Below are 115343 nucleotides of genomic sequence, written 5' to 3' on the forward strand. Positions count from 1 at the left end.
GGGAGAGTAGGCCGCCGCCAGTTTTTATTTTATTTTTAAAAAATCCTTTATCTGATGATAAAGGATTTTTTTGTTTTGGAGCTATTCAGGTGCTAGCTATTAGCAGCAGGGATTAGGTGATAGGAAATATTTAATCAGTAATCTTTGCTAACAACAAACAAACTTTTATTTTTCTCTCCTCCTTCCTTCCAGACTCCATTTTCCCGCTTCCATTTCTATCTATCATTTCTGAATTCTAATTAAATTTCACCAATTGATGAAAAAATAGTATTTTAGGGCAGCGTTATCCGAAAAGCTTAAATAGAGTAGGAAACAATTAAAACTAAATAACTATGAAAAATCTAGTGAAGATTTCAAGAGAGAGTTTAAAATCACTTAAAGGAAGTGGGGGACCTACATGTCCGGATGATCCTGCATTTGGAATGTGTTATCCTCCGGGCTGGCCTAATGGGATTTGTATGAGCAAATATCAGTGTTGTATCAGATTGGGTGGGCCTGTGGAGTTTTGTAAAGAAGAATATAAGTCTTAAAGTAATAATAAAGACTTTTAAATAATAAGAACGCGGCTATCTCACTTTGAAATAGCCGCGTTTATTTTCTTATTTATGAATGATCATACCTGTATTACTCCTAAGTTGAATTTTTCAGTGATGGGAGAATGATTTGCAGCTTCAATTCCCATAGAGATCCATTTTCTTGTATCTGCTGGGTTGATGATTGCATCTGTCCACAATCTTGCTGCAGCATAAGTAGACTCAGTTTGTTGCTGATATTTCTTTGAAATCGTATCCAGAATTTCGTTGTGCTCTTCTTCTGAAATTTCTTTTCCCTGCTTTTTTAACGTAGATTCCTGGATCTGAGCTAATACTTTTGCAGCTTGTGCTCCACCCATTACAGCTAAATCTGCCCAAGGCCAGGCGACAATTAATCTAGGGTCATAGGCTTTTCCACACATTGCATAATTTCCGGCACCATAAGAATTTCCTGTAATGATGGTGAATTTAGGAACTACAGAATTAGAAACAGCATTTACCATTTTAGCACCATCTTTAATGATACCGCCATGTTCTGATTTTGAACCTACCATGAATCCGGTAACATCCTGCAAGAAAATTAAAGGTATTTTTCTTTGATTACAGTTTGCGATGAATCGGGTAGCTTTATCCGCAGAGTCAGAGTAGATTACTCCACCAAACTGCATTTCTCCTTTTCCGCTTTTAACCAGCTTTCTCTGATTGGCTACAATTCCTACAGACCAGCCATCAACTCTTGCTGTTGCACAGATGATACTTTTACCGTAGTCTGGCTTATACTCTTCATATTCGGAGTTATCTACAATACATTTGATAATTTCATAGGTATCATATTGCTCGGCTCTTGAAACCGGCATAATTCCGAAAATGTTTTCAGGATTTTCTTTTGGAGGGAAGCTTTCTATTCTGTCAAAGCCTGCTTTTTCAGTACTTCCTATAGATTTCATGATATTCTTGATTCTATTCAAAGCATCTTTATCATCCTTAGCCTTATAATCTGTTACTCCAGAAATAGAACAGTGGGTAGTAGCTCCACCTAATGTTTCATTATCTATACTTTCTCCAATCGCTGCCTTTACCAAATAACTTCCGGCAAGGAAAATAGAGCCTGTTTTATCCACAATCATAGCTTCATCGCTCATAATAGGCAGATAAGCACCTCCAGCTACACAGCTGCCCATAACGGCAGAGATTTGGATAATTCCCATAGAGCTCATTTTAGCATTGTTTCTGAAAATTCGTCCAAAATGCTCTTTATCCGGGAAAATCTCGTCTTGCATAGGCAGATAAACACCAGCAGAGTCTACCAGATAAATAATTGGTAGTTTGTTTTCCATGGCGATTTCCTGTGCTCTCAGGTTTTTCTTTCCTGTGATAGGAAACCATGCACCCGCTTTTACAGAAGCATCATTGGCAACAACAATACACTGTCTTCCCGAAACGTAGCCAATAACCACAACAACTCCTCCACTAGGGCATCCGCCATGCTCTTTATACATTTCATGTCCTGCAAATGCTCCTACTTCTATGGAATTTGAATCTTTATCGAGAAGATAATCTATTCTTTCTCTTGCTGTCATTTTTCCTTCATCACGAAGCTTTTGAAGCCTCTTCTCACCACCTCCTTTTTTGATTTCAGTGAGTAAGCGATTTATTTCAGATAATTTTAGTCTGTTCTGATCTTCTCGTTTATTGAATTCGATGTCCATAAAATTTTCAATTTTTTACGCTTAAAGATACTATTTTTATGAGGAATATGAATTGGAAGTAAAACAGATGTTTAATTATTTGGTTTTTAGTAAATTGTGAAATTTTTAACTAAAAAATATTTTCAAATAATTTATATTTTTTCTAACTTTACATAAGAGTAATGGAGGGTGATAACCTCTGAAAATTACTCTGTTCCTAGTTTATTTTTTTAATAGTTTATTATTTGAAGGCCCTGAAAGTTTAACACATTTTCAGGGTTTTTTAATGATCAATCTGTAAACGCTAGTAATATTTTCTATATTCTACAATATTGAGATCGGTGGTGTCATTTTTATATTTTTTTACAGGAATGAAGCCAAGTTTTTCCGGAATTTTTTTGCTTGCTATATTTTCTTCATCCACAGGATATAAAATATAGTTAAAAGTAAAATTATTTTCCAGGAATTCAATAAGATTTGTTATGATTTCGGTTCCTAATCCTTTTCCTTGAGAGTTCTTTTTTAACCATAGTCCAAGCTCAACAGATTCCTCTGTTATATTATGGATACCACAACAGCCCACAAAGCCTTTATCAGAATCCAGAGCCACCATCACCAGATCTGTATTTTGTGACAAAGTTTTTTTTGATTCGTCAACAAAGATGATTATATCCTTCCTCTTGCCTTGTGGGTTAAAAGGCATATATCTGGTGACATCATTTGTGAAATGCTCTAGAATATCATCTATATGTAAGTCTTGTACAGGCTGTAAGGTTAAATGTTCTGTTTTGATTTCAATATTCGGAGTCAATCTCATATGTATTTTTTGATCTTTTGGTCTTTTATTAAATTTGTAGAAAAGGTTTTAAACTGGAGGGAAAACTATTAAAAATTTTATTTTATCATCCTTTTATTAACACAAATTTATGTTTTTTGTAAGATTTATAAAAGCGTATTTGTAAATTTGCACGTTTAAAATTCAAAGCAGATAGGTTATGCATAAATTGGCACTTTTTAGGTTGCACTTAATAGTATTTTTGTGGGGGTTCACTGCAATTTTAGGAAAATTGATTCAGGCCAATGCACAGATTCTGGTATTTTACAGAATGTTGTTTGCTTCCATTTTTCTTTTTGTATTCATCAGAGTTTTTAAAAAGGATAGTATAAAGGTTTCCAAAAAAATATTTTTTCAGCTGGCAGCTATAGGTTTTGCTATGGCACTCCATTGGTATTGCTTTTTTTATTCTATTAAAGTTTCCAATGTTTCTATCGCCTTAAGCTGTCTTTCCTTATCTACACTTTTTGCCTCGATTCTCGAACCTATTATTTTCAAAAGGAAGATTGATATTTCTGAAGTAGTAATGGGAACCGTTATCGTTGCTTGTATACTATTGATCTTTAAAACTGAATTTCATTTTAAAGAAGGTATTATTTATGGAATCCTGTGTGCCGTATTTGGAACTATCTTTTCTGTTTTTAACGGTAAAATGTTTGGTAAAACAAGCTCAGGAAACATTATTTTTTATGAAATTTTCTGTGGTTGGTTTATTTTAATGTTATTTTATCTGCTTTCTGGGCAAATTTTTCAGATGAATGAAATAAACTACAGGGATCTGGCGTTAATATGCTTGTTAGCAAGTGTTTTTACCGCTTTTCCTATGTTGGAATCGGTGAATTTAATGAAATATATATCACCTTTTACTTTAATTTTAACAGTTAATTTAGAACCAGTCTACGGAATTATACTAGCTTTTTTTATCTTTGGGGAATCAGAACATATGAGCCCTATATTTTATATCGCTTCAGGTGTTATGATACTGGCAATCATTGCAAATGGATTAATAAAAGCCAGAAAAACTAAAAACTTAAACTAAGCATCAAATTTATATGATGAAAAAATATTTTTTACTTGCATTTTCACTGCTGTTTGGGCTGTCTCAATCTCAGATTATCAGGAAATATTCCAATGAATTCTTAAATATCGGAGCCGGAGCAAGAGGACTTGCAATGGGAGGGGCAGTAATTACCAATCAGGATGATGTGTATTCTCCTATGTGGAACCCTGCAGGTTTAATGTCAGTTGAAAGAGACTGGCAGGGGGCAGCAATGCACGCAGAATACTTTGAGTCTATTGCAAAATATGACTACCTGGCATACGCAAAAGTGCTTGAAGAAGGTGTTTTTGGTGTTTCCGTAGTAAGGCTTGGAGTAGATAATATTTTGAATACCACCCAGATGATCGATTCTGAAGGGAATATCGATTACGATAAAATCACCAAATTTTCCCAGTCCGATTATGCCGCTATCCTTTCATATGCATTCAGACCGGGAGGAAATCCTAAACTGGATGTTGGGGTGAATGCTAAAATTGTCTACAGAAATGTGGGTAAATTTGCGAACGGTTATGGTTTTGGGTTTGACGTTGGTGCTATATATAAGGCAGATAACGGATGGAAATTCGGGGGAATGGTGAGAGATATTACGACTACCGTAAACTTCTGGACAATCAATCAGAAAGAACTTTCGACTGTTGTAAACGGAGAAGAATTCAACCCGGCGCCAAAGGATAAAATGGAACTTACAATGCCTAAGCTGAATGTAGGTGCCAGTAAATTATTTGAAATCAATAGCAGTGTGTATGTATTGCCGGAAGCTGGTATCAATGTAGATTTTGCTAAAACAGCTTCATTGATTTCCACAGATTTTGCCAGTATCAGTCCTTACGCAGGAGCTGAATTGGGATATCAGAAAATGATTTTTGTGAGATTGGGGATCAACAGATTCCAGTCTATTACAGATATAGAAGACCTTAAAAGAAAAGTTTCTTTCCAGCCAAGCGCAGGTCTTGGAATCAGATACAGAGGGCTTACACTGGATTATGCGATTACGAATTCAGGGATTGGCGGATCTAATTTCTATTCTAATTTCTTCTCATTGAAGCTGGATATGGGAGCCTTCAGAAACGATTAAAATAATTAAAATGAAAAAGGTATCAACGTTGTTGTTGGCAGTATGCTCAACAATGATTTTCGCACAGAAAGTTTCAGACTACAAATATGTTGCAGTTCCTGAAAAATTTGAAACATTTAAGGAAGATTATGGATTGAAAGACTTTTTCACTAAAGCTTTAAAAGGAAAAAAATATATAGTACTTCCGGTCATTAAAGACAATTGGCCTCCAGAAGCTAAAAGTAACTTCTGTAATGTAATTAATGCTGATGTCATTAATGATAAAAGCTTATTCAAGAATAAAGTCATACTACAGTTTAAAGACTGTAATAACAATATGATTTTGGATTCTAAAGGTGGTTCAAAAATCAAAGAATTTGAAGAAGGATTACAGGATGCATTGAGAGAAGCTTTAATAAAAGTGTCGATTTCTAATCCTGTTGCACTATTGCCTGCTGCAACTACTAATGCCATTACTCAGAATTCATCTTCTGAACCTGTAAAATCTACAGCAACTCCTGAGTCAAGCAATTTCTCGAACGGGAAACTGGATCTTCAGAAAATACAGATTGATCCCAGCCAGTTTATTTTGGCTAAATCTGGAAGCTCTGTTCCGTTTGCGGTTTTCAAATCAACTTCTAAGGATTCTGTTTTCATTGTAAAACTGGCTGACGGAAACGCTACCATTGGATATTTTGAAAACGGAAATATTGTAATAGATATTCCGCAGGCAGACGGAAAATATACCAAAGAAATTTTTATAGCTAAATAACCAAAAAAACTAAAAATATCCTTAATTCATTTCTATGGATTAAGGATAAATTCTTAATAATGAGAAAAATCTATATTTCGATACTGGCAGCTGTGTCAGTATTTTCGAGTGCACAAAATGTTTTGAACACCAAATTACAGGAATTTAATTTCGGCGGTTCAAGTGATCCTAGCAATTTTATCAAATTAAATGATCGTATCATCTTTCCGGCAACAAGATTTATTGAAGAAGGAAGAGAGCTATGGAGTTTTGATCCTGCTACCCAAAAATCTACTTTATTAAAGGATATCTTTCCTGCATACAGTGTAGGGCTATCCGGAAATCCTAATTTTATGAAGCTGAATAATAAAGTATACTTTATTGCTGTTCAGAATAACAATTCATCCAACAATCATCTTTGGGTAACTGATGGTACAACAGCCGGAACTTCAAAATTAAAAGATCTGAATTTCGAGTTTGCTGTAGAAACAGCTGCTGCAGCTGGAAATAATATCTTCTTTTATCACCACAATGAACTTTGGGTTTACAATATAACTACAGACAATCTGCAGCTTCTGAAAACATTTCAGTATTCTTCCGGAAATATGAAAATGTATACGATGAATGATACCTTGTTTATTGCTGCCAATGATGGTGTACACGGAAAAGAGATATGGAAATCAGACGGGACTATTGCCGGAACATCTATTTTAAAGGATATCGTTCCTAATACATATGGAAGTATTGATGGAGATTTTAAAGCATTGGCTTTTAAAAATAAACTCTATTTTGTTGTTAATTTAGGGACAGGAACTGCGGGGTATGAATTGTATGAGACAGATGGAACAGAAGCGGGAACGGTATCAATAAAATCAATAGGTAATCCTTTATTTGACGGAGCAGCAACAGACAGCTATTTCGTTTTTACAGGATTTGATGCTGTCAATGGGTATGAACCATGGGTTTCAGATGGAACAACAGTAGGAACTCATTTGTTGAAAAACCTTATGCCCGGAGTGACAAGTTCCATGGCGATGGAAAAATTTGCAAAACTTAATAACAAAATATATTTTGAAAGCGGGGCTAATGGAGTTAATTCTGCATATGGCAATTATATCTGGGAAACCGATGGTACAGAAGCAGGAACAGTTCTGTTCAATAGCCATACAGATGCTTTAATGTATGGGACAAGTTCAGATGGTAAGCATTTGATTCTTACTATGGCCAATTACGGAAACAGGTATTGGGTGACTAATGGAAATTCTTCTCAGAGTTTTGAGATTACAGGATTAGGAATGCCTTATAATAATAGCTTTATAGACCTGAATTCTAAGATTTATCTCACAGGAAATACTCAAAAATATGGTACAGAAGTATTTTCAGTTGATCCGCTTACACAGGAGGTCGCAATTGGTTCTGATATCAATAGGCTTGAAAGTTCTAATCCTCATGCTTATCAGCCTTTGAACAATGATCTCATTTTTATTGCTGCAGACAGACAGTACAACAGCCAGATTTATAAAAGAAATAAAAATACACAGCAGATGGAAAGACTCTCTAACTTTGGAGGGAACTTATTTGTAGGGATGTATACCGGATTCAATGATAATTTCATTAAAGTTGGAAACTATCTTTATACTGCTGAAGGAGCTTACAGAACAGACGGAACAGCAGCTAATACCATATCAATTTCATCTCCGGATATTTCCAGTAGAGTAATATATACCAGTTTGAATGATAATACCTTGCTTTTTGCAGGATATAACAATCTGGTTGGTACAGAACTTTGGAAAGTTGATAATACGGCTAATGCTGTTACTTTGGTAAAGGATATTTCTGCTGATAATATGGGAAGTCTTTATTCTGTTGATTCTAAAACAGCCGTATTGAACGGCTTCGCTTATTTTATTGCAAAAGAAAACGGAAAGCTGGGAATTTGGAAAACAGATGCCACTGAAGCCAATACTTTAAAAACAATTCAATTCTCTTATCAGAATGGAACAGATGGTGATATAAAGGTATTAAATGCTTTTAACAATAAATTGTTTTTTACAAAACAACAGGAAAATACACCCACTAATTACAGTTCCGGGCAAAATGAACTTTGGGCTTCAAATGGAGACCAGGCATCCGCTGTATTATTAAAATCTTATGCTGAGCCTTATGGTTCTTCCAGTATTTCAAGAGAAACAGCAATACTTAATGATAAACTGCTTTATATTACTTCCGGCTATCCTTCTTCAGCATTGAATTCTACAGACGGAACGGTCGCCGGAACAGAAGAAATTTTATCAGGAAATTTTTATGGAGACGTTAAGTTTAAAAAATGTGGAAATCAGTTATTTTTCACCATTAATAACAGTACACAGCTTTGGAAAACAGATGGTACTGCAAATGGTACGTCGAAATTATCCCAAAACTTTTCTTCTGTAAAAGATATGATGTGTACCAACAATTATCTTTATTTCCTGAATGGAGATTCCCAGAAAGTATGGAAAAGTGACGGAGCATCCGTATCTCCTTTAGATATCTTTGTTACCAATGACGACAATCAGCTGCTTGCTAATGAAAATATTCAGAAAATAGGAACTGACGGAGAAAAACTATATCTGACAATTTCTACGAAAGAACATGGAAGTGAGTTGTATGAAACAACAGATCCGCTGCCGGTTTATCTAGCAACCAGTGAAACCCCTAAGACCGTAAATAAAAACGGAAATATAGATCTGCAGATTTATCCTAATCCTGCGTCAGAATATTTTTCAATAAAATTGAAAGAAAACAATAAAGTTGAAACAGTTAAGATTTTCGATGCTTCCGGAAAGTTAGTGAAAAATATTACTTATAATAATGAAAGTATCAGGATTGCAGAGCTTTCATCAGGAATATATTTCGTGAAGATAAAAACAAGTAAAGGAGATTATCTCGGTAAGATCATAAAGAAATAATAAATATAAAAGGCTCTTGAAAAAAAGAGCCTTTTATAATATATATGTTGATGTGTTTTTCATAGCCTCGAAAATTTGAAAAAATGTTTATGATGTGACTTTAATAAAAACATGGTCTTACAGTTTTTATAAAATCACTTAATTTCCTATATGAATAAAAGGAATGTGTGAAAAACTTATAAAATGTGAATAATTTACATAGTATTGTTGGTATTAGTTGACAATACTAATTTATGAAAAAAATACAAATAATACTATTATTTAGTAAAATATTTACTAATCTGTATGTTTTTTTATTGTATTTCCTTTTGCTTTGAAAAATTATTGATTTTTTATCCCTTTTTAATGAAATAGGGAATGGTTGTGAAATCCTATGAAACCCACCTTTTTACTTGTGGAAATTTAACTGCTTATACCACAGACGGCTAATTAGCATTAAAAAACTCCCAAATCACTTTAGCCTTACTTTTCCCTAAAATTTCCTCCAGAGTCTCCAGATTGGCTTCTTTGATGCGTTTTACAGACTTTAATTTAGACAGAAGCAGTTCAATAGTTTTCTCTCCAACCCCCGGAATTTCTTCCAGCTCAGATTTTATAGTAGAATTTTTCCTTCTGGTTCTGTGATGCTTTACTCCAAATCGGTGAGCTTCATCACGTACTCGCTGAAGGATTTTCAATGTTTCCGATTTTTTATCCAGATACAAAGGAATAGGATCTTCCGGGAAGAAAATCTCTTCCAGCCTTTTGGCGATTCCCACAATGGTAATTTTTCCATAAAGTCCCAATAATCTAAGACTTTTCACTGCAGAAGAGAGCTGTCCCTTTCCTCCGTCTATCAGAATAAGTTGTGGAAGACTTTCTCCCTCATCAAGCATTCTTTTATAACGGCGGTAGATCACTTCTTCCATCGTCGCAAAATCGTTAGGTCCTTCTACAGTTTTAGGATGGAAAATTCTGTAATCTGCTTTGCTAGGCTTGCCGTCTTTGAAAACAACACAAGCAGACACAGGATTGGTTCCCTGGATATTTGAGTTATCAAAACCTTCGATATGTCTTGGCTCCACAGGCATTCTCAGAAGCTTCTGCATTTCTGCCATAATTCTATTGGCATGTCTTTCAGGATCTACAATTTGAACCTGTTTCAGCTTTTCCAGACGGTATTCTTTAGCATTCTTCTCAGAAAGCTCTACAATTCTTTTTTTATCTCCTACTTTAGGAACAATCAGTTTTACATTAGGAATTTCTACAGACAAATGAAACGGTAAAAGAACTTCTTTAGAATCCGAAGAAAACTTCTGGCGGATTTCAATCAAAGCTTCCTCCATAATGTCTTCATCTGTTTCCTCCAAGATCTTTTTGATTTCTGTGGTAAAACTCTGGATGATATTTCCGTTTCTGATTTTAAAGAAATTGACATATGCTGCTGTTTCATCACTGGTCATTCCGAAAACATCCACATCATCAATATTTGGGTTAACTACCGTATTTTTAGCCTGATAGTCTTCTAAAATATCCAGTCTTTCCTTAATGATCTGAGCTTCTTCAAACTGAAGATTCGACGCCAGCTTCATCATCTGATTGACCAGATAATCTTTAGCTTTGCGGAAATCTCCTTTGATAATTCCACGGATAGCATCTATTTTTTCATCATAATCTTCCTTGCTTTCAAGATCTTCACACGGTCCTTCACAATTTTTGATATGATATTCCAGGCATACTTTATACTTTCCGTCCGCTATTTTGGATGGAGAAAGATTCAGATTACAGGTTCGGAGCTTATAAATATGTTTTATCGTCTCCAATAAGATCTTTGCGGGGCGTACTTTGGCATAAGGCCCGTAATATTCAGATCCGTCTTTAATTACATTTCTCGTCAGGAAAATTCTTGGAAAATCTTCATTTTTGATGCAGATCCATGGATAGGTTTTATCATCCTTCAGCATGACATTATAAAACGGCTGATGTTCTTTAATCAGATTGTTTTCCAATAAAAGTGCATCATATTCGCTATTTACAATTGTCGTTTCCAGCCTTTGGATTTTACCCACCATTATTTTGATCCTGTATCCGGAAAGGTTTTTGTTGAAATAGGAGAGAACCCTCTTTTTCAGATTTTTAGCTTTCCCAACATACAAAAGCTGTTCGTTTTTATCATAATAACGATAAACGCCGGGTTCGGATGGTAAGGTTTTGAGCTGTAGTTCTAAAGAAGGATTCATACAACAAAATTAAGGAAACTTTCCCTATTTAAAAAAAGAAAAACCTGCAGATGATTCTACAGGTTTCAGTATTTTGATAGTTTATTTTTATCCGTGGTTCATTTCAGTATACTGGTAGATAAGAAAGCTTAAATAATTCCATTCTACAGAGTTTTTAGGATATTTTTTCATGAATTCCGGGTTGTCTCCAAACAAAAAATCATAGTTGTCTTCAAAATCATCTTTGTGAAGCCACATTACCTTATCTCCCTTCCTTACATAATAAGATTTGATAACACCCCCGCCAAATGCAGGTGCGCCTGCAAAGCCTGTAGTAGCTGTTTCTGAAGCAAACGGATCATGATAAACGGTAATAAGCTCATTAAACTCAGGATTGATAACCTGCATTAAAAAAGCTCTTGGTTCCTTCTTATTCTTTAATGAAACAATCTGATTTTCATACGGAACAGCATCTTCAGTTACAGATTTGCCATATTTCTTTGTGCTGTAATTTCTCATATTTGAAATAAATTTCGCAGCTTTCATAGATTTTTCAGTCTCCGTAGGATATAAGTACATTTCAGCAATATCTGCCGCAGTAAATTTCATAGGTTTTTTTGTATCTACATCTTCGATCGTAATAGAAAGAATCTGGCCTCTCTGTTTTTCCCAAGATTTACTGTAGCCCTGATGTTCAGTGTTATCCTTTAAGATAATGGTGGAAACTTTTTTATCTGTTGCCGTATTGAAACCTTCGTTAAACAGATAACGGTTCATTTCTTTTCTTTCTTCTTTGGAGTATTTTACTTTCTGCGCGAAAGCAGTAGTACCTGCAACGCATAAAGCAAGCAGTAGAGTTTTCATTCTCATGTATATTGGTTTTAATTTTCGGGGCTAAAAGTAATAAATTAATTTACTTCTTTTTATAAAAATCTACAAGATTGAAATTTAGTTTTTCCAATTATTGTTAAATGCGTAATTTTAAGAAAATTTTTTAGAAATGATATACGGAGTAGATGTTTTTACTTTCCATGATGTTCTGGAAATCTGTAAAAAGCCAAATAAAGCGAAGCTGAACAAAGCCGCAAAGGAACAAATTTTAAAATCTCAGAAAAACGTACAGAAAATAGTAGAGTCCGACAGATGTGTATATGGAATCAACACAGGATTTGGGCCATTATGTGATACTAAAATATCGGCTGACGAAACCGCTCAGTTACAATATAATCTGATTATTTCTCATGCAGTAGGAGTTGGAAAGCCCATTGATAAAGAGTTTTCCAAGATTATGATGATTGCTAAAGTTCATGCTCTTTCAAAAGGATTTTCCGGAGTTTCTCTGGAAGTTATTGAAAGAATGATCCTGATGCTGGAAAAAGATATCATCCCGGTAGTTCCTGAACAAGGATCTGTAGGAGCTTCAGGAGATCTTGCTCCATTAGCACATTTGGTATTGCCTTTACTTGGTTTAGGACAGGTTTGGGAAGGAGAACAGGTTTCCGAAACAATAGACGTTTTGAAAAAACATGACCTTGAACCATTAGTTTTAGGACCAAAAGAAGGATTAGGATTAATCAACGGAACTCAGTTTATCCTTGCTCACGCCATCAAAGGACTTGAAAAGTTTGAATATTTATTAGACCTTGCAGATATGACAGCTGCAATGAGTCTTGAAGCATACAGAGGTTCTGAAAGCCCTTTCAAAAAAGAGCTTCATGAGATCAGACCTTTTGAAGGCAGTAAAAAAGTAGCGGCAAGAATGCTTAAGTTTCTGAAAGGGTCAGAAAATATGAAAGCTCACGAAGATTGTGAGAGAGTTCAGGATCCTTATTCCATGAGATGCGTCCCACAGGTTCACGGAGCCAGCAGAAATGCTTTTGAGCATCTTAAAGGAATGGCAGAAACAGAATTGAATTCCGTAACGGATAATCCAATCGTATTAAGTGCTGAAGAATCGATCTCAGGTGGAAATTTCCATGGACAGCTGATGGCATTGCCTTTAGACTATGCTACACTGGCAGCCGCAGAACTAGGAAATATTTCAGACAGAAGAAGTTATTTATTATTAGAAGGGAAATACGGACTTCCAAGATTATTGACGGAAAGCTCGGGATTGAATTCAGGATTTATGATTCCTCAGTATACTTCAGCTGCTTTGGTGACAGAGAACAAAACATTATGTTTCCCTGCATCAGCAGATTCCATTCCTACAAGTTTAGGACAGGAGGACCATGTCTCTATGGGAAGTATTTCAGGAAGAAAATTCAATCAGGTTCTTGGAAATCTTGTGAATATTCTGTCTGTTGAGTTAATGTTTGCTGCTCAGGGGCTGGAATTCAGAAGACCTGCAAAATGCTCTAAAGTAATTGAAGAAAACTTTACAATTCTTCGCTCTAAAGTTGCTAAACTTGAAGATGACAGACTGATCGGTAAAGATATGCTCGCAATTGCAGAATTGATTAACGAAAGAAAATTTGTTGTCAATTAATCTAAAATAAAACAAAGGCTTCCGAAAGGGAGCTTTTTTATTTTCCTCAAATTATTTAATCATTAAATTTTTGAATCTTTAAATCAAATAAAAATGCACATTCTCAGAACAAATTCCTCCAATACAGATTTTCAAAATCTTGTAAAATTACTCGACGCTACTTTATCCGAACATAATGGAGAGAATGATGATTTTTTTGCACAGTTTAATACAATAGATACCATCAAAAACTGTGTTGTAGCTTATATAGATGATATGCCGGCAGCCTGTGGAGCATTCAAACCATTTTCAGAAGATACTGTAGAAATAAAAAGAATGTTTACGAATCCTGAATTTAGGAAAAAAGGACTGGGTTCAGCAATTGTACAAGAATTGGAAAACTGGGCAGCAGAATTAAACTTTAAAAAGGCAGTATTGGAAACCTCCAGGGACTTAAAAAGTGCCATCTCAATATATGAGAAAAGTGGATTTTACAGAATTTCCAATTACGGACAATACATTGGAATAGAGCAAAGTGTGTGCTACGAAAAAGTATTTTAATTTAATATTCATGTAATGGTAAATTCATTTTTTTAAAGTTTGTAATTCCCGTTAAAGTGTTATATTGTGGCTCCAACCAAAATTATAACATATGAAAAAAACTGTATTCCTACTGGCAATATTTTTTGCTTTAAACTCGTGTTCCAGAGAAGAACTTCAGAACGAAAATGTAAAAACAGAAATGACTCAGAAAGATCCACTGACTGCCAAGCAGATCAATGAAAGGATTAATCAGGCTATCAAAACGGACGGTACTTTCAATTGGAAGAATGAATCCGATCATTTCGTATGGAGTGCTATTTTCCGTGGAAACAAAATGGTATCTATTGGTTTTGGAGCTTCTAAAGATGATTTCGACAGAAGTAAATCTCCAAACAGCAGTGATATGGAAAAAGAAGTTCTTTCTGTCATCAGAAAATATGAAGAAAAAGATGAAAGAAATTTCCTTCTTCTTTCAGATCAGTATCTTAATCAGATGGATGTTGTGATTGAAAAAGAAGAAACCATTGCTGCTCTTCGACAAATGAAAAACATCCGATACGTAGAGCCGGCAGACTATCATTATTTTGAATTTGAAGCTCAATATAATGCCGCAGCAAAATCTTCAGGAAGCGGTTCATCAGGGTGTGGGTTTTCTTCAGCAACATTAAATGCAGCAGACTATACGTCTACAACACCAAGTGCAAAAATTCCATGGGCTTTCGCAAAGCACAATATTCCTGATGCTTGGAGCTACAGTACAGGCGCAGGTGTTACCATAGGACTTATTGACACAGGGGTTTCCCCAGAACAAACTTTGTTGGGAGGGAGTTTTAATAATGGTGCATCTTCAGGAAGAACCATCAGTAAATTCGGAGTGTATAATTCAGACGGATCCGGAGATCAGTGTGGACACGGAACAAAAATGGCTTCTGTTATGACTGCTCCAAGAAATAATGCAGGATTACCTGTAGGAGTAGCTTATAATGCCAATCTGATTGCCTACAGAGCAGCAGAAAATGTTGTCCTGGAAACTTCCAGTGAGCAGACTGCTGTAAAAACAGCATTTACAGATCTGGGTAACAATACCAGTGTGAAGATCATCTCTATGTCGATGGGGCATATCTTCTCTGTCGGAAAAATAGAAGACGGTGTTAAATATGCTTATTCTAAAGGAAAACTGATTTTCTGTGCCGGAGGTACTTCTACCAGCTTTACTAATTTTGTAGGGGTAATTTTCCCCGCATCAATGTCAGAAACGCAGGCAATTACAGGGGTAAAAGAGAATACCTCTAACCAAAAATGTGATGTTTGTCACTCAGGAAGTCAGATCGACTTTACTTTCCAGATGGAAAGACCTTCTGGAAATACCGTTCCTGTATTGAGTTATTACAACGGACAAGCTGATTATGTGGGCGGTTCTTCAGTAGCTACAGCCGCTACAGCTGGAATTGCAGCTTTGGTGTGGGCTAAAAATCCATCATGGACAAGAGAGCAGGTACTTAACAAAATGAGACAGTCTGCTACATACTATCCCAATGTAAATTCAAGCTACGGCTATGGAAACATCAATGTTCTGAAAGCGGTACAATAAAAAATAATTCCATAAAAAAGAAAAGGAAATAGCTCAGCTGAGTTATTTCCTTTTTTATTTTTAATATAGAACAAACTATCCTATCCTTACGCTGGTCATACTCAATGATCCGCCAATAAGCTCATCATTGAATAAAGTAAGGTCTTCAGACTGATCTTTCAGCCCTAACGTATACAATAAAGGCAGATAATGATCAGGGGTAGGAACAGCGTATTGTAAGAAAGTTCCCTGTTTCTGATAATCAATAATATTCTGAAAATTACCATCCAGAAGCCAGTTGTTGGTTTTTTCACGAGCTTCCACTGCCCAGTCCCAGCCGGCTCCCACTGTATTGATATTTTTCCAGTCGATAAGACGAAGATTATGCACAATATTTCCGCTTCCAATGATCAAAATACCCTTTTCACGGAGCTTATTCAGCCTTTTGGCAAGATCGTAATGATACTGTGGGGGCTTTGTATGATCAATGCTTAGCTGGATCACCGGAATATTTGCATCAGGATACATATGTTTGATAACAGACCATGCACCATGATCCAGTCCCCAGCTGTGGTCTTCTACCACATCTACAGGAAGAAGTAATTCTGCGGTTTTTTTAGCGAGTTCCGGACTTCCCGGAGCAGGATACTGCACATCAAAAAGTGCTTTTGGAAAACCATAAAAATCATGAATGGTTTTGGGCATATCCATGGCTGTTACAAAAGTTCCGGCTGTATACCAGTGAGCAGAAATACAAAGAATTGCATTGGGTTTTGGGATTTCTGAAGCAGCTTTTCGAAAACCCTGTACAAATTGATTCTCTTCAATGGCATTCATCGGTGAACCATGTCCAAGAAATAAAACAGGCATTCTCTGTGTGTTTTTGAAACCGTCGCTTATATTTTGAAGATCGTTGAGGTTCATAAATATTGAAGATTATAAAAAAATAAAAGGTTCAAGGCTTTTAGAAAATCCCTGAACCTTTTGTAATATATGTTATTTACTATGCTTGTTTTACAAACTGTAATTCACCAGCTACTTTTACATCATCACTTACCATTACACCTCCTGCTTCAAGAGCTGCATTCCAGTTTAATCCGAAATCTTTTCTGCTGATTTTTCCTTCAAAAGAGAAACCTGCTTTTGTATTTCCCCATGGATCTACGTTGATTCCTCCGAAGTCTACATCAAGCGTTACAGGTTTTGTAATTCCATTGATGGTAAGATTTCCAACGATAGCATTATTTAATGCCTGAGATTCAAAAGTGATCGTAGGATGTACTTCAGCATTGAAGAACTCTGCAGATTTTAAGTGGTTATCTCTGTCTGTATTGTTTGTGAATACAGAATCCGTCTGGATAGTAGCGGTAGTTTTTGCATTTGCAAAGAATTCATCTTCAGATTCAATTTCAGCGGTGAAAGTTCTGAAGCTTCCTTTTACGTTAGAGATCATCATGTGTTTTACTTTGAAAGTAATTTCACTATGCGTTGGGTCTAAGATCCATTTTGTTGCCATTGTATTTTGTATTTTTTGTTTGTTATTAATGAGGCAAATTTAGGACAGAAAATATATACAAGTCATTGATATAGGATAAGAAATGCAGTTTACACTTAAAATCATCGATTTTTTATTTTTGAATGTTGAATCAACTTTATCAATTTCAATTGTCAATTTTGCTTCGCAAGTAAATGATCAATGTCTTTTGGAATATAAAAAATTGACAAGCAAAGCGGATTGAGAATTCACGATTGACTCATTTAATTTTCACCTTTAAAAATTCTACTATTAAGTTAAGGAATAATTTCTTTTAGTGAATGAATTCCATTTTATGAATGTTTTAATTTAACATTTCTTAACGAATGATTTTTATTTCTTATTTTTGATGGATTCAATTTTATACAATGAAATTACATAAATTTTCTTTATTGATGCTGGTTTTAGGCAGTTCAGCATTTGCCCAGACCCAGAAGTTTACCATGGCGGAGGCTGTAAATGGAATGAGAACCAACCTTGCCGTGAAAAATATTTCCCAGTTTTCATGGGCTGCAGACGGAAAATCTTATATCCAGGCAGTAAAAGGTGGTTATCTGATAACAGATTTAAAAACCAACAAGCAGGATACGCTGATCTCGTTAAACCAACTGAACAGAAACCTTTCAAATGATAAGCTGAAAGCTGTTCCACCTATTAAATTTACAGGAAATTCCAATGGATATTTTACGACTGGTGGTAAAATGTCGTGGATTGAAAAATCAGGAAATGACTGGAAAGTAAAAAGCACAGCTACCATTGATAAGGATGCTGCGAACGTGAAAATGTTTGGTGACGGTCAGACTTTTGCCTTCACAACAAAGAATAATTTATTTGTCAACAGAAACGGGAAAACCATTCCTGTAACCAACGAAACTAATGAAAATATCATCAGCGGGCAGGCCGTTCACAGAAATGAATTCGGAATTGATACAGGAATTTTCCCTGCTCCGAACTCTGAAAGTGTAGCTTTCTATAAAATGGATCAGAGCATGGTAGCAGATTACCCAATCATCGACTGGTCTGTAACGCCTGCTGTAAATCACAATATCAAATACCCAATGGCTGGTCAGACTTCTCACCAGGTGACATTAGGGGTTTTCAATATTAAAACCCAAGCTACTACTTTCTTAAAAGTGGAAGGTGAAAAAGATCAGTATCTGACGGCCGTTACATGGAGCCCGGATTCAAAATATATCTTTGTAGGGGTTCTGAACAGAGGTCAGAATCATATGAAAATGAATCAGTATGATGCTGCTACAGGAGAATTGGTGAAAACTTTATTTGAAGAAACAGACAGTAAATATGTGGAGCCACAGCATCCACTTACTTTCTTCCCGAATTCTAACACAGACTTCATCTGGCAGAGCCAGAGAACAGGATATAATCATTTGTTCCACTACAGCCTTGAAAAAGGATTGGTAGCACAGATCACAAAAGGGGATTGGCTGGTAACCGATATCTTAGGATTTAATGAAAAGAAAAAAGAAATCTATTTTACTTCAACTAAAGAAACACCTTTAGAAAGACATTTATACAGAATCAACTGGACGAATTTCAAGATGCAAAGGCTGGACAATGAAGAAGGAATGCACATCGGAACATTGAGCAGTGACGGAAACTATCTGTATGATGCTTACAGCAATGCAAGCTCACCCAGAGTTGCCAATATTATCAATACTTCCAATTTAAAATCTACGAATATCCTTACTTCTGAAAATCCATTAAAAAATTATCAGAGACCGGAAATTAAAAATGTAACATTAAAGGCTGACGACGGAACTCCTTTGTACGGAAAGATCATTCTTCCAACCAACTTTGATCCAAATAAAAAATATCCGACTATTGTTTATCTGTACAACGGACCGCACTTACAGCTGATCACAAATACTTTCCCGGCTTCAGGAAACCTATGGTACGAATATATGGCTCAGAACGGGTATATTATTTTCACGATGGACGGAAGGGGTTCTTCTAACCGTGGACTGAAATTTGAGCAGGCTGTATTCAGAAATCTGGGAACTACAGAAATGAATGACCAGATGAAAGGAGTGGAATACTTAAAGTCGCTTCCTTATGTAGATGGAGAAAAAATGGGAATCCATGGATGGAGCTTCGGAGGATTTATGACAACAAGCTTCATGCTTCGTAAGCCGGATGTATTCAAAGTAGGAGTCGCAGGAGGACCGGTAATCGACTGGAGCATGTATGAGATTATGTACGGAGAAAGATATATGGATACTCCACAGGAAAACCCACAGGGATACGCAGCAGCAAACCTTTTAGATAAAGTTCAGAACCTGAAAGGAAAATTACTGATGATTCATGGAGCGCAGGATGATGTAGTAGTATGGCAGCATTCTATTAAATTCATTAAATCTGCTGTGGATAATGGGGTTCAGTTGGATTACTTTACATATCCGGGACATCCGCATAATGTGATCGGGAAAGACAGAGTTCACCTGATGCAGAAAATCACAGATTATTTTGATTTGTATCTGAAGAAATAATATTATAATCCAGTCTATTTTAGACTGGATTTTTTTGTTTTACTATTCTTTTTTTGGAAAACGCAAAGGCGCAAGATTATTGAATACTTCATATTGTAAGACGCCAGGATTTTATGCTATATGCACAAATCTTTGCTGAAAATCTTCGATTTTCTTGCGTCTTAAAACAGTATAAAGATAAAAATTCCTTGCGCCTTTGCACTATCCAACAAAAGCACTATCCATTTCTCTCAACACTTCCGATCTTAACAAACATCAATGTTTTTGATTTTTCATAGTGGTATTTTTGTATCACTAAAATCAACAATATGGAATTAGGAATAGGAATGTTCGGGGATTTGGCTTTAGACCAGTCCACCGGAAAATATAGAGATGCAGGAATTAAGATCCGTGAAATACTGGATCAGGTAAAATTAATGGATGAGGTAGGAATTGATGTTTTCGCTATGGGAGAGCACCACCGTCCGGATTATGCTGTTTCTTCTCCGGAGATCATATTGGCAGCAGCTGCGAGTATTACAAAAAATATAAAACTGGCCAGTGGAGTTACTGTTTTGAGTTCTTCGGAGCCGGTAAAAGTATATGAAGATTTTTCAACGCTGGATCTTATTTCAGACGGAAGAGCAGAAATATTTGTCGGACGTGGAAGTTTCATAGAGTCATTTCCGTTGTACGGTTATTCATTGAATGATTATGAACAGCTATTTGACGAAAAATTAGAATTATTACTGAAAATTAATTCTGAGGAAAACGTAAGCTGGTCAGGGAAACTTCGTGCTCCAATGGAAAACCAAACCGTATATCCAAGAGCAAAAAATGATGGAAAGCTTTCAATCTGGAGAGCCGTTGGAGGAACTCCACAGTCTGTTTTAAGTGCAGCACAGCTTGGAATGCCTTTAGTGGTAGCCATTATTGGAGGAATGCCGATTCAGTTTAGAAATCTGATTGAATTCTACAAACAGGAATACCAAAAAGCGGGACATGATGTTTCAAAGATGCAGATTGCGGTTCATTCTCATACATTTGTAAGTGATGATCAGAAAGTGGTGGATGGATATTTTCATAACTATAAATCTCAGATGGACAGAATTGGATCTTCCAGAGGATGGGCGCCTTACACAAAAGCACAGTATGATGGTGGAAGAAGCAAAGATGGAGCATTATTTATCGGAAGTCCGGCAGAAGTAGCAGACAAAATTGCTTATATGAAAGAAATTTTCGGAATCACCAGATTTATCGGGCACATGGATGTGGGAGATCCTGCACATGATGTGATGATGAAATCTATTGAGCTATTCGGAAAAGAAGTAAAGCCTGCTGTACAAGGATTATAACAGGAATGTTTACAGATATGACAAGGAGACCATAAAAGGTCTCCTTTTTTATTTTCTTATTTTTTAAATATAATAAACAGTTAATCATTTATTAACATCGTAATCTTTTAAACTTCATTTCTTTACAGTGATGAAACAAAGCGATAGCTATTAATGATTGACCTGTCTATAATCCGCATGATACAAACTTTGTATTGTACTGGTGACAAACTGTTTATTTCTACAGCCGGTTTGTTCAAAAGGTCGTTTGGATGTTCTAAAGTCTATTACTATTCAAAAAATCGTTCTTATGATACCTTTCCGATGGTTTCATTTCTCAACATTCTGGACGCTCTGTTGATCCAGTTATTCCAAAATCTAAACAAAAAACCATGCTTTTAAACAATATCCTATTTTTTTCAGTGGATCCGGATCTCAGTACAGGCCTTGTCATTATTTTCATCCTGTGTCTGGTAGCCGTTGTGGCTTTTGAGTTTGTAAACGGTTTTCATGATACAGCAAATGCTGTGGCTACCGTAATTTATACAAAAGCCCTTAAACCTGTTATTGCAATTCCGTGGTCCGGTTTCTGGAATTTTCTGGGAGTTTTTACTGGAGGAATTGCCGTAGCGATGGGAATCTTAAAACTAGTCCCTATGGATACGCTCATAACGCTGCCAATTGCTGTGGGAGCCTCTTTGGTTTTGGCTGTTCTACTGGCTTCAATCATCTGGAATCTGGGAACCTGGTATTTTGGAATACCATGCTCCAGTTCTCACACCCTGATTGGGGCTTTGATTGGTGCCGGGTTAGGATTTACCTGGTATTATGGAGGAGGAGTGAACTGGCATAAAGCTGAAGAAATTGGGATGTCGCTCATTTTATCCCCTATAGTAGGATTTTGTTTAGCTGTCCTGCTGATGTGGTTTTTCAAATATGTAATCCGTTATAAAACGCTTTTCCATATTCCGACAGGAGCCAATGACAAACCTCCTTTTGCTATAAGAGCCATTTTAGTAACAACCTGTACTCTGGTAAGCTTTTTTCACGGTAGTAATGACGGACAAAAAGGAGTAGGGCTTTTTATGCTGATTCTGATTGCTTTCATGCCTGCCCAATTTGCAATTAATCATGATATTCCTAATGATAAGATTGTTTCCATCCTAAATACAACAGAACATACATTACAGGTTGCAGCTGCTCAAAATACTCGAAATACAGCAGAATTTAAGACATTGAATCTGGCTGTTGAAAATGTAAAAGAGAATCTGATCCATAAGAATGAAAAAGACAAAGCGGCTACCTACAGATTTAGAAAACAGGTAGACAACCTTGTTGATTCTCTGAAAAAACTGAACGAAAATAAAGCCATAGCTATTGACGAATCCGGCAGGGCAATACTTAGCAGCCAGATTTCTGAACTTAAAAAATTAACCGAATTTGCTCCTCTATGGGTCATTATTATTATCTCCGTATCTCTCGGGTTGGGAACTACGATAGGCTGGAAGAGAATTGCAGTAACCATTGGTGAAAAAATAGGAAATGAACATTTGAATTATGCACAGGGTGCCTCCAGCGAAATTGTTGCAGCATCTACTATCGGTATCAGTACATTTCTGGGATTGCCGGTAAGTACCACGCACGTTTTATCAAGTGGTATAGCAGGTTCTATGGTGGCTTCTGGTGGTAAAAGTAACCTTAATCCAGCTACATTAAAAAGTATCGGTCTTGCCTGGGTGCTTACTTTACCGGTATCTATTGTATTATCTTTACTGTTATTTATATGTTTCCATCTGTTTATTTAATGGCAGATTTTTTAGTTCAGTGATTATTATTAAAACCGAAAAAAAATGAAACAAATATTAGTTGCCTCAGACTTTTCAAACAACGCAGGTAATGCGTTGTTGTATGCTCTGTCCCTCGCTAAAACCTTAAAGATGAAAGTAACAGTGCTGAATGCCATTCATCCTACGGAAGGGATCAATAATAGTACATACAACGCCATTTTTATTGAAGATTACTATGCAAGAAAAAGATCTGCTCTGAAAGAATGGACAGAAACCTTCTGTAATAACAGCGAATATAAAGATATTCCGGTTAAAACCGTTTGTGATGTTGGCTTTTTAAGAAATGTCATTACAAAATACATCGAATATAATGATGTATCGTTTTTAGTAATGGGAATGACGGGAGCTACAGGCATTAAAGGAATCATAGGAAGCAATGCCAGTTTAGCTATTAGCAAAATGCGGATTCCGACATTAATTGTTCCTGCGGAAAGTATACTTCATCCAACACCTGTTATCACGCTGGCTGCTGATTATAAAACCACAAAACTATCCGTAAGGGATATAAAAGCATTGAACCAGATCCTTAAAGTTTCCGATCCTAAAAAGCTGGAAGTACTTCATATTTCGGACAAAGATACAGCTGCTAGAACCATAGAACATGGAGAAAAGAAATTAAAAGATCAGCTTTCTTCTGTGGAAATCACCTTTCATTACGTTGAGGATGATAAACCATCAAGCGGAATTATTGATTTTATAGAAACCAATAAAACAGATATTTTATGTCTGGTAAAACATAATCACAATATTATTTACCGATTGTTCTCCGGTAGTACTGTAGACGAGATCCTGAACAAATCTGTGAAGGCTGTATTGATTCTTCATGCATAAATTTTCAAGCCAGCCTTAGTTGAATGTCTTTTGAGGTTAAAGATTAATTATACAATTTCAATCAGGCTTCCTCTTTCCTCGTCTTTAATGATATTGAGAGCTGTAGGGATTTTCTCTTTCAGCTCTTCAACGTGAGAGATAATTCCTACAATCCTGTTTTCTTTCATCAGATTGGTGAGGGTTTCAAATACGATATTCACAGATTCTGTATCCTGGGTTCCGAAGCCTTCATCAATAAAGAAAAAGTTCTTATCTGCCTGTGCATTGGCCTGAACACTTTCTGCCAGAGCCAAAGCAAGGCTCAACGAGACCTGAAATGACTGTCCTCCAGAAAGCGTTTTTACACTTCTGCTTTTTCCTTCGTTGAGGTAATCAATGATTTCAAAATCGTTATTTTCATTAAGCTGAAGGCTCAACTGGTTTCTCGTCATCCGGTGGAAACGAACATTCGCATGATCACAAAGCTGTCTCAGATAAATAGAAGAAACATATTGCACAAAACCCGCTCCTTTAAAAAGGTTCATCATGAGTTTTAAATTTTCTGAGCGTTTCTGAAGTTTTGCCAGTTCTTTTAAAAGGCTTTCTTTTTTTACAAATTCCTTTTCTAATCGATCTATTTCAGCGGTTTTTGTGACTACAGAATCACTGATTTTTTTCTGCTCATTTTGCGCTTCAACAAATTGCTGTTCAGCCAGAGAAAACTGTTCGTTATCGAATGAAAGACCTTTCAGCTTCAATTCCAGTTCTCCAATGAATTTCTTTAAAGCTTCAAACTCAACTTTAAAATTCTGAATTTTGGCTCTCACCAGTTGAATATCGATTTCCTGAAGTAAAATATGCTCAACCTCTTTAAACTCTGTGAAATTTTGATCTGCCAAAGCTTTGACGATCGCTTCTTCGTTACCGGAAATTTCCTTCTCCAGTTCTGCAATCTGTTTTTCAGACTGACTGACAATCGCTTTTTGTTCTGCTAATTTTGGTGAAAGAATTTTTTCCTGCTCTAATGCTTTTTGGTAACTTTCTTCAGTTTCTTTGTTGGATTGTACCAGCTTTTGATAGGTTTCTTCAATCTCAGTTTTTTCTTTTTGAGCATACAGATTCCAGTCGAGGATTTTAAGACCGGAACGGCTGATATTGATCTGCTCCTGTTTTGAAACTTCCTCCAAACGGAAAGCTTCCAGAGCACTTTTATACTTTTCCAGAGTTTTAGTTTCCTTTTCCAGATTTTCTCTCTCCAAAGCAATGCTTCGCTCTGTTTCTTCAATCTTTTTTTCCAGCGTAAAAGAATCTGCACGTTTTTTCTCAAACTCCTTTTCCTGATCAGGAGAAAAGTTTTTCCATGTGAAATTCAGGATATGTTTTTCAATATTTTCCTGAATCTGAAGGACAATTTTCTGTTCCGAAAGAAGCTGTTCTTCAAAGATTTTTTTACGGTCCAGAATTTTATCAATTTCTGCTTCCTGCTTTTGAATAGCAGCCGTTTCTTGTTCTACAGAAGTTATTTTCTCCTGAATTTCCTTCAGTTCAGCATTCACATCATGAAATTCTACAATATGCGGATGTTCTTTAGAACCACAAAGAGGACAGTTTTCACCATCATGAAGTTCACTGGCAAAACGGGAAAGTTCTTTTTGAATTTTAAGGTGATCCAGTTTCTGTGAAAGTTCCTTTTTCTTTGTTTCTAAAGCTTCTTTCCTGCTTTTGAACTCTTCTTTATAATTTTCGGTATAATCAAAAGGTTTTAATTCTTCTGCAATTTCTCCGATCTGTTTTTGATGTTTCTCAATCTTCTCGGTTTGTTCCTGCAGTGATTTTTTTAGGTTCTTTTGCTGAATAAACCAGTTGCCCACTTCAGAAAGCAGCGCAGAATCAAGTTTTTGTTCCTTTAAAGTTTTTATTTGTGCTGAAAGTTCATCAATCTTCTTTTGAATCTTCTCTTTGTGAAGATCAACTTCTTTTACTTTCTCAGAACCTTTCTGCGTTCTTTCATTCAGAATTTTAACTTCTTCCGAAAACTTCATGATTTGAATGATGAGGTTCAAATCGTTTTCCTGGATTCTGGATTGCTCCAAAGCTTTAAACTGTGGCTCAAGAGCTGTAAGTTGTTCTTTTATAAGATTAAAAGCTTTTTCAGTTTCCTGCCAGATTTTGATCTGCTGTTCTTTCTCATTTCGTTTGTCCGAAATCTCTTTTGAAAGTTTATTTTTTTCAATAATTAAAGGATTGAAAAGTCTGAAAGTTCGGTCATATAATTCCGCCTGTGCTTCGAGAGCATCCATTTGAGGCTTTTCTTCGGAAAGTTGATTGAATTTTTCTTTATTCTGCTGTAAACCGTCGAAGTCACTTTTTAAGTTTTTCAGCTGTTGATAAGTCTGGGAAATCTTTTCCAGTTTTTCATTAGATTCAGAAAGAAGTTTCTGTTCTTCGGTCAGCTGCTCTTTCTGAACTTTGATTTTCTCTTCATTGATTTCTTCAAAACCTTTTAACTGCCCTTCAAGCTGATCCAGTTCAGATCTGTTTTTTACATTAAGCGCAGAAACATTGTTCTGAAGGTCAAATTTTTGAAGATTAAAGATCTCCTTCATCATATTCGTTCTTTCTGCGGCACCTAATTCAAGGAATTCTTTAAACTGTCCCTGCGGAATAATGATGGTTCTTTTGAAGTTGGAATAGCTTAGACCAATAATAGCTTCTGCATTGGAATGATCTAAAGGAATCCATTTTCCATTGATATGCTCATAAAAAGTAACCGCATTAGGTTTTACCTCTTCGAATTTTTTTGAATTTCGCTTAAAATCACGGGTGGCGCGGAACAATTTATTCTCATAATTCACAAAATCAAATTCTATATAAGAACTGTTTGATTTTAAATTCATCATGTTGTAAGCCCTTTTATCCCGCATGTTCAGACGCTCCGTTTCTCCATATAAAGCAAACGAAATCGCCTCAAGAACAGAAGATTTTCCGGAACCCACCGCTCCGAAAATACCAAACAGTCCGGCTTCGGTAAGATTTCGGAAATCAATCGTCTGACGTTCCTGATACGAGTAAAGTCCTTCTATAGTTAATTGAACAGGGATCATGGCTTATGCATTTAAAATTTCGTTAAACAAATTCATCAGTTCTTCATTGGCTTCCTGTCCGCCGTTTTTAGACTTAAAATAATCCTTGAATAAGATATCAATATCCTGACTTAAATTAATTTCATGGGTTTGATTTTCTCCCAATTCCAGATTGCTGACTTTAGGGATAAGGTGAACAATTCCGTTGTGAGATTGATAAATTAATCTTCTTTCATCAGCAGTTAAAAAAGTCTCGCTTTCCAGCGTAAGCTCAATAAACGTATTCGGATTTTCACCCAGCCATTGAACAGTATCTTCGATGGAAGTAAATGTTTTTCTGACTAAAGCTCTTCCGCTTTTCAGTATTTTTTTCTCGTAAGAAACTGTTTTTCCCGGCTCTGCATCAATAATAGAAACATACTTTTTCTGCCCAGCTTCACTGAAACTGTAGCAAAGGGGAGAAGATGAATAAATAACAGGTTTTTCCTTTGTTCCGATATTTTGAAAAGCATGAAGGTGACCCAATGCTGTATACTGAATCTGCTCCGGAATACTGTCTGAAAAAATCAAATCTGCATTTCCGATTTTAATAGGCTTTTCTCCTTCTGGTTCTTCCAGCATTTCTGCACCTCTTTTATTCATATACAAATGAGCGGTCAGAAGATTCACCCCGGAATCATCACAAAACTGATCAGCAAGATTTTTCCATGTCTGAGAAAGAACTTTGTTGATTTCTTCCTCTTTATTTTCGCCAAAATATTCCTTTAGACGGATCTCATTCGCGAAAGGAGTGTGAAGAATTCTTACAGGGAAATCTATACCCTCAATTTTAAGTTCTATAAAACCCTCTTTGGAGTTGGTAATATTAAAGTATTCTGTACCGAAAGGTGTGATCTCAGCTTTAGGATGACCTATTAAAATGATTCCACATTCCCTTGCCAAAGGATCAGGAGCATTGATTAGGCTGGGAGAATCATGATTACCGGAAATAGCGATTACCGGACGTTTACCATTCAATGATAAACGTTTTAATGTTTTATAAAAAAGTTCAGCAGCCTCTACACTTGGATTAAAATTATCAAAAAGATCACCGGCAACAAGAATAAGATCTGCATGTTCTTCATCAGCAATGTGTATGATTTCTTCCATTACCAAAACCTGCTCTTCCAGTCGTGAAAAGCGGTTCAGTCTTTTTCCTAAATGCCAGTCGGCGGTATGCAGAATTTTCATAAATTTATTATTGTTTAAAGTAAGTTGAATAATCAACCATTTTTATGGTTGATTATCAGATTCTTTTGCTTTGAAATCTTCCAGAATTTGTTTTAAACGTGTTTTCCTTTCTGCCTCAGCATTTTGTATTTTACGCTTTTTCTGGTCAATTTGCTTTTTATTTTTTTTCCTGTTCGCATCGTTATTTTTGCTCATATCTTTGTACAGAATAATTTTTATGGGTAAGAAATAGCTTCTTCAAAAATAAGAAACAAAAAGGGAAGAAGGGGTGTGGATTTCCGTATAAACTTATAATAAATTAATTTTGTAAAAAAAAGATGGAACAACAGTCCAAAGATCCTTTACATGGAAAAAGACTGGATGCTATCCTTGAAGAACTTGTAGAATACTATAAAGGCTTCGAAGGACTAGGCGAACAGATCAATATAAAATGTTTTACAGACAACCCAAGTATCAACTCTTCTCTGAAGTTTTTAAGAAAAACACCCTGGGCAAGAACAAAAGTGGAAAGCCTGTATCTCTTTATGCTGAGACAGAAAAAAAGAGAGGAAGGTAGAAAAAATAAAGAATAGAAGTTCCTGAAGCTATGATGAAGTTAAATGTAAAGTAAAAAGAAGGTCTATTTTTTTCTCTATGCCTTTCATAACTTCCTTCTTCCATTCCCCAGCTTCCAGGCTCATTGAATCATTTCAAAAAATAGTATATTTGTAACATTAATCGTGAAACGAAATCACGAAAAAAAGAAAAAATATGACAATCGAAAACAATCACGTTGTAGCTGTAAAGTATATACTTCACACAATCGAACCAGATGGGAGTAAGATTCTTGTAGAAGAAACAACAGCAGAAAATCCGCTTACATTTTTGTATGGTATGGGAATGATGATTCCTAAGTTTGAAGAAAATATCCTGGGATTAAAAGCTGGTGATAAAGCTGCTTTTACAATTCAACCTGAAGAAGCTTACGGTGAAAGACAACCGGATGCTATCGCACAATTACCAGTGGAAATGTTTAAAGAATCAGGACTTCCTCCTGTAGGAGCTATTTTACCTTTATCTGACAATCAGGGGAACAATTTCCAGGCTTTTGTGGTAGAAGTAACACCAGAAGTGGTAGTAGCAGACCTTAACCACCCAATGGCAGGTAAAGTATTAGACTTCCAGGTGGAAGTTTTAAATACTCGTCCGGCAACAGAAGAGGAATTGTCACATGGACATGCTCACGGAATTGACGGAAACGAAGCTCACTAAAAAATAATATAATGTCCGTTTTTCGGACATTTTTTAGATAAAAAAATAAGCCATGGATAATTCTGTGGCTTATTTTTATTGATAAAGTTACAACAGGTTTTGAATGCTTGGCATTCCCCTCCACCGGAGGGGTGGCAAAAATTCAAAGAATTTTTGACGGGGTGGTTCTATACACAAAGCATTGCTCTATACTTCTTAATCTAAAAACTCTCCTGAAACATAATACCAACGTTCATGCATTTTCTGAAAAACAGACAACTCATGATGAACCTGTGGACGACCATCCTGATCAGTATAATAAGCTTTAAACTCTACGTGATTTAAAGTGGGAGTCCGGATGATTTCCAGTTTTGTCCATTGATTGATTTCTCCCCATTCCTGAAGGTCTTTTTTGTTGTGGTATTTTCTTTTTCCCGGAAGGGTAGTCTCCATCAGATATTCGCCATTCGGAATGGCAAAAGCAGAAAACCTTGAGCGCATCAGAGCTTCAGCCGTAGGAGCATGTTTTTCTCCGGTATGATAAGGCTTACAACATTCTTCGTAGGATTTTCCTGAACAGCACGGACAGTTCATATAGTGTATTTTAAATTTTGAATTGCAAAAATAATGAATCTCATTAGAAACGGGCTATAATCCTGAGCGGAGACGAAGGAAGTCCATTCAAAATAAACAAAAATATTCATCGGCTTTAGCCAAAACATAAAAAAGAAGCACTCTAATTAAAGAATGCTTCCATTGATTTATTTAATAAACCCTCTGTTTCTTAATAAAGGTTTGATATCCGGATCGTGTCCTGTAAAGTCTCTGAATGCCTGATTCAGTTCTACAGAATTTCCTACGGAAAGAATGTATTTTCTGAAACGGTCACCATTTTCTCTGGTTAATCCACCATTTTTACTGATCCATTCCCATGCATCATTATCCAATGTTTCAGACCATAAATAAGCGTAATATCCTGCTGAATAACCACCTCCCCAGATGTGTGCAAAATAAGGCGTGTGATATCTTGGCGGAACCGTTGCCAAATTAAAACCATGGCTGGCTAAAGATTGCTTTTCAAAATCCAGAACTGGAATAAACTGGCTGTCGTTGCTTACTGTATGCCAATCCATATCAAGCTCGGCAGCAGAAACCAATTCCGTAGTCATGTATCCCTGATTGAAGGTAGACGCTTTTTTGATCTTGTCTACCAAAGCCTGTGGAATAGGTTGCTTAGTCTCATAATGTACAGCATAATTCTTCAGAACCACAGGATCTAAAGCCCAGTGCTCATTGATTTGAGAAGGGAACTCTACGAAGTCTCTCGGTACATTTGTTCCTGAAAGAGAAGGGTATTTCTGGCTCGCAAACATCCCATGAATAGAATGGCCAAATTCATGGAAGATAGTTGAAACATCATCATAGCTAATTAATGATGGTTTTCCAGGTGCCGGTTTCTGATAATTGTAGCAGTTTACAATGACAGGTTTTGTTCCCAGTAAATAAGACTGCTCAACAAAATTACTCATCCATGCTCCTCCGTTTTTAGAATCTCTGGTATAGAAATCCAAATAGTAAATCGCAATAGATTTTCCATCATGATCAAAAACCTCATACGTTACAACATCCGGATGGTAAACAGGAAGATCTGTTCTCTTCTTGAAAGTCAGTCCGTAGAATTTTTCAGCAGCGAAGAAAACTCCTTTTTCCAAAACTGTTGTGATTTCAAAATAAGGTTTTATTTGGCTTTCATCAAGATCAAACTTAGCTTTTCTTACCTGCTCGGCATAGAAATTCCAGTCCCACGGTTCTACATTGAAACCTCCTTTCTGTTGATCAATAAGATCCTGAATATCTTTTGCTTCACGTCTTGCTGTTTCTACTGCCGGAGTAGCAATCTGATTCATCAGTTTAGTAGCTGCCTCAGGTGTTTTTGCCATCTGATCCTGAAGTTTCCATTCAGCAAAGTTTTTCTTTCCTAAAATCTGAGCTTTTTTCAGTCTTAATTTAGCCAATTGCTCAATCGTTGATCTTGTATCGTTGGCATCTCCTTTTTCAGCTCTAGTCCATGAAGCTTTGAATAGCTTTTCTCTGGTAGCTCTGTTTTTTAAATTTTGAAGAAGAGGCTGTTGTGTAGTGTTTTGTAAAGCCAGAAGGTATTTCCCAGATTGTCCTGCTGTTTTAGCATCAGATGCCGCTGCTGCAATTTCATCCGCAGAAAGTCCGTCAAGCTCTTTTGCATCAGAGAAAAATACACCTCCCTGTTTTCTTGCTTCCAATAATTTATTGGAATACTGTGTAGAAAGGGAAGCCAGCTCCTGATTGAGTTGCTTTAATTTTTCTTTATCGGCCGCAGAAAGGTTAGCTCCTGCAATTTCAAAATTCTGCTTATAATATTGTACAAGTCTTTTGCTTTCAGAATCAAGACCATCTTCTTTGATGGATTGTATTCTTTTATAAAGATTTTCATTCAGGTACAGTTTATCAGAATGTGCAGCAAAAATAGGTGCATATTCTTCATCCAAAGCCTGCAGCGTAGGGTTTGTGTTCGCACTTGTAAGATTTGAGAATACAATTTGTGCTCTTCTCAATACTTCACCGCTTTTTTCCAATGCAACGATTGTATTTTCAAAAGTAGGGGTAGCCGGATTGTTGGCAATTTTTATGATTTCCGCTTCATGCTGTTTTAAACCAAAGTCAAAAGCAGGTTTGAAGTGTTCATTTTTGATTTTGTCAAATTCCGGAGCTTCATACTGAAGCTTGCTTTTCTTCATAAAAGGGTTTGAAGATAAAGATGGATCAGGTGCAGGAAGCTCCTGTTGAATATCGGTCTGTTTCATTGTAGTACAAGATTGATTGAACGCCAAGGCAGAAATTAATAATACCGATGAAATATTCTTCATAAATATAGTTGTTATTAAAGCATAAAGATATTAAAAACTTGCATCATAGAATCTATTTTGGGAGATGTATTTATTGAAACTCTATAGTGAATGTTTTATAATGAATAAGATAAGTGTCTTAGACCCAGAAAAGTATTTTTGAAAAATCGATATGGCAGACCATTGCAGTATTTTTAAATGTAATGTAATATTTTTTATAAATTAGTTGTTATTTAATTAAAGAAATCAACAAAAATAATTAACAAAAGAAATAAGCATGAAAACAAGGACTTTATTTATTTTTTCAGCCTTAGCGGCATTAGCCTCATGTAATGATAAACATGAGAACAGAAACAGAGATAGAGACGGAGACAGAAGTAATTGGGTAGAAAAAGTAGTAAGCAAAGAAAGCGGCCCGATACAGCATAAAGAATTTAACGGAGATTTTGATGAAATCCAGGTTTCTCAGGCGATTGAAGCCGAAATCATAAAATCTGAAACAGAAAAAGTAGAAATTTCAGCCCCTCAAAGCATCATCAATGAAATTCTTGTGGATAATGATGGCGGAAGACTTCATATTCATTATAAACCTGGTATCAGAGTGATGAATATCAGTAAAGTGACGGCAAAAATTTATGCAAAAGACTTTAAGAAACTTCTTGCCGATTCAGCAGCTAGAATTATCATAAAAGATAAATTTATTCAGGAAAAAACAGATATCGAAGTATCAAGTGCGGGAAGTATTTCCGGAGATCTGGAAGCTAATGATATGGATATTAATATCAGCAGCAGCAGTAGTTTTGATGGTAAAATATGGGCTGTAAACCTTGATGTTGAATCTTCGTCAGGATCAACTCTTGATATCTCAGGAAAAGCGAAAAAGGCAGATGTAAGTGCTTCTTCAGGCAGCAGTGTTTCAGCGAAAGGCGTTATTGCTGATGATGTAGAAGCAGATGCTTCAAGCGGTGCAAGCATTCATATAAGTGCCGTTTCCAGTGTGAAGGCAGGTGCATCATCCGGTGGAAGTGTGGATATCTCTAAAAAAGGAGAGCTTAAGAATGTAAGCAAAGAAGAAAGCAGTGGCGGAAGTGTAAACATCCAATAAACTAATCCTGGGATTCTTCCTCATCTTCTTCATCGGCAGATGAGGAGCCTTCCCAATTTTTATTGTCAAAATTAAGATTATCATAGGCTAATAAATCCTCCTCCCGCTGGAGGATTTCTTTTGTGGTAAACAGGGTAATATCTTCATCGTTTTCTTTCATTTTGGCCAGTTTTCTGATGGATGCCTTATCAATAGCCATAAACCTTTGCCCCATACGCCTTGCTGCATATTTTCTCATTCCTGTTTCATGAAGTACATCTACAGCCATATCCACCGCTGTTCCTAATGTTTCACGGTAAATATGATTAACTCCGTTGTTAAGATAATCATAGGCATCAATCCTGTTTTTCGCTCTCACAAAAATTTTCACTTCAGGATAATGTTCACGTACAAGCTCTGCAATGAATTTGTTATCATCCGGATCATCCAGACACAAAACCAAAATTTCAGCATCTTCAATTCCGGCGGCTCTTAAAATGGGAATTCTGGTCGCATCACCATAATAAACTTTAAAACCATAACTTCTGAGCAGCTTTACACGGTCAGAATCACGGTCCAGAACAGTGGCTGATATTTTATTGGCCTTTAAAAGACGTCCCACTGTACTTCCAAAGTGCCCAAAACCTACAATAATGATCTTCTTTTGAACAACATCACTGTCGAGAATATTGTAGTCATGTTCTTCTTCCGGAATTTCTTTGATGAATTTCGGAGTAATGAACTTCTCATTAATGATCAAAAGAATTGGTGTAATACACATGGTAATTGCAGTGACTGCCATCATTTGTGCATTCATTTCAGGGCCTAAAAGATAGAGATCTGATGCATAATTGAGCAGTACAAACGCAAATTCTCCCACTTGTGAGAGAGCAAATGCATAAAAAAAACTTTGAGGAGTATCTATCCTGAAAAACTTTCCGATAGTGTATAAAACAACAAATTTTACAGCCAGCACAGCAAAAACAGTACTGAAGATAAATAATGGATCTTTCTGAATAACATTAAAATTGATGGTTGATCCTACACTCACGAAGAAAACGGCTAACAGCAATCCTTTGAAAGGATCAATCTGTGCTTCCAGCTCATGACGGAATTCACTGTTGGCAAGCATTACTCCCGCAAGGAAAGCACCTAATGCCGGAGAAAGTCCAATAACAACCATCAGCTCCGAAACCCCGATAACCAGGAATAGGGAAGAGGCCGTTAAAAGCTCTGTCATTCCTGATTTTGAAACATAGCGCAGAAAAGGAACAAAGACATATCTGCCTAATAAAATAAGCAATGCAACTCCGAAAATTACAGTTCCGGCCTGAAGCCATTCCGGTAGTTTCTGTATCAGAATCTGAATTTCGTTATCATGATGCTTGGCCTTATAATTAGCCACAATAGGAAGTATGGCCAAAATAGGGATCACAGAAATATCCTGAAATAACAGGGTAGAGAATGAGGCTTCTCCGGCAGTGGTTTTAAGATTATTTTTTTCCTGTAAGGTTTGCAGAACAATTGCTGTAGAAGAAAGAGCGAAACACATGGCAATAGTAATAGCTTTGTCCAGCCTCCAGCCTACACTTATAAATATTAAGAAAAGTAACAGAATTGTGAGTGCCATCTGAGAAAGCCCCAAACCCATTATTTTTTTTCGCATTTCCCAGAATTTTCGGGGTTCCAGTTCCAGGCCTACCAGAAACAAAAGCATGATCACTCCAAACTCACTGGCATGCATAATATCATTGACATTATTTCCTGTAAGTTTAAGCACATAAGGCCCTATAATGATTCCTCCTAAAATATAGCCGATCACAGAACTCAACCCTAATTTCCTTGCCAATGGAACCATAATAATGGCTACACCCAGGAAAATTAATGTGTTCATCGCTAAGCTGGATTCCATATGCTATTGATTGAGTAGTTCTGTAAATTCCTTTTTATGTAAAATGATTTCTTTTTTAGAGAGCTTGTTGGCTTCATATACGATTTTAATATGCTTAATATCCGCTTTGAAAACCCTTAAAGAAACAATCAGGCCGCTGATCAGTTCATCTATGGTATATTGATAGGTTCCGGTTTTGCTGAAAGATCTTTCTTTTCCGCCGGTGGTGATCAGAATATAGACTTCTTTCCCTTCCAGTGGATTGTATTCACCTTCTTTAAGCCAGTCTCTGTCGAAAACTTCATCAATCCACAATCTGAGAAGCGGAGGCATCCCAAACCATATCAAAGGAAACTGGAAAACAAAACGTTCGTAATTTTTAAGACGCTTTCTTTCCCGGAAAGCAGCAATATGAAAGTCAGGATATTCTTCGTAAAGATCTCTTAAGGTATAATGCTGGTGGCGAACGTAGAAATTGATGAGCTCTACATTCGAATTGGAGTGCTCCAGATAAGGGTGTGCAAATACTACCAGCGTCTTCTTCATAATCCTGTTTTCAGTAAATATAAGAAAAAAATATTGAATAAAAGACGGTTTTTATGAGGGTTTGTTAATTTTTTAACATCTAAAAATCAATTTAACATTAAGAAAAGTTAAAGAATTGATGTTATTTTCATTTATTAAATAAAAAAATCAGATCGTGATGATCTGATTTCTATATCAATTTTGAAATGACTTGTTCATTTACCAACCACCGGATGCGCCTCCGCCTCCAAAACTTCCGCCACCGCCGAAGCCTCCGAATCCGCCGCCGCCTCCACCGGAACTTCCACCGCCAAAGCCACCTCCTCCAAAGCTGCCTGGGAATGGGAAGAAACCACCAGGGTAATTTCTGCGTCCCTTTCTGGTGATGATCACATCATCGTCGTCGTCATTATTTCCACCACGTCCGCCACCTCTGTTACCAAAAAGTATAGCAATAATGATGAAAATAACAAAAGCAATGATAAGTACTTTAAAAGCACTTCCATTGCCGGAAGGAGCTGTAGTGGCTTCAGGTTTGAATTTCCCCTGTACAGCCTCCATAATGGCTGAGGTTCCACCGTTGATCCCGTCATACCAAAGTCCTTTTTTGAAATTTGGGGTGACAATATAATCTAAGATCTGTCCTGCTACTGAAGCGGTAAGGTATTGTTCTACGGCACGTCCCTGCTGGATAGACATCGTTCTGTCTTCTGTAGCAACAAGGAAAACGACTCCGTTATCTACACCTTTTTTTCCGATTTTCCATTTCTCACCAAACATGGTTGCCAGAAAGTTCACATCATCTCCTTTGGTGGAGCGGATGATCACTACTTCAATTTCTGTTGAGGTAGAATCTGCAAACTTGATCAGCTTATTATTAAGTGCATCCTTTTCCTGTTGAGAAAGCAAACCTGCTTCATCAAAAACAGGATAGAGAACCGCTGGCTTTTCGGGAATGGTGTATTGTGCTGATACAAAAGTGTAAAAGCAGAGTAGTAAAAATGAAAATACTATTTTAAGAGAACGTAATTTCATTTGAAAGTTGGTTTGGATTTTCTCCTTTTACAGGAAAATGTTTTTTGAGTTCAATGCCTGTTTCCAGGATAGCACTTTTCAATGCCTGATAATAATTTCCTTTGGCAAATTCAGCGGTAATATAATCATGAAGATGATCCCAGTAAGACTGCTTAACTTTTTCATGAATTCCAATGTCTCCAATGATGGTAAGGTATTTCTGTTCGAAATTGACATGGAAAAGCACGGCGTTTCTTTCGGCAGTTTTATCCATATCAAGCTTCTTGAAAACGTCAAATGCAGTTTTGGCATCACGGTTTTCCGTATTGGAATCAATATGCACCCTGATCTCTCCTGTAGAATGATCTTCCGCAGACTGAATCGCTTCCACAAGGGAAGCGATCTGTTGATTTGTAAGGAAATTACCCATTATTATTTGAATGCGTCAGGGGCTTTCTGAGCTCCTGCGTCAGCTTTGAAATAAGGTTTTTCTTTAAAGTTGGTGAAATTCGCCAGAATATTATTCGGGAAAGTCTTGATTGAAGTGTTGTAATCTTTTGCAGCATCGTTATAATAAACAGTTTCAGTTCTGATACTGTTTTCGATAGCAGTGTACTCTCTCTGGAAGTTGATATACTGCTGGTCTGCTTTCAAATTAGGATAAGATTCTACTACAGCCATCAATCTGCTCAATGCTCCGGATAGCTCACCCTGTGCTGCCTGGAATTTAGCAATATCAGCTTCAGTCATATTCGTAGGATCAATGTTGATAGAAGTAGCTTTAGAACGTGCTTCCACAACTTGAGTTAAAGTTTCCTGTTCAAATTTTGAATACGATTTTACCGTTCTTTCCAGGTTAGGAATAAGGTTCGCTCTTTTCTGATATACAGTCTCTACGTTTGACCATTTTGCATTCACAGTCTGTTCTTTGTCTACAAAGCTGTTATATCCGCTTTTTCCCCAGAAGAAGAGAACTGCCACAATGATAAGGAGGGCAATACCAATAGTTCCGGCACCCAAACATCCTTTATTTTTCATAGTTTATTTTTTTTAAATTTTTTGTGCTAACCAAATATACAAATTATGTGCTAATTTTGTAAAAAATTATTTGAATGACAACAATAGTGGTGGCAATGGGAGAGAAAAATGAAATTGGTTTTGAAAACCAGTTGCTTTGGCATCTTCCCAAAGACTTAAAACATTTTAAAGATATTACTTCAGGGCATCCGATTATTATGGGGAGAAAAACATACGAAAGTATTGGAAAAGCTCTTCCGAACCGTACCAACATTGTTGTGTCAAGAAAGAAAAACTGGTTTGAGGAGGGAATTCTTATTGTAGGAAGCATCAAAGAAGCATTGAAATTTGCTAAAAAAATTGACGAGGAAGTTTTCGTTATCGGTGGCGGAAATATCTATGAGCAGACTATGGATCTGGTAGACAAGCTTGAAGTTACTTTAGTGAAAGCAGATCTTGAAGCAGATACATTCTTTCCAAAAATAGATCAGAAAATCTGGAAAAAAACAAACGAAATCTGTCATGAAAAAGATGAGAAAAATGGCTATGATTTCTGCTTCCAGACGTTTGAAAGAATTAAGAGCGAATAGTTATAGGAATTCTAGCCTCTAACTTCTAGCTTCTAATCTCTAATTTATTTATCTTTGCACTTTTAAAATTTAATAATGAACAAATACATAAAAATTGCAGTAGCAGCACTTCTTATCCTGGCAGGACTTGGTCTTATGATTTTCACAAGAAATCTTGGATGGGGTATTGTTGTTTTTCTTTTAGCTGCATTTCCGATCTTACTATTCTTTAAAAACGAGTATATTCTATTGGCATTCTGGCAATTGAGAAAGCAAAATATGGAGAAAGCCGGAGAATGGTTATCAAAAATTACAGATTATAAAGGACAGCTTCATAAAACTCAATATGGATATTTCCACTATTTATCAGGACTGACACAAGCTCAGGATCACCCTGCAAAAGTAGAACCTTTCATGAAGAAAGCTTTGGAATATGGCTTGAATATGAAACACGACAGGGCAATGGCTACATTAAATCTTGCAGCCGCTGCTATTTCTAAAGGAAGAAAACAGGAAGGACAGAAGTTGCTGGAAGAAGCAAAAAGGCTGGACAGTGCAGGTATGATGACCGATCAGATCAAAATGATGAAAGATCAGTTGAAGATGCCAACCATGCAGAAACATATGCACAATCCTAATATGAGACAGAGAGGTAGATTTTAAGGAATCCCGATATCTATATAAAATAAAAGTCCTGAAAAATTCAGGACTTTTTGTTTTTTATTATTGAAAGAGGTGCTTGGATAAAAAAATATCTTTTGGATAAAGATTTTCTTTATACAGTTACATTTCTGAATTCTGATCATAGCCATAAAACTTAGGCATCTGCCAATGGTATTTTACAGCAAATGTTCGAATTGCTACAATTAGTATAATTGTGAAGATTTGTATAAAAGTATAGGAAAGTGTAGTATATCTGGTCATCAATAAAAATGCTGAACCTCCCAATATACATGCTGTAGCATAAATTTCCTTTCTGAAAATCAATGGAATTCTGTTGAGTAATATATCCCGTATAATACCTCCGAAACAACCCGTAATGGTTCCCAATGCAATACAAATCATAGGATGAATTCCTGCATTCAAACCTTTTTGTACGCCGATAATGGTAAATAACCCAAGTCCAAAGCTGTCGAAAATAAATAAGGTTACCTTAAAATTTTTCTCAAGAGATTTGAATACCATGGAAAAAATACTGGTCACCAGAATCAGGGCACACATCAGAAGATCATGCATCCAGAATACCGGGATATCCAGCAATAGATCTCTTACAGTTCCTCCTCCTACAGAAGTTACAAATGCAATAATAAGTACCCCGAAAGGATCAAGCCGTTTCTGCATGGCTGCAAAACTTCCCGACATGGAAAAGGCAATGGTCCCAAGGACTTCTATGGCAAAATTGAACTGTTCGTGCATATATTATGAATGATAAATGATAATTGATGAATGATTTTTTTTGCTTAAGCAAATTCTTGGCCATTATATCAATTATCATTTATCGCTTATCAAATATTGTTTTATTTATCTCTCCACCCTCACGGAGTCCGGAACCATCAGTTCGTATTCGCCGCCGTGGGTGATTATTTCTCTTACAATGCTGCTGCTGATAAAAGATTTTCCTGAAGAGGTTAGTAAAAATACGGTTTCCAGTTTTTTGTGAGCTAACGTTCTGTTGGTATGAGCAATCGCTTTTTCGAATTCAAAATCGGCAGGATTTCTCAATCCTCTGATGATATACTGAGCATTTTTTTCAAAGCAGTAGTCCACCGTTAAACCTTCGAATGAATCTACTTCTACATTGGGGAATTCTGCTACAGAGTTCTGTATAAATTCCTTTCTTTTTTCAAGAGGGAACATGTATTTTTTCTGAGAATTCTGTCCGATAGCGATGATTAATTTATCAAACAGCGGTGCCGCTCTTTCTATAATGTCGTAATGTCCTAGTGTAATCGGGTCAAAAGACCCTGGGAAAACAGCAATTTTCATGTTGTACGAGTTATGATTTTGAATTGTAAATTATCCGTTAAAAGCTATAGATTTATTTTATATCTAACCTCTAATTTCTAACTTCTGATTATTTATTAAGTGCTTTTTCAACTTCATTTCCGCAAAGATCCATAATGGAAATTCCGTAATGTTTTGCCTGCTGAGGAAGAATGCTTGCAGGAGAGAATCCTGGATTGGTATTCATCTCAAGCATATAAGGAATCCCGTTCATTAGGATAAATTCACTTCTTGAAAAACCACTCATTCCTAATGAATTGTAAGCTCTTTTGGCAATTTCTTCCACTCTTTTTGTGGTCTCTTCGTCAATTCTTGCTGGCGTAATTTCTTCAGAAGCTCCTTCATATTTCGCTTCATAATCAAAAAACTCATTGGTAGGAACAATTTCTGTAATTCCTAATACGATGGTTTCACCTTTAAAATCAATAACTCCTACGGAAACTTCCATACCGTCCAGGAAACTTTCAATCAGGATTTCATTATCTTCTTTGAATGCGATTTCAGTAGCAGCAATCAGTTCAGATTTTTCTTTTACTTTGGAAATTCCCAGAGAAGATCCGGATTGGTTAGGTTTTACAAATAGTGGAAGATTAAGTTCTGATACAATCTCATCCACATTGATGTTTTCACCTTTTCTTAAATAAATACTTTTAGCAGATGGAATTCCGTATTTTGATAAAACAGCAAGAGTATCTTTTTTATTGAAAGTGAGGGCACTCTGGTAAAAGTCACAACCTGTGTATTTTTGACCGATTGCATCCCAGTATGCCTGAAGAATACCATTTTCTCCCGGAGTTCCGTGGATGATATTGAAACATGCATCAAATTTTAAGGTTTCTCCATTATCTAAAGTTACAGAAAAATCTCCTCTGTTGATGGCATATTTTTTATCATTTTCACCTAAAAAATACCATTCATCTTTAAGGACTACTACTTTATATACGTCATAGAGATTTCTGTCTAAAGAATCATAAATCAATTGTCCGCTTTTTAAAGAAACGACATATTCATCAGAATAGCCTCCCATTACTACGGCAACACTTTTTTTGTTCATAACCATATAGTATCAATTAAGGCAAATTTAATCATTTTATGTAATCCAGTATGGGAAATCCGCAAATTTTAAAATCAAAAATGAATTGTGTTAAATAAAAAGTCCATTCTAAAATTATTAGCTATATTTGCGGTTATAATTAAAGTATTTTTAAGTATGCTTAAATCACTTTTCAATTGGAAAGTTTTACTGAATTTAGTAGTAGCCATCGGTGTTTTCGTAGGGCTTGTATGGCTTACATTTCGCTGGTTGGAGTACCATACTAACCACGGTCAGGAAATTCCTGTTCCCAATATTGTAAATAAATCGGTACATGATGCCGTTAAAATATTAGATGATACAGGGCTGGAATATGAAGTTGACAGTGCCAATTACGACCCGAAATACAGACCTTTCCAGGTGTTGCAGGTATATCCTGCGCCAGGTTCCCGTGTAAAGGACGGTAGAACCGTAACGCTTAAAGTAAATCCGAGAACATGGGCTCCTATTGCTGTGCCGAATGTTATCAATAAATATTCAGGACTGGCATTCCAGAGATTGGATCAGGTAGGTCTTAAAATCGGAGATACCATCTATGAGCCTAGTATTCAGAAGGATGCCCTTTTAAGAATATTGTATAAAGGAAATGCTGTAAACCCGGGAACCCGTTTACCTAGATTCTCTACTATTGATGTAGTGGTAGGTTCTGGCCCGATGAGAAATATTTCCATTCCTAATGTAGTAGGACTTACAGTAAAAGAGGCAAGAGCTGTCATTACCAAAAGTATGTTTGAAGTAGGATTGGTAGAGCATGAAGACGGAAGTAAGGATGAATCTGATATTATTTACTATCAGGATCCTGCCTCAGGAGATGTTCGTGATCAGGGAATGCAGATAGACCTTTGGGCAAGTAAGAAAACTCCGGCAGAGCTGAGAGCGAAAGTAGAACAGCTGAATTCTATTTACAGAATGAAAGTGGATACTTCACTTCCTCCGGTACGATATGAAGAAGTGCACAATGAGCCAAGCTATGAAGCGCCGCCAGTACAAGCTCCTGCACCTAGAAGAGAAACTCCAAAACCTGAAGTTCCGAAAACTGAGACTCCTAAGCCTCAGACTACAACTTCTAAACCTGCAGGCCAGGGTACAGAGAAGCCTAAAACTTCTTCCACTACTCCTGCCACAGGAAGTACAGCCAAGCCGGCTGCTTCAGCAACTGCCCAAAAGCCGAAAGCTAAGAAGGTAGTCGTAGAATAAGATCAGATTAATATCAAAAATACAGGCTTCAACTATAAAATGTTGAAGCCTTTTGTGTAAAAAATATAAAACATGTCAGAAGATAACGAAGATTTTTTAGATGAAGAATTATTAGATTCCAACAGTATTGAAAACATCGATATTGATGAAGAAAATAAAGGATTGTACGAACATCTTAATATCACTGTAGACAACAAACAGGAACCATTAAGGATTGATAAGTTCCTTTTGATATACAGACAGAATTCTTCAAGAAATAAAATTTCACAGACCTGCAGAGCCGGAAATGTTATCGTGAACGGAACTGCAGTGAAACAGAACTATCGTGTAAAGCCGGGAGATCAGATCTCTGTGCTCCTTACCCACCCTCCGAGAGAGAACGTTATAATTCCTCAGGATATCCCCGTAAACATCATTTATGAAGATGATGATCTTGTAGTAGTGGATAAAGAAGCAGGAATGGTAGTACATCCAGGATTTGGGAACTGGGACGGAACATTGGTGAATGCTCTGGCCTTTCATTTTGAAAAGAATGGAGCAAAGTCTGATCTTGACAGGGTAGGACTTGTTCACAGGATTGATAAAGACACATCAGGACTGCTGGTAATTGCTAAGAATGAATATGCATTGAGCTTCCTTGCCAAACAATTCTTTAACCGAACTACCAAAAGATTATATTGGGCTTTTGTGTGGGGAAATATGCAGGATGAAGAGGGCACAATCAGAGGGCATATCGGGAGACATCCTAAAAACAGAATGCAGATGTCGGTTTACGAAGACGGAAGTCATGGGAAACATGCAGTGACCCATTATAAAGTTCTTGAGAGATTCAAATATATGACCTGGGTAGAATGTAAACTTGAGACGGGAAGGACCCATCAGATCAGGGCGCATTTCAGACATGTCGGGCATACTTTGTTCAATGATGAAAGATATGAAGGACATACGCCTTTAAGAGGGGTAAATCTTCCGAAATATAAGCAATTTATAAAAAATGTTTTCGAGATTTTACCAAGACACGCTCTTCATGCCCATACCCTCGGATTTATACACCCGACGACAAAAAAGGAATTATATTTTGAGAGCCCAATGCCCAAAGATATGGCGGATGCCGTAAAAAAATGGAGAAATTATTTAGAAAACTAAAAATATATTGAGAATTTTTTTATATTTGTTGAATTGAAATCAAGATTTGTTATGAGAAAACTATATGCTATCGTATGTTTAGCTCTTTTGTCAAATGCATACAAAGCACAAGAATCACTACCATACTATCAGCAATATCTTTTGGATGGTGAGTTCCTGTTCAACCCAGCTCAATACGGAAAGACAGATTACGTACAGCTCAACGCCAATTATCAACAACAATTTTCAAAGTTCAACAATTCTCCGAATGTACAGTCAATCGGGATTAATGCGAATATCTTTGATAGAGTAGGTGCTGGTATTTCCGTGTTCAGAGATAGCAACGGACCTATTTCTGCTGGAGGTATTACGGCTGGTGCTTCATATTTTATTCCTCTAAGTAGTGAAGGAGACAGAAAAGACCAGTTCTCTTTCGGTACTAGTGTTAACTTCTATAACATGAACTTTGATTATTCTAAAATTAATACTGAAGAAGGAGGTGACCCATTATTAAGAGGTGAAGAAAGTAACATATTCATGGTGTATGCCAACTTTGGTTTGGCTGCTACCTACAGAGGTTTATTCGGGGGTGTTTCCGTAAATGATATCGCATTAAGTAATGATGCTTCTATCGTAAACAACTACGAGCCTTCTCCAATTAAATTCTTCTTAAACTTAGGATATAACTGGAACATTGCTGATAATATTACTATTGCACCATCAGCATTGATCAACCTTAATACAAACTCAACGAGAATGATCGACTGGAACTTAATGGCGACTTTCTCTAATGATATCAACGCATTCTCTTTCGGGGTAAGCTACAGAACGGTTCAAAACAGATTTGATAACCAAAACCTGAGCATCTCTCCAATTGTAAAAGTAAGATTTAACAAATTCATGATCGGAGCTACTTATAACCTTGGATTGTCTGACATCCAGAGCTATGGAGGAAACAGCTTCATGATTGGTCTTGGTTATAACTTCGACAACTTCATTAATGCTAGAGGATTTAGATACTAATTAATTTAATTTAAATAAATTTGAGCTCTGAAATTTTTCAGAGCTTTTTTTATGATATATATTCACATTCCGTTCTGTAAACAAAAATGCAGCTATTGTAACTTTCACTTTTCAACATCCCTGAATTTCAAGGATAAAATGCTTCGTGCCATGAAAGCTGAAATACTGCTGAGAAAAGATGAGTTACAGAATAAAAACCTGAAATCCCTGTATTTTGGGGGCGGAACACCATCGATTCTTTCTGTAGATGAAATCCGTTCTTTAATAGATGAAGTTTTAAAGTACTTCAGCTTTGAGAAAGATATTGAAGTCACGCTGGAAGCTAATCCCGATGATCTGGATAAAAATTTCCTAAAACAGCTGGCTGGAACACCGGTAAACAGACTGTCTATTGGTACTCAAAGTTTTTTTGAAGAAGATTTAAAACTCATGAACAGAGCTCACAGTGCTTCCGAAGCAGAAAGCTCTATCAAACGGGCACAAGATTTCGGTTTTGAAAATCTGAGTATTGATCTGATCTATGGTTCACCGACTTCCAATCTGGAGATCTGGAAAGAAAACCTGAATAAAACTATTGCGTTAGAAGTTCCGCATATTTCATCTTATGCATTGACTGTTGAGCCTAAAACTGCTTTGGAAAACTGGATATCAAAAGGAAAAGTAAAAAGTCCTAAAGAAGAAGAACAAAACAGAGAATTCTACTACCTGTCTGACTTTTTAAAAGATAATGGTTTTGAACATTACGAAGTTTCCAATTTTGCAAAACCGGGCTTCTACTCACGCCACAATTCTGCCTATTGGAAATATCAGGAATATCTTGGAATTGGCCCTTCGGCACATTCTTATAACGGATTTGATGTCAGAAGCTGGAACGTAGCCAATAATCAGCAATACATCAAAAAGCTTAATGATAAATTATTAGCCAAAGAGGAAGAAATTCTTTCTCAGGAAGATCAGTTTAATGAAATGATCATGATTGGTTTACGTACCATTTGGGGAGTAGATCTGGAAAGTTTAAAAAATAAATTTTCAGAGAGAATGTTAGAGCATTTTCAGAGAGAAATCAGGTCCAAAATTGAAGAAGGTATTTTAATCATTGAAAATGATCATTTGAAAATTCCTGAGAAGCATTGGTTTATGGCAGACGGAATTGCTTCAGATTTGTTTATTGTATAATGTTTGTATGTATACAGATATGCCATAAAATTCACTATTTTTGTATAAAATTTCAGGTCATTTGAAAACTAAAAAACAAGATTATTCACATCTTTCACCAAGCCAGCCTATCGGAATTTTTGATAGTGGAGTGGGAGGTCTTACCGTTGCCAAAGAAATCAAAAGACTTCTTCCTAACGAAGATCTGATCTACTTTGGAGATACAAAGCATCTTCCTTACGGAGAAAAATCCAAGGAAGCAATTATTGAATATTCTACAAAGATCACCAATTTTCTGCTGGAGCAGAACTGTAAAGCGATTGTTATTGCCTGTAATACGGCGACGGCTAATGCTTTGAATGAAGTGATGCAGTCTGTTGCAGGAAAAGTACCTGTCATAGACGTTATTAATCCTGTTGCTGAAAAAGTATCTTATGAAATCCATACTAATGTAGGAGTGATTGCTACCAAGGCAACTGTGAATTCAGGGCTTTATAAAAAAAGTATCCGAAAGCATAATAAATGGATCAAGGTAGATGAATTGGCAACACCATTATTGGTTCCTGCTATTGAAGAAGGATTTAAAAATCATCCAATTACCCACGCTATTATTTATAATTATTTAAGTAACAGTAAATTAAAAAATATTGAAACATTGATTTTGGGCTGTACCCATTATCCTCTTTTAATAGATGAAATCAAGCAGTATTACGGAAACAGAGTCCGTGTGATAGACTCTCCGAATATTGTAGCCAATCATCTGAAGATCATTCTGGATAAGTACAATCTCTTAAATGATCATAACTCAAAACCCAATTATCATTTCTATCTTTCGGATATTACCAAGAATTTTGAAAAGATCTCTAAGAAATTCTTTGGAAAAACAATTGATTTAGAATTGAAAGTATTATAAATAAAAAGTCTGCTATTTAGAGCAGACTTTTTTATTTGTGTTCTTTGTGAAATAATTTGTGAAATTCGTGTTTAAATTACGCTTCCACAATTACCTTTTCAGCATTCAGTCTTTTCTTTGGATTAAATTTAGGCTGATTGGCATCTGCTTCATCTCTTTCCCCGATGGCTACGGCAAATAACGTTTCGTATTTTTCATTATTCAGAATAAGATCATATTCTTCAGGTTCAATCCCCTCCATTGGAGTAGAATCTATTCCCATCGCAGCACAGGCAGACAAAAGTACTCCTAAAGACAAATATACCTGATGCCCCAGCCATGATTTTATAGCATCTTCTCCTTTAGGCTTTACCATCGTGCGATAATAATTAACAGAACCTTCCGGAAGATTTTCTTCAATTTGCTTTTCAAAGTTTTCAATGTTTTTGATCACCTGAAAGACAATGATATGACTGCTGTCCAGTACTTTTTCTTTATTAAAATAAGATTTATCACCCAATTGCTTTTTCAGTTCCGGATCATTCACGAAAATAAAATTCCAGGGCTGACTGTTAATTGATGATGGACTTAAATTTAAAATCTCCTGAAGCGTTGCAATTTGTTCTTCACTGATTTTTCCTTGTGGGTTATACTTTTTTACAGTATACCTGTTTTTCATTTTGTCTAAAAAGTTCATAATTTTATACTATCATTTTTATAGTTACAAAAGTAATTTAAGTTTACTAACTTTGCAATAACGGTAAAAAATGATAGTATAAAAATGTATACAATAGATAATAAATCCTATCCCTGCTGCACCAGTGTCACCATGAAATTTATAGGTGGAAAGTGGAAAGCAGTAATTTTGCACCACCTTATTGGCGGAGCTAAGCGGTATAATGAGATAAGAAAGTCAATTCCTACGATAACAGAAAGGACATTGAGTTTACAGCTAAAACAATTGGAAGAAGACGGAATTGTAGACAGAAAGGTTTTTACAGAAAAACCTCCTTTAGTAGTGGAATATGAATTAACAGACTTTGGAAGAACTTTATTACCTGTTTTGGAAGCGATAACAAAATGGGGCGAAGAATCTCCGGTCATATCAAAAAAAATAATCAGGAATTAAAGTTCCTGATTATTTTCTTTATTCGGTTCAAAAAAACTGAAACTTACGTTTCCGTATTTTCGGGTATCTATTAAATTGGGATGGTCAAGCTTCATACGGCTTTGGTGTTCCACAATAAGAACTCCGTTTTCTTTCAGGTATTTGTTGTTTAAAACCAGAGAAATCAGTTCATGATACTTTTTCTCTTCCATTTCGAAAGGAGCATCAGAGAAAACAATCTCAAATGATTTTTTATTTCTGAACTTTTTAAGCCAATCAAATACATCACCTCTCTGTACATTAATCTGAAGCGCCATGTCAAGCTCAGAAGCCGTAGAATTGATAAATGCCGTATGTTTTGGATTCATTTCTACAGAAGTAATATTCTGGCAGCCTCTGGAAGCAAATTCAAAGGTAATAGAGCCAATTCCGGCAAAAAGATCAAGCACGGAGATTGACTGCATATCGTATTTGTTTTCCAGAATACTGAATAAAGCCTCTTTCGCAAAATCGGTAGTAGGTCTTACATCAAAGTTTTTAGGAGCGGCAATCTTTTTGGCTTTCCATTTGCCTGATATTATTCTGAACATATTTTTTTGTTAGGGTTTAGGTTGTAGATTATAGGTGGCAGGTGACTGTGTCTAGGAACTAACTCCTAATCCCTGCGGCCTGCAACCTAGTTAAGTATAAAATTCTTGTTTGGAATATTGTCAAAAACAATTTTCAGGTTTTTAACAAATTTCTGAAGTTCGGAAATGAAGGTTTCATTTTCCGTAGTTTCTCCATAAGCGTAAAAGCTGGTTTCATTGATTCCGAAACCTATCTTACTCAATGTAAACATAATGAAGTAAAGGAAATCTACTTCTGAGTTCACATCCAGGTTGTTATAAAGAATGATTTTTTTATTGTCAATCGCAAAAAATTCACACTGATTATGATAAAGATTGATGTGAATTTCTTTGGTGGTTTTATTATTGATAGAACTTAAAAATTTTTCTCCTGAGAAATTAAAATGAACCGGTATTGCCAGCTCTTTTATTTTCTTATAATAGTTTTTCGGGAAAGTATAATAAAACTGGATATTGAATTTTTTGTTGATGGAAAGCATCAGTTCTTCCTGCTCTCTGTCGGCAGGAGCGTTGAAAGCAATCAGATCAAATCCTGTCTCATGCTCAGAAAAACCTTCCGGCATCAGGGTGAAATGATTGAATGCGGAAATCACCTGGATCTCGTCATAGCGCTGCTTAATAAGAACTTCGTCCAGCTTTTGCTCAATAAGATTGGCTGGTGTCTCTTCAGTAACGAAATAAGACTTTTCTTCCAGAATGTTTTTGTTTTTAACAATCTGATAGATCAATCCGTCTTTGGTAAAAAGTAAATTAAGTACGTTCATATTTCAATTCCTGCAAATTTAGTGAAATTCTACCATTACCGCACCCGATTGATGGTGAAGTATTTCCTTATTATAAAAATCAATATTGACCTGGCTTTCCAATACATCCCGAACCATCCTCTGTAAAGTCCCATCACCAATGCCGTGAACAATTTCCAGCCTCTTCAGGTTGTTTCTTCTGCAAAACTCAATCACTTCAATTAATTTTTCCTTTTGAATAAACAATCTTTCAAAGCTGTCATAGTCACTCGGATTCTTCACCAAATTATGAAAATGCAGGTCTAAAACCAAATGATTTTTCTGATGTTTCTTAGAAATTACTTTTTTAGGTTCTGCTTTTCTTATGATCCTTATATTTTCATAGAGACCTGTATCTTTCGGAACCAGTTTTTCTTTAGGATATTGATGGGTAAAGCCATATTCATCTTTAAAAACGACAATATTTCCCTTCACGGAAGTAATTACTCCGCTTAAATCTTCATCTACTACCGAAACCTGATCGCCGATCTTCATATTTTTTTAAGACTTGTCTGAACCCATTATTGATGCAAAGGTAAAAAGTAAAAGGTATAGAAAACAAACACCTTTATCCTCAAACCCTCACTCTCATCAAACTCTCGGTCCCAATTCAATAATTTCCAGATCTTTGATTTCCTCACCATCTACTACAAATCGCATCATCGTTCTCACTTTATGCCAGCCCTGTTTTCCACAGGCACCAGGATTCAGATGAAGGAGGCTGTTTTTTTCGTCATACATGGCTTTCAAAATATGAGAATGCCCTGAAATAAACAATTTCGGAGCTTTTTCTGTAATTTCTTTCTTAGTAAGTGGGGTATATTTTCCGGGATAACCTCCAATGTGAATCATCAGAACTTCCAGTTTTTCACAAAAAAAACGGTTTACTTCCGGAAATTCTGCCTGAATTTTAGCATTATCAATGTTTCCGTAAACTCCCTTGAGTGGTTTTATTTTTTCCAGCTGTTCAATGACATTCAGATTTCCGAAATCTCCGCAGTGCCACACTTCATCGGCCTGAGAAGCATATTCCAGAATTCTGTCATCAATATATGAATGAGAGTCGGAGAGGAGAAGAACTTTTGTCATTATCTAAGGGTTCTTTCAGTGATATTTTCGTGATACTTATCCTTGAAAATGGCTAAACGATCCGGATTTAGTTCTCCTTCCTGATTGATTACTCTTTCTTTCAATAGCCATTTTACCAGTTTTTCCATTCCTTTTTTGGAATTCATAAAATTGGAAATTTTGCCCAGATCGGTAGATTCTACTTTTACTTTTTCAGTGAGAAAATTCAAAATAAAATAATCATCACTTACATATCTTGGAGTTTCATTATCCATATACCGGTAAAGAAGAACTTCCTCATCATCTTTCATAGAGAAGAATGAATACTGTGCTACGTTGATCTTTTCAGCTTTCAGAATCTGTTTTCCATCCAGTAACACTTTATCATCTTTAATGGTGACATCCTGAGAAAAATATAAATTACAGCTTATCATCAATAAGAAGAAAGTCAATAATCTCTTTACTATCATTTTTACTATTTTTTTAAGACTGCAAATATAAACAAGCTTTTATAAACTGAGCCGGGATCTTAGTCGGTAATATTTCTTGTTTTCCGGATAGAATCCAGTTTCTTTTCAATATCCGCACTGAAAACCTTTTTTAATTTCAGTTGATTCTCTGTAAGTTTTGAAATAACAAAGGTACCGGTCATATTGGTATTGTAAGGAAATAGTATAGTCAGTGTAGAATCGGAAGCTTTTTTCCAGCTTCCGATATAACGGTCTGGTTTTTCACTTTTTTTAGTAACAGGCTCTTCCAAAGCATCATATCTCAAGGTAGATTTAATGAGATTCCCGGTTATTTTTCCGTTTTTCTGAAATCTTATTCCTTCCCTTCTTGCTTCAAAACCATCCTGTTTTTCATAGGTATAAATATAGGAATCCATTTTACTGAGATTCCAGGTTTGCAAAAGCAAAGGGTTGGCAGTTCTGTCCTGGGCTTTGATACCAATGATAGCGAAAAAAGAAAAAATACAGATACAAATGGGCTTTTTCATGAATACAACTGATTTATTGTAAAGTTTTAACATTGCTAAAATTAGCATCGCTTAATATTTAGTAAATTTGGGAAAATTAAAATAAACAATGAAACAGAAACTTTCTTTTTTCATTTTTCTTTTAACCGTAGGATTGGCGAATGCGCAGGTTGAAGAAAAAAAACTGGACGAACTGATCCAAAATACCCTGAAAACTTTTGATGTACCGGGAATGTCAGTAGGAATTGTAAAAGATGGGAAAATGATCTATTCCAAAGGTTTTGGTGTACGTTCACTCACTTCCAAACAGCCTATGGATGATAATACATTAGTAGGTATTGCTTCCAATTCTAAAGGTTTTACGTGTACAGCTTTAGCCATTTTAGCAGACGAAGGAAAACTGAACTGGGATGATAAAGTTTCAAAATATATTCCTGAGTTCCAAATGTATGATCCGTATGTATCTCAAAATGTTACAATCAAAGACCTTATCACACATAGAGCCGGATTAGGACTTGGGCAGGGAGACCTGATGTTTTTTCCGGAAGGAGGAAATATGACAGTGAATGATATTGTGCACAATGTAAGATATCTGAAACCGGAAAATCCTTTCAGAACAAAATTAGATTATAACAATATCATGTTTATTGTTGCCGGTGAAGTTATTCACAGAGTTTCCGGATTAAGCTGGGCAGAATTTATTGAACAGAGAATTATGAAGCCTGTAGGAATGGCTTCAAGTTTCGGAAGCTACAACAGGGCAAAAGCTACAGCCAATAAAATTGATGCACATGCACCTGTGGACGGAAAGGCAATTGCTGTTCCCCACGACTGGAATGAAACGGGCAATGCTGCGGGAGGAATCATGAGTAATATTAAAGATATGACAACCTGGGCAGAATGTCTATTGAATAACTTCACCACAAAAGATGGTAAAAAACTGGTTTCTGATAAGAATGTTCAACAATTATGGAGCCTGCAGATTCCAGATAGAGTGGCAGCGAAAAACCCATATGATACGAGTTTTTACGGATATGGTTTAGGGTGGTTCTTAAGTGATGTTAAAGGACATAAACAAATACAACATACCGGCGGATTGATCGGAACCGTTACACAGTTTACATTAATTCCGGATATGAAACTGGGAATTGTAGTATTGACAAACCAGCAGTCCGGAGCAGCTTTCAACACCATTACCAATACCGTGAAAGATTCTTACCTTGGGGTAGCAGACAGAAACTGGCTGAAAACATACGGCGACAGAATGTCTAAAATGGAAGCAGAATTTGACAAGCAGAAAAAAGATGCTTTTGCAAAATCTGAAGCCTTCAAAAAAGAAAAATCTTTGCAGCCAAAAGCAGAACAGTTTACGGGAACATATAATGACGTTTGGTTCGGTGATGTAGAAATTGCACAACAAGGAAATACGTACAGAATTTCATGTAAAAATTCACCAAGATTAAAAGGAGAATTACTTCCTTATTCCAATAATTCTTTCATCATCAAATGGGACGACAGAAGCTATGATGCAGATGCCTATATTATTTTCAGCTATGATGAAAACGGAAAAGCAGAATCTGCAAAATTGAGGGCCATTTCTGATGTAACGGATTTCAGTTTTGATTTTGATGATCTGGATTTGAAAAGAAAGTAGAAGAAAACGTTACAAAAAATATTCTTTAAAGAGCGGGCTTTGGTTCGTTCTTTTTGTTTTTAAATATAGTTTGTTTTCTTGGATTTAGCTGATAATGGCTAACCACCCCGTCAAAAATTCTTTGAATTTTCGCCACCCCTCCGGTGGAGGGGAATGTGTAGTCTGTAAAAGAAATGTTGGTTTATTGTACAAGATTTAGATCCTGATTTGCTAAAGTAAGCTCTGAGTTAAGGTGCTGTTTTTCAAAGAAATCTTTTAGCTCAAGAAGTCTTTTCTTATTATCATAATGGATGCTTGAATTCAATTTTCTTTGACAAAGTGAGCAGGCTCTGGCCAGGTGATAATCCGTTTCAGGTAGTGAATTGGTTCCATTCATCACACAATTGGCATTCAGGCAGTGGCTGATTCCGAACATATGTCCAATTTCGTGGGAACTTATTTTTATTAATCTTAAAAGACTTTCGTTGAAATTTGAATCGGTTAAATGACCATTTGCAAATCTGTACATCGAAGTTACTCCTACACCATCTTCATAAGAAGCCAGTCCGAAAACATAATTCCATTCCGGTTTGGGGAAAAGGTCTTTCTCTGTAATTCCCATAAGGACTACAGCATCTTTAGGCTTTCTTTTGATCAGAATGCTGTCCAGCACATATCCTGCAAGAATCTGTTCTTGTCCTTCCTTTGAAATTCTTTTCACTTTTTCAGGAAAGATGGTATTGGGTAGAGCTGGTAGTATTTTTGTTTCCAGCTGGTAATATATTTTCAAATATTCTTTGGTGAGTGCTATTTCTTTTTTCTGAATTTCGTCAAAAGCCCCGATGGGCTGAAGATAAATGGTGTTTTTTCCAGGTTCGGGTTTTATTTTTTTTGATTTTTGAAAATCTTCAAACGTCTGGAAATGTTCATCATGATTATGGCGCCAGCTTCCGGGCTTGATAGAAGGAAGCTTTATGTCATTCTTTGCGATAGATTCATAGTACGTTTTCTTCTGTTTCTGACATGAGAAAAGAAGAGTAATTATTGTGACATAAAAAAATAATGACGTGAAGTTATATTTTCCCTGGCTCATAAAAGAAAAGTAATTTCTTTTTAGCACCATCAAATTCTGACCACGATTCACAGTCTACTTCAAAACCGGCTACTCCGCAGGTGGGAAAATGAAAAATATCTTCAGAAATGGAATTGGCAAAATTGGAAATTCCATTATTGTGAGAGAAGAAAGCAACCGAATTCAGGTTGTCATCCAGGTCATAAATTACAGATTCAAAACTTCTTTCCGAGGGATTATATAATTTTTCATCAGTAGAACAGTTCAACTGATAAGTCTGATTAAAAATTTTACAGGTATTCAGTGCGCGTACTGCGGGGCTGGATACAAAATGATCAATAGAAATATTATTGTTTTTCAGGAATCTGGACATGTGCATAGCATCCTCCAAACCCTTGTCTGCCAAAGGTCTGTCAAAGTCCTCCGTTTCCTCCGGCCAGTCGCTTTTTGCATGTCTTACGAGGATGAGTTTCTTCATATAATTGTTTTTTGGAAGATTAAAATTATAAAAAAAATAATGGAATAAAACATGATTTATATAAAAAAACTGCGTTATGAATAAAATCAGTAAATTTTACTAAATTTGCAGACTTATGGGACAAATCCTTGCAATAGACTACGGAAAGGCTCGTTGTGGTATCGCTGCAACTGATGATATGCAGATTATAGCCAGTGGGCTGGAGACTGTGGAGAACCGTTCTTTAATGGAATTTTTGAAAAAATATTTCAGTGAAAACAAGGTAGATGAAGTCGTAATTGGGCTTCCCATAGATTTGAAAGGAAACATTTCGGAAGTGGAAACCGATATTTTAAAATTCATTGAAGAATTTAAAAAAGAATTTTCGGATATTGCGGTTCACCGTTTTGATGAAAGATTTACTTCCAAAATGGCTTCATTTTTTATTTCTCAAAGTGGAAAAAGTAAGAAAAAGAGGCAGGAAAAAGGATTAATAGATAAAGTAAGTGCAACAATCATATTGCAGAATTTTTTAGAACAAAGATTAAGATGATTTTACCGATAAGAGCTTTTGGGGATCCTGTTTTGAGAAAAGTGGGAAAAGATATAGACAAAGACTATCCCGCATTACAGGAATTGATAGATAACATGTTCGAAACAATGTACAGCGCAAATGGCATAGGTCTTGCTGCGCCTCAGATTGGTTTGGATATCCGTCTGTTTGTAATAGACGTGACGCCTCTTGCAGAAGATGAGGATTATGAAGATATTAAAGATGAGTTGGCATCGTTCAAAAAAGTATTCATCAATGCACAGATTCTTGAAGAATCCGGTGAAGAATGGAAGTTCAACGAAGGTTGTCTTTCTATTCCGGATGTAAGAGAAGACGTGAAGAGAAAGGGAACAATCGTTATTGAATATTATGACGAAAATTTTGTGAAACATACAGAAACTTTTTCCGATATTAGAGCCCGCGTAATTCAGCATGAATATGATCACATTGAAGGAGTTTTATTTACTGACCATCTAAGTGCTTTGAAAAAGAAACTGGTAAAAGGTAAACTGACAAAAATTTCTCATGGTGACGTAAACATCGGTTACAAAATGAGATTTCCAAAGTAATTTAAACAAGGATTAAAAGAATAATATAAAGCAAAAAGCTAGTGCTGATTGCAGAATTTACAAAAAATAAAATTATGCTGTTAGAAAAAATAATTTCAATTTCTGGAAAACCAGGACTTTTCAAATTAGTTTCTCAATTAAGAAACGGATTCATCATTGAAGATGTTACCAACAAGAAAAAAGTAAGCATTGGAAACTCAAGCCAGGTAAGCTTATTAGACAATATTGCTATGTTTACATTTGAGAAAGAAGTTCCTTTGTTTGAAGTATTTGAAAATATTGCTAAAAACAACGATTATAAGGAAACTATTTCTCACAAATCTTCTGATGCAGATTTGAAAGATTTTATGCTGGCATCTCTTCCTAACTATGATACAGAAAGAGTATATTCTTCTGATATCAAGAAATTGGCTCAGTGGTACAACATCCTTCATAAAGCAGGATATATCACTCCGGATAGCTTTGTGAAAGCAGAACCTGAGACTTTAGACGGAGAACCGGCAACAGAAGAAGTAAGCATTGAAAAAGAAGCTAAAAAAGCTCCGAAAGCAGAGAAACCAGCTGCTCCAAAAGTAAAAGCTACTTCAGCTGCAAAATCAGCTCCGAAAAGTACACACAGAAAACAAGGATAATTCTTTCAATTAGAATTAAAAATACAAACCTCGTCAGAATTGGCGAGGTTTTTTCGTTTATATAATTGATAATAGCAGCCAGTTGTATCATTCTGATAAAAGAAAAATTGCTTTAAAGTAGAATAGATTCTTCATTTTGCGTTGCTTCAATCAGAATGACAGAAACAATCCTTAAATTTGTAAGACTTGAATTTTCAAACTATGAATACGAAACAGGAGAAACTGGAGGCTTTTGGCAGATTACTGGATATTATGGATGATTTGCGTGAAAAATGTCCATGGGATCAGAAACAGACGTTAGAATCCCTTCGTCACCTTACGCTTGAAGAGACTTATGAACTTTCAGACGCTATTTTGCAGAACGATTTGCAGGAAATAAAAAAAGAATTGGGCGATGTCCTGCTTCATCTTGTTTTTTATGCTAAAATTGGTTCGGAAAAAGAAAGTTTTGATATCGCTGATGTGATTAATTCCCTTAATGAAAAGCTGATCTTCCGTCATCCTCATATCTATGGAGATGTTGAAGTAAAAGACGAAGAAGAGGTGAAACAGAACTGGGAAAAATTAAAATTAAAAGAAGGAAATAAATCTATTTTGGGTGGTGTACCGAAAAGCCTTCCGAGTTTGGTAAAAGCTTACAGAATTCAGGATAAGGTAAAAGGAATTGGTTTTGAATTTCATGATGCCGAAGATGCATGGAAAAAAGTAGATGAAGAGATTCAGGAGTTTCATGCTGAAACTGATTTGGATAAAAAAGAACAGGAATTGGGAGATGTTTTTTTCTCACTGATTAATTATGCCAGAATTTCAGGTATTAATCCGGATTCTGCATTAGAAAGAACTAACCTGAAGTTTATTTCAAGATTTCAAAAGATGGAAGGACTTGCCGAAGAACAGGATTTAAAATTGGCAGATATGTCTCTTGAAGAAATGGATGTTCTCTGGGAAAAAGCAAAAAAACTTTCTTAATTCCTGATTGGAACAATTAATGCTTCTTATATTCAGTTAAAAAAATAAAAAATAAATATGCTACGCTTTCTTATTTTACCTACTTTGTTTTTATTGAGCTGTAATCCAAAAGCTCAGAATTCTCCTGCCAATGAAGACGAACTGAAAATTCAGTTTGCTTTGCCCAAAAAGTTGAAGGAGGTTTCCGGAATTACTTTGTCTAAGGATAAAAATACCATTTGGCTGATAGAAGACAGAGGCAATAAAAATGCAATATACGGGGTCAATAATAAGGGAGAAATGGTAGCAAAAGTTCCGGTAGAAAATGCGGAAAATACCGACTGGGAAGACATTATATCAGATACCCAGGGGAATATTTATATCGGAGATTTTGGTAATAATGATAACGATAGGCAGGATCTGGCTATCTTAAAAACAGACCTTAAAGATAGTAAGCAAACGGTGACGAAAGTGGTTCAGACTACGAAATTCCATTACCAGGGGCAGACGGAGTTTCCTCCGAAAAAATCTAACCTGTTGTACGACTGTGAGGCTTTTGTAGAAATGGATGGGAACTTTTACTTATTCACCAAAAACAGGTGCAAGGGTTTTGACGGAACTTTCCTTGTATTCCAGGTACCTAATAAAGAAGGAAATTTTGAAGCGAAGTTAATAGGAACGTTAAAACTTGAAGGAGGATACAATGATGCAGCTATTACGTCTGCTACCATCAACAGTACGAAAGATAAAATTGTATTGCTGACGCATAAGAATGTACATGTTCTTACAGGATTTACTGCAGATAATTTCAGTGCTACAAAAATTCAGAAAATTCCTTTGCATCACAATTCTCAGAAAGAAGCTATTGTTTTTCTTGATGATAAGACATTAATGATTGCTGATGAGAAGGGCAAAGATGAAGGTGGAAATGTGTATACGTTTTCGTTTTAAAGAACAGAATTTAATAAAATTAAAACCCCACAGATTTATTCTGTGGGGTTTTTTAATAAATATATAATGTTATGAAGTGATTAATATTTCTACTGCTTACGGAGTAAGATATGATATATAAATATTACCGCCGGACAAACGGAAATCCTGAGTATAGACACACTGTACTTTGAATGTTTCTCCTGCATTGAAAAAGCTAATGGATGAAAGATTGTGATACACTGTAAGAGTACGCTCCCCATGTCCCGTAGATGAGCTGGCAAGTGTTGTATTGGTAGGGGAAACTTTTTGGATATACGTAATAGCTGTTCCTGCGGTTTGCCCGTCAGGGTTTAAACTAAGATTATAAGTGACATAGGGAACAATATTATAAAACCCAGCTTTTACCACTGTGAAAATCCCGGTTGTTTGTGAATAGGTAAAATAAGAGCTGTCAATTTTATTAGTTACATTAAAAATATAAGGTTGTACAAAACTTCCGGAGTTGTTATGAGATCCTGTATAACTTCCGCTTGCCGGGCTGATGTCTGTTTTATTTCCCACATAAACCACTTTTAAAAAGTTTTGTGATTCAATTGTTTTCCAAACCGGGGCACTGCCAGGACCGGTCGACATTAAAACTTCGTCTTTGTTTCCGGAATTACCTTTCGTTTTGTCGTCTCCCCCTACATTCAAGTCTTTCACGACCTGAAGAGAGCCGTTGACATGTAAGGTATTTTGAGGTGTGGGTGTTTTAATTCCTATTTGGGCATTTAGATGTACGAACATGACAAATAGTGCCATGTATAATAGCTTTTTTTTCATTCAATTGTTTTTTTTGTTAAAACAAATATAGAATGTTTTTAAAATGTCTGTTTTTTAATAAATTAATAAACATATAAAACTATGTGTGGCTTTGATCTATATAGCTGAAAATATGGCTTTTATTTAAAAGCCATATTTGTATTATTGATGAAAATTGCGAGTTGAAAATTAGAATTATTAAATTCAATTAAAATTGGAATTTTTTCGAATTACTTATTTGAAACAAATTTAACACATTGTTAATCAGGTTTTTATATCTGTTTGCGCTAATTGTATGAATTTGAATTAATTTCTTTTTTTTAAGCTCATTTAAAACTTCATTCCTATTCCCGCAGAAAGTCTTCCTCCGTCTGAGCCATAGAAATAATTTAATCTGGCAGACATCATTTCTACAATGCTTAGCCATAAACCAGCACCGGCGGATTGATGCCATTTTCTTGAATTTTCACTGTCATTCCACACACGGCCGATATCGTACCCGATAAGTATACCCATATTGGCAGGAGCAATATTGTTTCTTATTCTCCCGAAATCCCATCGGATTTCCGAGTTATTGGTGAAGTATGATCTTCCGGCAAATCTTTCATTTCTGAAAGCTCTCATTCCATTATTACCTCCAATAGTTGCGGCCTGATAGAATTCAAAATTGTTGTTATTGATCCACATTACGTTACTGGAATTGGCAAATACAAATTTTCCTTTCTTATCAATTCTGTGGTCAACGGCCAGTTTTCCTTTTACAGTTACAAAGTTTTTATTGAAGTCAGAAAGAGTAGCTTTCCAGTCTGCATTAAGCATAAATTCAAGGCCAAGAGTAGGAAATGCTGCATTATCGGCATTTTTATAACCAAATGTATAATTGGCTCCTACAAACTGCTGGCTGTTGAATACACCCGGTCTTACATCCGGAGACTGATTGATGAAACGATCAGCTTTTCTTTGTACTTTATTATCTTCAAAAGTCAACTGAAATTGGTGGCTGAGGTTCATCCAGCTTTTTTTAGAGATAGAAGGCGCAAAGTTGAACTTAGAAATTCGGGCTCTGTTGTATTCTCTTTCTGTATCTTCTTTGTCGTACTCACTTTCATTGGAAAGGCCAAAGAAATTCTGAGAGAATCTTGGAGTGGTATAAAATGCATCAAGATTGAAATCCCAACCTGAGATAGCCTTTTTAAATACTCCTTTATAGGTAAGACTGAATCCTGCTGTAGCGGTATAAAAATTAGCTTTTAAGCTGTGCTTTTGAGTGAAAGGATCACGAATGAAATTATTCACGGTATAATTGGCCAGAACACCTACAATAACACCATCATCCGGGTTATAGTCCAAGTTGGGATACCCTGCAACGGAATTGTATTTCGGGTGCTTGTAATTATAGCTGTTGATGTCATAATCATCCGTAATGTTCTTGGTTGCGTTTCCGGAATTGTAAGTGTTTTTTTGAGATTTAAAATCGTAAATCTTTACTTTTCTTCCATCTGCAACGTTATAGGTATCATGATTATATCCACCGATCAGTCTGATTGTCATTTTAGGATTTCCGCTTCCCGTTACTATATAAGTATCATCATCTTCCAATCCGTAGATCCACAGTTCTTTTGTTTTTGAATCGTGGTAATTTTTTTCAAAAACCAGTTCATTCTTATCTTTATCCTTGCCCAGTTTATATTGCTGTACCAGTACTGAGTGTCCGTTTTTCGTAATAATAAATTTATCAGGATGCACGGTTCCTGCCAGAGGTACTTTTTTCTGTAATACATCATAATACTGGCTGGCGTAGCTCACAAGTTTTGTTTTTCTTGCTTTCAGCTTTCTCTGGATTTCAGCAATAGTATCGTCCTGTACTTCTTTTGGAAGATTGTGGAAGGCATCATCAATATCTGCATCAGTCAGATGTTCCTGAATATATTTTGCCTGTGCTTCCCATTCACTTTGGTCTGCCCCTTTTAAGAAAACAAGATCCATCGGATAAGGTTCCATAGCAAGCCATTTGACACTGCTGATGTCTTCAGTAAAGGTTTTCATGTGACGGATGGCCGGAACATTCATAATCAATTTAAATGCAGCTCCGTCATATTTGCTGAATGCCTGATCCCTGTCTTTCGGAATAGGTTTGTAAACTACTTTGTCACCTGCTTCATATTCAGCCCATTTCCACTGATCCGAGTGTCTGTCCCAGTCACCGATAAGCATATCAAACAGTCTTGCTCTGATGTAGGATTCTCTGTCAACAGAATATTTATTGCTTTTATTGAGGTTTTTTAATACATCATCCGTAGAAACGATATCTTTTGCATGATCGAGATAAGCCAATGTTTTCGGATCTGAAGAAAAACGTTCTTCAATCATATACATTTCATCTCCATAATCTTCGTTGTATTTACCCAAAGCATGCTGCTTAGGAATATAATACAGTTTTGGATTGCTATGGAAAATATTAAGTTTTTCCGACATATTTCCAATCGTAAAAGGAGTAAACGGATGGTTGGTAGTATAAAAGTCCAACAAGAACTTTTCAGGGAATGTATCTGCAAGTTCTTCTCCTAATGTACTTTTTGTGAAAGCCATATTATTAAGAAAACGGATGGCACTTTTTTTCACTCCACGCATCACAAATTCCTGCCCGTCTGTAGATTTCAAACGTAAGCTGTTGGATTGGTTTCCTCCACCTTCTCTGAAAGGAATGTATCCGCCGTTCAATTCTGAAAGATTGGCTGTAGGGGCCTCAATAGGGATTCCATAATATCTTCTGTAGTGATCTCCCCAAAGCCAACGGTAAAATTTTCTTTTTTCAGTAAGCTGTACCGGATAAATGGTTGATGAAAATGTTGCAGGAAATGAATTCGGAAAATTGTTGACAAATACATCCGGTTTGGAAAACACCGAAATATGAGTCAGTTTTTGAAGCTGTGCATTTTTGGTAGAAAAATATTCAACATCTGTGCTTTCATCTTTTCTGAAATTTAAAACTGCAAAACCGCTGCCTCCGTAAGAAAAATCAGTTTTCTCTACAATGGTAGACGGATCTGTTTTGGAGCCTGCACCACTGATGATCTGTCTTAAATTTCCATCTTCATGATATTGCAGGTTATGATCATGTCCGGAAACGAAAATAATATTTTCCTTATCCTGAACGATACTTTTCAGCCTGTTGGCCAGATCCGCATAATGCTGGTTATTGATGTCTTCCGGACTTGCTCCGGAGGAACTTCTTAATATATTTACGACACTCGCTACTACAGGAACCGGAACTTTACTTTTGAAAGGATAAAGATGTGACTTTGCAGAATTAAAACCTGCATGGGTTCCACTGCTGATAATAGGGTGGTGCAGAGCAACAATGATTTTTTTACCCTGATTTTTAATAATGAGATCTTTAAATTCATCAAAAAAAACTTCACGGGTTTTAATATTGCAGTTCTTGTTAATTCCGGGATGATTGTCCCAGTTCGTAATTACCCATTCCGTATCAATGGCGATAAGCTTAATATCTTTAGAAATATTGATGTCGTCAATAGGACATCCGTTTTTAGGCAGAAATGCTTTTTTATCGTCAAGATATTTTTTTACCAGACCTTCCTGGGTATTCAATCCTTCCAGTCCGTTGTACCAGTCGTGATTTCCGGGAATGACTAATGTTTTACCTTTGAAATTCTTTGTTATTGCAAGTTGATTCTCCAGTTTTTGTCTGGCTGTTGCATAATCTTTATCTGTTTCTTTGGGCATCCCATTCGGATAAATATTGTCCCCAAGGAAAATCAGCATAGAGTTACTATCGGCAGAATCAAGTTTACTTTTCAGTAAATTCAGTGTTTTTTGTGCCTGAGGTTCATCCGAGTTTCCTGCATCTCCAATCAGAAAGAGTTTAAAATCATTATCAGATTTTATTTCGGAATCTTTTACTTCATATAAGTTTTTGCCCTTTTGCACGTTATAGGTAGCACATGAATAAAGGACTCCTGCGGACATTACCGTTCGAAGAACAATAGAAGTATTTTTTAGATGAGTTTTAAAGGATAAATTCATAAATTTACATTAACAAAATTTCAGGGATGAGCATTTTACAAAAAGCTAAAAATTATGTTGAAATCTTATTCAAAGATAAGTTATCTTCAGTATATTTTTATCATAATTTTATCCATACTGCCTATACAGTTAATAAGGCTGAGGAAATCATGAAAAACACCCCTGTTTCTGAAGAGGATCAGGAGAAAGTACTCGTAGCATTATGGTTTCATGATACGGGGTATATAGAATGTGCCTTGAACCATGAGGAGAGGAGTGTAGAAGTAATGAAAGCTTTTTTACATCAGGAAAATTATCCTGAAAGCTATATTGCGGATGTTGAAAAACTGATTCTGGCGACCAAAATACAATATGAGCCTCAGAATTTACTGGAGAAAATTGTAAAGGATGCCGATTTCAGCCATTTCGCAGGGCATGATTACAGCGATATTTCTGATGCTTTGAGAAAAGAATGGGAACTAACCAATGTAAGATGTTTTTCTAACGAAGAATGGAATGCCGGAAATCTTGATATGCTGAAAAATAAGCATACTTTTTATACGGATTACGCCAAAGAAAACTGGGAACCACTGAAAAAGAAAAACATTAAAAAGATCGAAAAGAAGCTGGAAAAAGAAGAAGAAAAAAAAGAGAATAAGAAGGAAAGCTCAGAAGGCAAAAAAGAAAAAGAAAAGTCGGACAGAAGTGTAGATACTTTATTCAGAGTAACGCTTAATAATCATACGAGGCTGAGTGATATCGCCGACAGCAAAGCCAATATTCTTTTATCTGTAAATGCAATCATCATTTCGGTTTGTCTTTCCGTTTTGGTACCTAAACTGGATGCTCCTAAAAATTCACATTTGATTCTTCCAAGCTTTATATTATTGCTTTCAAGTGTACTGACGATCATATTTGCTATTTTGTCTACAAAACCGAATGTGACGAAAACCACATTTACTTCTCAGGATATTGCCAACAGAAAAGTAAACCTTCTTTTCTTCGGTAATTTTCAGCAGATGTTGTTTGATGACTACCATAATGCGATGAAAGATCTTATCAAAGACAGAGATTATATCTACGATTCTATGGTGAAGGACCTGTATTATCTTGGAAAAGTCCTTGACAGAAAATACAAGCTTTTATCTATTACCTATAAGATCTTTATGGCAGGGATTATTATTTCTGTTCTGTCTTTCGGGGTGGCATTTCTTAGTCTTTAATTAAAAATATACACAAATGATAGTCAGACAGCGAACGAATTGGCTGAAAATGTTATTTATATGGAGAGGTTCCGTATTAAAGAAAATTGTTGTTCAGCTCTCTATCATTACGTTGTTTTCTTTGGCTATTTATTTTTTCAAAGGGAGAATTTTTGATTATAAAGTACATCTTAATCCTACAATTTTTACATTGATAGGACTGGCACTTGCCATATTTATGGGTTTCTGTAATTCGGCGAGCTATGACCGTTTTTGGGAAGGACGGAAACTTTGGGGATTACTTGTGATTGAAACGAGATCTTTGACGAGACAAATCTTATCATTAGTGAATGATTCTTCTCCGGGAGCTTCGGAAGAAAAACAGAACATCATTAAGCTGATCTCTGCATTTTCCTGGTCGCTGAACTTTCAATTGAGAGATAAAACAGGGACAGAGCATCTTGAAAGACTGCTTTCTCCTGAACAATTGGAACAAGTGAAACATAAAAAATTTATTCCCAGTATTATTCTTGGATTTATCGCCGACTGGCTTAATGAACAGAATAAAAAAGGAAATATTGACACGATTGTGATGACTTCTATGGATCATCAGCTGAATCAGTTTTCTAATATTTCCGGAGGCTGTGAGAGAATTTATAATACTCCGCTGCCTTTTGCTTACAGCGTTCTTTTGCATCGTACGGTGTATTTATACTGTTTCTGGCTTCCTTTTGGGCTGGTAGATTCTTTGGGATGGATGATGCCTTTGATCGTGTTGCTGATCAGCTATACTTTTATTGCTCTTGATGCCATTATCCAGGAGATTGGTGAGCCTTTTGGTGAGGAAGAAAATGATCTCGCCCTGAACAGCATCTGCCGTACTATTGAATTTTCTATTTTTGAACAGGCCGAAATTCCGCAAGGTGAATTGAAGAAGCCGGATACTTATTTTGTGGATTAGTAATTTTTCTATTCCTGCGGAAGTGTAAAAGAAATCCTCAGCGCCAGCAATCCTGTAATTCCCTGGAGATCCTCTACTCTTAAAAATTCTATATCATTTTGTAGAACTCCTTTTTTCTGAAGCTTTGAAATATAGTCAAGGTATTCTTTCTGATTTTCCATTCCGAAATAGACGATGGTGATTTTTCCGGGTGCAGTGATGCGTTCAGAAGAATCTTTGACATGTGCCTTATCCAGACGTTTTTTGATAATTTCATAATAGGAATTGTAGGCTCCATCTACATCAAAGCGTTTTTCATCCATTCTGAAACGGATGTCTATTTTTTCATTATATACAAAGATCAGCGAAGCGATATCAAGCTGTACAGGAAGATATTTTTTGAACGACTGAAATTCAAGTTCCATTTTACAGATGGTTTTCAGCTGCCAGTATCTCAGTTTGTGAACAACTTTTGAGGTATAGTGAAGCTCGGGAGCGATGGAAGGTCCTATGTACAGATTATGCTCTACACCATCAGACTTAAATCTTTCATAATAATGCGGGAAGATTTCTTGCGCTTTTATCTGGCTTTCATCCAACATATCTGCCAGTTTTCGGTTGACCAGTGTGATAGAATCGTCCAGGTTTTTTCTGTGATGATAAAACAGATCAGTAGGCGTAAAGATATGAGCAAAATAGTCTTTGATCTTCGCTTTTATTTCTCTTGAGGTTCTTATTTCCAGCTTTCCCTGTAAAAAAGGATGAATTTCTTCCCTTAATAATCTCTGAAAGCGCTGTTCCGTATCAGCTTTGATCTCATTGTTCAGCTCATTTTCAAAAACATCCAGTGCCAGCAGAAATTTCTCAGAATCGGAATTCGTCAGTACAAAAATCTCATTCAGCCACTCAATTTGCTGATTAAGATCCTGCAACATCAGATTATAACGTTTTTCCGAGGAAGAACGGATATCCGAAACTCCAAACAGTGGAGTAAGATTTTTAAAGGCAATCTGCTTTAACGTATATATTTTCTTTCCGAGTGATGCCGTAAAATATTTTTCAGCTTCATTTCTGAATTTCCATACCACACTGTCGTGGATGGTTGTATATTCACGTTGAATAATAGCTTCTATCTGATAGTTTTTCTCAAAATAGAACCTGTTCAGAGAGAAAAGAACCATATCAGTGAAGAACTCAAGTTTTTTAAGTTTTAAACCATTGAAACTTCCGGCAATAGGTGACGTAAACTCCATGATGGCAAGAAGCTCACCATCTTTCATGATAGGAATTACCATGAAACTATTGACATTATTATCCTTTAAAATGCTAAAAGAAGGAAGCTGCTTTACATTTTCATCCAGGTTGTTTACGTTGGAAACAACCACCGGTTTTGAATTGTGATTTAAATTATTAAACGTACTCTTACGTGTATCTTCGTCAAAAGCGTTGATCCAGAAATCCAGAATATGATTGGTCAAAAGGCTCTCATAAATAGGGAGTTTATCCAGTTTCTGTTCTTTCTTATTAAAAGTCATCAGTCCGAAACTCAATTCCGAAACGTCAAAATAAGATTTGAAAATTTCCGTCAGATTTTCATTAGGATTTAAATCTTCAGGATCAATTTCTATCATGCTGGATTTAAGATCGGAAAGTGCTACTTCAGAGGTGCAGTCTACCAATGAAATAATGGTAAAGCCTTTCAGTATCCAGGATTGTGAGGGGAAATATTTTTTCCACAATTTAAAATCATCCAGATTTTCCAGAAGCATATCTAAAATATCATCAGATGGAATTTTCGCCTCTTCTGTAGGGGTAATTTCAGTAAAATCTGAATTGACCGTAATTTTATAATGTTTCATGATTCCCTGTTTGTTGGGAATATCATAGTAAAACGGAATGGTACTTCTAATATCTTTTTTGAAGTAGCTCTGAAGAATAAGGCAGCAGCAGAACACATAAAACTCATTGTCTGTAATGTTTCTGAGTTCTATTTCGAAATCTTTTCCGGCATCTTTAAGGATGTCTTGAAATCTTTCTGTATAATTGAACGTAATGTTGGAAAGAGGAATGCTCGCCGCTTTTATTTCGTTTTTTGTAAGCCCTGTCGGGAAAAGATCTGCAAGAAGAAGCCTGATGAGGTCCTCATGCTGTTCCAGAAAAGCGGTGTCCTGAAAGCCATCTCTGAGCTCTTTAAAATTTCTGGTACTCTCGATCAGAGACTCTGCATAGTTAGCTCTATATTCCAATCTGTCGTTATACCGGATATGTTCCAGAACATCCAAATATTTTTTGAATGATATATAAACCTGAAAAGGAGAGTCTTTTTTATAGAGATTAGACAAGAGCTGAGAAATTTAAAGTAAAGTTATGAAAAAAGCAGAATATTGTTAGTCTGTAAATTTTATTTTATTGTATATAATTTACAGGTGCTTTGGGTTATTTTGCAACGTATTTTATAATTCGTTGTTGTTTTTTGGTAAGACAGATAACCGGATTATTAATCATAAAAAAGCACAACTGAAAAGTTGTGCTTTTGATATTATAGGGTTCTGATTTTACAATCCGAACATTCTTGCAAATAAATCCGGGAAAACTCCAAGGATGATAATCAAAGCAATAACAACTACTGCAATGATATTGTAAGTAAGGGTTACTTTTTCTGATGATTTGAATGTTGATTCTTTAAAGAAGAACATCGCGATAATCAGTCTTAAATAGTAAGCGATGGATAGGGCAGAACCTAATACAGCTACCAATACTAAGAAAGCAGCACCGTTCATAGCCTGGGAGAATAAAGCAAATTTCCCCATGAAACCAGCCGTTAGCGGAACTCCAGCCATTGAAAGCATGGAGATTGTTGCAGCTGTAGCTAATAAAGGTTCAGTTTTTGCCAATCCTTTGAATGCTCCGAAAGAAGTTTCTCTCTTTAATTTCTCTACCCAGATCAGACACATGAAAACTCCTACTGTAGATAAAGAATAAGCAAATAAATAGAACGCCAGGTTATACGTAGAAAGGCTTGTCATTCCGAAGAATACCAATCCGATATATCCTGCGTGGGAAACTGAAGAATATGCCAACATTCTTTTTGCATTTGTCTGAGCAAGACCCATAACGTTTGCTAAAAGTAATGTAATGATTAAGAATACTCCTAAAACGTTGATCCACTCATGAGTCACTCCAGTGAAACCAAGCGTCATCAATCTGAATAGGGCAAAGAATCCTGAGATTTTTACCACACTCGCCATGAAAGCTGTGATCAGTGAAGGAGAGCCTGCATATACATCAGGACTCCACATGTGGAAAGGTGCTAAAGCTACCTTGAATGCCAATGCACAAAGAATAAGTAATACTCCTAAGATGAACATTACATTCCCAGAATTGGCTACCCCGAAATCATGAATCTTATAAAGATCAAAACTTCCTGCACTTCCGTAGATGAACGCAATACCAAACAGTAAGAAACCTGTTGCAAATGCTCCCATAAGGAAATATTTAATAGAAGCTTCGTTGGATCTCAGATCAGTTTTGTTAGCTCCAGCCATTACATATAATGGAATAGAAAGGATTTCAACTCCCAAGAACATCGTCACTAAGTTCTGATATCCGAAAAGGATGATCCCTCCACATAATGCAAATAGCATCAATGCATATAATTCTGACTGGTGGCTTCTGTGATTGCTGAACGCAAAACCTCCCAGAAAGAATAATAATAAAGTTGTTACGATTGATATTTTAGTGAATAATGCGGTATTGTCACTGTACTCGTACATATGCTTGTAATGGTCGAAGAACGAACATTCCGGCATAAAACTTACATACAATGCAATGATTAATCCCAAAATCCCAATGTATCTTGCGAATTTTCCTTGTTCAAAAACTCCTGAAAATAACGCAATAACTGCCGTTAGGAAAACAATAATTAAAACACTCATTTCTTAAAATATCAAATTAACTTACCATTGATTGGTAGATAAACTTCACCGAACTACTCACCATGTCGATTACCGGTTGTGGGAAAATACCAAGTAAAATCACAAAAACCGCTAAACTTGCCAATACAGAAAATTCTACCCCTGATAAATCTTTTGCTGTACTTAAAACGGCTTCATCTCCTTCTCCAAACATTGCTTTTCCGTAGAATCTCAATAAATACACCGCACAAAGAATTACCGTAAGACCAGCAATTACTGCTGCTGTTCCGTTAAAATCATACACTGATTTCAACAAAATAAATTCTCCGATGAATCCATTGGTCAATGGAACTCCCATTGAACCTAATATAATGATCAGGAACAATACAGCAAACTTAGGAGCTACTTTAGCTAAACCACCCATTTGTCTTATGTCTCTTGATTTAAATCTCTTGTATAAAATATCACAACAGTAGAATAATCCTACTACGTTGATACCGTGGGCAAAAGTCTGTACCAATGCTCCTTCAGCTCCTTCCACATTGAAAGTTCCTCTAAGAGTAACTACCGCAGAAGCGAAAATCCCTGCTACCATCAACCCTACGTGAGAGAAAGATGAATACGCAATGATTCTCTTCATATCTGTTTGGATAATAGCAATCAAAGCACCGTGAACAATTCCTACAATAGCAAGAATGATTACGATCTGCCCGGAAATTCCTGCTATCGGAAGCGGAGTAATTGGAAGTAAATAACGCATTACACCATATATTGCCATCTTCAGCATGATCCCTGATAATAACATGGATCCCTGAGTAGGAGAGTAGGTATACGTGTCAGGCTGCCATGTATGGAAAGGGAATACCGGTAATTTCACTGCAAAAGCAAAGAAAATAAACCAGAATACCACAGTCTGCTGTACTTCATTCAGCTGAGCATTATATAAATCTGTTAAAGCGAATGATGCAGAGTGGTTGTACACATAGATCAATCCGGCTAACATAAATAATGATCCAACGAATGTATATACGAAGAATTTCGTAGTAAACTCGAACCTTTTATTCTCTTGTCCCCAAAGTCCGGCAATAAACCAAATTGGAATCAAAGTTACTTCCCAGAAAATGTAGAATAACAATCCGTCTAAAGAAGTGAATACTCCTACAAGACCAAACTGCATCAACAGAATCAGTCCGTAGAATGTATTTCTGTAGTTTACATTTTCGTTGAAAGATGATAAAATAATGATTGGAGCCAGAATATTGGTCAATAATAAAAGAAGCATGCTCATTCCGTCAACACCGAAGTGAAGAGAGCTCTTCATAAATTGTGACCATGGATAATTGATCTCATGCTGCAATACGCTGTCTACTGTCGGATTAAAATCAAAATCCGAAAGCATATAGAACGTAAGGAGCATTTGTACCAATGCGATTCCAAGCGCCAAATATTTGCTGGAACTATTTTTCCAGGCAAAAACTAATCCCGAACCTACTAGAGGTAAAAGTAATAATGTTAATAATAAACAAGACATTATTATTGTAATAAAAAGTTAACAATTAATATAATTCCCACAGCTAAAGACATGATAAGGATATATGTCTCTACATTTCCGTTCTGTACACGCTTCATAGCTTTTCCGCTGTCTTCAGCACCATCACCTACAAAGTTTACAAAACGGTCTAAGATACCCTTATCAAACATTTTTCCTCCGCGTCCTAATCCTTCAACAGTTTTTACAATCAATGCGTTGTAAAGTTCGTCAACGTATAATTTCTTAGCAGAAAGTTTCTCCCATCCGGTATAGCTTTCTTCTGCAACAGCCATCTTTTTCTTTTTCACGTAAGTGTTTCTAACGATGAACCAAACAGAGAAGAACATCAGGATTGTTGCTGCTAATAATATCATTTCAGTATTGAAAGGTACTCCTGAAAGAGTAGCTTCCATCTGGCTGTAGCTTTGTTCTGTAAGAACTGGCTTTAGCCATTCCATCAGCTTAGCATAATGCCCGTGACCGATGAAGTGTGGCAGGTTGATAAAACCTCCGATTACAGAAAGGATAGCCAATACGATCAATGGTAATGTCATATTAGACGGGCTTTCATGTAAGTGGTGTTTCTGTTCTTCAGTACCTCTGAATTCTCCGTGGAATGTCAGGTAGTAAAGTCTGAACATATACGTTGCAGTCATTGCCGCTAAAACAAATAAGATGACCCAGTAAATAGGGTTTTTAGCGAAAGCTGCTACTAAAATTTCGTCTTTAGAGATCATCCCAGATAATAAAGGGAAACCTGAGATGGCTAATGTTCCGATAAGGAATGTAGCGTGGGTAAGAGGAATGTATTTTTTAAGACCTCCCATGAAACGCATATCCTGTTCGTTGCTCATGGCGTGAATTACAGAACCAGCACCTAAGAATAATAATGCTTTAAAGAATGCATGCGTCATTACGTGGAACATTGCTGTTGTATAGGCACCAAGGCCTAAAGCGATGAACATAAATCCAAGTTGTGAAACTGTAGAGTATGCCAATACTTTTTTGATGTCGTTCTGACGTAGTGCATAGAACCCTGCCAAAGCAGCGGTTAAGAACCCGATGAATAAAATTCCTCCCTGCACGGTAGGTGCTAAAGTAAATAAGAAGTTGGATCTTACTACCAAGTAGATACCTGCAGTTACCATCGTTGCCGCGTGGATCAACGCTGATACAGGAGTAGGTCCGGCCATCGCATCCGGTAACCATGTATATAGTGGAACCTGAGCAGATTTACCGGTAGCACCGATGAATAAACTCGCTGTGATAAAGATAATCACTGTTCCGTCTAATTCAAATTTTGAAGCGTTTTCTGCTACAGAAAGATAATCTACAGCATTGGTCTGAGAAGCAATCATGAAAATACCAATCAATAACGCAAGGTCACCAATTCTGTTCATGATGAAAGCTTTTCTTGCCGCTTTACCGTATTCTTCGTTGGTATACCAGAATCCAATCAACAGGTAAGAACAAAGACCTACACCTTCCCATCCGATGAACAGGATAAGGTAGTTGCTTCCCATCACTAAAAGTAACATGGAGAAGATGAAAAGATTCAGATAAGTAAAAAACTTATAAAATCCTTTATCGTGACTCATATATCCGATAGAGTATAAGTGGATCAGTGAACCGATACCCGTAATGATCATTACCATCATTAAAGAAAGCTGATCAATCTGGAATCCAAAATTGATTTGAACTCCGTTTACTCTAAACCATTCAAAAGCTTTTACAATAACAGGCTGGCTCTCAGAATTGAAATTCATGAAAAGACTTACCGCAATACAGAAAGATCCGAATACAGCTGCAGTAGCCAAAGATCCTACGAATATTTTTGGAAGATTTTTCCCGAATAGCCCGTTAATAAGAAACCCTAAAAGTGGTAAAAGTACTATTGCATATACTAGATTCTCCATTCTTATCCTCTTAATTTATTAAATATACTCACATCTACAGAACGGGTGTTTCTATACAGCATTGCAATAATTGCCAGCCCTACCGCTACTTCAGCAGCAGCTACCACCATAATGAAGAAAACTAAAAGCTGTCCGTCGCCATTGCCTTTATACGCTGAAAAAGCTGCCAATAAAAGGTTTACAGAATTCAGCATAAGCTCTACACAGCCCAGAATCACAATAGCATTTTTTCTAAGCAATACTCCCATTACTCCCAAACAGAACAATACTGATGAAAGTGTGATGAAGTATTCCAAAGGGACGCTTTGTATAAATGTATTTACTTCTCCCATAATTTTATAAATCTTTTTTACCGATTAATACCGCGCCTACAATACCTGCCAGAATTAGGATGGAAGCAAGCTCAAACGGTAAAACATATTCATTAAACAAAAGTCTACCCAGGTTTTTTGTAAGACCAATACTTCTGTCTACATTATCAACCACAATGTGGTTTTCTCTTACACCTCTGAAAACACCTAATACACCTACTAAAAGGATACCTGCCGTAAAAACTCCAACAAATTTTAAAGTATTGTTCTTCTTACTTTCGTCTCCTTTATTAAGGTTAAGCATCATTAAGATGTAAAGGAAAAGTACCATGATGGCACCTGCGTACACTATAATCTGGATGATTGCCAGGAACTGTGCATTGAGAAGAATGTACATTCCGGCAATTGAAAACATCGTAACAATTAATGACAAAATAGCATATAAAGGATTTCTTGCAAATACAAAGTAAACAGCACTTGCAACTGCTAAAAAGGCCACCAAGAAAAATAAAAACTGATCCATTATTTTACCGCATTTTTTTGTTTCTCGGATTGTCTTGTTGTGATATCAATCCTTTCATTTATTTTTTCAACTAATTTATCTTTTCCGTAAATGAAAGAACCTCTGTTGGTTTCCACATCTACCAATCTGTCTGTAAGATAGATTGCAGATTTAGGACAAGCTTCTTCACACATACCGCAGAAAATACATCTTAGCATATTGATTTCATATACTGAAGCGTACTTCTCTTCTCTGTAAAGACCTTTTTCCTCTTTAGTTCTTTCAGCAGCAGTCATCGTAATGGCTTCTGCAGGACAAGCTACCGCACAAAGTCCGCAAGCTGTACATCTTTCTCTGCCTTCTTCGTCTCTTTTCAAAACGTGCTGGCCTCTCCAGATGGTGGTTCTTGGTTTCTGTACTTCCGGATACGAATATACTGCGGGAGCACCCTTTATCACGGTTCTTACAGCATGCTTAAATGTAATCCCCATCCCTGTAAAGATGGCAGGAAGGTAGATTTTTTCAGCAAGGGTCATTTCTTTATTGGAAACAACTTTTGATCTGTTTGTAAGTTTCATTTAATTATAGATATTAGATGTTAGACATTAGATTTTAGACTAATCTTGTCTGTTATCTTAATTATTTAATATTGATGATTGAATATGATACGCTAAAGATAAAAATTTGATTTCATTATCAAATTTTCAAATCAGCTCATTTTCAAATTTCTTAGTTTGCAAATGCTAAAATTACAGCTCCTGTAATTAATAGGTTTACCAATGCCATTGGGATTAATGTTTTCCACCCTAAGTGCATTAACTGGTCATATCTGAATCTTGGAAGCGTCCATCTGATCCACATGAAGATCAGAATTCCGATTACTGTTTTTGTAAGAAATGCTACAATACTCAAGATTCCCGCAGTGTTTTCACCCCAATGCTGTGTTACCCATTCAATACCAGGATAGTTGTATCCTCCGAAGAAAAGAACTACCATGAAAGCATTGGAAATAAACATGTTCACATATTCTCCGAACATATATAAACCTAATTTCATGGAAGAGTATTCTGTAGAATATCCTGTTACCAATTCAGATTCACACTCAGGTAAATCGAACGGGTGCCTGTTGGTTTCTGCTAATGCAGCTACAAAGAAAACAAGGAAAGCGATCGGCTGGTAGAAAATATTCCAGTTCATTCCTGAAACCCAAGGAATAACTCCCCATAATTTTCCGGTAGTCTGACTTTCCGTGATTTGTTTTAAATCCAAACTTCCTGTCATCATAATGATAGAAAGAAGTGCTAATCCCATTGCCAATTCATAAGAAATCATCTGAGAAGAAGCACGGATAGCACCTAGTAATGAATATTTGTTATTCGAAGCCCAACCTCCGATCATAATTCCATAAACCCCGATGGAAGCCATTCCGATGATGAAAAGTACACCAACATCAATGTTTGCCACCTGAAGATCAAAAGAAGTACCTGCAATATTTAAACTTTTACCCCAAGGAATCACAGCTCCTGTAATCAATGAAATAAACATTACCAAAGCTGGACCTAATACGAAAAGGAATCTTTCTGCATTGGCAGGGGTGAAGTCTTCTTTAAAGAAAAACTTTCCACCGTCAGCAAGAGGCTGCAGCAATCCGAAAGGTCCGGCTCTGTTGGGACCAATTCTATCCTGCATGATAGAGGCAACTTTTCTTTCTGCCCAGGTAGAGTAGGCTGCGATCGTTAGTGATAGCAGGAAAAGTGCTAGTACAAGTATAAGTTTAAATGTAAGTAAATCCATTTTTATTTTTATAGATGTTAAAAGTTAGAAGATGGGAGCTGGAAGATGGAAGTTGTAGTAATGACACCAACAGATACTCTCATTTTCAAATTAACTCATTTTCAAATTTTATTTTTCGTCTTTTTCACTGATTTCTTTAGCCATCGGATTGTCTAAAACTCTTAGTTCATCCTTAGGTTTTTCGTAGTGGTTCAATGAAATTACAGAGTGTCTGTCGATATGTCTAGGACCTTCGATGTTCCAGTCTGATAATGATTTTCTTTCGAAACGGCATGTATCACAGATGAATTCTTCTACTTCACCCCACTGGTCTTTTCTTGCCGTAACTCTTAGAATTTCGTCACCTTTCATCCATACCAAAGCTTTTCCTGAACATTTGTCACATTTACAGCTGGCATTCATAGGTTTTGTAAACCATACTCTGCTTGAAAAACGAGCTGTTCTGTCTGTTAATGCTCCTACAGGACAAACGTCGATAACGTTTCCGATAAAGTCATTGTCTAAAGCTTTATTTAAATACGTTGAAATTTCAGCGTGATCTCCTCTGAAAAGAATACCGTGTTCTCTTGTTTCTGTAAGCTGGTTAGCTGTCAGTACGCATCTTGCACAAAGAATACAACGGTTCATGTTCAATTTGATGTTCGGTCCAAGATCATCTGCTTCGTAAGTATTTCTTTCGAATTCTGTTCTTGTATTTTCAACACCATGCTCATAGCCTAAGTCCTGAAGATGACATTCGCCGGCCTGGTCACAGATAGGGCAGTCCAGCGGGTGATTTACCAATAAGAATTCGGTAACTGCTTTTCTTCCTTCCTGCGCTTTCTCAGAAGTAAGGTTTTTTACTTCCATCCCATCCATTACATTAGTTCTGCAGCTTGCTACCAATTTTGGCATAGGACGGGGATCTGCTTCAGATCCTTTAGAAACTTCTACCAGACAAGTTCTACATCTACCTCCACTGGTTTCTAGTTTGCTATAGTAACACATAGCTGGAGGTACAGATTTTCCACCGATTTGTCTTGCAGCTTCCAGAATGGAAGTACCAGGCATCACTTCGGTAGTCTGTCCGTCTATAGTTATTTTGAATTTTTTAACTTCTTCGCTCATATTGTATGCTTTAAGCTTTATGCATTAAGCAATAGGCTTTGTTATTTATATTTCTTAGTATTAAATGTATATCCAATTCCTGCAAGGACCTGTCCGAAAACGAAATCCTGTTGGGCCTTGTCCGGCTTATTATTCAATGTAGTTTTGATGTCCCACATATTAATGTAACCCGCTTTTCCTTCTAGTCTTACCATCACATGATCCCAAAGTACCAGGTTAAGACTGGCTCTTAGGTCGGTTCCAAGACCTGCTACGTGAAAACGGTCACTTCTTTCATTACCAAAAAGTTTTACATTACTTTTAGGGAACATGAATCCGATTCCGGCTCCGTAAGACCAAACCAAATCAACATTTTTCTTGTTGATAAGATTCTGATATCTTTCAAGACCTAAGTTTTCATAGTTAAGTCCATCAGTATGTTCAAAAGTAAGGAACTTCTCATCTGCCAGGTTTACCTGTCCGTTTTGTACCATTCCTGCATATTCAGGATCTGAAATATGACCTTTAAAATTAACGGTCTGGTTCTGATCCATCACATATTTCATATGGTCTATCCCCAAAACAAGAGCTAAATTATCTTTGATAAAATACCCTGCTCTGAAATTGTACTGAACTACAGTAAACCATCCCGGATTGATATAAACAATACCAAATTTGGTAGGTCTGTCCTGTGCAGATACATTATTCAGTTGAAAATCATAGCCATTTCCTGTGAAACGGATATCAGAATTACTGAACGCCGCTCTGTTCCATCCAAAGAAAACGAACATCTGACCTTTTTTGCTCAAAGGTTCAGGTTTCTTTCTGGTAACTAGTGCTCCTTTATCTGAGCTTCTATCTATTAAAGTATCCTTTTCTTTATTTTGTCCGAAAACAAAACTCGACATCATTAAGCCGACAACCAACAATTTTTTCATGTTACCTATGCATTCTTTTCAACAGCCGGAATAGGATCTGCATAATGTGCCAATCCATAATTTTGTGTCTGAGACAACTCAGGGTTTTTCACGTGCCACTCGAATTCATCTCTGAAGTGACGAATAGCTGCTGCAACCGGCCAAGCTGCTGCATCACCCAACGGACAAATAGTATTTCCTTCGATTTTTCTCTGGATATCCCAAAGTAGATCGATATCTTCCATTTTTCCTTCTCCTTTCTCGATTTTTTTCAAAATCTTATACATCCATCCCGTTCCTTCACGGCAAGGCGTACATTGTCCACAGCTTTCGTGGTTGTAGAACCTTGCCAAAGTCATGGTGTGATCTACAATACACTGGTCTTCATCCAAAACGATGAAACCTCCTGAACCCATCATTGTTCCGGTAGCAAAACCACCATCAGCTAATGATTCATAGTTCATATATCTTGGCTCTCCGTTCACTGTTCTCAGTAATAAATTAGCCGGAACAATCGGAACAGAACTTCCTCCAGGAATACACGCCTTTAATCTTTTACCGTCTTTAATACCACCGCAATATTCATCAGAATAGATGAATTCTTCTACAGTGATCGTCATATCGATTTCGTATACACCAGGTTTGTTGATATTTCCACAAGCAGAAATCAATTTTGTACCTGTAGATCTTCCAACACCTATTTTAGCATATTCAGCACCTGTAATATCAATGATTGGAACAATTGCCGCGATAGACTCAACATTGTTTACCACCGTTGGTCTTTCCCAAAGACCTTTTACAGCCGGGAATGGCGGTTTTAATCTTGGGTTACCTCTTTTTCCTTCAAGGGATTCCAGCAATGCAGTTTCTTCACCACAGATGTATGCTCCACCACCTCTCTGTACATAGATTTCAAGATCGAAACCAGTTCCTAAAATATTTTTACCTAAAAATCCTGCTGCTTTAGCTTCTTCTATAGCTTCTTCAAGGATATCCGGAATCCATGAATATTCTCCACGGATGTAGATATAAGAAGTATTGGAACCTAAACAGTAAGAAGAAATTAGCATTCCCTCGATCAATAAATGAGGAAGGAACTCCATCAGGTATCTGTCCTTGAATGTTCCAGGTTCAGATTCATCTGCATTCACAACAAGGTGTCTTGGAACACCTTCAGGCTTTGCCAAAAAGCTCCATTTCATTCCTGTTGGGAATCCAGCTCCACCACGACCTCTCAGTCCTGAAGCTTTTACTTCTTCAAGAATTTCGTCAGGAGTCATCTTCAAGGCTTTTTCAGCTGCTGTGTAACCTCCCTGTTTACGGTATGTTTCAAAGTAGCGAATACCTTCTATATGTGCGTCTTTAAGTAAAAGTTTTTTACTCATTGTATATTATGCTTTTAGCAGTCAGTTATTGGCTTTTGGCGTCTAACTTATGCTATTTTTAATTTGTTAAAATTTATTTAGTCTAAAGCAACTTGTCCCTGTCTGCAAAGATCAAGGATTTCATCTACTTTTTCTATCGTTAAATTTTCATGAAAGAATTTTCCAAGCTGCAGCATTGGTGCGTATCCGCATGCTCCAAGACATTCAGCAGGCTTTAATGTGAACATACCGTCTTCAGTAGTTTCCCCGTCCTTAATGTTCAGTTTGGTTCTGATATGATCCAGAATTTTTTCGCTTCCACAAACCATACAAGGTCCTGTTCTGCAGACTTCCAAAACATATTTACCTACCGGCTTCATATTAAACATGGTATAGAAAGTAGCCACTTCATATACTTCGATCGGTTGGATACTCAATAATCCTGCAACATAATCCATCACAGGAACATCTAACCATCCTCCGAATTCTTTCTGTGCCAAGTGAAGTACAGGAAGAAGAGCAGATTTTTGTCTTCCTTCAGGATATCTTGCGATAATTTTGTGTACCTGTGCTAAACTTTCCGGTTTAAAAGCTATTGTTTCGCTCATTTTTGAAATTTTAGATTTTAGATTTTAAATTCTAACTGAATAACGGTCTAAAATCAATTTATAATTTATAATTCAAAATTTATAATTCCAGTTATGCGTCTAATTCTCCCGCAATAATATTCATACTACACATCGTTACAATGGCATCTGAAATTACAGAACCTGTAATCATTTCAGGATATGCCTGATAGTAGATGAAGCATGGTCTTCTGAAGTGAAGTCTGTAAGGGCTTCTTCCTCCGTCACTCACAAGATAGAAACCTAATTCTCCGTTTCCACCTTCTACAGCATGGTAAACTTCTCCTTTTGGTACATCAGTTTCTCCCATTACAATTTTGAAATGGTAGATCAATGCTTCCATTTTCTGATATACATCTGCCTTTTCAGGAAGATAGAAATCAGGAACATCCGCATGGAATGGTCCTTCCGGAAGATTTTCGTATGCTTGTTTGATAATTTTAAGTGATTCCCAGATTTCTTGTTGACGAACCATGAAACGGTCGTAAGTATCTCCTGAAGTTCCTACAGGAATAATGAAGTCGAAATCTTCGTATGAGGAATAAGGCTGTGCAACTCTTACATCGTAATCTACCCCTGCTGCACGTAAGTTTGGACCTGTAAAACCATAGCTTAAAGCTCTTTCGGCAGAAATAGCCCCTGTCCCGATGGTTCTGTCCATAAAAATTCTGTTTCTTTCTAATAAAGTACCGAATTCTTTAAATCTTGCCGGGAAAGTATTTAAGAAATCTTTTAATAACTCATGAAACTTCGGCGTGAAATCTCTTTCAAATCCTCCGATTCTTCCCATATTGGTTGTCATTCTGGCTCCGCAGATCTGCTCATACATGTCATAAATACGTTCTCTTTCGATGAACATATAAGTAAGACCTGTAATAGCTCCTGAGTCCATTCCGGTTACCCCGTTACAGATCAGGTGATCACCGATTCTTGCTAGTTCCATCAGAATAACACGCATATAGTCTACACGTTTTGGAACTTTTACACCAATCAGCTTCTCTACTGTCATGTGCCAACCTAAGTTATTGATCGGTGCAGAACAGTAATTCATACGGTCTGTAAGGGTAGTGATCTGAGAGTAGTTTCTTCTTTCAGAAATTTTCTCAAATGCTCTGTGGATATATCCTACTGTTTGCTCTGCGTGAAGGATTCTTTCTCCATCCATCGTTAAGATATTCTGGAAAATCCCGTGAGTAGCAGGGTGGGTAGGTCCTAGATTCAGGGTATATAATTGTCCGTCAATCTGTTCCTTACTTTCGTACTGGTTTAGTATATTAGATAATGAGTTATCTTTCATAATTTAAATGCTTTAGGCGATAGGCTATAGGCTTTAAGCTAAATGCTTACTGCTTACTGCTTATTGCATTATTTTTTATCTTCCGAACATGCTATCGTTCTTGTCGGTTCTTGTACCGTCTTCAAGTCGATATTCCTTCAACATTGGGTGATATCCAAGATCTTCCATATTAAGGATAGGTCTCAGATCCGGATGTCCTTTAAATTTAATCCCATAGAAATCATACGTTTCTCTTTCCATCCAGTTTGCTCCTGCATACAGATCTACAAGAGAGTCTACCTCAATATTTTCTCTGGACATGAAGATTTTCAGACGTAATCTGAAATTGGCCATCATATTATGCAAATGGTATACAACACCAATTTCCTTCTCAGGGAATTCAGGATAATGAATACCACAGATATCCGTAAGGAAATTGAATTCCAGTGATGAATCTTTCAGATAGTGAATGATCTTCTTAATATCTTCTTTCTTCACCTCAATCGTCAACATTTCATAAGGTTCTGAGCTTGAAATGACAGATTCCGGAAATTCTCTTGTGATTGCTTCTAATACAAATTCGTTTGTCATTTCCGTTTAGTTGCTTATGTTGTAAGAATCTAATAATTTCTGATATTCCGGCATATCTCTTCTTCTGATGCTTTCGCTTTCTGCAAGAGCCTGTACCTGCATTACTCCTTCAATGATCTGTTCAGGTCTTGGAGGACATCCAGGAACGTAAACATCTACCGGAATGATTTTATCAATTCCCTGAAGTACAGAATACGTATCAAAAATACCACCGCTGGAAGCACAAGCTCCAACTGCTACCACCCATTTTGGCTCAGCCATCTGAGTGTAAACTTCTTTCAGGACGGGTCCTAATTTCTTTGATATAGTTCCGCAAACCATCAGCATATCTGCTTGTCTTGGAGAGAAAGAGTTTCTTTCCATACCAAATCTTGAAGCATCATAAGTAGGGTTCAGGGTAGCCATAAACTCAATACCACAACAAGAGGTAGCAAATGGTAACGGCCAAAGTGAAAACTTTCTTGCCATCCCGATTACACTGCTCAGTTTTGTTGCGAAAAACCCTTCTCCTTCATATCCTTCGGGAGCAGGTGCATCTGTTCTTATTACTGGTTTTTTATCTGACATTTTCTTTAGTTAAATATTTAAAGATCAAAGCTTTTAAAAATTCAATCATTGGGTCATTTTAACGATTAAACTGTTCAATCTTTTAATGTTAAAATTTATTTATCCCAATCCAGCGCTCCGCGTTTCCAGACATAGAAAAACGCCACGAAGAATATCGCTACGAATGTAAGTACAGCAAGGAATCCTTCCATACCAAATTCTCTGAAATTTACAGCATAAGGATAAAAGAATACGATTTCAATATCGAATAGGACAAACAATACCGCAGTCAGGAAGTACTTGATAGAAAACGGTGTTCTGGCATTTCCTTCTACAGGAACTCCACATTCCCAGCTTTGGTTTTTTACAGAGTCTCCTTTTTTCTGCTGTGGCCCTAAGAAATGTGCCCCAAGCAAAGAAACAGCTACAAATCCTACTGCTACACCAGCCTGGATAAGGATTGGAATATAACTTTCAGGTAAATTCATTTTTGCATTATTATCTCAATTTGCAAATTTAGCGAATAAACAAGAAAGCATGAAATTAATCAGCTTAAAAGTGGGATGAAAATGAGTTAAATCGGTAATTTAGAATCAATAAAAATTAGCTTTTTATGATTATTTTTTTAGTGTATTTTTCCCCATTTTTTGTAGCAACTGCAGAATAAACAGATCCGGTGACAGGCATTCGGGATACTCTGATTTTTTAAATGAGGAAAAAATATGGGTTGTCAGAAGACTTACAGACGATGGTTTTCTACTTTATTTCTTTATTTTTTTCAACAGAGTAAAGGCCATAAATGAGATATATCCGAAAAGAATACTGGCAAATGCAATATTGATCACCGTATTGGTTTTATCATCCTGCGATTGAAAAAAGAGGTTATAACTGATAAATCCGGCAATTAAAATGGCGAAAATGATAAGCTGCGGTTTCATAAAGTTCAAAGTTTAGAGTTTAAAGTTGTAGGATTGCTTTTACATTGTATAAATGCAATATTACTTGTTTACTTCCATTGAATAGGTTCTTCTTCTCTTATGGTTCACGGGGTTGTAGTCCTGCCAAAGAACCTGAACGCTTTTGTTTTCTTCCAGTTCAGGATTGGTTTCTGCGAAATCTATTCCCATACTGGTAAATCTTACAAAAATTTCTTTAAAAATAATAGCGGTTACGCCACGTCTCTGGTATTCCGGATGAATTCCGATAAGATAAAAATTGGCACGGTCATTCTTTTTTCCGGCCTGTAAAAAATGCCACCATCCAAACGGGAATAATTTCCCTTTTGATTTCTGCAGAGCCTTGGAATAGGAAGGCATTGTAATCGCAAATGAAACCAACTGCTCATTTTCATCTACCACACAGATTACATAATTTTTATTGATGAATGGAAAATATTTTTCTCTGTATGTTTTAATCTGTTCTTCTGAAATGGGAGTGTAGGTGGAAAGATGTTTATAAGTTTCATCCAAAAGTTTAAACATAGGCTCTACATAGGGTAGAATCTCTTCTTTCGACTTGAATTTAAGAACTTTCAGTTTGTATTTCTGCGCAATTAGTCCGCTGAATTTTTCAACTTTTTCAGGAAGTACTTTTGGAAAGTTCATTTCATATTCTACCCATTCTTTCTCTTTGGTTAAGCCAAGATTTTCAAGGTGCTGGGGGTAATATGCGTGGTTGTAGATCCCAATCATTGTTGCCAGTTTATCAAATCCCATTGTCAGCATACCTGCTTTATCAAGATTGGTAAAGCCCATTGGCCCTTCAATTTTGTCAATGTTTTTTTCTTTGGCATAATCAACGGCTTTTTGAATGAGTGCCTTTGAAACTTCAGCATCATCAATAAAGTCGATCCATCCAAAACGTACCTTTTTAATTCCTAACTCTTTCTCTTCTTTATGATTAACGATTACCGCGATCCTGCCGACTACTTTACCATCTTTTGTTGCTAGAAACTGCCTGGATTCCGAATACTGTAAAGCCGGATTTTCTTTGGGATCCCAGATTTTCATTTCGTCTTTTATAAAGGATGGGACATAGTACGGATTATTTTTGTACAAATCCATCGGGAATTTTACGAATTGCTTGAGTTGATCGGCTGTTTTTACTTCAATAATTGAAACCTTAGACATAATTTTTGATGGTAATTTAGTGACAAATATAAATAATATTATCTTATACTTTGGCACAGTTTTTACATCATTATGGGTAAAAAGTAAACACAAAATTTATACAAAATGATGGGTTATTATATCATTATTGGTATTTCGATGCTGGTGAGCTGGTGGGTTTCTTCCAGGTTGAAATCTAAATTTGAATATTATTCCAATGTACACCTTCGAAATGGACTTTCAGGGAAAGAAGTAGCGGAAAAGATGTTGAGAGACAACGGGATTAATGATGTTCAGGTAATATCTGTTCCCGGGCAGTTGACGGACCACTATAATCCGGCAGATAAAACAGTTAATCTCTCTGAAGGAGTTTATATGCAGAGAAACGCAGCGGCAGCGGCAGTAGCAGCTCACGAATGCGGACACGCGGTACAGCATGCGGTAGGATATTCTATGTTGAATTTACGTTCAAAACTTGTTCCTATTGTTAATATAAGTTCCAATCTGATGCAGTTTGTCCTTATTGCAGGTATTGCGGTAATGGCAGCATCAAGAACAATTGAGAATCCGAATGGAAATACTACTGTTCTTGCTATCGGGGTAGCAATGTTTGCGGTGACAACGCTTTTTGCTTTTATAACCCTTCCGGTGGAATATGATGCAAGTAACAGAGCTATGAAATGGCTTAAAGATACCGGAACTGTAACTGCGGAAGAGTTTGTTGGAGTTCAGGATAGTTTGAAATGGGCAGCAAGAACGTATGTGGTGGCAGCCTTAGGTTCTCTGGCACAGCTTCTCTACTGGGGTTCTTTACTTCTTAGCGGGAGAAGGGATTAATCATTAAATTCAAATGAAACATATTGCATCTCGGAAAGTTTTTCCGAGATGTTTTCTTTTTGTGCCAGTTTCAAAGAGGCAGTAAGAATACAATTTTCGTTCGCATCGAAATTCAAAACTTTAGCATCAAATTTTGAAAGTAAGGTGAAGATGGTGTTTTGTTGATTGAAGTTAAACTGAATCTCTACTTCTGTTTCCAATTCTCTTGTAATGATATTGGCTTCTTCCAATGTGATCTTAGCAGATTCTTTATAAGCTTTTACAAGTCCTGAAACCCCCAGTTTGGTTCCACCATAATAACGCACAGAAATAACAAGAACATTGGTGATTTCATTAGCCAGAAGCTGGTTGTAAATAGGCAATCCGGCACTTCCGGAAGGCTCTCCGTCATCATTAGCACGATAATTTTCGCCATTTAAACCCATTCTGAAGGCGTAGCAGTGGTGTGTAGCTTTAGGGTGTTCCTCCCTGATTTTTTCCAGTGCACTCTTTAATTCTTTTTCATTGGTCACTGGAAAAGCAAATCCGATAAATTTACTTCCTTTTTCCTTTAAAAGAGTATTTTCTATAGGTTTTTCTATGGTTTTGTATTCAAACGTCATGGGAATTCCTGCTTTGTTTATGCAAAAATATTAAATGCTTTAGTATTCTGCATCATGATCATAAATTAAGCCGTCAAAATTTGACGGCTTATCTATTTTTTTTGGTTAAAAAATGACACTTTTACATCATTTCTCCGCACAGATCCATCGGGATCAGACACATATAGCTTGTTGGTCCGCAAAAATCCTGAGGACATCTATCTCTACATCTTGTAGGCTGTCCATTAGGTAATGTACACGTTACAAAAACACCACCTTTAATAGTTTTCATATTAGCTCTGGATACTTTTTTCAAGTTTCTCATGATCATATTTTTTGTTTGATTAATAATATTAGCATGGGAATGTTCCTTCTACCCAAGGTGGCGGGCAGCTCATACTGGAAGGAGTTGCACAACAGTTTTGTAATGAAGGCGGATAATAAGAACAGCATTGAGGAGCGATACCACCCTGAACTGTTTTAAGCTCATGTCTTGAAACTTTCTTTAGATTTTTCATAGTATTAATTTTTTTTGTAAAACTAATGTAAAGAAATTATTTCATTTATAGGTGATAAAAACAGTTTTATTTTCCGTAAAAGAATGAAATAGTGTTATCCCTTACAGTTTCAGTTTTAGTGGCTGTATGATTAAATTCCGGGGCTTTTGTCCCATTTTTGAGCTTTAGATTTTCATTTTTAATGACAATAGCTTCGTCCCAGAGATTAGCATCAATAAACTGCTGCAGCGTAAAACGACCGCCTTCAATGATGACAGATTGAATCTGTTCTTTGTATAAAGCTTCCATAAGCTCCGGTAGGAAATTATCCCTATTAATTTTGATAAATTGAACATGTTCCTCAGCTCCTTCTTTCACAGAATTTAAAACCAGTGTTTTTGCTTCGGTATTGTAAATATTGAAATGAGGAGGTACTTTTAAATCAAAATCAATCAGAATTCTGACAGGGTTTACACCTTCGGCATTTCTTACCGTAAGACTTGGGTTGTCATTTATGGCAGTTTGAGTTCCCACCAAAATAGCATGCTCGTCAGCTCTTAACTGATGAACAAACTGATTCACCAATGTATTGGAAACTGCGGTTGGTTTAAAATCTTTGTCCAGAAAACCATCACCGGATTCTGCCCATTTTAGAATGATATAAGGTCTTTTCTTTTCATGGTACGTGAAAAATCTTTTATTCAGACCAATGCACTCTTTTTCAAGAATTCCTGAAATGGCTTCAATTCCTGCATCCTGAATAATTTTCTTCCCTTTTCCATTTACTTTATCATGGGAATCCATAGCGCCAATAACTACTTTTTTGAAACCTAATTCTTTAATCTTTAAAGCACAAGGTGAAGTTTTTCCATAATGGGCACATGGTTCCAGAGATACATAGATTGTTGATTCCGGAATAAGGTCTTTGTTTTTAACAGAATTGATGGCATTGATCTCTGCATGGTTTTCTCCTGCTTTATGATGATATCCTTCGCCTATGATTTCTCCATTGTGTACAATCACACTTCCTACCAGTGGGTTGGGGTAGGTGTGGCCAAGAGCTTTCTGAGCCAGCTCGATACATCTTTTGATATAAAGTTCGTCGTTGTTCATATTGTATAAAAAGAAAAAGCGAAGACAAATTGCTTTGCTCCGCCTTTATTTATTTTGTTATCTGTTAATCTCCGCTGATAATATTGTGGAGATTTTGTTTTAACGTTTCCAGATGAGCTTTTTTCTCATCAATCGTATTGTAAGTATCTCTTAAAAGAGGATTTTCTCTTGATGGTTTGTTGAAGAAAGAAAGGTTGTTTTCCAGTTTTACGATTTCTGCTTCAAGATCAGAGATTTGGTTTTTGATCTTTCTTGCTTTGTCGGTAAGCTGATTTTCAGATAAACCTTCTTCTTTCAGTTCAAGTTCATTGATTTTATTTATTTTTAATTTCTCTCTTAATGTCTTATTGAATTCAGAGTTGATTGAAATTTTATCTCTCGGAACTTTACCGATATTGTTCCATGAAGTTTTGATCTGCTCAATTTTTTCGATACTGCCTTCTTCATTGGAAACCATTTTAAGTTCGTCAAGAAGAGTTTTTTTGTTTTTATAATTTTCTTTCCAGTTATCGGTAGAAGTATTGCTTTTCTCTCTGTAGTTATTGAAGAATGCGTTACATGCATCACGAAATTCATCCCAGATTTTATTGGTCATGCTCTTAGGAACATGCCCGATTTTTTTCCAGTCTTCCTGGAGTTTTTTGAACAAAGGAACTGCAATATCCCATTCTTCATTGTTCATATTATCCTGCGCAGTCTGGATTAATTTCAGTTTTTCTTCAAGATTGGCCTGTTGTGAGCCCTTCAACGATTTGTAATAATTATTTTTCGTTGTGTTGAAACCTCTTAGGGTAGTTTTGAAATCATTCCAGTTCTGATTGGAAAGTTTTCTTGGTACACTTCCTGTTTTTAAGAAATCAGAACGCAGGTCTTCAACTCGTTTGATGGCGTTTTGCCAATAGTTGTGATTAGGTGTTTCTGATGGTTCCGAAAGCTTCTTAATTTCAGCAATGATTTCATTTTTCTTTTCAAGATTTACAGTCTGTTCTTTTTCAATAGATGCGGAAAGTTCAGATTTTCTTTCGTGAATTTTGTTGGAAATCTCTTTGAATTCTTCCCATGTTTTTTCACGGAATTCTTCTGCCACGGGTTCAGCTTCTTCTTTCCAAAGTTTATGAAGATACTGAAGCTCATTTAATGCCTTTTGAATAACCGGTTCATTTTCCAGTTCTTTAGCACGGGCAATGATATGTTCTCTTTTTTCCAGATTATGGCTGTATTCCTGCTCTAGAAATTCTTTGTTAAGATCCAGCATCTGATAAAACTGATTCAGGTGGTGGAAATAATTGTTGTTAAGAATTTTGAACTCAGATTTTGCAACCTGTCCGGCTTTTGACCATTCTTCTTTAATTTCACGGATGGATTTGAAAAGATTGATCCCCGGTTCAGAACTTGTATATAGATTTTTAAGTCTTTCAATAATACTTTGACGGTGTTCAAGGTTTTTTTTCTGCTCTTCTTCCTGTCCTTTCTGAAAGTCGTCATGTTTTTCTCTGAAAATATTGACCAGTGCAGAATATTTATTTTGAGAAGGATGTTCATAGCTGAAGTTTTCAACAGGATTTCCCCCTTCTATATATTCATGCTTTTTATCCTCCACTTCATCATGGATGTAATGACTTGCTTTCTCTTTAAGCTGGCTGAACCTTTTGAAGTTCTCACCGGCATTAGGAGTATTGATGATTTTTTCCATTTCCTTTAAAGCATCAGTAAGGGAAATTTCTTCTTCTTCATGTTCTTCCAGGTGCTCTGTATCATCTTCATGTTGGTTTGCATCATGAGAAACGGTGTTTTCTGATGTGTCCTGAGATACTTCGTTAGGAATTTTCTTTTCTTCGTTTTCAGAAAGATTGTTTTCTGTAGTCATAGCAAATCTTTTATGTGAGTGGCGTTAATATCCTTTAAATATAGCTTTAAGGCCAATTAAAGTACTAATTTATGTTATTTTTTTTGAAAATTCCAAATTTCCCAAGCTTTTTCTGCTTGCTGTTCAAGCATATAATACCCATTGACTGTTTTTGCTCCTTTTTCAGAGGCATTGATGATGAATTGGGTATAGTTGGGATTGTAAATCAGATCAATAACCAGATGCCCGGGGGTAAGTCCGTCAAAAGGAAAATTCAGGCAGTCCTTTACATTTGGGAAAGTGCCTACTGGTGTGCATTGAATGATTATTTTGTGCTCTTCAACGGTTTCCTTATCCAGATTTTCAAAATTGATTTCTGTACTTCTTGAAATGGTTACAGAAGGGATGTTGTTTTTATCTAAAGCATATTTGACTGCTTTTGCAGCACCACCGTTTCCAAGAATCAATGCTTTGTCCTGTGCAGGCTTTTTGTGTAAAAGAAGTGTCTTTTCAAAACCGAATGCATCTGTATTGTAGCCGGTTTTTTTGCCATCCTGAATAAGAACACAGTTTACGGCGCCTATTTTTTCTGCTTCATCACTTAGTTCATCAAGATAATCAATTATTTTTTCTTTATAAGGAATAGTAACATTGAATCCTAAAAGTTCCGGAGAAGAAAAAAGGTTTTCCAACTCATTGATTTCTTTCAGATCAAAAATATCGTAGGAGAAGTTTTTCAGCATGAGCTTTTGAAACTTATTTTCGAAGAATTTTTTAGAAAAAGAATAAGAAATATTTCGTCCTATCAATCCTAATTTTTTATTGGAATCCATAGATCAAAAATAAAAAAAAGACCGGATAAATCCGGCCTTTGATTTGAAATATTTTTTACTAATTAATCTACAATAAATTTAGCAGAAGAATTATCTGTTTTCAGAATATAAGTTCCTTTTACCAGACCTTTAAGGTTGATTTTATTTGAATGTCTGAAAGGATTGGCTACTGTTTCAATCAATTTTCCGGAAAGATCATAGATGTCAGCTTTTGAAATTTTGTTAAGGTTTTCTCCTTTTACAAATAGTTCATTATTTCTTACCGGGTTAGGGTAGATCATGAATTCTGATTTGTCTTTTTTAGTTTCAACTGTTGCTAATGATGTAGCACATGTCCAGCTAAGGTCATCCATTGCTACTCTGTCTCCGGCATTAGGATTTACAATCTGAATAGTTACATCACCACTTACTCCTACATTGATTGTGGTAGTGGTAACAGTAGTGCTGTAAGGGATGGTTCCTACTGTAACATTGTTTACAAGTACGTTCAGATTGCCGTTATTTCCGCTGTATTTTCTTTGCGTTGTTAATGTTAAAGTCTGAACACCTCCTGAAATAACAGAACTTGTTAGAGTTCCTTTATTTGTACAAACTGCTTTTCCGTTAATAGTTTCGTCAGTTCTTGCTAATGTAGCAGTCCATGTTATATTGTTGTTTGTCCATGTTCTTGTTGCATATTGAGATGCTAAAGAAGAACCATCCAGCATTGTGCTGAAGTCTTCAGTTCCACAGCTTCCGCCTCCTGCAGGTCCGTCAAGAGTCGTTTCTGTAGCAGTTGTGCTTTGTGGAGAAGAATTTCCTGCACCGTCTTTAGCAATTACATAGAATGTATATTGGGTTAATGGAGATAGTCCTGAAACAACCGTAGAAGTTGTTGTTCCTGAAACAGTTGCTCTTAAGGTACCATTTGCATAAACCTGATAAGAAGTTACTCCCACATTATCAGTGGCAGCTGTCCAGCTTACTGCGATAGAGTTTGAAGTAGGATTGTTGGCAACAAGGTTTGTTGCAGCTGTAGGGGCCTGAGTATCCACAACCGGAGTTCCCCAGATTTGAGCAACATATTCAGGGTGGTCAATGAATGGGTTTCTGTTTCCCTGGTAAGTATAAGAAGCATTGTTTCTTGCAATTTCTTCAGGAGATACAGGATCCATTGCATTCCATGCTAAATATTGATTCAACGCCCAAGCTTGTAGTCCCGGGAATGTTGTATTACCAAGCATTCCACCACCTCCGGCAGAGAACGTTGAAAGTTTATCTTCATATCTTGTTACAAAATAAAGAATCATTCTGGCAATATCTCCTTTAAAGGCATCAATTGGCTCAAATACAGTACCTGAGTATCCAGCAGATGTAGAGTTTCCTAGTTTTGATCCATTTTTAGAAGTAAAAGAAGCTGTTCCTACAATTCCATAAGGGTAGTTGGATCTCATTCCGTTTACTTTTCCATCAGTAGGACGGATAAAATGAATGTCTGCTACCATTGGAGATGCACTGTTGAATAAACTTTGAGGAACAACGTGCTCTCTGTTGTAACACTGTCCTTCAGTGGAATACGTTCCACACTGGTCAGTTCCTAATGTATAGGCATATAGATCCGGACCATTTGGATTTTCGGAATAAATATCCAGAATAGTTCCGTCGTTTTCATAAAAGTAATCGCGGTCAGTTGTTGCATAGCCTGTCCATAAACCATTATATCCATGATCTATATGTCCATTGGTAATAATAGTTTTAAGAGCTGTTTTAAGAGCTGCTCCTGATAAGCCTGCTGCTGGAGTATAATAATCTGCTGGTGCCTGTGCAAAACCACCAATAAATGTCATACTTAACAGAAAAAAAGATAGAATTCGTTTCATTTTTTTAAATTGGGGCGTAAAGGTACAAAAAAATGAAAACGAGATATATTAATTTAATGTAATATATGAACTTAATATATTAGCTTTTAGTAATATATTCTTTACTGATTTTTGAAAAAAACCATGAAATCGTGAATCCGAATAGGGAAGCAGTAAGTGCTACAGTAATATAATTTTTTCCTACGATTTTTACCGGGAATGGCAAAACTTCATTTGCTCTGAAGAATTCTGTGTAAAGCTGGAAATAGCAGAGTGCGGTTCCAAGAATCAATCCGGTAATTACTCCGGAAACAACAATGAGAATTCCAGTGTAGAAATACGTCATTCTTAGATGGCTTAAAGGAAAGCCAAGTGATATCAAAGATTTTGCCTGTTCTTTTTTATCAAGCTGAAGGATAATAATTGCTCCGGCAAGGTTAAAGGTGGTAATAAAAATAACCAAAGCAAAAATCAGATAAATGAATAACTTTTCTGTATTGATCATTTTCCAGAAAGCGGCATTTTCTTCTTCCTTGGTTTTTATTTCAATATTTTTCCCAAGAGAAGAAATCAGACTTTGTTTTACAGAATCTGCATTCTCCGGATTTTTTAGTTTAATAACAATTTGATAAGCTGATTTTTTTGGCAGGCTGAGTAATTCCTCAGTAAGTTCAATAGGAGAGATGATATAACTATCCAATTGATCTTTTCCTGGGAAAACACCTGTTACTAAAATATCTTTTTTATTATAAATATCTTCTTCCTTATTGATAATCCCTGTTCCTGGTTTCGGCATAAAGACCGTTGCATAATGATTGGAGGAATCTACAGGAATTGAAAGTCTGTTGTCCAGAGTGTTTTCCATCAATACCTCATTGGAGTATTTAAAACTTGGGTATGTTCCGTAGAACACTTCTTTATTGATGGGATTTACCTTAATATAAGCGGAATCAACACCTCTTAGATAAGCAATATCACCCTTTCCATTGAAGCTAATGTATACTTTTTCTTCAATAACACGGGAGAAACTGCTGATTTCTTTATTGCTGCCCAGTACTTTATTAACGTTGTCCAGATTTTTGATAGTTTTTCCGGAAGCGCTTTTTAAAGTAAGGTCTGCGTGAAGATTGGAAATAAGATCTTTGTTCAGGTCTTCAAGTCCTGAAAAGACAGAAATGATGACGAACATTGCAGCCACAGCAACCGTCATGGCACCTACAGACAGCCACGTGATAAACGTAACGGCAGTACTGCCTTTTTTAGCCAAAAGGTATCTGGATGCTATGTAAAATGCAATATTCTTCAAGATCTATAAAACAGGATTGTCGCCTTCGCCTCTTAATTCTCTTTCCAGTTTTTCAACATCATCAAGAGCGGTATCCAGATAAAAGTTGAGTTGTGGAATGATACGTACCTGTTTTGCCATTTTCTGGCCAATGAAGTTTCTGTATTGAGGTTTGTTTTCTTCAATCTCCTTCATCACAGCGGTACGGAATTCCTGCGGGAAAATGCTTAAATAAATCTTAGCAATTCCTAGGTCAGCAGTTACTTTTACATCTGAAACAGATACCAATATGCTCTGTTTGCTTTCTGACGCCTGTTTGCGGAAAAGCTCTGCGAAGTCTTCCTGAATAATCTGTGCTACTTTTCTTTGTCTGTTACTTTCCATAATTTCTGCAAATTTAGTACTTTTGTTTGAATTGATACTTTGAAATTCGACTGGAGTATCAAATTTACGATTTAATTATATCTATTAGTATTTATGAAGCTAGAACATATTGGTATTGCTGTAAAGTCTTTGGGCGTTTCTGACGAACTTTTTGCCAAATTATTAGGAAAAGAATCCTATAAGAAAGAAACCGTGGAAAGGGAAGGGGTGGTAACTTCTTTCTATGAGACGGGTGAAAGTAAAATTGAGCTGCTGGAGGCCAGTAATCCTGAAAGTCCGATCTCAAAATTTATTGATAAAAAGGGAGAAGGCATCCATCATCTGGCATTTGGTGTTGAAAATATTCTGGAAGAAGTAGAAAGATTAAAAAAAGAAGGGTTTCAATTTATCTCCGAAGAACCGAAAGAAGGTGCTGATAACAAATTAGTTGTATTCCTTCATCCGAAGTCTACAAACGGCGTGCTGGTAGAACTTTGCCAAGAAAAGCAATAAAAAATTTTGTGGTGAAAGAAATTTTACTATTTTTGCAAACACAAAATTTAACCAGGTTTTGAGGTCCTATAGCTCAGTTGGTTAGAGCACCTGACTCATAATCAGGTGGTCCCTGGTTCGAGCCCAGGTGGGACCACAGAAAATCAACCGCTTACGTAATGTGAGCGGTTTTTTTATTATTAAGCAGCCCCCAATGCTAGAAATTATAAGCTTAAATTTCCTATGCACAACATTAAACATTTGTTTAAAAAAGCATAAAAGATATTTAAAACTCAGTTAACAGTCTTCTTCCCCGGATACCGTTGCTTTGCAAAAAAAGTAATGATGGAAAACAACAACCAATTCAACAGAAGAAGGTTTCTTAAAAATTCACTATTGGCTGCAGGAGGAATTTTTCTTGCTCCTTTAATTGAAAGCTGCACCGATGATTTTACTGAAAATGGAAATGCTCCCGATGATCTTAAAAACGGAGGCTTCGAATCCGGAGTAGCCAGTTTTGATCCGAGTGCAGCAGGAATTATCATCTGGACCAGATATTCCAAAGGAACTGATGCCGAGATTACATGGGAGATCAGTAAAAACAGTAATTTTTCAGAAGTGATAAGAAGAGGTCAGGCAAATGCTACAGCCGTGAATGACTTTACAGTAGCTGTGGACGTACAGAATATCTCCTCCAATACAAAATATTACTACAGATTTTATAACAGTAAAACGAAAGAAGTCAGTATAACAGGAGAAACCCTTACTTTGCCCTCCAAATCAGATGCTGTAAACGAGGTGAAGATGGCAGTGGTATCCTGTTCTAACTTTCCTGCCGGTCTTTTTAATGTGTATGGTGCAATCGCAAAATCTGAGGCAGACGTAGTAGTGCACCTTGGAGATTACATTTATGAATATGCTCCCGGACAATATGGAACAAATCCTTACACGAATCAATTAGGAAGAGCTCATCAGCCGGCAAAGGAAATTCTTAATCTCAGTGATTACAGAGAACGTTACAGACAGTACAGAGGAGATAAAAACCTTCAGCTTCTTCACCAGAAAAAACCGTTCATCTGTGTTTGGGATGATCATGAATTTGCCAATGATACCTATAAATCCGGAGCAGAAAATCATCAGCCTAACGAAGGCGATTTTCAGGCCAGAAAAATGGCAGCTTTCCAGGCGTACAGCGAATATATTCCTCTTAAAACAGGGAAAGATATGAGAATTTACAGAAGCTTTAACTTTGGAAATATCGTTTCCCTTTATATGATGGATACAAGAGTAATTGCCAGAGATAAGCAAATGGAGTATTCCGATTATCTGGATAACGCAGGGAATTTTAACCAGGTACAGTTTAAGACAGACTTTTTAAGTACAAACAGAAAACTGATAGGAAGTGAGCAGATGTCATGGCTGAGTTCCCAAATTAATGGAGATACCGCAAAATGGAAAGTACTTGGACAGCAGATTTTAATGACTAAAATGATGGTTCCAGCCGAATTATTAATGCTTTTGAATCAGATTCTGGAAGAAATAAAGCAGCAGGGAAGTGCACAGCCGGCAACAATGCAGGCACTTCAGAATACCATCACGCAATTGATCATCCTTAAAACAAGATACAAACAGCAGGATCCTACTTTGACCGCTCAGGATATTGCCAGAATCACAACCACTTTACCGTACAATTTAGATGCATGGGACGGATATTTCATGGAAAGAGAGCAGCTTTACTCCATTCTTGCCGGGAAAAATGTAGTGGTATTGGCAGGAGATACTCACAATGCATGGTTAGGAAAGCTGACTGATGCTCAGGGTAAATTCATTGGAACAGAACTGGCCTGCAGCTCCGTTTCTTCTCCAGGATTAGAAGGCTATCTGGGAATTACGTCTGATCCTGCAAAAGCAATAGAACTGGCTCAGGCATTTTCATTACTGATTGATGATCTGGATTATGCCAATCTTTATAAAAGAGGATATCTGCATGTGAAATTTACTTCCGGAAGCTCAGTAGCAGAATGGAGATTTGTAGATAACGTCATCTCTGATACCTATAATGTAAGTACAGAAAAAACCTATACAATTTCATAGTTTCAATTATCATATCTTATTTTCAATTTAGTGAAAAGAGCCATGGTGTGCCACTGTGGCTCTTTTATGTTATTTACTTTTTGTATCTTGAGCAGATGCAAGAGGATGTAAGAAAAGATTTTTTACCGTTAGTTTCTAAAACATGGTGGTTCATGACCTGGCTGACCAGGATTTCCGGGATAATTTTATTATTAGTGGCGTTTGTTTTGATATTAGGATTGCCCATAGTACTTATTAATAAAGTTGTGTTATTTACTATAGTTTCTATATTATACTATCCGGCTCTTGCTTTCGGTTTATATCGTTTTTTTCTTTATCAGAAGAGAACCAGAAAAAGAGTAGTCAGCAAGATAGAGATTGATGATAAAGGAATCCGTTATGAGAGAGCGAATGGAACAATAGATGAAATTCTTTATAATAATCTGAAAAAATATTCTTTTTCTGATGAATACGATATAAGTATCAGTCCAAAACATAAAACTTATATATTGAAAGTAAATGAAAATGACTCGGTAGTAGAAGTAGATTTTGATGGAATGGATGCAGGTTACAGCTCCTATATTGGAAATTTAAAAGCTTTACGCAGAAGATATATCCAGGGAATTGTGTATTTCAGACCAGACTTAAGGATAAATCCTTTGGTTTATGATGTCTATTATATCAACCCTATTGATTTTACATTCGATCATAAAAAATTTTGGACATCATTAGCAGAGACTTTTGCTGTCTTGATTCTATTCTGTTTAGTATTAGGAATCATTATGTTTGGATTGGTTAAATGGCTTTTTTAAGCGTAGACCCCATTAATTACCGGAGAATTAAAAATTTCATCACCTTTTAATTTTATTTTCACATCTCTAAATCTTATGCTTATATTTATTTTAAATTAAGGTTTGCCAGTCAAAGAAATAGAGATTGTTTCTCTCAAAAACAAGGCCGGATTTAAAATTAAGTGAATGAAAAATTTAAAAAAACAGCTAGGGCAGTTTCCCGATGAAAAAAGAAAAGAATACTTCAGTACACTTCCCAATTATCTCAACGGAAGATTTCAGAATATATTAGAAACCCCAGCTTTATTAGAAGGCGAAAGTATGACTAAATTACTTTTTCAAAGCCTGTGTAAAGTAGAAAATACATCACCAAAAACAGCACTTCCATTTGTGGTGACCGATCTTAAGAATCTTCAATCCGAAGAAAATATTTTGGTGTGGTTCGGGCACAGCTCCTATTTCATACAGGTAGATGGAAAGAAATTTCTGATAGATCCTGTTTTCAGTGGTAATGCATCTCCAATGCCCGGTTCTATAAAAGCTTTTCAGGGTGCTGATTATTACAAGCCGGAACATATGCCGGATATAGATTTTCTGGTTATTTCCCATGACCATTGGGATCATCTGGACTATAAAACCGTTCAGGAATTAAAAGATAAAGCAGGCAAAGTAATTTGTGGTTTAGGTACAGGGCAGCACTTTGAATACTGGGGCTGGAGCTTAGATAAAATCATTGAAAAAAACTGGTGGGAAAGTATAGACATTGCAGAGGGCTTCAGAATCACGCTTACTCCGGCAAGGCACTTTTCCGGAAGATTACTGAACCGTAATATTTCACTCTGGACTTCATTTGTGTTAAAGACACCCACGAAAAATTTGTTTTTAGGCGGTGACAGCGGTTATGGAAATCATTTTACAGATATTGGAGAAAAATACGGACCATTTGATTTAGCCATAATGGAAACCGGACAGTATAACGAAAAGTGGCCTTACATTCATACCTTACCGGATCAGTTGATGACAGAAATAAAAGAACTGAAAGCCAAAAATTTTATCCCTGTACACAATTCCAAATTCAAGCTGGCACAGCATACCTGGTACGAACCTTTGGAACTGGCCTCAAAACATGCAGAAGAAAACAATATTCCGATAACACTTCCTATGATCGGAGAACAAGTAAATCTGGATCAACTGGGAACTACAGTCTGGAAAAAATGGTGGGAAGAATGCTGGTAATGCATTACAAACAGTACATTCTTTTTAATTAAAAAAATAAAAACCTGCGCATCACTGGGCAGGTTTCTTCCTTCTTATCAAAAAAATAATCACTACAAAGGTTCCTTATGGCTAACCTTGGTATGAATAATATCGTAAAATACAGCTGGGTTAGCAGCATCAGGGGTAATTCTGTAAGTAAACGTTGTTTCATTCAAAACCAAAATATCCACAACACGGGTGAACGTAGGGGTAGTCAATGTTCTCTTTTTTCCATCCGGAGAAATAGACCACGTTCCTTCGGATCTCAATACATCATTTAAACCGAAAATTTTAAAAGTTCCGTTGGCTTTGAAGTAAGAAAATCCAACAAATCCGGCTACACTGGCATCATTTAATGCAACATTATTTCCGCTTTTATCCTTAGCTCCTGTAGTTTCCCATGGAGTAGAAGCAAGAGCAAGCTGCCCGTTAGTTGGTTCAGCATGAGAAGTTCTCGTATGGATAATATCATAATAAACAGACGGATCACTGGAGTTGGGACGGATTCTGTACGTGAATTCATTTCTGTTTAAAACAAGAATCTCCACATCACGGGTGAAAATAGTTGTTCCATCCGGATTCAATGCCGCAATAGTTCTGGTTTTTCCCTGTGCATCTACAGACCATGTTCCCATAGATCTCAGAACATCTGTAAGGTTATAAATAGCAAACTTTCCATCTGCCTTGAAATAAGCAAAACCTACATATCCGGAAACGCTGGCATCAGTAAGAACTACATTATTTCCATTTTTATCTTTGGCTCCGGTAGTTTCCCATGGAGTAGAAGACAGTACCTGTGAGGGAGTCTGCTGTTCAAAAACAATTTCATTATCATCATTTGAACATGAAATGAAAGAAGCTGATAACAGCATTGCTGCAGACAGATAACATAATTTTTTCAGTGTATTCATAAGGGTATTTTTTAAGTCTTTACAAACTTATTCCTAATAAATATCAATGCGTTGTACGAAACATCTCTTTTGTTGTAGAAAACATAACAGATTTCTGATTAAAATGATAAAAATAATATGATTGACAAATTTAACAATCAAAGGTGTGAAATTCCCCTCCCTTGGAGGGATGTCAAAAATTCAAAGAATTTTTGACGGGGTGGTTTCTAACATCCATAATAAAAATCAATTTCCTGCCACAGGAATCCACCAAAAATTCTATTTTTGAGTATGAATAACAGAAACCGTGGAAAAAATACCGGCGATGATACCCTGTTCGGCTCAGAGAAACAGATCAGCAAGCTAAAGTTGGCTGTTGAAGACATGTATTATCTGTTGAGTAGAGAGTACCCGGAAAAAGCGGCTTCTGATCTTGTAGGAAACAGATACAGGTTGAAAACCCGTCAAATACAAGCTTTGAGGGGAGCATCTGCATCTGCTGTACAGCTTCAAAACAGACAGATGAAACGGTTGGAAGCCACAGATTTAAAGGGGAAAACTATTTATCTTGATGGTTTTAATGTTTTGATTCTGCTGGAAAGTCTGCTTTCCGAAGCTTATATTTTTGAAGGATTGGATGGCTGTATTCGTGATCTTTCAGGTGTACATGGAACTTATAAAAGAGTTAATCAAACCTTAAGAGCAGTGGAACTCGTTGCTTCTTTTTATCAGAAAAATCAAATTCATCAATTGGTATGGATCTTTGATAAACCGGTTTCCAACAGCGGAAGAATTAAACAGATTATTCTTGAATTTGCCGAACAGCACCAACTCAATTGGCAAGCAGATCTCCAGTACAATCCGGATAAATTTCTGGCAGAAAGCTCAGCACTTATTGTCTCTTCTGATGCATGGATTTTGGATCACTGTATAGAATGGTTTAATCTGATCGGATATTTGATCACAGAAGAAAATCTTCCCGTTAATCTGATCAAAACGAAATAAATATGAATCTGTTTGAACCCTATATTCCCATGTTTTCCGAAACATGGAAAGAGCAATACAAAGCCCTTTTAGTACAGGAGCATCTGGAACATCTGGAAAGAAATATTTACAGGTTTAAAGAAAATACTTTAGAATGGGATTTTCCCTATTTTAATGAAGAAATAAAAATAAATAGAGATGAAAGCTTTGGGAAGTTGATTACGATTCTTGATGGTGACAATTCAGATGAGGTAAAATCCAGACTTTTAGAAGCCATTTCAATTGATCATTGGCTGAATATTTTAGGACAACGGCTGACCTCAGCAAGTATCCGTGATGAAAAAGCAATTCCACCTTTGAAAGCAACGTTGATCAATGCATGTCAGGAACCCTTCAACAATGAAATTACCATCGCACAGAGAGCCTGGGAAAAGCATATTGGAAGAATGGATGATGAATTCTGGGGAGAAATAAAAGGGAATAACCAGCAGAAACAGGAAAAAGTATTGGCGAAAATCAATAATATTCTTGAAAATAAAACATGGTGGAATGTTTTCTTCCATTACAAACACGAACTGGTGTTTGAAGTCCGCGAAAAAGAAGGCCATGGAATCCGTTGGAGCCATGGAGGAACAAAACTGATTGGTTTTCTGGAAAAATTCATCAACGAATAAGTAATCAACAAACATCTCATTTGTAAAATCTGAGGGAAAATAAAAACTTTCGCAATTTCACCCATTTGTCTTTTCAGCTTTTTTCTCCTACGTAAAAACATTGCGTACCAAACTTCTACTTTTGCAGCGATAAATAGAAGCTATGAATCAATCAGAACAGAATATTATCAGCTTCCATTTTATATTTAGAAATAACATATACTAAAAAGTAAAAAACAAATGAACACTTACATTGATATTGGCATTAATCTGACCAATAAACAGTTCTATAATGAACACGAAGAAATTATCAACCGCGCGTTAGATCATGGTGTTGAACACATGATTCTCACGGGAACAAGCGTAAAAGGAAGCAAAGAATCAGCGGAAATTGCAGAAGAATATCCGGAAATTTTATTTTCAACAGCCGGAATTCACCCTCACGATGCCAAATCTTTTAATGGAGAAAGTATTAATGAACTCAGAAAATTATTGAAACAGGGCCAAGTGATTTCAGTAGGAGAGTGCGGTCTTGACTTTGATCGTGATTTCTCTCCAAGACCTATTCAGGAAAAATGTTATCTGGCACAGTTGGAACTCTCTATAGAAGTGAATAAACCCCTTTTTCTTCATGAAAGATCAGCATTTAAAAGGTTTAATGAAATCACAGATGACTTTCTTTCAAAGTTACCAGAAGCTGTAGTACACTGCTTTACCGGAACATTGAACGAAGCAAAAATTTATCTGGATAAAGGATTTTATTTAGGATTTACAGGATCCATCAGTGATGAAAAAAGATTTAAACATCTCGAAGACGTTATAAAATACGTACCTCTCGACAGAATGATGATTGAAACAGATGCTCCTTTTATGCTTCCGAAAAATATGCCCAGAATGCAGAACAGGCGAAATGAACCATCCTTTTTATCTTATGTGGCACAAACAATTGCCCATCTGAAGAAGATCAGCATTTCAGAGGTTGCAGACGAAACTACAGAAACGGCCAGAAATTTTTTCAGACTATAAAAAAGAGCTCTACTGATAAAGTAAAGCTCTTTTTTTATAATGAATATGTTTCTTACAAACTCTTTATTGCCGATTCCAAAGCTAGTTCCATCATCGGATTCAACGCTTTTTCTCTTTCATCAGCAGAGATTTTCTCATGGGTAGGGATAATATCCGTTACAGTAAGAATTGTTGCTGCATTTTTTCCTAAATGCTGAGCATTGGCAAATAAACCAAATGCTTCCATTTCTACTGCAGGACAGTTATATTTTGTAGCAATTTCCGGAGTGTTAGGATCTTTTCTATAGAAAATATCACTACTATGGATGTTGATTGCTTTAGCATTTAAAGATAAATCTTTAGCCGTTTCATTAATAGTGTTAAAGATATTACCCTGGTGAGAAAGGATTTCATCTTCAATTCCCCATGCATATTTTGCGTAAGTACTTTCGCTGGCTGCTTTATCGATATTTAAGATATCAAAAAGTTTAAGATCCGTATTGTAAGCACCACAAGTTCCGATTCTGATGATTGTATCTACTTCATATTCCGTAAACAACTCAAAAGAATAGATCCCGATACTTGGGAAACCCATTCCACTTGCTCCTACAGTAATTTCCTTCCCTTTATAAAGACCTGTATAATAAAAAATACCTCTGGTTTTGCTTACCAGTTTTGCATTTTCTAAATAATTTTCAGCAATATATTGTGCACGAAGCGGATCCCCCGGCTGCAATACTACTTTAGCAATTTCTCCTTTTTTTGCACTGATGTGAATACTCATAATGTTATTTTGAATGAGGCAAAGATAATAACTTTTAGTTTGTTTCTGTCATTACGAAAATGGAATCAATGAAGCCCTCTATGGTCAATAAAACATATAAGATGTTATCAATAAATGCTTTAAATAATATTTTAAATAAAGTCCTTTGTATAATCCAAAAACTAAGCTGGTAAATACAGAACAATAAAAGAATAATGCGGAGCAGGTATCATGAAAGTTGTCAGACTACTTTTGCAGAAGTAAATAATTAAAATTTTAAAAATGAAAATCGAGCACATTGCCATTTGGGTTAAAGACCTGGAGAGATCCAGAGCATTTTATCAGAAATATTTCGGAGCTGTTTCCAATGAAAAATACCATAATCCTGTTAAAAACTTTCAATCCTATTTTTTAAGTTTTGAGAATGGCTGCCGGCTTGAGATCATGACCAGACCGGATATCAAAGAAAGTGAAAACTCTTACGAATCCCAGCAGTACGGGATTATTCATCTTGCATTTTCCGTAGAGAATAAACAAAAAGTGGATGAACTTACGGAAGTATTGAGAAAAGACGGATATGCAGTGGCTGGAGAACCTCGTATAACAGGAGACGGATATTATGAAAGCGTAATCCTTGATCCCGAAAATAATATCATTGAAATCGTATCGCAGTAAGTCATTGCGAGGAGTTTTAGCGCCGAAGCAATCTTTTATTAAAATAATCAAATGAGTTTAGAAACGCAAGGGCGCAAAATTTTTATAGATACAGTGTAATAAGGACGCAAGGATTTTATCTCCAATAAAATTTAATAACTCTAATACTATCTCTTAATGAAGTAAATAGTTAAGAGAAAGCTTTGCTTAAAATCTAATATTGAGCGAAGTCGAAATATTCTTACGCCCTAAAAACAGCATAATACATCTTATCTTAGCGTCTTTGCATTTTCCTACCTTATAATTACCATAAAGAACCCATATTTAACACGAATCTTTTCCACAAAAATTTTATTCTCAACGAAATAATTTTATTTTTGTTAGATCATGGAAACCAAGTCACCGTTTTTAGACACGATCTTTTTGCTTCGTAAGGAAGAATGCATTACTCTTTTTTCAAGCTTACAGCAAATTTCCCCTCAGGAAGAGGTGGAAGCAGGAGATTATTTTGAAACAGAATTCGAAAAAGAACGACTTGAGTTTTTGTCAGACCAATTACCCTGCAACAAAGAAGCTGCTGTTTGGGCTGCAAAAGTCCTCTACCATAGCGCACAGCTATATCTGATCAGAGAAAATACTGAAAAAAATATTGAAAATCTTATTCCCGGATTCAAAGGAACACGGGATATTTCTTCCATTCTATCCACAGATTTATCACTGAGATTTTTACCACAGATCATCGTTGCTTTAAATACGGTTGATCCTGAAGATCCATTGATTGCCATGCTGGAAAATATTCTGATGCAGTTTCACTATTCGGGAATAGGGTATGATCTTGATCTGAAGAACGTGAACTGGAAGGAAGAATTAAAAGACAGTACTTACAGAAAACTATATCTGGAAAGAATTGTCGAAAAAAGAGATTATAAACTGGCGGAAATTCCGTTCATTAATAAACTGCTAACAGCCGAATTCGGAATGCACAAAGACGCATTCTGGAAAGAACTAAAAACTATAACCGAAGATAACAATGAAAATGTATGAGAAAGTATTTGAATTTTTAACCGACCCTACAAAAGAAACATTCCTGAAATGCCGTAAACTGGTGATCAATGATCCGGAATATGATCCCTATTCCGAAGATATTGAAAATATACAGGATTTACTCAATGAAGGAAAATTTGAAGAGGTTATACGGTATACCAATGTCAATATTCTGCTAAGTCCCAGAGCACATATCTATAAATATTTTGCTTACAAAGAATTGGGTGATGAAAAAGGAAGGAGTATTGAAATGACAATAGCACAGCTTATTTTTGAATGCCTTGAAAAAACAGGAAGCGGAACAAAAGATTCTCCTTATATTATCACCAGGATTTCTGATGAAAGAGATTTAGTAAGACATCATCTCAATAAACAGGATGTTTCACAAAACCTGATCAAGGACGGGGATAGGATTATGGATGCACTTACACTGAATGATGGAACGCAGCTATATTTCGACATCAAAGATCCTTATCAGAGACTGGCTTTTTCATTCAGTAAAAGAAATGAACAGGCAGAGCATAAAACAGAAGAGAAACCCCAGAAGAAAAAGTGGTGGAAATTTTAATTTTTTAAATCAATGAACCAGAATATAAATCAGCTTAATATAGTTCTTAACTACGTAAAAGACACTTTTGTAGGTAAAAATGATGTCGTAGATCTGTTGGGAATATGCCTTTTGGCGAGAGAAAATGCCTTTTTATACGGACCTCCGGGTACTGCAAAATCGGCGATTGTCAGAACGCTGGCAAAAACAGTGAAAGATGGCAAAAATTTTGAATATCTGCTTACCCGTTTTACAGAACCCAACGAGATTTTCGGACCTTTTGATATCAGAAAACTGAAAGAAGGTGAGCTTCTGACCAATACAGAAGGAATGATGCCCGAAGCCTCCATGGTTTTTCTTGATGAGATTTTCAATGCCAATTCAGCTATTCTGAATTCCCTATTGATGGCTCTTAACGAGAAGATTTTTAAAAGAGGAAAAGAAACAAAACACTTACCTGCGTTGATGTTTGTAGGTGCAAGTAATGTTCTTCCGGAAGATGAAGCACTGAACGCGTTATTTGACCGTTTTTTGGTGAGAATTAATGTAGACTACGTCAATCCCGAACTCTTGCAACAGGTACTTTTAGCTGGAAGAAAACTGGAAAACGAAGAAGAAACAGAAATTCCGGAAATTCATGCTGATGAGATCAGACAATTACAAAACTTGTGTAAAACAATAGATCTTAAACCGATTTATGAAGTCTACCTGAATACCATTATGAGCCTCAGAAATACAGGAATTGCCATTTCAGACCGTAGAGCGGTGAAACTTCAGAATCTGATTGCAGCAAGTGCACTTATCTGCGGAAGAAAAGAAGCAGTACTTTCCGATCTGTGGGTATTAAAACATATCTGGGATACAGAGGAACAGATTGAAATTTTGGAAGGGATTATCAACAGGACAATCGAGAAAGATGATCATCCGGATTCCCATCCACAAGCCATGCAGAACAAAACTCCTAATCCCGAAGAGGTCATGAAAGACGTAAAAATTCTTGTGGAAAAATGGAATGGAGGAACATTGAGTTTTGAAGAACAGAATGTAATAAAAGATAAACTGAGATATCTGCAGACCCGTTGTGACTGGATCAGAAATCCGGAGCAGAAGCAGTATATCCAGCAAGAAATTGAAAGCTTATGGCAGAAGATTCTTCAAAGCGTTTAAAAGAATTCTGGGCGGAAATCCCCCGTGCTGATGAAGATTTTCTGGGCTCAATCAGAGACTGGAAGAATATTCAGATTGCTGTAGACAACGATACGATCTGGCTGAAAGGTTTTACCGAAGAACAGGCTGCAGCTTCAGAAATACAGCAACTGCCGGATTTTATTTTATATGAACTTCGTGATGGACTTTTATTCAGGAAAGAAGCTTTGGTTCCCAGTAAAAAAATGCGGACAGCATTGCTTTGGATTCCCATTGATAAGGCATTGCAGCTTAGTCTTCCGCCTTCGAACCAAAATTATTTTGGAATTCACGAAAAAGTTCAGATAAAATTAAGAGAAAGCAACGAAGAACAGCCGGCAATCGCTTTACTCAGTAATATTGCTGAGATTAAAGAAAGTATCATCGCATTGCCCAAATTTAAACTTGAAAAAATAAAATGGATATTGCTGGGAGATAAAGCACTGTTTATGGGAGTTCCTTTGCTCAGCTTTCCCGGAAAAACCTATTGGACAAAAGATAGACATCTACTGCCTGCCGGTCTGGATTTTGAATTTAAAAATGTAAGCATACTGTTGCAGCAGAAATATAATAAAGAGTCGGAAGGATGGCTTTTATGGGACGAAAATGGAAGCAGTCTTTTAATTAAAGAGGCCGATTTCCGCCCATTGTCTGTAAGCTCATTCCGTCTTACCGAAAAATCAAGAGAATGGAATTAAATACTTATTTCCAATCCTACGAAAATTACTTTTGGGAATGGAAAACAGATGAAGATGTTCCCGGAGATTCCGGTTATCATGACAACAATCTCCTCTCGGTTCCGGGAGTGGGAGCAATTGCTTACAGGCCTTATGTAATGGAAATTCTGAACCATCTTCAACCCGTGGGATGGCCTCCTTTCGGGGCATTGCTTATGGTTTTATATGCGATGCAGGACGGCTATACAGATTTTGCCAGCCCGTTGAGACGTACCGCTGAGTTTTATAGTGGAGAAGATTTTGAATTCAGTGTGGAAAAACAAATTGAATTCCTTGAAAAAATAAAATCACTTCCTAAAATCTATAAACAAAGGCAGAACAGAATTGTACTGCTGCAGACCCTTTTTGGAAACGGTCATAACAGATTGTCCCCAAGTCTTTCTGATGGTTTCTTAAGATTCTATTATAAAAGACCACACCAGCTTGCTTCCAGTGCAGAAAAATTAGACGAAGGCTCATTAGCTTTAAACAAAGACTTAAGTGCTTTAAATCTGAACGAAAAGTTTCCTACCATGCAATCCATCATTGATGCGATGAAAGGTCTGATTCATGAACCGGAGCTGGATGATGAGGTGGTAGAAGAAGAAACTACGGCAGATACCCATAAAGATTTCATCAAAGAATTAATTGAAGAGCCAAAGACTTTTCAGGTAGGAAGCCTGATTAAAAGAATCTGGAGCGGACTGAAAATTCCGATGCGCCATCTTTCTCCAGGGGAACAACCTATCGGAGGAATTTCAGATATGACCAACAAAGGCGATTTTCACAGAATGCTTCTCTCCGAATTTGCCAATGAAGATGACGTCTTTATGAATCGTGTAGCCAATAACGAGGCGCTTTACATTCAAAGAGAAATTCCGCCCGAAGAAAATATTTTTGAAAGAATTATTCTGATAGATACTTCCCTTAGAAACTGGGGAACGCCAAAGGTGCTGGCTTATGCCTCAGCAATAGCCATTATCAAACATCCGAAAGCTCATTCCGAATGTAAAGTCGTTGCACTAGGACAGGCAGCTATTCCGATTGAGCTTAACAAAGTGGAAGAAGTAGTGGAAAACCTTAATCAGGTTAGTCCTGTTCTGGAAGTTTCGGAAGCGTTGGAGAAGTTTTTTAATGAACATCATTCAGAAAAAGATATTGAAGTTTTCTTTATTACCCATCAGGATAATATGGCTGATGAAAAAATCCAGCGGGTTGTACATCAGAACAGAGATCAACTGAAATTTTTGGTGACAACAGCTTCAGATGGTGAAATTAATTTTTACAAACACCATAAAGGAGCAAGAAAGCATATCCAGAAAATAAAACTTCCATTGCAGGAGCTTTGGGCAAATCCGCCGCAGCAAAAACAATCTACTCAGAATTTTAACGGAAAGAAAACAGATCTCCCGCAAAACTATCCGATCTTATTTCCAACACCTGTCAATAAGATTGCTAAGTTTTTATATGAAGGAGAATTTTTCATTCTGAGTTCAAAAAAACAATTGCTGAAGACTTATCTTTCTGATAATTATTACGACAGACATTCCTACGATTATTATAAAACCCATCATGGTTGTGAAGTTTTGTTTAATAAAATTTCCATAAAACCGAAAGGACAATTTGCTCTTACAAAAAACAGACAGCAGCATTTTATTCTGTGTCAGTACCAGCCTGACCAGAAATTAATTTTAAAGCTTAATCTTAATACCGGAGAATATTCTGAGCAGAATCTTACAGGGATGTATATTCCGGAATCTTACAGACTGATTTATTTTGGCCGGAATTTTTATCTGCATCATCCGGACAATGAAACGCATTACAAAATCAATATGGATGGGAATATCTCTGTAGAATCTATTACCGGAAAAGATAAAGAATTTGAAAAAAATAATATAAAAGCTGAAGCTGAAGTCGACAAGCTGAAAGGAAGCGGATTAAAAGTGATCAATAATTTCAATAAAATCGGAATCAATCAATATGAAAATCTGGTAGTTTCCGGATATGAATTATTCAGTGCTTCTGAAAATACGCTGAATTTTTCCAAGAACAAATATGATATAAGACTTTTCGCAGAGCAGAATAAAAATAAATTTACATTTCCCGATGGGAGTGAAATTATTACCGATTCACGGGGAATGCTGACTTTCCGAAGCAGTAACAAGAGCATTGAAGAATTCTTTATTCCGTCTACCTTGGGAGGTTTTCTCTCGTTGGCTACTTATACGGAATTTGGTGGATCAGAATATTATCTTCCGGAACACGCCCTACTGAAGGTAAGAACACTGGATGATATGTATGACAGGTTTTTAAAACCTTTTATAGAACAGATTTTGGATTATGGAGCTTAGAATAAAACCTTTCCCGAAAAATAACTACCCCAAAAAGGGACTTTTGATCAAAGGTTCTTCACCCGTGGCATGGCTTCAGGAAATGGAAGTCCTTAGGATCAATTTAAGTAAGGTTAGCTCTTTTGCTATTCCGGCAGACAGTCCTAATGTGCTGTATGGATGTTTTCTTATTTTTAATGATTATGCTCCGCAGGATATAGGCAGAAATGCTTACTTTCAAAGTGTGGACGACAGGCTTTTTATCCCTGAAAATACGACCTTCTATCCCAAAATAAATCAGGAAGACTGGGCACAGCTTGATTCCCGTTTTCTGATTATGCATCCAGAATTCGGATTGGTAAAACTGTCTGAAGAAATCGACTGGATTGCTTTAATTCAGCAACCGGAAACGATTGATGAAACCATCAGGAAACCACTGAACGGCGTTTCAATACCTCAAAAAATAGAAAGCTATACGGTGGAAATGGATGACGAAAAAGTAATGGAAGCATTACAGCCAAAGCAAACCGAAGAAGAATGGATGAATAACCTGCCGTTTGATCTTAAAAAAGTAATGGCCGGAAATAAAAAAGAAATAGAAAAATACTTAAAATACATTGAAAAATACCCCGAAAGAGCCGTAGAGTTAGGTGTTTCCCTTGATGTTATGGGAATTTCCAGAGGAGACGGGTTTGGAAAATTTACATGGCTGGAAGGGTTATTGGGTGTAGGAGCAGCAGGTAAAACAGAAAGTGCGGGAACAAGGAATTTTCGCAGAGTATTCTGGGCGCTCATTATTGCAGCTATTGTGTTAAGGGTTGCATTGCCTTCAGATAAAAATAATTCGGAACAGGAAGAAACAGGTTCTTCTTCGGGAAAAATTGAAAGCAATACCGTAAAAGCACCTTCGGACATGATTGCTTTCCAGTCCGGAACTTCGGAAATTGATCTTAAGATAGATTCGATGTATCATCAGCAGAGAACAGGGTTATCCAAAGAGCTTATTCATGCAGGAATTATAGAATCCAAAACAAAAGAAGACAAAGAAAACTATAAAAAAGCCGGTGGAAGAGATGTAAGCGAAATAGGAAGAGATATCGGAACGCTAGTTAATAAAGAAAAACAGAGCAGAGATTCTCTCAAAACTATTTACACCAAGAAAATTACAAAACACGTAGAAGAAAAAACAGAAAAGTTAAAGCGTAAAATTTCAGACTCTCTGAAACAATATACCAAAGGGAAACCGGTAAACGGTGAAGTCGTGAAATTTCTGCTGAAAAAAAGAAAAGCTTTGATGGCTGACTCGTTGGGAAAACTTTACGGAACACTGGATATCGTAGATCCTTCTTCTGCCTCCATTGACAGATCAAAAGTAAAAGGAATAGGCTCAGAAGGAACTCCATTAGAGAAAAAGACTCCCGTTTCAGATATTATGTATATGGTAATCCTTATGATTGCCGGAGTAGGATTGTATTCTTTCCTGTTTAAAAATAAATCTTTGAATGTAGGGGGAGATAATGTACCTGTCTGGATTAAATTTATTTTAATTGCCATCCTTTTAGTGATGCTGGTGTACTTGTTTTATCCATTGGTGAAAATGTTTGGATACAATTGGTTTGTTTGGGTTCTGGTGATTTGTGTGATGCTGCTCCTTTATCGTCTGTTTAGAGAAGATAAAACCATTTTAAATTCCGATGATGATGAATAAACAGAAATTTATAGACAAATTTATAGCAGCATTTGTGCTGTTGGCTATGTTTAAGGTTGTCGGAATTGCTGCCCAGTTATTCCATGAAAGCTTCTGGAGTGTGATTGGAACATTAATTATTTTCTTAATCGCAGCCTTTATCATCCTTTTGGTGATCACATCTTTAAAAGATAAAGAACAAAACAACAGGAATTCAGGTGGAAGAAAAGGCAGCGGAAGCAGCAGTTTCTATCTGGAAAACTCGCTTTTTGACAAGATCCGGAGCAAATACGAAGAACTTGCCGAGAAATACATTGCCGAAAAAGAGTATAAAAAAGCAGCCAGAGTATATATGAATCTTTTGCAGGACAACTACAGAGGAGCCAAAACTTTGGAGAATGGAGGCTTTTACAATGAAGCAGCAGTAGTATATCTTAAAAAGCTGAACAATAAATCTGATGCAGCAGTTTGCTACGAAAAAGCAAAACAGCACAAAAAAGCCATCGATCTTTACAAAGAAATGGAGCAGAAAGAAAAAGTTGGAGATCTTTACAAAGAGATCAATGATCTTAGAAATGCCCATTACTATTATCAGTTGGTTGCAGATGATTATGTGAGTAACAATCAGATGGTAAAAGCTTCTTTGGTGTACCGGAAAAAAATGGAAAGAACGGAAGATGCTCAGGAGGTATTGTTGAAAGGATGGGAAGAAGATAAAGATGCATTCAACTGTTTGAATAACTACTTTGCCAATATCTTTGACGTTAAAAAACTGGAATCAGAAATTCTGCATTTATATGAAAAGACTCCAGCATATAAAAAGGTTACTTATCTGGAAGCAATGAAGCATGAATTCAAGAAAGATCCGAAGTTACAGGCAGCAACAAGAAATATTGCCTATGAAATCATTGCGGAAAAAGTAAATACCCGTTCAGAGATTGTCAATGAACTGAAATTTTTTAATCCCCATGATGATGTGATTCTGAAAGATATTTCAAGATTCAAAACAGGAAGAAACAAAATGTTTAGAAATTAAAACAGGGAAATGATAAGCTTTTATTAGGAAATATATAACATCATCTTCATCTAATCAATGTTAATTGATTCTCCTTAGCTCCCTAAAAATAAGAAACTCCTGAAATTAAAACTTTGCGTTTAAAAAAGCATTATACATAAGTATCAGAAACACCCTTTTTATTACCCTTCCTTGTGAAAATGATAAAATAAAACCAAAAAAGATTTATCTTTGCACCAGAAAATTATGACAATACAAAGAGCACATATCAATGCAGAACTATTCGAAAGTCCTTCTAATAAAGGATTATTCGGACGTGATGAGGTGATATGGAATGAGGCGAAATGTGCTGACTTTGGAAATTATTTACTATAAACTTGTAAAAAATTAATCAGAATACAACAGAAACGCCTCGGAAAACCGAGGCGTTTTTTGTTTTTTAGGTCAGAAATTATTTAGAATGAAAAAAAATAACTATAAACATGAAAATTTTTTAATCAACAATGAAACTTTAATACGATAAAATAGAGTGATAAGCAACCCGGTGAGAGACAGTCATTTAGGTAATTAAGATATCTGCAAAATATTGCGGACAGAAATTCTCTATTCTAAAAACTAAACATAATTAATTGATTGTCAGTAATTTGAATAAAAAATTTATTTGCAGATTCAAAAAAATCATATTTACTTTGCAACCGAAAATTGAAAGCAACAGGTTTTCAGGATTCAATTAAAAATAATTTAGAAACAAACAAAAATAAAATGAAACAGTTACACAACATATTCAATCGATATTCAAGACTATTCGGACAGGAGCCGACAGGTGTTGCGTGTATTCTTGAAAGTGGAATTGTGGATAAAAGGTGCTTATATACGTGGGTCAGCTAATGATCTCTTACGTTAAAATATATGAAGCGCCTCCCGAAAAGAGGCGCTTTTTTTATGGTTTCTTTAGCTTATTTGGTAAAGCGCCGGTCTGTGGAACCGGAGAACAGGGTTCGATCCCCGGAGATACCCAAAATATAAAATCTCATGGCTCAATTGGATAGAGCGTCGGTTTACGACACCGGAGGTTGAAGGTTCGAGTCCTTCTGAGATTACAAAGAATGTGAATTGTGAAATTTAAAATTGACAGGTAAAACGAATTGATTATTCACGATTCACAAAGCTAAAACAATCTCATAGCTCAAATGGTTAGAGCACCGGTCTTTTAAACCGGGGGTTGAAAGTTCAAATCTTTCTGGGATTACAAAAAACGGTTCCGTAACTCAATTGGATAGAGTATGGGTTTTCTAAACCCAAAGTTAGAGGTTCGAATCCTCTCGGAATCACAAAGAAAAGGTTCATGGAAAATTTCCAATCCGGCTGTCTCCCGGAAAAGAAACAGAAGTGAACCCCAAAGCTGGAAAGATAACGGTGGTTGTTTACCCGTCTTGGACGCGGGAGGTCGCAAGTTCGAATCTTGCTTTCCAGACAAATTGTTCCATTAGCATAGTGGTAAGTGCATTCGGCTTTCTACCGAACGACAAGGGTTCGATCCCCTTATGGAATACAAATGATTTCGTAGCTCAAGTGGTTAGAGTGTCGGTCTGATACACCGAAGGTTGAAGGTTCGAGTCCTTCCGGAATTACAATGATTTTGTAGCTCAATGGCAGAGCACCGGTCTGTTAAACCGGAAGTTGAAAGTTCGAGTCTTTCCAAAATCGCAGGTAACTAATTGTTAATTGTTTCAGGAGAAAAAGTAAAAGTTTGTCGAGCGCAGAAGATCTTTACGCCAAACACGAAAAATACAGACAGGCTTTTCTTCTCTCCGGATTCATTAGAAATTAATTGTGATCATTTATAAATTTTTAGGTAAAAATAAAGTTTGTCGAGCGTAGAAGTTCTTATATCAAACAAATGAAGACAGACTTTATTTTTTTAATCTGATGGTTCGCCGAAGTGGAAGAGTCGGGGCGGTCTGCAAAACCGTTGTGTAAACTGAGTGGGTTTGAATCCCATAACCATCTCAATGTAAAAACTATAGGAGATATAAGAATCTTTTATCATCTATAGCAAAGAATATCCTTTATTAATAAGAGAAAAAGGCTGTCGAGCGCAGAAGATCTTTAGTTAAACATTCAATATAAAGACAGACCTTTTCTTTTTTGAAAGAAAAAAATGAGAAATTACTTTTACTGATTACTCATGAAAAATCCGGAAGTACGCCGAAGTTGGAGAGTCGGGGCAGACTGTAAATCTGTTGCTTCATTGCTGAGTAGGTTCGAATCCTGCTACTTCCACCAACCGCTGATAATGTAATGGCAGCATGCAGGAAATGTACTCTTGTTGTTCAGGTTCGATTCCTGGTCAGTGGCTCAATGCTCTATTCGTCTAACGGTGAGGACGCCTGCCTTTCGAGCAGAAAATAAGGGTTCGATTCCCTTATAGAGTACTGGATGTGAATAGCTGGTCAATCTTGAATTGATATTAATACCATGAAAGTTCAGATTTTTTTAAAAAATTGGCCAGTTACCATTCACATAAAAAATGAAGAAAAGAGAAAAAAGGACTGTCGAGAGCAGAAGATCTTTAGTCAATAAAAACAGACAGCCTTTTACTTTTTTAAAATACAATACAATTAGGAAATGAGAAAGGTTTGTCAGGCGCAGAAGATCTTTACAAACACTAACAGGCATAGTTTATCAACAGACAGAGCTTTCTCAAACCTAGCATGACATAAGTAATGAACAATAAGTAATAATAAATTACGCCTCTCTATTCCAATTGGCAGAGAAAACGGCTTTAAACCCCGTAAAGTCCCAGTTCGAATCTGGGGAGAGGTACAAAATATGAGCAATAAGCAATGAAAGATGAGTAATTAAGCAGCATAAAAAATTACTCATAAAAAAGCCTGCGGGAATGGTGGAATGGCAGACACTCTTGATTTAGGATCAAGCTTTTGGGGGTTCGAATCCCTCTTCCCGTACTAAAATATAAACAATAAATAATGAGCAATGAGTAATAATGCTAACAGTAAATTTTAATATTACCAATTACTCATTACTTATAAAATCCGGAAGAGTGGTGTAGAAGGTCTGCACGTTAGTCTGAAAAACTGAAGGTACAGGTTCAATTCCTGTCTGTTCCACAAAAGCATGAATGATAAGTAATGAGCAATGAGCAATCATTGATACCTGACTAATTTTTAACATTACTCATTACCAATTACTTATTGCTCATGAATTAATCTGATTCATAGTGTAATTGGCAGCACACAAGATTTTGATTCTTGGAGTTTAGGTTCGAGTCCTAATGAATCAACAGCATTTACTCTGATAGTGTAATGGCAGCATCTCAGTCTCCAAAACTGATGGTATTGGTTCGAGTCCGGTTCGGAGTGCAAAAAATGACAATCAACAGACAGTTATCAATTATTAACAATCATTTATAAATTTAAAACATGTAGAAAAAATGGAAACGCAACAACAAACATGGCAGAATATGAACGGAAAAATTTTCCAACACTCTATCACACAGCTGGTAGAAGAAGCCATCATTCGCGAACAGGCCAACGGACACCGTCTGAAAGTATGTGTGGGATCAGACTCTCATGTATATGGAGATGCCATCAGCTATGCTACGGCAGTAGTATTTATTCGTGAGGGAAAAGGAGCGTTTACCTTTATCAGAAAAGAAAGAGAAATACAGAGTATCAGTATCAAGGAGCGAATGCTGAATGAGGTCAACAAATCTGTTGAAATTGCATACGCGATCTGCTCTGTGTTGGATACTTATGGTGTGGAAATGGAGGTACACGCAGACATTAATACCGACCCGGATTTCAAATCCAATGTAGCATTAAAAGATGCCATGGGATATATTCTGGGAATGGGTTATGTGTTCAAGGCGAAACCTTATGCCTTCGCAAGTTCCAACTGTGCTGATATGATGGTGTAATAAAGTTGGAAGAGGGCTATAAGGAGCTGGAAGCTTAAAGAATGTATAAACATTAAATCATGGAAAAAACAAAAAGATTATTATTTCTGGATGATATAAGGTACCCGATTGAGGCCTATCATTATACCAAACAGGATATGTTCCTCAGAAACGATTGGCATATCGTTCGTAATTACGAACAGTTTGTCAACAGGATTTTGGAAAAAGGACTTCCGGAAATGATCTCTTTTGACCATGATCTTGCAGACGAGCATTATTTGAAACAGGGTTCTCAGGAGTTTGTTGAAAAAACAGGATACGACTGTGCCAAATGGCTGATAGAATATTGCATGGACAATTATCTGGATCTTCCGAAATTCTATAGTCACTCCATGAATCCGGTAGGAAAAGAAAATATCTTATGCTTGCTTCAAAATTTTAAAACAATTAAAAACTAAAACAAAATGATTTTCAAAACATATAACGCTATAGAAAATGCTTACCAGGCCCGCGTGATCGAACAGATCAGGATGCAGGGTTTTGGGGATGAGGTTTTCATCGTACAGGAAAAAGTTCACGGAGCTAATTTCTCTTTCTTTACCGACGGAAAGGAAATTAAAATCGCGAAGAGAACTGCTTTCATCGAAAAAGATGAGAAATTT

General features: G+C 36.4%; 110 protein-coding genes and 17 tRNA genes (1 of these 127 running past the window's edge). 68 read left to right on the forward strand and 59 right to left on the reverse strand.

Translation table 11 applies throughout. The features are described from left to right. Positions 1-332 precede the first annotated feature (332 nt). Complete coding sequence (locus LKL37_RS17835) at positions 333-530, forward strand: hypothetical protein (protein WP_431611823.1); 198 nt, start codon at positions 333-335, stop codon at positions 528-530. Between the two features lie 83 nt (positions 531-613). Here LKL37_RS17835 and LKL37_RS17840 read toward each other — a convergent pair whose 3' ends face one another. Both LKL37_RS17840 and LKL37_RS17845 read right to left on the reverse strand, forming a co-directional pair. Beyond that, positions 614-2242 (reverse strand): acyl-CoA carboxylase subunit beta, encoded by a 1629-nt coding sequence (locus LKL37_RS17840; RefSeq protein ID WP_431611824.1) that lies wholly within the window; start codon positions 2240-2242, stop codon positions 614-616. A gap of 283 nt (positions 2243-2525) precedes the next feature. Then, positions 2526-3032, reverse strand: a complete 507-nt coding sequence (locus tag LKL37_RS17845) for a GNAT family N-acetyltransferase (protein ID WP_431611825.1) — start codon at positions 3030-3032, stop codon at positions 2526-2528. Positions 3033-3216: 184 nt separating this feature from the next. Here LKL37_RS17845 and LKL37_RS17850 point away from each other — a divergent pair, with 184 nt between their 5' ends. Genes LKL37_RS17850 through LKL37_RS17865 form a run of 4 tightly spaced genes read left to right on the forward strand, consistent with a single transcriptional unit; the run spans position 3217 to position 8869 of the window. Further along, positions 3217-4095: a DMT family transporter gene (locus LKL37_RS17850; RefSeq protein ID WP_431611826.1), complete on the forward strand. Its 879-nt coding sequence runs from the start codon at positions 3217-3219 to the stop codon at positions 4093-4095. A 13-nt stretch (positions 4096-4108) separates the two neighbouring features. Beyond that, the gene (locus LKL37_RS17855) at positions 4109-5191 is read left to right on the forward strand and encodes a PorV/PorQ family protein (RefSeq protein ID WP_431611827.1); all 1083 of its coding nucleotides are present in this window, start codon (positions 4109-4111) and stop codon (positions 5189-5191) included. Positions 5192-5201: 10 nt separating this feature from the next. Continuing rightward, positions 5202-5942, forward strand: coding sequence for a hypothetical protein (locus LKL37_RS17860; protein ID WP_431611828.1), 741 nt, complete (start codon positions 5202-5204; stop codon positions 5940-5942). A gap of 59 nt (positions 5943-6001) precedes the next feature. After that, positions 6002-8869: a T9SS type A sorting domain-containing protein gene (locus LKL37_RS17865; protein ID WP_431611829.1), complete on the forward strand. Its 2868-nt coding sequence runs from the start codon at positions 6002-6004 to the stop codon at positions 8867-8869. A 425-nt stretch (positions 8870-9294) separates the two neighbouring features. Here the strand turns inward: LKL37_RS17865 and uvrC are convergent, their stop codons facing one another. Then, positions 9295-11088 (reverse strand): excinuclease ABC subunit UvrC, encoded by a 1794-nt coding sequence (gene uvrC / locus LKL37_RS17870; RefSeq protein ID WP_431611830.1) that lies wholly within the window; start codon positions 11086-11088, stop codon positions 9295-9297. Positions 11089-11175: 87 nt separating this feature from the next. Beyond that, positions 11176-11931, reverse strand: a complete 756-nt coding sequence (locus tag LKL37_RS17875) for a hypothetical protein (RefSeq protein ID WP_431611831.1) — start codon at positions 11929-11931, stop codon at positions 11176-11178. A gap of 136 nt (positions 11932-12067) precedes the next feature. On the opposite strand from LKL37_RS17875, the gene hutH reads away from it, so the two are divergent. The 3 genes from hutH (at position 12068) to LKL37_RS17890 (ending at position 15668) form a co-directional block, all read left to right on the forward strand. Continuing rightward, positions 12068-13555, forward strand: coding sequence for a histidine ammonia-lyase (gene hutH / locus LKL37_RS17880; protein WP_431611832.1), 1488 nt, complete (start codon positions 12068-12070; stop codon positions 13553-13555). A 93-nt stretch (positions 13556-13648) separates the two neighbouring features. Beyond that, a complete protein-coding gene (locus LKL37_RS17885; RefSeq protein WP_431611833.1) occupies positions 13649-14095 on the forward strand; it encodes a GNAT family N-acetyltransferase in 447 nt (148 codons plus the stop codon). A 91-nt stretch (positions 14096-14186) separates the two neighbouring features. Then, on the forward strand, positions 14187-15668 hold the full coding sequence (locus tag LKL37_RS17890; protein ID WP_431611834.1) for a S8 family peptidase: 1482 nt from the start codon (positions 14187-14189) through the stop codon (positions 15666-15668). 75 nt (positions 15669-15743) lie between these two features. Here the strand turns inward: LKL37_RS17890 and ygiD are convergent, their stop codons facing one another. Both ygiD and LKL37_RS17900 read right to left on the reverse strand, forming a co-directional pair. After that, a complete protein-coding gene (ygiD, locus tag LKL37_RS17895; protein WP_431611835.1) occupies positions 15744-16571 on the reverse strand; it encodes a 4,5-DOPA dioxygenase extradiol in 828 nt (275 codons plus the stop codon). A gap of 79 nt (positions 16572-16650) precedes the next feature. Beyond that, on the reverse strand, positions 16651-17163 hold the full coding sequence (locus LKL37_RS17900) for a YceI family protein (RefSeq protein ID WP_047377704.1): 513 nt from the start codon (positions 17161-17163) through the stop codon (positions 16651-16653). Between the two features lie 386 nt (positions 17164-17549). Here LKL37_RS17900 and LKL37_RS17905 point away from each other — a divergent pair, with 386 nt between their 5' ends. From LKL37_RS17905 to LKL37_RS17920, 4 genes are all read left to right on the forward strand, one after another. After that, the gene (locus tag LKL37_RS17905) at positions 17550-19688 is read left to right on the forward strand and encodes a DPP IV N-terminal domain-containing protein (RefSeq protein WP_431611836.1); all 2139 of its coding nucleotides are present in this window, start codon (positions 17550-17552) and stop codon (positions 19686-19688) included. 308 nt (positions 19689-19996) lie between these two features. Further along, positions 19997-21022, forward strand: coding sequence for an LLM class flavin-dependent oxidoreductase (locus tag LKL37_RS17910; RefSeq protein WP_431611837.1), 1026 nt, complete (start codon positions 19997-19999; stop codon positions 21020-21022). Between the two features lie 371 nt (positions 21023-21393). Next, on the forward strand, positions 21394-22806 hold the full coding sequence (locus LKL37_RS17915) for an inorganic phosphate transporter (RefSeq protein ID WP_431611838.1): 1413 nt from the start codon (positions 21394-21396) through the stop codon (positions 22804-22806). 45 nt (positions 22807-22851) lie between these two features. Continuing rightward, a complete protein-coding gene (locus LKL37_RS17920) occupies positions 22852-23679 on the forward strand; it encodes a universal stress protein (RefSeq protein WP_431611839.1) in 828 nt (275 codons plus the stop codon). Positions 23680-23726: 47 nt separating this feature from the next. Here LKL37_RS17920 and LKL37_RS17925 read toward each other — a convergent pair whose 3' ends face one another. The 3 genes from LKL37_RS17925 to LKL37_RS17935 are packed head-to-tail and all read right to left on the reverse strand — an operon-like array spanning position 23727 to position 28166. Next, positions 23727-26762 (reverse strand): AAA family ATPase, encoded by a 3036-nt coding sequence (locus tag LKL37_RS17925; protein WP_431611841.1) that lies wholly within the window; start codon positions 26760-26762, stop codon positions 23727-23729. A gap of 3 nt (positions 26763-26765) precedes the next feature. Next, the gene (locus tag LKL37_RS17930) at positions 26766-27971 is read right to left on the reverse strand and encodes a metallophosphoesterase family protein (protein ID WP_431611842.1); all 1206 of its coding nucleotides are present in this window, start codon (positions 27969-27971) and stop codon (positions 26766-26768) included. Between the two features lie 42 nt (positions 27972-28013). Then, on the reverse strand, positions 28014-28166 hold the full coding sequence (locus LKL37_RS17935; RefSeq protein WP_185097843.1) for a hypothetical protein: 153 nt from the start codon (positions 28164-28166) through the stop codon (positions 28014-28016). A 122-nt stretch (positions 28167-28288) separates the two neighbouring features. On the opposite strand from LKL37_RS17935, the gene LKL37_RS17940 reads away from it, so the two are divergent. Together LKL37_RS17940 and LKL37_RS17945 are read left to right on the forward strand one after the other, a co-directional pair. Next, positions 28289-28543, forward strand: a complete 255-nt coding sequence (locus LKL37_RS17940; protein WP_431611843.1) for a VF530 family DNA-binding protein — start codon at positions 28289-28291, stop codon at positions 28541-28543. 178 nt (positions 28544-28721) lie between these two features. Then, the gene (locus LKL37_RS17945; protein WP_414847343.1) at positions 28722-29222 is read left to right on the forward strand and encodes an FKBP-type peptidyl-prolyl cis-trans isomerase; all 501 of its coding nucleotides are present in this window, start codon (positions 28722-28724) and stop codon (positions 29220-29222) included. Positions 29223-29417: 195 nt separating this feature from the next. On the opposite strand, the gene LKL37_RS17950 is transcribed toward LKL37_RS17945, so the two are convergent. Continuing rightward, on the reverse strand, positions 29418-29795 hold the full coding sequence (locus LKL37_RS17950) for a YchJ family protein (protein ID WP_431611844.1): 378 nt from the start codon (positions 29793-29795) through the stop codon (positions 29418-29420). A 167-nt stretch (positions 29796-29962) separates the two neighbouring features. After that, positions 29963-32104: a M3 family metallopeptidase gene (locus tag LKL37_RS17955; protein WP_431611845.1), complete on the reverse strand. Its 2142-nt coding sequence runs from the start codon at positions 32102-32104 to the stop codon at positions 29963-29965. A gap of 256 nt (positions 32105-32360) precedes the next feature. Here LKL37_RS17955 and LKL37_RS17960 point away from each other — a divergent pair, with 256 nt between their 5' ends. Beyond that, a complete protein-coding gene (locus LKL37_RS17960) occupies positions 32361-33188 on the forward strand; it encodes a GIN domain-containing protein (RefSeq protein ID WP_431611846.1) in 828 nt (275 codons plus the stop codon). Position 33189: 1 nt separating this feature from the next. Here LKL37_RS17960 and LKL37_RS17965 read toward each other — a convergent pair whose 3' ends face one another. The 5 genes from LKL37_RS17965 to LKL37_RS17985 all read right to left on the reverse strand — a co-directional run bounded on the left by LKL37_RS17965 (position 33190) and on the right by LKL37_RS17985 (position 37635). Beyond that, entirely contained in the window at positions 33190-35079 is a 1890-nt protein-coding gene (locus LKL37_RS17965) for a monovalent cation:proton antiporter-2 (CPA2) family protein (protein WP_431611847.1), read from the reverse strand. A gap of 3 nt (positions 35080-35082) precedes the next feature. Next, entirely contained in the window at positions 35083-35604 is a 522-nt protein-coding gene (locus LKL37_RS17970) for an NAD(P)H-dependent oxidoreductase (protein ID WP_431611848.1), read from the reverse strand. A gap of 198 nt (positions 35605-35802) precedes the next feature. After that, the gene (locus LKL37_RS17975; protein ID WP_431611849.1) at positions 35803-36618 is read right to left on the reverse strand and encodes a TPM domain-containing protein; all 816 of its coding nucleotides are present in this window, start codon (positions 36616-36618) and stop codon (positions 35803-35805) included. Beyond that, complete coding sequence (locus LKL37_RS17980) at positions 36599-37027, reverse strand: TPM domain-containing protein (protein ID WP_431611851.1); 429 nt, start codon at positions 37025-37027, stop codon at positions 36599-36601. Before LKL37_RS17980 ends, LKL37_RS17975 begins: the two co-directional genes overlap by 20 nt. Before the next feature lie 2 nt (positions 37028-37029). Further along, positions 37030-37635: a LemA family protein gene (locus LKL37_RS17985; RefSeq protein WP_431611852.1), complete on the reverse strand. Its 606-nt coding sequence runs from the start codon at positions 37633-37635 to the stop codon at positions 37030-37032. A gap of 74 nt (positions 37636-37709) precedes the next feature. On the opposite strand from LKL37_RS17985, the gene LKL37_RS17990 reads away from it, so the two are divergent. Together LKL37_RS17990 and LKL37_RS17995 are read left to right on the forward strand one after the other, a co-directional pair. Then, on the forward strand, positions 37710-38204 hold the full coding sequence (locus tag LKL37_RS17990) for a dihydrofolate reductase (RefSeq protein ID WP_431611853.1): 495 nt from the start codon (positions 37710-37712) through the stop codon (positions 38202-38204). 75 nt (positions 38205-38279) lie between these two features. Beyond that, positions 38280-38846, forward strand: a complete 567-nt coding sequence (locus LKL37_RS17995; RefSeq protein WP_431611854.1) for a DUF2892 domain-containing protein — start codon at positions 38280-38282, stop codon at positions 38844-38846. 120 nt (positions 38847-38966) lie between these two features. Here LKL37_RS17995 and LKL37_RS18000 read toward each other — a convergent pair whose 3' ends face one another. The 3 genes from LKL37_RS18000 to LKL37_RS18010 form a co-directional block, all read right to left on the reverse strand. Beyond that, the gene (locus tag LKL37_RS18000; RefSeq protein WP_103233004.1) at positions 38967-39599 is read right to left on the reverse strand and encodes a trimeric intracellular cation channel family protein; all 633 of its coding nucleotides are present in this window, start codon (positions 39597-39599) and stop codon (positions 38967-38969) included. 105 nt (positions 39600-39704) lie between these two features. Next, positions 39705-40169 carry a pantetheine-phosphate adenylyltransferase gene (gene coaD, locus LKL37_RS18005; protein ID WP_045492768.1) on the reverse strand — a complete coding sequence of 155 codons (465 nt, stop codon included), beginning with the start codon at positions 40167-40169 and terminating at the stop codon, positions 39705-39707. 88 nt (positions 40170-40257) lie between these two features. Further along, a complete protein-coding gene (locus LKL37_RS18010) occupies positions 40258-41241 on the reverse strand; it encodes a D-alanine--D-alanine ligase (protein WP_431611855.1) in 984 nt (327 codons plus the stop codon). A gap of 156 nt (positions 41242-41397) precedes the next feature. Here LKL37_RS18010 and LKL37_RS18015 point away from each other — a divergent pair, with 156 nt between their 5' ends. From LKL37_RS18015 to murI, 5 genes are all read left to right on the forward strand, one after another. After that, positions 41398-42477, forward strand: coding sequence for a PASTA domain-containing protein (locus LKL37_RS18015; RefSeq protein WP_431611856.1), 1080 nt, complete (start codon positions 41398-41400; stop codon positions 42475-42477). 72 nt (positions 42478-42549) lie between these two features. Next, positions 42550-43623 (forward strand): RluA family pseudouridine synthase, encoded by a 1074-nt coding sequence (locus LKL37_RS18020; RefSeq protein WP_431611857.1) that lies wholly within the window; start codon positions 42550-42552, stop codon positions 43621-43623. A 51-nt stretch (positions 43624-43674) separates the two neighbouring features. After that, positions 43675-44625: a PorP/SprF family type IX secretion system membrane protein gene (locus LKL37_RS18025; protein WP_126653524.1), complete on the forward strand. Its 951-nt coding sequence runs from the start codon at positions 43675-43677 to the stop codon at positions 44623-44625. Between the two features lie 51 nt (positions 44626-44676). Further along, positions 44677-45801 carry a radical SAM family heme chaperone HemW gene (gene hemW / locus LKL37_RS18030; protein WP_431611858.1) on the forward strand — a complete coding sequence of 375 codons (1125 nt, stop codon included), beginning with the start codon at positions 44677-44679 and terminating at the stop codon, positions 45799-45801. Between the two features lie 61 nt (positions 45802-45862). Next, positions 45863-46693 carry a glutamate racemase gene (murI, locus tag LKL37_RS18035; RefSeq protein WP_431611859.1) on the forward strand — a complete coding sequence of 277 codons (831 nt, stop codon included), beginning with the start codon at positions 45863-45865 and terminating at the stop codon, positions 46691-46693. Positions 46694-46769: 76 nt separating this feature from the next. Here the strand turns inward: murI and LKL37_RS18040 are convergent, their stop codons facing one another. Further along, the gene (locus LKL37_RS18040; protein WP_431611860.1) at positions 46770-47369 is read right to left on the reverse strand and encodes a nitroreductase family protein; all 600 of its coding nucleotides are present in this window, start codon (positions 47367-47369) and stop codon (positions 46770-46772) included. 84 nt (positions 47370-47453) lie between these two features. On the opposite strand from LKL37_RS18040, the gene LKL37_RS18045 reads away from it, so the two are divergent. Next, positions 47454-47801: a winged helix-turn-helix transcriptional regulator gene (locus LKL37_RS18045; RefSeq protein WP_136521048.1), complete on the forward strand. Its 348-nt coding sequence runs from the start codon at positions 47454-47456 to the stop codon at positions 47799-47801. On the opposite strand, the gene LKL37_RS18050 is transcribed toward LKL37_RS18045, so the two are convergent. From LKL37_RS18050 to LKL37_RS18075, 6 genes are all read right to left on the reverse strand, one after another. Beyond that, positions 47798-48370, reverse strand: coding sequence for an RsmD family RNA methyltransferase (locus tag LKL37_RS18050; RefSeq protein WP_431611861.1), 573 nt, complete (start codon positions 48368-48370; stop codon positions 47798-47800). The two genes, LKL37_RS18045 and LKL37_RS18050, sit on opposite strands and share 4 nt — an antisense overlap. Before the next feature lie 86 nt (positions 48371-48456). Continuing rightward, a complete protein-coding gene (locus LKL37_RS18055) occupies positions 48457-49173 on the reverse strand; it encodes a DUF3822 family protein (protein ID WP_431611862.1) in 717 nt (238 codons plus the stop codon). An 18-nt stretch (positions 49174-49191) separates the two neighbouring features. Next, entirely contained in the window at positions 49192-49686 is a 495-nt protein-coding gene (locus tag LKL37_RS18060; RefSeq protein WP_431611863.1) for a Smr/MutS family protein, read from the reverse strand. Between the two features lie 96 nt (positions 49687-49782). Beyond that, positions 49783-50280, reverse strand: coding sequence for a metallophosphoesterase family protein (locus LKL37_RS18065; protein ID WP_431611864.1), 498 nt, complete (start codon positions 50278-50280; stop codon positions 49783-49785). After that, the gene (locus LKL37_RS18070) at positions 50280-50729 is read right to left on the reverse strand and encodes a hypothetical protein (protein ID WP_431611865.1); all 450 of its coding nucleotides are present in this window, start codon (positions 50727-50729) and stop codon (positions 50280-50282) included. The genes LKL37_RS18065 and LKL37_RS18070 overlap by 1 nt, the downstream gene beginning before the upstream one ends. 59 nt (positions 50730-50788) lie before the next feature. Next, a complete protein-coding gene (locus LKL37_RS18075; RefSeq protein ID WP_431611866.1) occupies positions 50789-51256 on the reverse strand; it encodes a hypothetical protein in 468 nt (155 codons plus the stop codon). An 88-nt stretch (positions 51257-51344) separates the two neighbouring features. On the opposite strand from LKL37_RS18075, the gene LKL37_RS18080 reads away from it, so the two are divergent. Next, positions 51345-52889: a serine hydrolase gene (locus LKL37_RS18080; protein ID WP_431611868.1), complete on the forward strand. Its 1545-nt coding sequence runs from the start codon at positions 51345-51347 to the stop codon at positions 52887-52889. A gap of 181 nt (positions 52890-53070) precedes the next feature. On the opposite strand, the gene LKL37_RS18085 is transcribed toward LKL37_RS18080, so the two are convergent. Together LKL37_RS18085 and LKL37_RS18090 are read right to left on the reverse strand one after the other, a co-directional pair. Beyond that, positions 53071-53961, reverse strand: coding sequence for a Zn-dependent protease (locus LKL37_RS18085; RefSeq protein WP_431611870.1), 891 nt, complete (start codon positions 53959-53961; stop codon positions 53071-53073). Then, complete coding sequence (locus tag LKL37_RS18090; protein ID WP_089696944.1) at positions 53942-54418, reverse strand: SixA phosphatase family protein; 477 nt, start codon at positions 54416-54418, stop codon at positions 53942-53944. The genes LKL37_RS18085 and LKL37_RS18090 overlap by 20 nt, the downstream gene beginning before the upstream one ends. 115 nt (positions 54419-54533) lie before the next feature. Between LKL37_RS18090 and ruvX the strand changes: the two genes are divergently transcribed. The 5 genes from ruvX (at position 54534) to LKL37_RS18115 (ending at position 58050) form a co-directional block, all read left to right on the forward strand. After that, positions 54534-54950 carry a Holliday junction resolvase RuvX gene (gene ruvX / locus LKL37_RS18095; protein WP_431611872.1) on the forward strand — a complete coding sequence of 139 codons (417 nt, stop codon included), beginning with the start codon at positions 54534-54536 and terminating at the stop codon, positions 54948-54950. Then, a complete protein-coding gene (def, locus tag LKL37_RS18100) occupies positions 54947-55519 on the forward strand; it encodes a peptide deformylase (protein WP_431611873.1) in 573 nt (190 codons plus the stop codon). Before ruvX ends, def begins: the two co-directional genes overlap by 4 nt. 74 nt (positions 55520-55593) lie before the next feature. Continuing rightward, on the forward strand, positions 55594-56151 hold the full coding sequence (locus LKL37_RS18105) for a DUF5606 family protein (protein WP_105704129.1): 558 nt from the start codon (positions 55594-55596) through the stop codon (positions 56149-56151). A 201-nt stretch (positions 56152-56352) separates the two neighbouring features. Next, the gene (gene mazG, locus LKL37_RS18110) at positions 56353-57120 is read left to right on the forward strand and encodes a nucleoside triphosphate pyrophosphohydrolase (protein WP_309434006.1); all 768 of its coding nucleotides are present in this window, start codon (positions 56353-56355) and stop codon (positions 57118-57120) included. A gap of 57 nt (positions 57121-57177) precedes the next feature. Further along, positions 57178-58050 (forward strand): hypothetical protein, encoded by an 873-nt coding sequence (locus LKL37_RS18115; protein WP_431611874.1) that lies wholly within the window; start codon positions 57178-57180, stop codon positions 58048-58050. Positions 58051-58146: 96 nt separating this feature from the next. Here LKL37_RS18115 and LKL37_RS18120 read toward each other — a convergent pair whose 3' ends face one another. Beyond that, complete coding sequence (locus LKL37_RS18120) at positions 58147-58854, reverse strand: hypothetical protein (RefSeq protein ID WP_431611875.1); 708 nt, start codon at positions 58852-58854, stop codon at positions 58147-58149. Positions 58855-59163: 309 nt separating this feature from the next. Further along, a complete protein-coding gene (locus LKL37_RS18125) occupies positions 59164-62880 on the reverse strand; it encodes a metallophosphoesterase (protein WP_431611876.1) in 3717 nt (1238 codons plus the stop codon). A 26-nt stretch (positions 62881-62906) separates the two neighbouring features. On the opposite strand from LKL37_RS18125, the gene LKL37_RS18130 reads away from it, so the two are divergent. Then, positions 62907-64082 carry a Pycsar system effector family protein gene (locus tag LKL37_RS18130; RefSeq protein WP_431611877.1) on the forward strand — a complete coding sequence of 392 codons (1176 nt, stop codon included), beginning with the start codon at positions 62907-62909 and terminating at the stop codon, positions 64080-64082. Positions 64083-64098: 16 nt separating this feature from the next. Beyond that, positions 64099-65022 (forward strand): bestrophin family protein, encoded by a 924-nt coding sequence (locus tag LKL37_RS18135; RefSeq protein ID WP_431611878.1) that lies wholly within the window; start codon positions 64099-64101, stop codon positions 65020-65022. Positions 65023-65030: 8 nt separating this feature from the next. Here the strand turns inward: LKL37_RS18135 and LKL37_RS18140 are convergent, their stop codons facing one another. The 18 genes from LKL37_RS18140 to LKL37_RS18225 all read right to left on the reverse strand — a co-directional run bounded on the left by LKL37_RS18140 (position 65031) and on the right by LKL37_RS18225 (position 83504). After that, positions 65031-67343 carry a GAF domain-containing protein gene (locus LKL37_RS18140; RefSeq protein WP_431611879.1) on the reverse strand — a complete coding sequence of 771 codons (2313 nt, stop codon included), beginning with the start codon at positions 67341-67343 and terminating at the stop codon, positions 65031-65033. A 213-nt stretch (positions 67344-67556) separates the two neighbouring features. Next, the gene (locus LKL37_RS18145) at positions 67557-68936 is read right to left on the reverse strand and encodes an NADH-quinone oxidoreductase subunit N (RefSeq protein ID WP_105703830.1); all 1380 of its coding nucleotides are present in this window, start codon (positions 68934-68936) and stop codon (positions 67557-67559) included. 16 nt (positions 68937-68952) lie between these two features. Beyond that, entirely contained in the window at positions 68953-70446 is a 1494-nt protein-coding gene (locus LKL37_RS18150; RefSeq protein ID WP_431611880.1) for a complex I subunit 4 family protein, read from the reverse strand. A gap of 2 nt (positions 70447-70448) precedes the next feature. After that, the gene (gene nuoL / locus LKL37_RS18155; RefSeq protein WP_431611881.1) at positions 70449-72362 is read right to left on the reverse strand and encodes an NADH-quinone oxidoreductase subunit L; all 1914 of its coding nucleotides are present in this window, start codon (positions 72360-72362) and stop codon (positions 70449-70451) included. Between the two features lie 2 nt (positions 72363-72364). Beyond that, complete coding sequence (gene nuoK, locus LKL37_RS18160; protein WP_431611882.1) at positions 72365-72694, reverse strand: NADH-quinone oxidoreductase subunit NuoK; 330 nt, start codon at positions 72692-72694, stop codon at positions 72365-72367. 4 nt (positions 72695-72698) lie between these two features. Continuing rightward, on the reverse strand, positions 72699-73196 hold the full coding sequence (locus tag LKL37_RS18165) for an NADH-quinone oxidoreductase subunit J family protein (protein ID WP_431611883.1): 498 nt from the start codon (positions 73194-73196) through the stop codon (positions 72699-72701). Next, the gene (locus LKL37_RS18170; RefSeq protein WP_040996950.1) at positions 73196-73753 is read right to left on the reverse strand and encodes a NuoI/complex I 23 kDa subunit family protein; all 558 of its coding nucleotides are present in this window, start codon (positions 73751-73753) and stop codon (positions 73196-73198) included. Before LKL37_RS18170 ends, LKL37_RS18165 begins: the two co-directional genes overlap by 1 nt. Before the next feature lie 151 nt (positions 73754-73904). Then, positions 73905-74969 (reverse strand): NADH-quinone oxidoreductase subunit NuoH, encoded by a 1065-nt coding sequence (nuoH, locus tag LKL37_RS18175; protein ID WP_431611884.1) that lies wholly within the window; start codon positions 74967-74969, stop codon positions 73905-73907. 108 nt (positions 74970-75077) lie between these two features. After that, a complete protein-coding gene (locus LKL37_RS18180) occupies positions 75078-76076 on the reverse strand; it encodes a 2Fe-2S iron-sulfur cluster-binding protein (protein ID WP_431611885.1) in 999 nt (332 codons plus the stop codon). Between the two features lie 41 nt (positions 76077-76117). Then, on the reverse strand, positions 76118-76993 hold the full coding sequence (locus LKL37_RS18185; RefSeq protein ID WP_431611886.1) for a hypothetical protein: 876 nt from the start codon (positions 76991-76993) through the stop codon (positions 76118-76120). Positions 76994-76998: 5 nt separating this feature from the next. After that, positions 76999-78357: an NADH-quinone oxidoreductase subunit NuoF gene (nuoF, locus tag LKL37_RS18190; RefSeq protein ID WP_045492881.1), complete on the reverse strand. Its 1359-nt coding sequence runs from the start codon at positions 78355-78357 to the stop codon at positions 76999-77001. Between the two features lie 77 nt (positions 78358-78434). After that, complete coding sequence (gene nuoE, locus LKL37_RS18195; protein ID WP_034693429.1) at positions 78435-78944, reverse strand: complex I 24 kDa subunit family protein; 510 nt, start codon at positions 78942-78944, stop codon at positions 78435-78437. A 91-nt stretch (positions 78945-79035) separates the two neighbouring features. Further along, positions 79036-80259 carry an NADH dehydrogenase (quinone) subunit D gene (gene nuoD / locus LKL37_RS18200; RefSeq protein WP_431611887.1) on the reverse strand — a complete coding sequence of 408 codons (1224 nt, stop codon included), beginning with the start codon at positions 80257-80259 and terminating at the stop codon, positions 79036-79038. A gap of 75 nt (positions 80260-80334) precedes the next feature. Then, complete coding sequence (locus tag LKL37_RS18205; RefSeq protein ID WP_431611888.1) at positions 80335-80829, reverse strand: NADH-quinone oxidoreductase subunit C; 495 nt, start codon at positions 80827-80829, stop codon at positions 80335-80337. 6 nt (positions 80830-80835) lie between these two features. Further along, on the reverse strand, positions 80836-81396 hold the full coding sequence (locus LKL37_RS18210; RefSeq protein ID WP_002983540.1) for an NADH-quinone oxidoreductase subunit B: 561 nt from the start codon (positions 81394-81396) through the stop codon (positions 80836-80838). A gap of 95 nt (positions 81397-81491) precedes the next feature. After that, positions 81492-81863: an NADH-quinone oxidoreductase subunit A gene (locus LKL37_RS18215; protein ID WP_047428392.1), complete on the reverse strand. Its 372-nt coding sequence runs from the start codon at positions 81861-81863 to the stop codon at positions 81492-81494. A gap of 273 nt (positions 81864-82136) precedes the next feature. After that, entirely contained in the window at positions 82137-82313 is a 177-nt protein-coding gene (locus tag LKL37_RS18220) for a hypothetical protein (RefSeq protein ID WP_431611889.1), read from the reverse strand. Between the two features lie 60 nt (positions 82314-82373). Next, entirely contained in the window at positions 82374-83504 is a 1131-nt protein-coding gene (locus LKL37_RS18225; RefSeq protein ID WP_431611890.1) for a GTP cyclohydrolase, read from the reverse strand. Positions 83505-83609: 105 nt separating this feature from the next. On the opposite strand from LKL37_RS18225, the gene LKL37_RS18230 reads away from it, so the two are divergent. Beyond that, entirely contained in the window at positions 83610-84320 is a 711-nt protein-coding gene (locus LKL37_RS18230; RefSeq protein WP_431611891.1) for a zinc metallopeptidase, read from the forward strand. Here the strand turns inward: LKL37_RS18230 and LKL37_RS18235 are convergent. From LKL37_RS18235 to rbfA, 9 genes are all read right to left on the reverse strand, one after another. Then, positions 84317-84922: an IMPACT family protein gene (locus LKL37_RS18235; protein ID WP_431611892.1), complete on the reverse strand. Its 606-nt coding sequence runs from the start codon at positions 84920-84922 to the stop codon at positions 84317-84319. The genes LKL37_RS18230 and LKL37_RS18235 overlap by 4 nt on opposite strands. Before the next feature lie 121 nt (positions 84923-85043). Next, positions 85044-85226 carry a bacteriocin-like protein gene (locus tag LKL37_RS18240; RefSeq protein ID WP_431611893.1) on the reverse strand — a complete coding sequence of 61 codons (183 nt, stop codon included), beginning with the start codon at positions 85224-85226 and terminating at the stop codon, positions 85044-85046. A gap of 28 nt (positions 85227-85254) precedes the next feature. Continuing rightward, positions 85255-85419 (reverse strand): bacteriocin-like protein, encoded by a 165-nt coding sequence (locus tag LKL37_RS18245; protein WP_431611894.1) that lies wholly within the window; start codon positions 85417-85419, stop codon positions 85255-85257. 66 nt (positions 85420-85485) lie between these two features. Then, positions 85486-86511: a bifunctional diaminohydroxyphosphoribosylaminopyrimidine deaminase/5-amino-6-(5-phosphoribosylamino)uracil reductase RibD gene (ribD, locus tag LKL37_RS18250; RefSeq protein WP_431611895.1), complete on the reverse strand. Its 1026-nt coding sequence runs from the start codon at positions 86509-86511 to the stop codon at positions 85486-85488. Positions 86512-86575: 64 nt separating this feature from the next. Then, complete coding sequence (locus LKL37_RS18255; RefSeq protein ID WP_431611897.1) at positions 86576-88378, reverse strand: DUF349 domain-containing protein; 1803 nt, start codon at positions 88376-88378, stop codon at positions 86576-86578. Between the two features lie 74 nt (positions 88379-88452). Next, positions 88453-89190: a shikimate dehydrogenase family protein gene (locus LKL37_RS18260; protein ID WP_431611898.1), complete on the reverse strand. Its 738-nt coding sequence runs from the start codon at positions 89188-89190 to the stop codon at positions 88453-88455. A gap of 62 nt (positions 89191-89252) precedes the next feature. Next, a complete protein-coding gene (locus tag LKL37_RS18265; protein ID WP_431611899.1) occupies positions 89253-91049 on the reverse strand; it encodes an endonuclease in 1797 nt (598 codons plus the stop codon). Positions 91050-91128: 79 nt separating this feature from the next. Continuing rightward, positions 91129-92334, reverse strand: coding sequence for an ABC transporter permease (locus LKL37_RS18270; RefSeq protein WP_431611900.1), 1206 nt, complete (start codon positions 92332-92334; stop codon positions 91129-91131). Between the two features lie 3 nt (positions 92335-92337). Beyond that, on the reverse strand, positions 92338-92697 hold the full coding sequence (gene rbfA, locus LKL37_RS18275) for a 30S ribosome-binding factor RbfA (protein WP_027373534.1): 360 nt from the start codon (positions 92695-92697) through the stop codon (positions 92338-92340). Between the two features lie 93 nt (positions 92698-92790). Between rbfA and mce the strand changes: the two genes are divergently transcribed. The 5 genes from mce (at position 92791) to LKL37_RS18300 (ending at position 97268) form a co-directional block, all read left to right on the forward strand. After that, complete coding sequence (gene mce / locus LKL37_RS18280) at positions 92791-93189, forward strand: methylmalonyl-CoA epimerase (protein ID WP_047428360.1); 399 nt, start codon at positions 92791-92793, stop codon at positions 93187-93189. A 62-nt stretch (positions 93190-93251) separates the two neighbouring features. Beyond that, positions 93252-93325: transfer RNA gene (locus tag LKL37_RS18285), tRNA-Ile, on the forward strand. A 185-nt stretch (positions 93326-93510) separates the two neighbouring features. Beyond that, positions 93511-95262 (forward strand): alkaline phosphatase D family protein, encoded by a 1752-nt coding sequence (locus LKL37_RS18290; protein WP_431611901.1) that lies wholly within the window; start codon positions 93511-93513, stop codon positions 95260-95262. Between the two features lie 95 nt (positions 95263-95357). Next, positions 95358-96053, forward strand: coding sequence for a hypothetical protein (locus tag LKL37_RS18295; RefSeq protein ID WP_431611902.1), 696 nt, complete (start codon positions 95358-95360; stop codon positions 96051-96053). 165 nt (positions 96054-96218) lie between these two features. After that, positions 96219-97268, forward strand: a complete 1050-nt coding sequence (locus tag LKL37_RS18300; protein ID WP_431611903.1) for an MBL fold metallo-hydrolase — start codon at positions 96219-96221, stop codon at positions 97266-97268. 92 nt (positions 97269-97360) lie between these two features. Here the strand turns inward: LKL37_RS18300 and LKL37_RS18305 are convergent, their stop codons facing one another. Further along, entirely contained in the window at positions 97361-98200 is an 840-nt protein-coding gene (locus LKL37_RS18305) for a DUF4822 domain-containing protein (RefSeq protein ID WP_431611904.1), read from the reverse strand. A gap of 270 nt (positions 98201-98470) precedes the next feature. Between LKL37_RS18305 and LKL37_RS18310 the strand changes: the two genes are divergently transcribed. The 3 genes from LKL37_RS18310 to LKL37_RS18320 all read left to right on the forward strand — a co-directional run bounded on the left by LKL37_RS18310 (position 98471) and on the right by LKL37_RS18320 (position 100842). Then, positions 98471-99184 carry a DUF434 domain-containing protein gene (locus LKL37_RS18310; RefSeq protein ID WP_431611905.1) on the forward strand — a complete coding sequence of 238 codons (714 nt, stop codon included), beginning with the start codon at positions 98471-98473 and terminating at the stop codon, positions 99182-99184. Between the two features lie 2 nt (positions 99185-99186). Beyond that, entirely contained in the window at positions 99187-99837 is a 651-nt protein-coding gene (locus LKL37_RS18315) for a hypothetical protein (protein ID WP_431611906.1), read from the forward strand. Between the two features lie 219 nt (positions 99838-100056). After that, positions 100057-100842, forward strand: coding sequence for a TatD family hydrolase (locus LKL37_RS18320; protein ID WP_431611907.1), 786 nt, complete (start codon positions 100057-100059; stop codon positions 100840-100842). Positions 100843-100894: 52 nt separating this feature from the next. Here the strand turns inward: LKL37_RS18320 and deoD are convergent, their stop codons facing one another. Beyond that, entirely contained in the window at positions 100895-101605 is a 711-nt protein-coding gene (gene deoD / locus LKL37_RS18325) for a purine-nucleoside phosphorylase (RefSeq protein ID WP_079240479.1), read from the reverse strand. 261 nt (positions 101606-101866) lie between these two features. On the opposite strand from deoD, the gene LKL37_RS18330 reads away from it, so the two are divergent. The 28 genes from LKL37_RS18330 to LKL37_RS18465 form a co-directional block, all read left to right on the forward strand. Beyond that, positions 101867-102259, forward strand: a complete 393-nt coding sequence (locus LKL37_RS18330; protein ID WP_431611908.1) for a VOC family protein — start codon at positions 101867-101869, stop codon at positions 102257-102259. 366 nt (positions 102260-102625) lie between these two features. Then, the gene (locus tag LKL37_RS18335) at positions 102626-103282 is read left to right on the forward strand and encodes a hypothetical protein (protein ID WP_431611909.1); all 657 of its coding nucleotides are present in this window, start codon (positions 102626-102628) and stop codon (positions 103280-103282) included. Next, the gene (locus LKL37_RS18340; protein ID WP_431611911.1) at positions 103269-103850 is read left to right on the forward strand and encodes a DUF4919 domain-containing protein; all 582 of its coding nucleotides are present in this window, start codon (positions 103269-103271) and stop codon (positions 103848-103850) included. Before LKL37_RS18335 ends, LKL37_RS18340 begins: the two co-directional genes overlap by 14 nt. A 12-nt stretch (positions 103851-103862) precedes the next feature. Next, positions 103863-104996: an AAA family ATPase gene (locus LKL37_RS18345; RefSeq protein ID WP_431611912.1), complete on the forward strand. Its 1134-nt coding sequence runs from the start codon at positions 103863-103865 to the stop codon at positions 104994-104996. After that, the gene (locus LKL37_RS18350) at positions 104969-105712 is read left to right on the forward strand and encodes a hypothetical protein (protein WP_431611913.1); all 744 of its coding nucleotides are present in this window, start codon (positions 104969-104971) and stop codon (positions 105710-105712) included. The genes LKL37_RS18345 and LKL37_RS18350 overlap by 28 nt, the downstream gene beginning before the upstream one ends. Then, positions 105703-108081: a hypothetical protein gene (locus LKL37_RS18355; protein WP_431611914.1), complete on the forward strand. Its 2379-nt coding sequence runs from the start codon at positions 105703-105705 to the stop codon at positions 108079-108081. The genes LKL37_RS18350 and LKL37_RS18355 overlap by 10 nt, the downstream gene beginning before the upstream one ends. Continuing rightward, the gene (locus LKL37_RS18360; RefSeq protein ID WP_431611915.1) at positions 108071-109768 is read left to right on the forward strand and encodes an APC family permease; all 1698 of its coding nucleotides are present in this window, start codon (positions 108071-108073) and stop codon (positions 109766-109768) included. The genes LKL37_RS18355 and LKL37_RS18360 overlap by 11 nt, the downstream gene beginning before the upstream one ends. After that, positions 109761-110783, forward strand: a complete 1023-nt coding sequence (locus tag LKL37_RS18365; RefSeq protein ID WP_431611916.1) for a hypothetical protein — start codon at positions 109761-109763, stop codon at positions 110781-110783. Before LKL37_RS18360 ends, LKL37_RS18365 begins: the two co-directional genes overlap by 8 nt. Positions 110784-111008: 225 nt before the next feature. Further along, the gene (locus LKL37_RS18370) at positions 111009-111137 is read left to right on the forward strand and encodes a penicillin-binding protein (protein WP_164976820.1); all 129 of its coding nucleotides are present in this window, start codon (positions 111009-111011) and stop codon (positions 111135-111137) included. Positions 111138-111712: 575 nt separating this feature from the next. Beyond that, positions 111713-111780, forward strand: a tRNA-His gene (locus LKL37_RS18375). An 8-nt stretch (positions 111781-111788) separates the two neighbouring features. Beyond that, a tRNA-Arg gene (locus tag LKL37_RS18380) sits at positions 111789-111862 on the forward strand. Positions 111863-111937: 75 nt separating this feature from the next. Beyond that, positions 111938-112011, forward strand: a tRNA-Lys gene (locus LKL37_RS18385). Between the two features lie 8 nt (positions 112012-112019). Beyond that, positions 112020-112093, forward strand: a tRNA-Arg gene (locus LKL37_RS18390). A 71-nt stretch (positions 112094-112164) separates the two neighbouring features. Continuing rightward, a tRNA-Pro gene (locus LKL37_RS18395) sits at positions 112165-112236 on the forward strand. A 6-nt stretch (positions 112237-112242) separates the two neighbouring features. Next, positions 112243-112314, forward strand: a tRNA-Glu gene (locus LKL37_RS18400). A gap of 5 nt (positions 112315-112319) precedes the next feature. Continuing rightward, positions 112320-112393 (forward strand) — tRNA-Ile (locus tag LKL37_RS18405). A gap of 4 nt (positions 112394-112397) precedes the next feature. Further along, positions 112398-112469 (forward strand) — tRNA-Asn (locus LKL37_RS18410). A gap of 221 nt (positions 112470-112690) precedes the next feature. Next, a tRNA-Cys gene (locus LKL37_RS18415) sits at positions 112691-112772 on the forward strand. Between the two features lie 189 nt (positions 112773-112961). Then, positions 112962-113048, forward strand: a tRNA-Tyr gene (locus tag LKL37_RS18420). A 77-nt stretch (positions 113049-113125) separates the two neighbouring features. After that, positions 113126-113197: transfer RNA gene (locus LKL37_RS18425), tRNA-Glu, on the forward strand. A gap of 317 nt (positions 113198-113514) precedes the next feature. Then, a tRNA-Leu gene (locus LKL37_RS18430) sits at positions 113515-113588 on the forward strand. Between the two features lie 70 nt (positions 113589-113658). Then, a tRNA-Leu gene (locus LKL37_RS18435) sits at positions 113659-113731 on the forward strand. Positions 113732-113820: 89 nt separating this feature from the next. Then, positions 113821-113893 (forward strand) — tRNA-Phe (locus LKL37_RS18440). A 101-nt stretch (positions 113894-113994) separates the two neighbouring features. After that, positions 113995-114066 (forward strand) — tRNA-Gln (locus tag LKL37_RS18445). A gap of 8 nt (positions 114067-114074) precedes the next feature. Continuing rightward, positions 114075-114145: transfer RNA gene (locus LKL37_RS18450), tRNA-Trp, on the forward strand. Positions 114146-114216: 71 nt separating this feature from the next. Next, positions 114217-114702, forward strand: a complete 486-nt coding sequence (locus tag LKL37_RS18455; protein WP_105703864.1) for a ribonuclease H-like YkuK family protein — start codon at positions 114217-114219, stop codon at positions 114700-114702. 59 nt (positions 114703-114761) lie between these two features. Beyond that, positions 114762-115139 carry a cyclic-phosphate processing receiver domain-containing protein gene (locus tag LKL37_RS18460; protein ID WP_431611917.1) on the forward strand — a complete coding sequence of 126 codons (378 nt, stop codon included), beginning with the start codon at positions 114762-114764 and terminating at the stop codon, positions 115137-115139. Positions 115140-115145: 6 nt separating this feature from the next. Then, positions 115146-115343, forward strand: partial view of an RNA ligase family protein gene (locus LKL37_RS18465; RefSeq protein WP_431611918.1) — the 5' end (the start) only. 819 nt of this gene lie beyond the right edge of the window; 198 of the gene's 1017 nt are visible here — the first part of the coding sequence; its start codon is at positions 115146-115148; its stop codon lies off the right edge, out of view.

Source organism: Chryseobacterium sp. 'Rf worker isolate 10' (assembly GCF_050753305.1).
Classification (GTDB): Bacteria; Bacteroidota; Bacteroidia; order Flavobacteriales; family Weeksellaceae; genus Chryseobacterium.

What these genes read in the sequence shown, in the direction of transcription:
- LKL37_RS17835 (WP_431611823.1), top strand. Translation starts at nt 333, where the DNA reads ATGAAAAATCTAGTGAAGATTTCAAGAGAGAGTTTAAAATCACTTAAA.
- LKL37_RS17840 (WP_431611824.1), bottom strand. Translation starts at nt 2,242, where the DNA reads ATGGACATCGAATTCAATAAACGAGAAGATCAGAACAGACTAAAATTA.
- LKL37_RS17850 (WP_431611826.1), top strand. Translation starts at nt 3,217, where the DNA reads ATGCATAAATTGGCACTTTTTAGGTTGCACTTAATAGTATTTTTGTGG.
- LKL37_RS17855 (WP_431611827.1), top strand. Translation starts at nt 4,109, where the DNA reads ATGATGAAAAAATATTTTTTACTTGCATTTTCACTGCTGTTTGGGCTG.
- LKL37_RS17860 (WP_431611828.1), top strand. Translation starts at nt 5,202, where the DNA reads ATGAAAAAGGTATCAACGTTGTTGTTGGCAGTATGCTCAACAATGATT.
- LKL37_RS17865 (WP_431611829.1), top strand. Translation starts at nt 6,002, where the DNA reads ATGAGAAAAATCTATATTTCGATACTGGCAGCTGTGTCAGTATTTTCG.
- uvrC (WP_431611830.1), bottom strand. Translation starts at nt 11,088, where the DNA reads ATGAATCCTTCTTTAGAACTACAGCTCAAAACCTTACCATCCGAACCC.
- LKL37_RS17875 (WP_431611831.1), bottom strand. Translation starts at nt 11,931, where the DNA reads ATGAAAACTCTACTGCTTGCTTTATGCGTTGCAGGTACTACTGCTTTC.
- hutH (WP_431611832.1), top strand. Translation starts at nt 12,068, where the DNA reads ATGATATACGGAGTAGATGTTTTTACTTTCCATGATGTTCTGGAAATC.
- LKL37_RS17885 (WP_431611833.1), top strand. Translation starts at nt 13,649, where the DNA reads ATGCACATTCTCAGAACAAATTCCTCCAATACAGATTTTCAAAATCTT.
- LKL37_RS17890 (WP_431611834.1), top strand. Translation starts at nt 14,187, where the DNA reads ATGAAAAAAACTGTATTCCTACTGGCAATATTTTTTGCTTTAAACTCG.
- ygiD (WP_431611835.1), bottom strand. Translation starts at nt 16,571, where the DNA reads ATGAACCTCAACGATCTTCAAAATATAAGCGACGGTTTCAAAAACACA.
- LKL37_RS17900 (WP_047377704.1), bottom strand. Translation starts at nt 17,163, where the DNA reads ATGGCAACAAAATGGATCTTAGACCCAACGCATAGTGAAATTACTTTC.
- LKL37_RS17905 (WP_431611836.1), top strand. Translation starts at nt 17,550, where the DNA reads ATGAAATTACATAAATTTTCTTTATTGATGCTGGTTTTAGGCAGTTCA.
- LKL37_RS17910 (WP_431611837.1), top strand. Translation starts at nt 19,997, where the DNA reads ATGGAATTAGGAATAGGAATGTTCGGGGATTTGGCTTTAGACCAGTCC.
- LKL37_RS17915 (WP_431611838.1), top strand. Translation starts at nt 21,394, where the DNA reads ATGCTTTTAAACAATATCCTATTTTTTTCAGTGGATCCGGATCTCAGT.
- LKL37_RS17920 (WP_431611839.1), top strand. Translation starts at nt 22,852, where the DNA reads ATGAAACAAATATTAGTTGCCTCAGACTTTTCAAACAACGCAGGTAAT.
- LKL37_RS17925 (WP_431611841.1), bottom strand. Translation starts at nt 26,762, where the DNA reads ATGATCCCTGTTCAATTAACTATAGAAGGACTTTACTCGTATCAGGAA.
- LKL37_RS17930 (WP_431611842.1), bottom strand. Translation starts at nt 27,971, where the DNA reads ATGAAAATTCTGCATACCGCCGACTGGCATTTAGGAAAAAGACTGAAC.
- LKL37_RS17935 (WP_185097843.1), bottom strand. Translation starts at nt 28,166, where the DNA reads ATGAGCAAAAATAACGATGCGAACAGGAAAAAAAATAAAAAGCAAATT.
- LKL37_RS17940 (WP_431611843.1), top strand. Translation starts at nt 28,289, where the DNA reads ATGGAACAACAGTCCAAAGATCCTTTACATGGAAAAAGACTGGATGCT.
- LKL37_RS17945 (WP_414847343.1), top strand. Translation starts at nt 28,722, where the DNA reads ATGACAATCGAAAACAATCACGTTGTAGCTGTAAAGTATATACTTCAC.
- LKL37_RS17950 (WP_431611844.1), bottom strand. Translation starts at nt 29,795, where the DNA reads ATGAACTGTCCGTGCTGTTCAGGAAAATCCTACGAAGAATGTTGTAAG.
- LKL37_RS17955 (WP_431611845.1), bottom strand. Translation starts at nt 32,104, where the DNA reads ATGAAGAATATTTCATCGGTATTATTAATTTCTGCCTTGGCGTTCAAT.
- LKL37_RS17960 (WP_431611846.1), top strand. Translation starts at nt 32,361, where the DNA reads ATGAAAACAAGGACTTTATTTATTTTTTCAGCCTTAGCGGCATTAGCC.
- LKL37_RS17965 (WP_431611847.1), bottom strand. Translation starts at nt 35,079, where the DNA reads ATGGAATCCAGCTTAGCGATGAACACATTAATTTTCCTGGGTGTAGCC.
- LKL37_RS17970 (WP_431611848.1), bottom strand. Translation starts at nt 35,604, where the DNA reads ATGAAGAAGACGCTGGTAGTATTTGCACACCCTTATCTGGAGCACTCC.
- LKL37_RS17975 (WP_431611849.1), bottom strand. Translation starts at nt 36,618, where the DNA reads ATGAAATTACGTTCTCTTAAAATAGTATTTTCATTTTTACTACTCTGC.
- LKL37_RS17980 (WP_431611851.1), bottom strand. Translation starts at nt 37,027, where the DNA reads ATGGGTAATTTCCTTACAAATCAACAGATCGCTTCCCTTGTGGAAGCG.
- LKL37_RS17985 (WP_431611852.1), bottom strand. Translation starts at nt 37,635, where the DNA reads ATGAAAAATAAAGGATGTTTGGGTGCCGGAACTATTGGTATTGCCCTC.
- LKL37_RS17990 (WP_431611853.1), top strand. Translation starts at nt 37,710, where the DNA reads ATGACAACAATAGTGGTGGCAATGGGAGAGAAAAATGAAATTGGTTTT.
- LKL37_RS17995 (WP_431611854.1), top strand. Translation starts at nt 38,280, where the DNA reads ATGAACAAATACATAAAAATTGCAGTAGCAGCACTTCTTATCCTGGCA.
- LKL37_RS18000 (WP_103233004.1), bottom strand. Translation starts at nt 39,599, where the DNA reads ATGCACGAACAGTTCAATTTTGCCATAGAAGTCCTTGGGACCATTGCC.
- coaD (WP_045492768.1), bottom strand. Translation starts at nt 40,169, where the DNA reads ATGAAAATTGCTGTTTTCCCAGGGTCTTTTGACCCGATTACACTAGGA.
- LKL37_RS18010 (WP_431611855.1), bottom strand. Translation starts at nt 41,241, where the DNA reads ATGAACAAAAAAAGTGTTGCCGTAGTAATGGGAGGCTATTCTGATGAA.
- LKL37_RS18015 (WP_431611856.1), top strand. Translation starts at nt 41,398, where the DNA reads ATGCTTAAATCACTTTTCAATTGGAAAGTTTTACTGAATTTAGTAGTA.
- LKL37_RS18020 (WP_431611857.1), top strand. Translation starts at nt 42,550, where the DNA reads ATGTCAGAAGATAACGAAGATTTTTTAGATGAAGAATTATTAGATTCC.
- LKL37_RS18025 (WP_126653524.1), top strand. Translation starts at nt 43,675, where the DNA reads ATGAGAAAACTATATGCTATCGTATGTTTAGCTCTTTTGTCAAATGCA.
- hemW (WP_431611858.1), top strand. Translation starts at nt 44,677, where the DNA reads ATGATATATATTCACATTCCGTTCTGTAAACAAAAATGCAGCTATTGT.
- LKL37_RS18040 (WP_431611860.1), bottom strand. Translation starts at nt 47,369, where the DNA reads ATGAACTTTTTAGACAAAATGAAAAACAGGTATACTGTAAAAAAGTAT.
- LKL37_RS18045 (WP_136521048.1), top strand. Translation starts at nt 47,454, where the DNA reads ATGTATACAATAGATAATAAATCCTATCCCTGCTGCACCAGTGTCACC.
- LKL37_RS18050 (WP_431611861.1), bottom strand. Translation starts at nt 48,370, where the DNA reads ATGTTCAGAATAATATCAGGCAAATGGAAAGCCAAAAAGATTGCCGCT.
- LKL37_RS18055 (WP_431611862.1), bottom strand. Translation starts at nt 49,173, where the DNA reads ATGAACGTACTTAATTTACTTTTTACCAAAGACGGATTGATCTATCAG.
- LKL37_RS18060 (WP_431611863.1), bottom strand. Translation starts at nt 49,686, where the DNA reads ATGAAGATCGGCGATCAGGTTTCGGTAGTAGATGAAGATTTAAGCGGA.
- LKL37_RS18065 (WP_431611864.1), bottom strand. Translation starts at nt 50,280, where the DNA reads ATGACAAAAGTTCTTCTCCTCTCCGACTCTCATTCATATATTGATGAC.
- LKL37_RS18070 (WP_431611865.1), bottom strand. Translation starts at nt 50,729, where the DNA reads ATGATAGTAAAGAGATTATTGACTTTCTTCTTATTGATGATAAGCTGT.
- LKL37_RS18075 (WP_431611866.1), bottom strand. Translation starts at nt 51,256, where the DNA reads ATGAAAAAGCCCATTTGTATCTGTATTTTTTCTTTTTTCGCTATCATT.
- LKL37_RS18080 (WP_431611868.1), top strand. Translation starts at nt 51,345, where the DNA reads ATGAAACAGAAACTTTCTTTTTTCATTTTTCTTTTAACCGTAGGATTG.
- LKL37_RS18085 (WP_431611870.1), bottom strand. Translation starts at nt 53,961, where the DNA reads ATGAGCCAGGGAAAATATAACTTCACGTCATTATTTTTTTATGTCACA.
- LKL37_RS18090 (WP_089696944.1), bottom strand. Translation starts at nt 54,418, where the DNA reads ATGAAGAAACTCATCCTCGTAAGACATGCAAAAAGCGACTGGCCGGAG.
- ruvX (WP_431611872.1), top strand. Translation starts at nt 54,534, where the DNA reads ATGGGACAAATCCTTGCAATAGACTACGGAAAGGCTCGTTGTGGTATC.
- def (WP_431611873.1), top strand. Translation starts at nt 54,947, where the DNA reads ATGATTTTACCGATAAGAGCTTTTGGGGATCCTGTTTTGAGAAAAGTG.
- LKL37_RS18105 (WP_105704129.1), top strand. Translation starts at nt 55,594, where the DNA reads ATGCTGTTAGAAAAAATAATTTCAATTTCTGGAAAACCAGGACTTTTC.
- mazG (WP_309434006.1), top strand. Translation starts at nt 56,353, where the DNA reads ATGAATACGAAACAGGAGAAACTGGAGGCTTTTGGCAGATTACTGGAT.
- LKL37_RS18115 (WP_431611874.1), top strand. Translation starts at nt 57,178, where the DNA reads ATGCTACGCTTTCTTATTTTACCTACTTTGTTTTTATTGAGCTGTAAT.
- LKL37_RS18120 (WP_431611875.1), bottom strand. Translation starts at nt 58,854, where the DNA reads ATGAAAAAAAAGCTATTATACATGGCACTATTTGTCATGTTCGTACAT.
- LKL37_RS18125 (WP_431611876.1), bottom strand. Translation starts at nt 62,880, where the DNA reads ATGAATTTATCCTTTAAAACTCATCTAAAAAATACTTCTATTGTTCTT.
- LKL37_RS18130 (WP_431611877.1), top strand. Translation starts at nt 62,907, where the DNA reads ATGAGCATTTTACAAAAAGCTAAAAATTATGTTGAAATCTTATTCAAA.
- LKL37_RS18135 (WP_431611878.1), top strand. Translation starts at nt 64,099, where the DNA reads ATGATAGTCAGACAGCGAACGAATTGGCTGAAAATGTTATTTATATGG.
- LKL37_RS18145 (WP_105703830.1), bottom strand. Translation starts at nt 68,936, where the DNA reads ATGAGTGTTTTAATTATTGTTTTCCTAACGGCAGTTATTGCGTTATTT.
- LKL37_RS18150 (WP_431611880.1), bottom strand. Translation starts at nt 70,446, where the DNA reads ATGTCTTGTTTATTATTAACATTATTACTTTTACCTCTAGTAGGTTCG.
- nuoL (WP_431611881.1), bottom strand. Translation starts at nt 72,362, where the DNA reads ATGGAGAATCTAGTATATGCAATAGTACTTTTACCACTTTTAGGGTTT.
- nuoK (WP_431611882.1), bottom strand. Translation starts at nt 72,694, where the DNA reads ATGGGAGAAGTAAATACATTTATACAAAGCGTCCCTTTGGAATACTTC.
- LKL37_RS18165 (WP_431611883.1), bottom strand. Translation starts at nt 73,196, where the DNA reads ATGGATCAGTTTTTATTTTTCTTGGTGGCCTTTTTAGCAGTTGCAAGT.
- LKL37_RS18170 (WP_040996950.1), bottom strand. Translation starts at nt 73,753, where the DNA reads ATGAAACTTACAAACAGATCAAAAGTTGTTTCCAATAAAGAAATGACC.
- nuoH (WP_431611884.1), bottom strand. Translation starts at nt 74,969, where the DNA reads ATGGATTTACTTACATTTAAACTTATACTTGTACTAGCACTTTTCCTG.
- LKL37_RS18180 (WP_431611885.1), bottom strand. Translation starts at nt 76,076, where the DNA reads ATGAGCGAAGAAGTTAAAAAATTCAAAATAACTATAGACGGACAGACT.
- LKL37_RS18185 (WP_431611886.1), bottom strand. Translation starts at nt 76,993, where the DNA reads ATGAAAAAATTGTTGGTTGTCGGCTTAATGATGTCGAGTTTTGTTTTC.
- nuoF (WP_045492881.1), bottom strand. Translation starts at nt 78,357, where the DNA reads ATGAGTAAAAAACTTTTACTTAAAGACGCACATATAGAAGGTATTCGC.
- nuoE (WP_034693429.1), bottom strand. Translation starts at nt 78,944, where the DNA reads ATGAGCGAAACAATAGCTTTTAAACCGGAAAGTTTAGCACAGGTACAC.
- nuoD (WP_431611887.1), bottom strand. Translation starts at nt 80,259, where the DNA reads ATGAAAGATAACTCATTATCTAATATACTAAACCAGTACGAAAGTAAG.
- LKL37_RS18205 (WP_431611888.1), bottom strand. Translation starts at nt 80,829, where the DNA reads ATGACAAACGAATTTGTATTAGAAGCAATCACAAGAGAATTTCCGGAA.
- LKL37_RS18210 (WP_002983540.1), bottom strand. Translation starts at nt 81,396, where the DNA reads ATGTCAGATAAAAAACCAGTAATAAGAACAGATGCACCTGCTCCCGAA.
- LKL37_RS18215 (WP_047428392.1), bottom strand. Translation starts at nt 81,863, where the DNA reads ATGAATTTACCTGAAAGTTATATTCCAATCCTTATCCAGGCTGGTGTA.
- LKL37_RS18220 (WP_431611889.1), bottom strand. Translation starts at nt 82,313, where the DNA reads ATGAAACCGCAGCTTATCATTTTCGCCATTTTAATTGCCGGATTTATC.
- LKL37_RS18225 (WP_431611890.1), bottom strand. Translation starts at nt 83,504, where the DNA reads ATGTCTAAGGTTTCAATTATTGAAGTAAAAACAGCCGATCAACTCAAG.
- LKL37_RS18230 (WP_431611891.1), top strand. Translation starts at nt 83,610, where the DNA reads ATGATGGGTTATTATATCATTATTGGTATTTCGATGCTGGTGAGCTGG.
- LKL37_RS18235 (WP_431611892.1), bottom strand. Translation starts at nt 84,922, where the DNA reads ATGACGTTTGAATACAAAACCATAGAAAAACCTATAGAAAATACTCTT.
- LKL37_RS18240 (WP_431611893.1), bottom strand. Translation starts at nt 85,226, where the DNA reads ATGAGAAACTTGAAAAAAGTATCCAGAGCTAATATGAAAACTATTAAA.
- LKL37_RS18245 (WP_431611894.1), bottom strand. Translation starts at nt 85,419, where the DNA reads ATGAAAAATCTAAAGAAAGTTTCAAGACATGAGCTTAAAACAGTTCAG.
- ribD (WP_431611895.1), bottom strand. Translation starts at nt 86,511, where the DNA reads ATGAACAACGACGAACTTTATATCAAAAGATGTATCGAGCTGGCTCAG.
- LKL37_RS18255 (WP_431611897.1), bottom strand. Translation starts at nt 88,378, where the DNA reads ATGACTACAGAAAACAATCTTTCTGAAAACGAAGAAAAGAAAATTCCT.
- LKL37_RS18260 (WP_431611898.1), bottom strand. Translation starts at nt 89,190, where the DNA reads ATGGATTCCAATAAAAAATTAGGATTGATAGGACGAAATATTTCTTAT.
- LKL37_RS18265 (WP_431611899.1), bottom strand. Translation starts at nt 91,049, where the DNA reads ATGAAACGAATTCTATCTTTTTTTCTGTTAAGTATGACATTTATTGGT.
- rbfA (WP_027373534.1), bottom strand. Translation starts at nt 92,697, where the DNA reads ATGGAAAGTAACAGACAAAGAAAAGTAGCACAGATTATTCAGGAAGAC.
- mce (WP_047428360.1), top strand. Translation starts at nt 92,791, where the DNA reads ATGAAGCTAGAACATATTGGTATTGCTGTAAAGTCTTTGGGCGTTTCT.
- LKL37_RS18290 (WP_431611901.1), top strand. Translation starts at nt 93,511, where the DNA reads ATGATGGAAAACAACAACCAATTCAACAGAAGAAGGTTTCTTAAAAAT.
- LKL37_RS18295 (WP_431611902.1), top strand. Translation starts at nt 95,358, where the DNA reads ATGCAAGAGGATGTAAGAAAAGATTTTTTACCGTTAGTTTCTAAAACA.
- LKL37_RS18300 (WP_431611903.1), top strand. Translation starts at nt 96,219, where the DNA reads ATGAAAAATTTAAAAAAACAGCTAGGGCAGTTTCCCGATGAAAAAAGA.
- LKL37_RS18305 (WP_431611904.1), bottom strand. Translation starts at nt 98,200, where the DNA reads ATGAATACACTGAAAAAATTATGTTATCTGTCTGCAGCAATGCTGTTA.
- LKL37_RS18310 (WP_431611905.1), top strand. Translation starts at nt 98,471, where the DNA reads ATGAATAACAGAAACCGTGGAAAAAATACCGGCGATGATACCCTGTTC.
- LKL37_RS18315 (WP_431611906.1), top strand. Translation starts at nt 99,187, where the DNA reads ATGAATCTGTTTGAACCCTATATTCCCATGTTTTCCGAAACATGGAAA.
- LKL37_RS18320 (WP_431611907.1), top strand. Translation starts at nt 100,057, where the DNA reads ATGAACACTTACATTGATATTGGCATTAATCTGACCAATAAACAGTTC.
- deoD (WP_079240479.1), bottom strand. Translation starts at nt 101,605, where the DNA reads ATGAGTATTCACATCAGTGCAAAAAAAGGAGAAATTGCTAAAGTAGTA.
- LKL37_RS18330 (WP_431611908.1), top strand. Translation starts at nt 101,867, where the DNA reads ATGAAAATCGAGCACATTGCCATTTGGGTTAAAGACCTGGAGAGATCC.
- LKL37_RS18335 (WP_431611909.1), top strand. Translation starts at nt 102,626, where the DNA reads ATGGAAACCAAGTCACCGTTTTTAGACACGATCTTTTTGCTTCGTAAG.
- LKL37_RS18340 (WP_431611911.1), top strand. Translation starts at nt 103,269, where the DNA reads ATGAAAATGTATGAGAAAGTATTTGAATTTTTAACCGACCCTACAAAA.
- LKL37_RS18345 (WP_431611912.1), top strand. Translation starts at nt 103,863, where the DNA reads ATGAACCAGAATATAAATCAGCTTAATATAGTTCTTAACTACGTAAAA.
- LKL37_RS18350 (WP_431611913.1), top strand. Translation starts at nt 104,969, where the DNA reads ATGGCAGAAGATTCTTCAAAGCGTTTAAAAGAATTCTGGGCGGAAATC.
- LKL37_RS18355 (WP_431611914.1), top strand. Translation starts at nt 105,703, where the DNA reads ATGGAATTAAATACTTATTTCCAATCCTACGAAAATTACTTTTGGGAA.
- LKL37_RS18360 (WP_431611915.1), top strand. Translation starts at nt 108,071, where the DNA reads ATGGAGCTTAGAATAAAACCTTTCCCGAAAAATAACTACCCCAAAAAG.
- LKL37_RS18365 (WP_431611916.1), top strand. Translation starts at nt 109,761, where the DNA reads ATGAATAAACAGAAATTTATAGACAAATTTATAGCAGCATTTGTGCTG.
- LKL37_RS18370 (WP_164976820.1), top strand. Translation starts at nt 111,009, where the DNA reads ATGACAATACAAAGAGCACATATCAATGCAGAACTATTCGAAAGTCCT.
- LKL37_RS18455 (WP_105703864.1), top strand. Translation starts at nt 114,217, where the DNA reads ATGGAAACGCAACAACAAACATGGCAGAATATGAACGGAAAAATTTTC.
- LKL37_RS18460 (WP_431611917.1), top strand. Translation starts at nt 114,762, where the DNA reads ATGGAAAAAACAAAAAGATTATTATTTCTGGATGATATAAGGTACCCG.